The organism is Ascidiimonas meishanensis, assembly GCF_037782385.1.
Lineage (GTDB): Bacteria > Bacteroidota > Bacteroidia > Flavobacteriales > Flavobacteriaceae > Ascidiimonas > Ascidiimonas meishanensis.
Genome location: NZ_JBBEXD010000007.1, coordinates 57,672 through 173,014 on the forward strand (window position 1 = coordinate 57,672; position 115,343 = coordinate 173,014).

At 34.4% G+C, this 115,343-nt stretch carries 94 protein-coding genes, 1 other RNA gene and 1 pseudogene (1 of these 96 only partly in view); 40 read left to right on the plus strand and 56 right to left on the minus strand.

All coding sequences use genetic code 11. The features are described from left to right. Positions 1-178 precede the first annotated feature (178 nt). From WBG07_RS13745 to trkA, 4 genes are all read right to left on the minus strand, one after another. Entirely contained in the window at positions 179-361 is a 183-nt protein-coding gene (locus WBG07_RS13745; RefSeq protein ID WP_340202097.1) for a hypothetical protein, read from the minus strand. A gap of 177 nt (positions 362-538) precedes the next feature. Next, positions 539-670, minus strand: coding sequence for a hypothetical protein (locus WBG07_RS13750; protein ID WP_340202098.1), 132 nt, complete (start codon positions 668-670; stop codon positions 539-541). 227 nt (positions 671-897) lie between these two features. Further along, positions 898-2,391, minus strand: a complete 1,494-nt coding sequence (locus WBG07_RS13755) for a TrkH family potassium uptake protein (protein ID WP_340202099.1) — start codon at positions 2,389-2,391, stop codon at positions 898-900. Positions 2,392-2,393: 2 nt separating this feature from the next. Next, positions 2,394-3,743, minus strand: a complete 1,350-nt coding sequence (gene trkA / locus WBG07_RS13760; protein WP_340202100.1) for a Trk system potassium transporter TrkA — start codon at positions 3,741-3,743, stop codon at positions 2,394-2,396. Between the two features lie 134 nt (positions 3,744-3,877). Between trkA and ubiE the strand changes: the two genes are divergently transcribed. Beyond that, positions 3,878-4,606, plus strand: coding sequence for a bifunctional demethylmenaquinone methyltransferase/2-methoxy-6-polyprenyl-1,4-benzoquinol methylase UbiE (gene ubiE / locus WBG07_RS13765; RefSeq protein ID WP_340202101.1), 729 nt, complete (start codon positions 3,878-3,880; stop codon positions 4,604-4,606). Positions 4,607-4,623: 17 nt separating this feature from the next. Beyond that, positions 4,624-5,319: a type IX secretion/gliding motility protein PorT/SprT gene (gene porT / locus WBG07_RS13770; protein WP_340202102.1), complete on the plus strand. Its 696-nt coding sequence runs from the start codon at positions 4,624-4,626 to the stop codon at positions 5,317-5,319. Here the strand turns inward: porT and WBG07_RS13775 are convergent. Continuing rightward, on the minus strand, positions 5,306-6,043 hold the full coding sequence (locus WBG07_RS13775) for a TrmH family RNA methyltransferase (protein ID WP_340202103.1): 738 nt from the start codon (positions 6,041-6,043) through the stop codon (positions 5,306-5,308). The genes porT and WBG07_RS13775 overlap by 14 nt on opposite strands. A 48-nt stretch (positions 6,044-6,091) precedes the next feature. Here WBG07_RS13775 and tamL point away from each other — a divergent pair, with 48 nt between their 5' ends. The 3 genes from tamL to accD all read left to right on the plus strand — a co-directional run bounded on the left by tamL (position 6,092) and on the right by accD (position 10,706). Continuing rightward, positions 6,092-8,644, plus strand: coding sequence for a translocation and assembly module lipoprotein TamL (gene tamL / locus WBG07_RS13780; RefSeq protein ID WP_340202104.1), 2,553 nt, complete (start codon positions 6,092-6,094; stop codon positions 8,642-8,644). A 48-nt stretch (positions 8,645-8,692) separates the two neighbouring features. Beyond that, complete coding sequence (gene fbaA / locus WBG07_RS13785) at positions 8,693-9,760, plus strand: class II fructose-bisphosphate aldolase (RefSeq protein WP_340202105.1); 1,068 nt, start codon at positions 8,693-8,695, stop codon at positions 9,758-9,760. A gap of 88 nt (positions 9,761-9,848) precedes the next feature. Next, on the plus strand, positions 9,849-10,706 hold the full coding sequence (gene accD, locus WBG07_RS13790) for an acetyl-CoA carboxylase, carboxyltransferase subunit beta (protein WP_340202106.1): 858 nt from the start codon (positions 9,849-9,851) through the stop codon (positions 10,704-10,706). 35 nt (positions 10,707-10,741) lie between these two features. Here the strand turns inward: accD and WBG07_RS13795 are convergent, their stop codons facing one another. Further along, positions 10,742-11,590, minus strand: a complete 849-nt coding sequence (locus WBG07_RS13795) for a hypothetical protein (protein ID WP_340202107.1) — start codon at positions 11,588-11,590, stop codon at positions 10,742-10,744. A gap of 164 nt (positions 11,591-11,754) precedes the next feature. Between WBG07_RS13795 and rpsO the strand changes: the two genes are divergently transcribed. Then, on the plus strand, positions 11,755-12,024 hold the full coding sequence (rpsO, locus tag WBG07_RS13800) for a 30S ribosomal protein S15 (RefSeq protein ID WP_340202108.1): 270 nt from the start codon (positions 11,755-11,757) through the stop codon (positions 12,022-12,024). 188 nt (positions 12,025-12,212) lie between these two features. After that, positions 12,213-14,453: a polyribonucleotide nucleotidyltransferase gene (locus WBG07_RS13805; protein WP_340202109.1), complete on the plus strand. Its 2,241-nt coding sequence runs from the start codon at positions 12,213-12,215 to the stop codon at positions 14,451-14,453. A 153-nt stretch (positions 14,454-14,606) separates the two neighbouring features. On the opposite strand, the pseudogene WBG07_RS13810 reads toward WBG07_RS13805, so the two are convergent. Next, positions 14,607-16,146: pseudogene (locus WBG07_RS13810) on the minus strand (IS1182 family transposase). Between the two features lie 90 nt (positions 16,147-16,236). Continuing rightward, entirely contained in the window at positions 16,237-17,487 is a 1,251-nt protein-coding gene (locus tag WBG07_RS13815) for a M57 family metalloprotease (RefSeq protein ID WP_340202110.1), read from the minus strand. Between the two features lie 300 nt (positions 17,488-17,787). Between WBG07_RS13815 and WBG07_RS13820 the strand changes: the two genes are divergently transcribed. The 4 genes from WBG07_RS13820 (at position 17,788) to WBG07_RS13835 (ending at position 21,581) form a co-directional block, all read left to right on the plus strand. After that, on the plus strand, positions 17,788-18,702 hold the full coding sequence (locus WBG07_RS13820; RefSeq protein WP_340202111.1) for an alpha/beta hydrolase: 915 nt from the start codon (positions 17,788-17,790) through the stop codon (positions 18,700-18,702). A gap of 122 nt (positions 18,703-18,824) precedes the next feature. After that, positions 18,825-19,688, plus strand: coding sequence for a sigma-70 family RNA polymerase sigma factor (locus WBG07_RS13825; protein ID WP_340202112.1), 864 nt, complete (start codon positions 18,825-18,827; stop codon positions 19,686-19,688). A 250-nt stretch (positions 19,689-19,938) separates the two neighbouring features. Further along, entirely contained in the window at positions 19,939-20,598 is a 660-nt protein-coding gene (gene rpe, locus WBG07_RS13830; protein WP_340202113.1) for a ribulose-phosphate 3-epimerase, read from the plus strand. Continuing rightward, a complete protein-coding gene (locus tag WBG07_RS13835; RefSeq protein WP_340202189.1) occupies positions 20,598-21,581 on the plus strand; it encodes a YpdA family putative bacillithiol disulfide reductase in 984 nt (327 codons plus the stop codon). Before rpe ends, WBG07_RS13835 begins: the two co-directional genes overlap by 1 nt. Positions 21,582-21,698: 117 nt before the next feature. Here WBG07_RS13835 and WBG07_RS13840 read toward each other — a convergent pair whose 3' ends face one another. Continuing rightward, complete coding sequence (locus WBG07_RS13840) at positions 21,699-22,229, minus strand: lipid-binding SYLF domain-containing protein (protein ID WP_340202114.1); 531 nt, start codon at positions 22,227-22,229, stop codon at positions 21,699-21,701. 806 nt (positions 22,230-23,035) lie between these two features. Between WBG07_RS13840 and WBG07_RS13845 the strand changes: the two genes are divergently transcribed. After that, a complete protein-coding gene (locus tag WBG07_RS13845; protein ID WP_340202115.1) occupies positions 23,036-27,436 on the plus strand; it encodes a hypothetical protein in 4,401 nt (1,466 codons plus the stop codon). A gap of 273 nt (positions 27,437-27,709) precedes the next feature. On the opposite strand, the gene WBG07_RS13850 is transcribed toward WBG07_RS13845, so the two are convergent. From WBG07_RS13850 to WBG07_RS13925, 16 genes are all read right to left on the minus strand, one after another. Then, positions 27,710-28,507, minus strand: a complete 798-nt coding sequence (locus WBG07_RS13850) for an alpha/beta hydrolase (protein ID WP_340202116.1) — start codon at positions 28,505-28,507, stop codon at positions 27,710-27,712. Positions 28,508-28,833: 326 nt separating this feature from the next. Further along, the gene (locus tag WBG07_RS13855) at positions 28,834-29,283 is read right to left on the minus strand and encodes a hypothetical protein (RefSeq protein WP_340202117.1); all 450 of its coding nucleotides are present in this window, start codon (positions 29,281-29,283) and stop codon (positions 28,834-28,836) included. An 80-nt stretch (positions 29,284-29,363) separates the two neighbouring features. After that, positions 29,364-29,828: a Crp/Fnr family transcriptional regulator gene (locus WBG07_RS13860; protein ID WP_340202118.1), complete on the minus strand. Its 465-nt coding sequence runs from the start codon at positions 29,826-29,828 to the stop codon at positions 29,364-29,366. Between the two features lie 317 nt (positions 29,829-30,145). Continuing rightward, positions 30,146-30,625, minus strand: a complete 480-nt coding sequence (locus WBG07_RS13865) for a hypothetical protein (RefSeq protein WP_340202119.1) — start codon at positions 30,623-30,625, stop codon at positions 30,146-30,148. 149 nt (positions 30,626-30,774) lie between these two features. After that, complete coding sequence (locus WBG07_RS13870) at positions 30,775-31,110, minus strand: hypothetical protein (protein WP_340202120.1); 336 nt, start codon at positions 31,108-31,110, stop codon at positions 30,775-30,777. 133 nt (positions 31,111-31,243) lie between these two features. After that, positions 31,244-31,927, minus strand: a complete 684-nt coding sequence (locus tag WBG07_RS13875) for a hypothetical protein (RefSeq protein ID WP_340202121.1) — start codon at positions 31,925-31,927, stop codon at positions 31,244-31,246. Positions 31,928-32,042: 115 nt separating this feature from the next. Continuing rightward, the gene (locus WBG07_RS13880) at positions 32,043-32,837 is read right to left on the minus strand and encodes a lipase family protein (protein ID WP_340202122.1); all 795 of its coding nucleotides are present in this window, start codon (positions 32,835-32,837) and stop codon (positions 32,043-32,045) included. 102 nt (positions 32,838-32,939) lie between these two features. After that, entirely contained in the window at positions 32,940-33,374 is a 435-nt protein-coding gene (locus WBG07_RS13885; RefSeq protein WP_340202123.1) for a hypothetical protein, read from the minus strand. Between the two features lie 68 nt (positions 33,375-33,442). Next, positions 33,443-33,958 (minus strand): hypothetical protein, encoded by a 516-nt coding sequence (locus WBG07_RS13890; RefSeq protein WP_340202124.1) that lies wholly within the window; start codon positions 33,956-33,958, stop codon positions 33,443-33,445. Between the two features lie 254 nt (positions 33,959-34,212). After that, on the minus strand, positions 34,213-34,656 hold the full coding sequence (locus WBG07_RS13895) for a VOC family protein (protein ID WP_340202125.1): 444 nt from the start codon (positions 34,654-34,656) through the stop codon (positions 34,213-34,215). A 127-nt stretch (positions 34,657-34,783) separates the two neighbouring features. Beyond that, the gene (locus tag WBG07_RS13900) at positions 34,784-35,254 is read right to left on the minus strand and encodes an OsmC family protein (protein ID WP_340202126.1); all 471 of its coding nucleotides are present in this window, start codon (positions 35,252-35,254) and stop codon (positions 34,784-34,786) included. 104 nt (positions 35,255-35,358) lie between these two features. Then, on the minus strand, positions 35,359-37,077 hold the full coding sequence (locus WBG07_RS13905; protein ID WP_340202127.1) for a hypothetical protein: 1,719 nt from the start codon (positions 37,075-37,077) through the stop codon (positions 35,359-35,361). A 9-nt stretch (positions 37,078-37,086) separates the two neighbouring features. Then, on the minus strand, positions 37,087-40,227 hold the full coding sequence (locus WBG07_RS13910; RefSeq protein WP_340202128.1) for a hypothetical protein: 3,141 nt from the start codon (positions 40,225-40,227) through the stop codon (positions 37,087-37,089). 392 nt (positions 40,228-40,619) lie between these two features. Further along, complete coding sequence (locus WBG07_RS13915) at positions 40,620-41,387, minus strand: hypothetical protein (RefSeq protein WP_340202129.1); 768 nt, start codon at positions 41,385-41,387, stop codon at positions 40,620-40,622. A 113-nt stretch (positions 41,388-41,500) separates the two neighbouring features. Continuing rightward, positions 41,501-41,884, minus strand: coding sequence for a DUF7079 family protein (locus WBG07_RS13920; RefSeq protein WP_340202130.1), 384 nt, complete (start codon positions 41,882-41,884; stop codon positions 41,501-41,503). 18 nt (positions 41,885-41,902) lie between these two features. Beyond that, positions 41,903-43,384, minus strand: coding sequence for an SLC13 family permease (locus tag WBG07_RS13925; protein WP_340202131.1), 1,482 nt, complete (start codon positions 43,382-43,384; stop codon positions 41,903-41,905). An 800-nt stretch (positions 43,385-44,184) separates the two neighbouring features. Here WBG07_RS13925 and WBG07_RS13930 point away from each other — a divergent pair. Both WBG07_RS13930 and WBG07_RS13935 read left to right on the plus strand, forming a co-directional pair. Continuing rightward, a complete protein-coding gene (locus WBG07_RS13930; RefSeq protein WP_340202132.1) occupies positions 44,185-45,255 on the plus strand; it encodes a sensor histidine kinase in 1,071 nt (356 codons plus the stop codon). Further along, a complete protein-coding gene (locus tag WBG07_RS13935; RefSeq protein WP_340202133.1) occupies positions 45,252-45,944 on the plus strand; it encodes a LytR/AlgR family response regulator transcription factor in 693 nt (230 codons plus the stop codon). Before WBG07_RS13930 ends, WBG07_RS13935 begins: the two co-directional genes overlap by 4 nt. Before the next feature lie 332 nt (positions 45,945-46,276). Here the strand turns inward: WBG07_RS13935 and WBG07_RS13940 are convergent, their stop codons facing one another. Further along, entirely contained in the window at positions 46,277-47,575 is a 1,299-nt protein-coding gene (locus WBG07_RS13940) for a hypothetical protein (protein ID WP_340202134.1), read from the minus strand. A gap of 145 nt (positions 47,576-47,720) precedes the next feature. Between WBG07_RS13940 and WBG07_RS13945 the strand changes: the two genes are divergently transcribed. From WBG07_RS13945 to WBG07_RS13975, 7 genes are all read left to right on the plus strand, one after another. Continuing rightward, positions 47,721-50,123, plus strand: coding sequence for a TonB-dependent receptor (locus WBG07_RS13945; protein WP_340202135.1), 2,403 nt, complete (start codon positions 47,721-47,723; stop codon positions 50,121-50,123). 104 nt (positions 50,124-50,227) lie between these two features. Continuing rightward, on the plus strand, positions 50,228-51,229 hold the full coding sequence (locus tag WBG07_RS13950; RefSeq protein ID WP_340202136.1) for a zinc-dependent alcohol dehydrogenase family protein: 1,002 nt from the start codon (positions 50,228-50,230) through the stop codon (positions 51,227-51,229). 9 nt (positions 51,230-51,238) lie between these two features. Then, entirely contained in the window at positions 51,239-53,299 is a 2,061-nt protein-coding gene (locus WBG07_RS13955; RefSeq protein WP_340202137.1) for a hydantoinase/oxoprolinase family protein, read from the plus strand. A 2-nt stretch (positions 53,300-53,301) separates the two neighbouring features. Next, positions 53,302-54,981: a hydantoinase B/oxoprolinase family protein gene (locus WBG07_RS13960; protein ID WP_340202138.1), complete on the plus strand. Its 1,680-nt coding sequence runs from the start codon at positions 53,302-53,304 to the stop codon at positions 54,979-54,981. 15 nt (positions 54,982-54,996) lie between these two features. Then, positions 54,997-55,308 (plus strand): cupin domain-containing protein, encoded by a 312-nt coding sequence (locus WBG07_RS13965; protein ID WP_340202139.1) that lies wholly within the window; start codon positions 54,997-54,999, stop codon positions 55,306-55,308. A 36-nt stretch (positions 55,309-55,344) separates the two neighbouring features. Beyond that, positions 55,345-56,625, plus strand: a complete 1,281-nt coding sequence (locus WBG07_RS13970) for a cytosine permease (RefSeq protein ID WP_340202140.1) — start codon at positions 55,345-55,347, stop codon at positions 56,623-56,625. Then, positions 56,626-57,804 carry a proline dehydrogenase family protein gene (locus tag WBG07_RS13975; protein ID WP_340202141.1) on the plus strand — a complete coding sequence of 393 codons (1,179 nt, stop codon included), beginning with the start codon at positions 56,626-56,628 and terminating at the stop codon, positions 57,802-57,804. It begins immediately after the preceding gene. A gap of 488 nt (positions 57,805-58,292) precedes the next feature. Here WBG07_RS13975 and ppk2 (WBG07_RS13980) read toward each other — a convergent pair whose 3' ends face one another. The 3 genes from ppk2 (WBG07_RS13980) to ssrA form a co-directional block, all read right to left on the minus strand. Then, positions 58,293-59,123 carry a polyphosphate kinase 2 gene (gene ppk2, locus WBG07_RS13980; protein ID WP_340202142.1) on the minus strand — a complete coding sequence of 277 codons (831 nt, stop codon included), beginning with the start codon at positions 59,121-59,123 and terminating at the stop codon, positions 58,293-58,295. A 1-nt stretch (position 59,124) separates the two neighbouring features. After that, positions 59,125-59,976 carry a polyphosphate kinase 2 gene (gene ppk2 / locus WBG07_RS13985; protein ID WP_340202143.1) on the minus strand — a complete coding sequence of 284 codons (852 nt, stop codon included), beginning with the start codon at positions 59,974-59,976 and terminating at the stop codon, positions 59,125-59,127. A 463-nt stretch (positions 59,977-60,439) separates the two neighbouring features. Then, positions 60,440-60,836: a transfer-messenger RNA gene (ssrA, locus tag WBG07_RS13990) on the minus strand. A 127-nt stretch (positions 60,837-60,963) separates the two neighbouring features. Between ssrA and WBG07_RS13995 the strand changes: the two genes are divergently transcribed. Together WBG07_RS13995 and WBG07_RS14000 are read left to right on the plus strand one after the other, a co-directional pair. After that, the gene (locus tag WBG07_RS13995) at positions 60,964-62,169 is read left to right on the plus strand and encodes an NAD(P)-dependent oxidoreductase (RefSeq protein WP_340202144.1); all 1,206 of its coding nucleotides are present in this window, start codon (positions 60,964-60,966) and stop codon (positions 62,167-62,169) included. A 242-nt stretch (positions 62,170-62,411) separates the two neighbouring features. After that, complete coding sequence (locus WBG07_RS14000) at positions 62,412-62,918, plus strand: nicotinate-nucleotide adenylyltransferase (RefSeq protein ID WP_340202145.1); 507 nt, start codon at positions 62,412-62,414, stop codon at positions 62,916-62,918. Between the two features lie 434 nt (positions 62,919-63,352). Here the strand turns inward: WBG07_RS14000 and creD are convergent, their stop codons facing one another. The 4 genes from creD to kdsA all read right to left on the minus strand — a co-directional run bounded on the left by creD (position 63,353) and on the right by kdsA (position 67,202). Continuing rightward, on the minus strand, positions 63,353-64,729 hold the full coding sequence (creD, locus tag WBG07_RS14005) for a cell envelope integrity protein CreD (protein WP_340202146.1): 1,377 nt from the start codon (positions 64,727-64,729) through the stop codon (positions 63,353-63,355). 51 nt (positions 64,730-64,780) lie between these two features. Then, the gene (locus WBG07_RS14010) at positions 64,781-65,074 is read right to left on the minus strand and encodes a winged helix-turn-helix domain-containing protein (protein WP_340202147.1); all 294 of its coding nucleotides are present in this window, start codon (positions 65,072-65,074) and stop codon (positions 64,781-64,783) included. A 16-nt stretch (positions 65,075-65,090) separates the two neighbouring features. Then, entirely contained in the window at positions 65,091-65,720 is a 630-nt protein-coding gene (locus tag WBG07_RS14015; protein ID WP_340202148.1) for a hypothetical protein, read from the minus strand. A 663-nt stretch (positions 65,721-66,383) separates the two neighbouring features. Then, entirely contained in the window at positions 66,384-67,202 is an 819-nt protein-coding gene (gene kdsA, locus WBG07_RS14020) for a 3-deoxy-8-phosphooctulonate synthase (RefSeq protein ID WP_340202149.1), read from the minus strand. A 239-nt stretch (positions 67,203-67,441) separates the two neighbouring features. Here kdsA and typA point away from each other — a divergent pair, with 239 nt between their 5' ends. After that, the gene (typA, locus tag WBG07_RS14025; protein WP_340202150.1) at positions 67,442-69,247 is read left to right on the plus strand and encodes a translational GTPase TypA; all 1,806 of its coding nucleotides are present in this window, start codon (positions 67,442-67,444) and stop codon (positions 69,245-69,247) included. Positions 69,248-69,348: 101 nt separating this feature from the next. On the opposite strand, the gene WBG07_RS14030 is transcribed toward typA, so the two are convergent. Both WBG07_RS14030 and WBG07_RS14035 read right to left on the minus strand, forming a co-directional pair. Beyond that, the gene (locus WBG07_RS14030; RefSeq protein ID WP_340202151.1) at positions 69,349-70,575 is read right to left on the minus strand and encodes an outer membrane beta-barrel protein; all 1,227 of its coding nucleotides are present in this window, start codon (positions 70,573-70,575) and stop codon (positions 69,349-69,351) included. A 95-nt stretch (positions 70,576-70,670) separates the two neighbouring features. Next, the gene (locus tag WBG07_RS14035; RefSeq protein ID WP_340202152.1) at positions 70,671-71,786 is read right to left on the minus strand and encodes a hypothetical protein; all 1,116 of its coding nucleotides are present in this window, start codon (positions 71,784-71,786) and stop codon (positions 70,671-70,673) included. A 129-nt stretch (positions 71,787-71,915) separates the two neighbouring features. Here WBG07_RS14035 and WBG07_RS14040 point away from each other — a divergent pair, with 129 nt between their 5' ends. Then, positions 71,916-72,158, plus strand: a complete 243-nt coding sequence (locus WBG07_RS14040; RefSeq protein WP_340202153.1) for a YgjV family protein — start codon at positions 71,916-71,918, stop codon at positions 72,156-72,158. Here WBG07_RS14040 and WBG07_RS14045 read toward each other — a convergent pair whose 3' ends face one another. After that, positions 72,159-72,842, minus strand: a complete 684-nt coding sequence (locus WBG07_RS14045) for a cell division ATP-binding protein FtsE (protein WP_340202154.1) — start codon at positions 72,840-72,842, stop codon at positions 72,159-72,161. 161 nt (positions 72,843-73,003) lie between these two features. On the opposite strand from WBG07_RS14045, the gene WBG07_RS14050 reads away from it, so the two are divergent. The 3 genes from WBG07_RS14050 (at position 73,004) to WBG07_RS14060 (ending at position 79,558) form a co-directional block, all read left to right on the plus strand. Continuing rightward, positions 73,004-76,030, plus strand: a complete 3,027-nt coding sequence (locus WBG07_RS14050) for a tetratricopeptide repeat protein (RefSeq protein ID WP_340202155.1) — start codon at positions 73,004-73,006, stop codon at positions 76,028-76,030. A 54-nt stretch (positions 76,031-76,084) separates the two neighbouring features. Continuing rightward, positions 76,085-77,824, plus strand: a complete 1,740-nt coding sequence (locus WBG07_RS14055) for a TonB-dependent receptor (protein WP_340202156.1) — start codon at positions 76,085-76,087, stop codon at positions 77,822-77,824. 111 nt (positions 77,825-77,935) lie between these two features. Next, a complete protein-coding gene (locus tag WBG07_RS14060) occupies positions 77,936-79,558 on the plus strand; it encodes an amidohydrolase (RefSeq protein ID WP_340202157.1) in 1,623 nt (540 codons plus the stop codon). A gap of 47 nt (positions 79,559-79,605) precedes the next feature. Here WBG07_RS14060 and WBG07_RS14065 read toward each other — a convergent pair whose 3' ends face one another. After that, complete coding sequence (locus tag WBG07_RS14065) at positions 79,606-80,145, minus strand: DUF2911 domain-containing protein (RefSeq protein ID WP_340202158.1); 540 nt, start codon at positions 80,143-80,145, stop codon at positions 79,606-79,608. 259 nt (positions 80,146-80,404) lie between these two features. Between WBG07_RS14065 and asnB the strand changes: the two genes are divergently transcribed. The 5 genes from asnB to secDF all read left to right on the plus strand — a co-directional run bounded on the left by asnB (position 80,405) and on the right by secDF (position 89,463). After that, entirely contained in the window at positions 80,405-82,075 is a 1,671-nt protein-coding gene (gene asnB / locus WBG07_RS14070; RefSeq protein ID WP_340202159.1) for an asparagine synthase B, read from the plus strand. A gap of 182 nt (positions 82,076-82,257) precedes the next feature. Further along, the gene (gene gyrB / locus WBG07_RS14075; RefSeq protein WP_340202160.1) at positions 82,258-84,198 is read left to right on the plus strand and encodes a DNA topoisomerase (ATP-hydrolyzing) subunit B; all 1,941 of its coding nucleotides are present in this window, start codon (positions 82,258-82,260) and stop codon (positions 84,196-84,198) included. A gap of 97 nt (positions 84,199-84,295) precedes the next feature. Further along, positions 84,296-85,303 carry a DUF6588 family protein gene (locus WBG07_RS14080; RefSeq protein ID WP_340202161.1) on the plus strand — a complete coding sequence of 336 codons (1,008 nt, stop codon included), beginning with the start codon at positions 84,296-84,298 and terminating at the stop codon, positions 85,301-85,303. Between the two features lie 93 nt (positions 85,304-85,396). Then, positions 85,397-86,332, plus strand: coding sequence for a malate dehydrogenase (mdh, locus tag WBG07_RS14085; protein WP_340202162.1), 936 nt, complete (start codon positions 85,397-85,399; stop codon positions 86,330-86,332). Between the two features lie 143 nt (positions 86,333-86,475). Continuing rightward, positions 86,476-89,463 carry a protein translocase subunit SecDF gene (secDF, locus tag WBG07_RS14090; protein WP_340202163.1) on the plus strand — a complete coding sequence of 996 codons (2,988 nt, stop codon included), beginning with the start codon at positions 86,476-86,478 and terminating at the stop codon, positions 89,461-89,463. A gap of 58 nt (positions 89,464-89,521) precedes the next feature. Here the strand turns inward: secDF and WBG07_RS14095 are convergent, their stop codons facing one another. From WBG07_RS14095 to WBG07_RS14115, 5 genes are all read right to left on the minus strand, one after another. Further along, positions 89,522-90,370 carry an alpha/beta hydrolase family protein gene (locus WBG07_RS14095; protein ID WP_340202164.1) on the minus strand — a complete coding sequence of 283 codons (849 nt, stop codon included), beginning with the start codon at positions 90,368-90,370 and terminating at the stop codon, positions 89,522-89,524. A gap of 18 nt (positions 90,371-90,388) precedes the next feature. Then, positions 90,389-90,883 carry a DUF192 domain-containing protein gene (locus WBG07_RS14100; protein ID WP_340202190.1) on the minus strand — a complete coding sequence of 165 codons (495 nt, stop codon included), beginning with the start codon at positions 90,881-90,883 and terminating at the stop codon, positions 90,389-90,391. After that, positions 90,883-91,818 (minus strand): prolipoprotein diacylglyceryl transferase, encoded by a 936-nt coding sequence (lgt, locus tag WBG07_RS14105; protein WP_340202165.1) that lies wholly within the window; start codon positions 91,816-91,818, stop codon positions 90,883-90,885. Before lgt ends, WBG07_RS14100 begins: the two co-directional genes overlap by 1 nt. A gap of 107 nt (positions 91,819-91,925) precedes the next feature. After that, entirely contained in the window at positions 91,926-92,693 is a 768-nt protein-coding gene (locus tag WBG07_RS14110) for an ABC transporter ATP-binding protein (protein WP_340202166.1), read from the minus strand. Next, positions 92,693-93,430 carry an MlaE family ABC transporter permease gene (locus WBG07_RS14115; protein WP_340202167.1) on the minus strand — a complete coding sequence of 246 codons (738 nt, stop codon included), beginning with the start codon at positions 93,428-93,430 and terminating at the stop codon, positions 92,693-92,695. The genes WBG07_RS14110 and WBG07_RS14115 overlap by 1 nt, the downstream gene beginning before the upstream one ends. A gap of 172 nt (positions 93,431-93,602) precedes the next feature. Here WBG07_RS14115 and pafA point away from each other — a divergent pair, with 172 nt between their 5' ends. Beyond that, on the plus strand, positions 93,603-95,327 hold the full coding sequence (pafA, locus tag WBG07_RS14120) for an alkaline phosphatase PafA (protein ID WP_340202168.1): 1,725 nt from the start codon (positions 93,603-93,605) through the stop codon (positions 95,325-95,327). On the opposite strand, the gene WBG07_RS14125 is transcribed toward pafA, so the two are convergent. The 4 genes from WBG07_RS14125 to gcvP form a co-directional block, all read right to left on the minus strand. Further along, positions 95,324-96,181 carry a glycosyltransferase family 2 protein gene (locus WBG07_RS14125; protein ID WP_340202169.1) on the minus strand — a complete coding sequence of 286 codons (858 nt, stop codon included), beginning with the start codon at positions 96,179-96,181 and terminating at the stop codon, positions 95,324-95,326. The genes pafA and WBG07_RS14125 overlap by 4 nt on opposite strands. Continuing rightward, the gene (locus WBG07_RS14130) at positions 96,178-96,711 is read right to left on the minus strand and encodes a class I SAM-dependent methyltransferase (RefSeq protein ID WP_340202191.1); all 534 of its coding nucleotides are present in this window, start codon (positions 96,709-96,711) and stop codon (positions 96,178-96,180) included. The genes WBG07_RS14125 and WBG07_RS14130 overlap by 4 nt, the downstream gene beginning before the upstream one ends. 1 nt (position 96,712) lies before the next feature. After that, positions 96,713-97,771 carry a 3-oxoacyl-ACP synthase III family protein gene (locus WBG07_RS14135; RefSeq protein ID WP_340202170.1) on the minus strand — a complete coding sequence of 353 codons (1,059 nt, stop codon included), beginning with the start codon at positions 97,769-97,771 and terminating at the stop codon, positions 96,713-96,715. Positions 97,772-97,961: 190 nt separating this feature from the next. After that, the gene (gcvP, locus tag WBG07_RS14140) at positions 97,962-100,814 is read right to left on the minus strand and encodes an aminomethyl-transferring glycine dehydrogenase (RefSeq protein ID WP_340202171.1); all 2,853 of its coding nucleotides are present in this window, start codon (positions 100,812-100,814) and stop codon (positions 97,962-97,964) included. A gap of 139 nt (positions 100,815-100,953) precedes the next feature. Between gcvP and WBG07_RS14145 the strand changes: the two genes are divergently transcribed. Continuing rightward, the gene (locus WBG07_RS14145; RefSeq protein WP_340202172.1) at positions 100,954-101,769 is read left to right on the plus strand and encodes a UbiA prenyltransferase family protein; all 816 of its coding nucleotides are present in this window, start codon (positions 100,954-100,956) and stop codon (positions 101,767-101,769) included. Here WBG07_RS14145 and WBG07_RS14150 read toward each other — a convergent pair. Together WBG07_RS14150 and WBG07_RS14155 are read right to left on the minus strand one after the other, a co-directional pair. Further along, complete coding sequence (locus WBG07_RS14150; protein ID WP_340202173.1) at positions 101,762-102,055, minus strand: hypothetical protein; 294 nt, start codon at positions 102,053-102,055, stop codon at positions 101,762-101,764. The two genes, WBG07_RS14145 and WBG07_RS14150, sit on opposite strands and share 8 nt — an antisense overlap. Beyond that, complete coding sequence (locus tag WBG07_RS14155; protein ID WP_340202174.1) at positions 102,036-102,590, minus strand: sigma-70 family RNA polymerase sigma factor; 555 nt, start codon at positions 102,588-102,590, stop codon at positions 102,036-102,038. The genes WBG07_RS14150 and WBG07_RS14155 overlap by 20 nt, the downstream gene beginning before the upstream one ends. An 83-nt stretch (positions 102,591-102,673) precedes the next feature. Here WBG07_RS14155 and WBG07_RS14160 point away from each other — a divergent pair, with 83 nt between their 5' ends. Then, positions 102,674-103,051 (plus strand): rhodanese-like domain-containing protein, encoded by a 378-nt coding sequence (locus WBG07_RS14160; RefSeq protein WP_340202175.1) that lies wholly within the window; start codon positions 102,674-102,676, stop codon positions 103,049-103,051. Here WBG07_RS14160 and WBG07_RS14165 read toward each other — a convergent pair. From WBG07_RS14165 to WBG07_RS14190, 6 genes are all read right to left on the minus strand, one after another. Then, positions 103,048-103,965 (minus strand): TIGR01777 family oxidoreductase, encoded by a 918-nt coding sequence (locus WBG07_RS14165; protein ID WP_340202176.1) that lies wholly within the window; start codon positions 103,963-103,965, stop codon positions 103,048-103,050. The two genes, WBG07_RS14160 and WBG07_RS14165, sit on opposite strands and share 4 nt — an antisense overlap. Then, entirely contained in the window at positions 103,962-104,786 is an 825-nt protein-coding gene (locus tag WBG07_RS14170; RefSeq protein ID WP_340202177.1) for a DCC1-like thiol-disulfide oxidoreductase family protein, read from the minus strand. Before WBG07_RS14170 ends, WBG07_RS14165 begins: the two co-directional genes overlap by 4 nt. 52 nt (positions 104,787-104,838) lie before the next feature. Next, the gene (locus WBG07_RS14175; RefSeq protein WP_340202178.1) at positions 104,839-105,339 is read right to left on the minus strand and encodes a GbsR/MarR family transcriptional regulator; all 501 of its coding nucleotides are present in this window, start codon (positions 105,337-105,339) and stop codon (positions 104,839-104,841) included. Between the two features lie 95 nt (positions 105,340-105,434). Further along, entirely contained in the window at positions 105,435-107,471 is a 2,037-nt protein-coding gene (locus WBG07_RS14180) for a M3 family metallopeptidase (RefSeq protein ID WP_340202179.1), read from the minus strand. Between the two features lie 204 nt (positions 107,472-107,675). Then, positions 107,676-108,158, minus strand: a complete 483-nt coding sequence (purE, locus tag WBG07_RS14185; protein ID WP_340202180.1) for a 5-(carboxyamino)imidazole ribonucleotide mutase — start codon at positions 108,156-108,158, stop codon at positions 107,676-107,678. Positions 108,159-108,171: 13 nt separating this feature from the next. Then, positions 108,172-109,341, minus strand: coding sequence for a 5-(carboxyamino)imidazole ribonucleotide synthase (locus WBG07_RS14190; protein ID WP_340202181.1), 1,170 nt, complete (start codon positions 109,339-109,341; stop codon positions 108,172-108,174). A gap of 229 nt (positions 109,342-109,570) precedes the next feature. Here WBG07_RS14190 and WBG07_RS14195 point away from each other — a divergent pair, with 229 nt between their 5' ends. The 4 genes from WBG07_RS14195 (at position 109,571) to WBG07_RS14210 (ending at position 113,039) form a co-directional block, all read left to right on the plus strand. Further along, the gene (locus tag WBG07_RS14195) at positions 109,571-110,680 is read left to right on the plus strand and encodes an adenylate kinase (RefSeq protein WP_340202182.1); all 1,110 of its coding nucleotides are present in this window, start codon (positions 109,571-109,573) and stop codon (positions 110,678-110,680) included. A gap of 57 nt (positions 110,681-110,737) precedes the next feature. Next, the gene (gene obgE, locus WBG07_RS14200; protein ID WP_340202183.1) at positions 110,738-111,760 is read left to right on the plus strand and encodes a GTPase ObgE; all 1,023 of its coding nucleotides are present in this window, start codon (positions 110,738-110,740) and stop codon (positions 111,758-111,760) included. Beyond that, entirely contained in the window at positions 111,741-112,451 is a 711-nt protein-coding gene (locus WBG07_RS14205; RefSeq protein WP_340202184.1) for an ion transporter, read from the plus strand. The genes obgE and WBG07_RS14205 overlap by 20 nt, the downstream gene beginning before the upstream one ends. 66 nt (positions 112,452-112,517) lie before the next feature. Next, positions 112,518-113,039, plus strand: coding sequence for a DUF4136 domain-containing protein (locus tag WBG07_RS14210; RefSeq protein ID WP_340202185.1), 522 nt, complete (start codon positions 112,518-112,520; stop codon positions 113,037-113,039). Between the two features lie 81 nt (positions 113,040-113,120). On the opposite strand, the gene WBG07_RS14215 is transcribed toward WBG07_RS14210, so the two are convergent. Then, positions 113,121-115,049: an OmpA family protein gene (locus tag WBG07_RS14215; protein WP_340202186.1), complete on the minus strand. Its 1,929-nt coding sequence runs from the start codon at positions 115,047-115,049 to the stop codon at positions 113,121-113,123. A 10-nt stretch (positions 115,050-115,059) separates the two neighbouring features. Further along, positions 115,060-115,343: the end of a PorP/SprF family type IX secretion system membrane protein gene (locus WBG07_RS14220; RefSeq protein WP_340202187.1), read on the minus strand. The gene runs 661 nt beyond the window's last position; only the last 284 of its 945 coding nucleotides appear in the window; its start codon lies off the right edge, out of view — the gene reads right to left on this strand; it ends in the stop codon at positions 115,060-115,062.

The window sequence follows — 115,343 nt, forward strand, 5'->3', positions numbered from 1 at the left end:
ATGACGTCTTAATCTATAGTGTCAAATCATTCATTAGGTAAATAAGCTTCTAAAGAAGCTATCTACAAATGATGTTTACCAGATTACTTGTCTAATTTATTAAACATTTTTATTACAAAGAAAAGCCAGACTACAAAAAAGAGTCCCACAATCAAAGAATAGATAAAAATAAAATCCACTACTTCTTATATTTAAAATAATTCATAAAGCCGAGAATAGTGGGAGCCCATAAGCCCACAAAAATCCCGTGTAATTTATCACCTGAAAGAAATAGTGCTTCAGCTATCACAATGGTAACTAATACCAAGATGATCATCATGAAATTAAATACTCCAATGTTTCTGATAAACTCCTTAATCATACTTATTAATTATTGACTATAAAATTATAGTATAAAGGTAATTGGAATAGTATTCAAATGAAAAAAAAAAGAATGTTTTCTGTTAAAAAATGACAAAAGACCTTAAGGGATTATAAAATAATCCTTCAAAGTCTCTTTAATAAATAGAGATATATAAAATTTTCTGGAAAAGTAGTTTTATGCAATAACTCCTAATAATTTAAAGATTGCTGAAATAACTACCATTCCAAGGAATGAGATCAATAGAAAAACTACTACTTTCAAAACTCCTTGTAAAATACTTGTACCGTTAAAAATATTTGCCTCCATAATAAATGAGAATTAAAAAAATTACTAAATAATACTAATTATGGATTTGGGGTGCACCAAGCAGCCCGTAGGTAGGATAAAATTTAAAGCAATATAAAATTACTATTTTTTATTTAAAAATCAGCCTTTTTTCTATAATAAAGTTAAAAATTAAGGAAAGTTTTTGTAAATGTCTAAAAAGTAATGGGAGATTAAGCAGTAAAATCAGGTTTAATTTTATAGAAATATTAGATCTTCTTCCAGAAGAATGGCGTTAAAATGATAAGAACCGTAAATAATTCAAGCCTTCCCAATAACATTAAAAAAGAACACCACCATTTTCCGGCAACAGGTAGAGAGTCATAATTATTTAAAGGGCCTAGATCTCCAAAAGAGGGTCCTACATTTCCTAAAGAGGAAGCAGCTGTGCCAATGGCCGTTTCAAAGTCTAATCCCATCAACCCTAATATAAGAGCTCCAATAACAAAAAGTAACATATATAAAATAAAGAACCCCAATATATTAAAAACAATGTCACTGGAAACCGATTTGTTATTATACCTAACTGGAATTACCGCATTGGGATGCAACGTTCGCTTAAATTCTAAGAGTCCGTTTTTAATCATCAATAAATGGCGTACCACTTTCACACCTCCAGAAGTAGACCCAGCAGACCCACCCAAGAACATCAAGCCAAAAAAGAATACGGTTAAAAAGGGTGCCCATGAAGTGTAATCAGCAGATACAAAGCCCGTAGTAGTAATTACTGCGATTACCTGAAACAAAGCATGCCTGAATGCGCTTTCTAATTCTCCCCATATCTGCGGATGATATGCAGAAACAGCAACATCTGATTCAAAATAAATAATAGCTGCGGTGACAACGCTAAAAATGAAGATAAACAAACTGTAGAATTTAAACTCTTCATCTTTAATGATTTTTTGAAATCTCCCTTTGAATGCAAAATAACTCAAGATAAAGTTAGTACCCGCTATAAACATAAACAGAATTACAATATATTGTATCATTGGGTTGGTGTTCCAATGCGCAAGACTCGCATTTTTAGTAGAGAATCCTCCGGTAGAAAGCGTGGCCATAGAATGATTAACGGCATCAAAAATAGACATTCCGGCTACTTTTAAAAGGATGGTTTCCGCTACGGTAAATCCAAAATAAATAAGCCATAACCTTTTAGCGGTATCTGTAATTCTTGGATGCAGCTTATCAGAACCGGGGCCTGGAGCTTCGGCAGCAAATAACTGCATGCCTCCAATACCTAATAATGGCAATATAGCAATAGCCAAAACAATAATTCCCATTCCACCAATCCAGTGAGTAGTACTTCTCCAAAAAAGAATGCCTTCTGGTAAAGATTCAATATCATTAAGAATAGATGCTCCTGTAGTTGTATAACCAGACATAGTTTCAAAAAAGGCATTGGTGATGTCTGGTATTTCTTTGGAGAATAAATAAGGTAACATTCCAGAGATCGTCATGAAAATCCAGCCAAATGTTACAATAATATATCCTTCCCTTTTCTTAAGCTCTTTTTTATGATCTCTTGTAATAAACATCAAGAGTGTTCCCGAAAGTAAGGTGACAATGCCTGCTAATGAAATATCAAGTGTTGCACCATCCTCATAAATACCACTAACAATAGCAGCTAGTAGCATGAACCCACCGTTAAAGAGTAGGAGCAACCCCATAATATGCAGAATGATTCGGGTATTAAGCCTTAACATGATTAAAGAAATAATTTTTCAACCTTAGCAATAGCTCTAGGTAAGCTACATACTACCACCCGGTCTCCGGGCACTATAGTAAAATCACCCAAGGCAATAATGCCCACTCCATCTCTAATAACTCCCCCTATAATAGCCGATCTTGGAAAATCAATATCTCTAATTGCCTTCCCTGTCATCCCAGAATCTGGTTTCACAACAAATTCTAATATTTCCGCATTTAAATTATTAAGTCTGGTAAGTGCAACTACTTCTCCTCTTCTTATATGTCTAAAAATATTATTTGCTGCTAATAGCTTTTTATTGATAAGCGTATCTATGCCAATAGAATGTGAAAGTTGAAAATAATCCATGTTTTCTACTAGCGCAATTGTTTTCTTAATGCTTTTAGATTTAGCAACCAAGCAAGACATAATATTGGTTTCTGAGTTTCCAGTAACAGAAATAAAAGCATCTATATCATCAATATTTTCTTCTTCTAATAACTCTACATTGCGGCCATCACCATTTATAATAAGGGCATTGGGCAACATGTCTGCAAGATCAAACGCCTTATCCCGGTCTTTCTCAATAAGTTTTACCTTAAATTTATTTTCGCAAAGATCTCTGGCAGTCTTAAACCCTATTTTACTACCACCAAGAATCATTACATTTTTAATGTCTTCCTTGATCTTTCCGGTGAGTTTATAAAGCTCTTCAACTCCTTCTTTTGAGGTAATAAAATAAGCCTGATCTCCTTCTTTAAAAACGGTATCTCCTCTTGGGATTAAAGTATATTGTGTTCCAAAACGTTGAATTGCAATAGGAATAAAATGAAGTTCAGGGAATATTTTTGCAGCTTCTTTTACCGCTTTCCCTACAAAAGGTGCGGTACGTTGTAATGAGGTTCCCACCATTATGAGCGCACCATCTTCAAATTCATAACTATCATTAAAGGCAGATTGATCTAGCAATAATTGAATCTCTTCCGCGGCTAACTCTTCAGGAGAAATTAATTCGTCTATTCCAAGTTTGGCAAAACCTAACTCTTCCTTATGGTCTATAAATTCTGTATTTGAGATTCTGGCGATGGTTCTTTTACAACCTAATTGTTTTGCCAGCACACAAAGAGTAATATTTGTAGTTTCAGACGAAGTGACTCCTATGACCAGATCGGAGGTGTCTATTTTGGCTTCTTTAAGCATACTAATAGAAGTAGCATCTCCTTTAATAACTTTTATATCAAGATGAGAGTCTGCGTACGCAAGACTTTCCTTTTTATTATCGATGAGCGTAATATCTTGGGATTCATACGAAAGTAACTTAGCTAAATGAAACCCTACTTCACCAGCACCTGCAATTATAATCTTCATGTGTAAGTAATCGCTGTTTTTGCTTTGCAAATATACATTAAAAATAGATTCTAAAAGAGTGCTGTAAGCTTTACTTACATTACCTTCTTTAGACAAATAACTATATAGTATCTTTGCATAAACAAAATTTTGGCATGTCAAAGAAAGTGAAGCCCTATAAGGATTCTGATCTTGGTAAGAAAGAGCAGGTAACACAAATGTTTGATAAAATTTCTGGAGAATATGACGGTCTCAACCGGGTAATTTCTTTTGGAATTGATATAAAATGGCGTAAAAAAGTGGTTGCTATTGTAACCAATAGCAATCCATCATCTGTACTTGACATTGCTACTGGCACCGGAGATTTGATTATTAGTTTGGCCGAAAGTACAGCAAAAACGCTCACAGGATTAGATATTTCTCCAGGCATGTTAGAGATAGGAAAAGAAAAAATTAAGCAGAGAGATTTATCGAACCGAATTGAAATGCTAATTGGTGATAGTGAAAATATGCCCTTTGAAGACAATTCATATGATGCTGTGACCGTTGCATTTGGTGTTAGAAATTTTGAAAATCTTGAGAAAGGATTAAAAGAAATATACAGAGTACTCAAACCAGGAGGTAAATTTGTTGTTTTAGAGACCTCAGTCCCTACTAAAACTCCCTTTAAACAAGGATATGGACTGTACACTGGAAAAATAATGCCTGCTATCGGTAAATTGTTTTCCAAAGACCGTTCTGCGTATCAATATTTATCAGATTCTGCAGCAAATTTTCCTTATGGAGAAGCTTTCAACAATATTTTACGTAAAACAGGGTTTATTAATGTGGAAGATATTCCACAAACCTTTGGAGTGGCCACTATTTATGTTGCTTCAAAATAGTAAATGATTTCGCATTTATGAAAAGACATTTGTTTTCGGTTCTTTTTGGTGTATTAATTACGTCAATGTCATATAGCCAGTTTAACGAGAATCCTGTACTCAATCTTGAAAACTTTGATAAGCAGCGAGTACACTGGGGATATTTTCTTGGTTTTAATCAATACGATTTTAAATTTGATTATAACGAAAATACAGGGGATGTATTAGTAGCTAAAACAACAGGGTTTAATGTAGGTCTTATAGGAAACCTTAGGCTTAATGAATATTTCGATCTAAGATTTGAACCAGGTTTATATTACACGCAGAGAGATCTTGGTTTTCCTAATTTTACGGATGAGAGTGACTTTTTAAGAGAAGTGAGATCTACGTATATTCATTTCCCATTGTTGATTAAGGCGAGTACCAAAAGACTAGGCAATTTTAAACCTTACATTGTAGGAGGGGTTTCTACTTCTATTAATTTGGGAAGTAATGAAGATAGTAGAGACGATAATAGTAATGGTACCTTTAGAATGAAACGCTCTACGTATTATTACGAAATAGGTTTTGGTATTGACCTTTACCTATTTTATTTCAAATTTTCACCTTCTATAAGAGGTGTATTTGCTTTTAATAATGAGTTGGTGCCAGATGCGGACCCTAATAGCCCTTGGACTTCCAATATTAATGGGATGTATAGTAGAGCATTATTTATCAATTTTACCTTTGAATAGTACTCCTTCTAAACTCACTTAAAATAACTGCGGCAGCAGTACTAACATTAAGGCTTTCTGTAGCCTGTATTTTGCCAAATCTTGGAATCGTTATTTTATGATCTAAAAGCGCATCTACAACAGAGGATATACCATTTGCTTCATTTCCTAAAACAAGCACCCCTTCTTTGGGTAAAGAAGTATTGTATATAGGAGTTCCTTCCATCACTGCACCAAACACAGGTAATTTTGTTTGTTTTAAAAAAACGTCTATTGATTCATATACGACATGAACCCTAATAAGCGAACCCATAGTTGCTTGTACTACCTTTGGGTTGTAGCAATCAACAGTATCTTTACTACAAACTAATTGTTCTACCCCAAACCAGTCGCATAATCTTATAATGGTGCCTAAGTTCCCTGGGTCTCTAATACCATCTAATGCAACTATAAGACCGGTATTTACAATAGGGCTAGGTTTACGTATTTTAAAAACACCTAAAACTTTATTAGGGGTGGTTAATGCACTAATTTTTTTTAAAGTTAACTCACTAACCAGCGTTTCATTCACTTGAAATTCATCTAAAATGCCTGCTTCGGATACGTATAACGATTCCAGTTCAAAAGAAGAATTTAGAAATTCTTTTACCACTTTTAATCCTTCGGCAATAAAAAGACCGTATTTATAACGATACTTTTTTTGTTGAAGACTGGTCAATAATGTTCTCCGGTTTTTGCTAACCATACAAATAGTGTATTTTTGATTCGGATTTTTAAATCTATAACATTCATCTTGAAACACCTCTTGGCAAAAATAGCTGTAATCTTTTTAATTATAAGCCTAACCGCCTGTAATGCTGTAAAACGAGTAAATGATGATGAATTATTGTTAACTCAGAATACGATTATTGTTAATGATGAAAAAATTAAAGATGATGATTTAAATAGTCTACTCTATCAAAAGCCTAACAGTAAAATTTTAGGAATACCTTTACGATTACATATTTATAATTTCGCAAAAAAAAATCCCGATTCTTCTTTTCTAAATTGGCTTGCTAAAAATCCGAAACGTTTAAAAAGATTGGAAAATCGTTTTTCTGGCAAACAAGTGGTTCAGATGAAGCATTCTTTTTCAGGAATTAATAACTGGATTAAAGAAACCGGGGAAGCTCCAGTAGTAATAGACCCTAAAAAAGCAGAAAAATCAGCTAAAAGACTTAGGCTTTATTATGAAAGTCGCGGATACCTTCAAAATGAAGCTGATTTTAAAATTGATAGTAGCAATCAGCATAAAAAAAAGAAGCGTGGCACCATTAATTATACCGTTAAAACAGGTGACCCTTATTTTTTAGATAGCATTTCACATAATATTATCTCTAAAGACCTAGATTCTCTTTATAAATTGTATGAAAAAGAATCACTCATCAAAAAAGGAGATCAGTTTAATGTGCTCACGTTTGAAGCAGAACGCAATAGGCTGACCAATATTTTTGCTAATTCTGGTATTTATCGTTTTCAGCCAACTTCTATTAATTTTGACGTAAAGATAGATAGTACACCTGGCAGTAAAGATTATAAATTACCTATTACCCTACAAATAAGTAATTTTTTTGATAGGGTTGATGGGCAGTTAATTGAAAATGAATATAAGATACACACGGTAAAAAATGTAAATATTTATGCTGATTATAACTTCAATGAAAATAGAGATTCTTTAAAGTATCTAGACTTTGATAACTATAGAATTTTCTATAAAGATAAACTGAGATACAGACCGGAAACACTTACCAATGTAATGGCTATAGTTCCAGGAGATGTTTATAAGGAGAAGAACAGGATGGTTACAAATCAGCAAATTGGAAACCTGCGCACCTTTAAGTATCCAAACATAGAATATATTTATGCAGATACTACAGACAATCAATTAAATACCAATATATACCTTACAGCAAGACCCCGTTTCTCTTTAGGATTTAATACAGATGTATCTCATTCAAACATTCAGGATTTTGGAGTTTCATTTAGTACGTCTCTTATTAGTAGAAATGTTTTTAGAGGCGCAGAAACATTAGAAGTAGCAGCAAGAGGAACTTTGGGTTCGTCTAGAGAAGCAAATAATTCTGAAGATAGATTTTTCAATATTTCCGAAATAGGAGGTGATATTAGACTCAACTTCCCCCGCTTCTTTTTTCCTTTAAAAACAGAAAAGCTAATACCAAATTATATGCTTCCGGAGACGCGTATTTCAGTGGGTACCAGTATTCAAACTAATATTGGGTTAGACAAGCAAAGCTTCAACAATGTTTTACGGTATAGCTGGACGCCAGATCAGACAAAAAAGAATGTAATTGAATTGGTGAATATTCAATACATACGTAATGTAAATATTGATAACTTTTTTAATGTTTATGAAGATACTTACAACCGTTTAAATGAAATTGCAACAGAGGTAGGATACCCAGCAGGCGATAACTTAACGATCCCGGAAGAAACAAATCAGTTTATTACTGATGTCTTAAACAATAATGTTTCAGGAATTCCCGATGGTTCTGAAGACTTCAGAGATGTTTTAAATATTAGTGAACGCCAAGAAAGACTCACAGATAACAACCTTATTTTTGCCTCCAGTTTTACACACACCAGAAATAACAGAGTAAATTTTGAAGATAACAGTTTTTCTCAGTTTCGTTTAAAACTTGAATCCGCAGGAAACGTTCTTTCTGCTGCCTCAAAAATAATAGATTTTGATCAAGATGAAAGTGGAAACAACCTTGTTTTTGGAGTACAGTATTCACAATATATAAAAACAGAATTTGACTATGTTAAATATTGGGAACTAGGTAGTAAGAAAGAGGTACTCGCCTTTAGGAGTTTCTTTGGTTTTGCCATTCCCTTTGGAAACGCAAATAGTATCCCATTTTCACAAAGTTATTTTGGAGGAGGTTCTAATGATAATCGTGCATGGGCTGCCTATGCCCTTGGTCCTGGCACTACTAGGAATTTTAATGATTTTAATGAAGCGAATCTTAAGCTGGCTTTCAATCTGGAGTATAGATTTAACATTTTCGGAAGCTTTAACGGTGCTTTTTTTGCTGATGCCGGAAACATCTGGAATGCCTTGGATAATGTTACAGATGAAAAAGCAGTTTTTGAAGGGTTTTCATCTCTGGAAGAACTGGCATTAGGTACTGGTTTTGGACTGAGATACGATTTAAGCTTCTTTGTTATAAGATTTGACACAGGCTTTAAAACATATAACCCAGCTAATGAGCTAGGCAAAAGATGGTTCAGAGAATATAATTTTGGAAGAGCTGTGTTTAATATTGGGATTAATTATCCTTTTTAAGCATTATTATTTTATTACTTTTGTAAACTGTCAACTAACTAACATAATATGAGTCATAACATCAAGCCCGGTGTTGCCACCGGCAAAGAAGTACAAGAAATTTTTGCCTATGCAAAAGAGAAAGGTTTTGCCCTTCCCGCAGTAAATGTCATAGGATCTAACAGTATTAATGGAGTTTTAGAAACCGCCGCTGAACTTAATGCTCCAGTAATTATTCAATTTTCTAATGGAGGAGCCCAATTTAACGCCGGTAAAGGTCTTAGTAATGAAGGTCAAAAAGCAGCCATTCAAGGAGCAGTAGCAGGAGCTAAACATGTACATGAATTAGCAGAAGCTTATGGAGCTACCGTAATTTTGCATACAGATCACTGCGCAAAAAAATTACTTCCTTGGATTGACGGTTTGCTAGATGCAAGTGAAAAACATTTTAAAGAAACCGGAAAGCCCCTTTTTAGTTCACATATGATTGATCTTTCTGAAGAACCTTTAGAAGAGAATATTGAAATATGTAAAACCTATCTTGAGCGAATGAGCAAAATGGGTATGACCCTAGAAATAGAATTAGGAATCACGGGAGGTGAAGAAGATGGCGTTGATAACTCTGATGTGGATAGCTCTAAATTGTATACGCAACCAGAAGAAGTTGGGTACTCATATGAGGAACTTAAAAAGGTGAGCGATCAATTTACGGTAGCAGCTGCATTTGGAAATGTTCATGGTGTTTATAAACCAGGAAATGTAAAACTTACACCAAAAATTCTTAAAAATTCTCAGGACTATATCCAGAAAAAATACAATACCGGTTCTAATCCTGTTGATTTTGTTTTTCACGGAGGATCTGGTTCTACAGAGGCTGAAATTCAGGAAGCTATTGGATATGGTGTTATAAAAATGAATATTGATACTGACTTACAATTTGCTTTTACAGAAGGAATTAGAGACTATATGATCAATAAAAAAGACTATGTTTCAACTCAAATTGGAAACCCAGACGGTTCAGACGAACCCAATAAAAAGTATTACGATCCTAGAAAATGGCTTCGGGAAGGAGAGGTAACATTCAAAGCACGTTTGAAAAAAGCATTTGAAGACCTTAATAACGTGAATACACTTTAAATCATAAATTTAAATAAGTATTTCCAACGTTTTACATATCCTGCATAAGGAACCTATAGAATTATTGCGAAAATCAAATTTAAAATAAATGGCCTGGTTTAAACGAACAGAAAAAGGAATCCAAACCTCAACAGAAGAGAAGAAAGACACCCCTAAAGGTTTATGGTATAAATCGCCTACTGGTAAAGTGGTAGAAGCAGAGGAACTTGCAAAAAATTTTTATGTAAGTCCTGAAGACGACTATCATGTAAGAATAGGAAGTAAGGAATATTTTGAAATTATTTTTGACGATAATAAATTCAAAGAACTTGATGCCGGATTAACTTCAAAAGATCCATTGCGATTTGAAGACACTAAAAAGTATGCAGATCGCCTTAAGCAAGCAAAAGAAAAAACAGGACTAAAAGATGCGGTTCGCGCAGCGGTAGGGAAATCTATGGGTAAAGAGCTGGTTATTGCTTGTATGGATTTTACATTTATAGGAGGTTCTATGGGAAGTGTAGTGGGAGAAAAAATAGCAAGGGCTATAGACTACGCAATTCAAAAAAAGATCCCTTTTATGATGATCTCTAAATCTGGTGGCGCTAGAATGATGGAGGCAGCACTTTCCCTAATGCAGCTTGCCAAGACTTCTGCAAAACTTGCTCAATTATGTGATGCAGGTATTCCGTATATTTCTCTATGTACAGACCCTACTACGGGAGGTACAACTGCATCTTATGCGATGCTTGGAGATATTAATATTGCAGAACCAGGAGCACTTATTGGATTTGCAGGACCAAGAGTTGTTAAAGAAGCTACGGGTAAAGAGTTGCCAGATGGGTTTCAAACTTCTGAATTTCTGTTAGAACATGGTTTTCTTGATTTCATTGTGCATCGTAAAGAATTAAAAAAGAAAGTAAATTTATATATTGACTTGATTCTTAACAAAGAAGTAAGAACATAAAAAAAGCCCCGTCCATTAAACGGGGCTTTTTCTTTTTAGTCTCTAAACCTTCGTAGGTTTATCTCTTTTGTTGTTCCATCTGGATAGGTAATTACCGCTTTATTATCACAGCTTCCATCTCCAAAATCTATGGTAGCCGCATTGCCGTTACGACTAATTTCTAATACTCCACTTACCAGGAAACGACATGCCAGCTCTCTTCTTAAAGCAGTTAGTACGGTTCTTTTCCAAGTGTTGCCTAACCTATTTGTGTAGGTAGCATTTCCTGTAATCAGAAATACATTATCTCCCCAAGTACCGGAACCGTATCCTTCAATCCATTCTCTAGTACGAGTGCCAATAAAAGATGCCGTGTCTCCGTTAGGCCAGGTAGCTCCAAATCTCGCTTCTGCTGTAGATTGAGGATTTCCATTTTCGTTAGAACGCATACGGGTGATAGAAGAACTTCCTTCTACACTTACTCCATTAAAGACAAAGTTTTCCAAAGAAAATGTCAAGACTTTAGTCATCGCTTCCATGTCTTTAGAATAAGAGAGATAAATGGTGCCACTTACTACATTCCCATTTCTAAGTTCACAATTATCTGCAAACTCAATAGTTAATTCTTTGGTAGTGCTTGTGATTACCCTTGTAATCGTTACACAGTCTGGCAAATAATCGGAAACATAATTGCTTCGGGAAAGCGTGGCAATTTCATCTGCTGCATAAACGTCTTCCACAACACCGTTTACCTCTTCAGAAATGAGGTCTACCTCGTCCATTGCATTTAATTGTTCTTCAGAGATAACTTCATTATCATCTAATGTAACATCTTCATTGTTACAACTTGTAAATACAAATACTGCTAACAACAGTAATTGTAGCTTTTTGAGTACTACTTTCATAATGTAAATGGTTTTAATGTTTGCTATTAAGACTCTTTACTTTTAAAAAGGTTTAAAACGATATTAAAAAAATCTAATTCATAAAATTCATAAAATTATTTTTATATTTGCACGCTGATAGAAAAACTATCAACATACATAAAAATCATTTAAATAATATTGGCATGTATCTTACAAAAGAAGTAAAGAAGGACATTTTCACAAAACATGGTGGTTCTGAGAGCAATACAGGTTCGGCAGAAGCACAAATTGCTTTATTCACGCATCGAATAAATCACCTTACAGAACACCTTAAAAAAAATCGTAAAGATTTTAATACAGAACGTTCTCTGGTAAAACTAGTAGGTAAGAGAAGAAGCTTACTAGACTATCTTATAAAGAAAGATATTGTACGTTACCGTGAAATTATAAAAGAACTTGGACTTAGAAAGTAAATTAAAAAGAGGCTTCTTGCCTCTTTTTTTATACAAATCAACGTATACTAAAGTTCAACAAAATTGAGTAAAGCTCAACATGAAAGCAGAAAGGCTTTCAGACTAAAAGCTGAATATATTGGTTTTTCATTGGGTCACAACAACTACAACAACACAACGCCCATTGTTTAATTAATTTAAAAAAATTTATGATTCCTGAAGTAAAACAAGAAATTATCGAATTAGGAGACGGTAGGACGATCTCCATCGAAACGGGAAAATTAGCGAAACAGGCAGACGGCTCTGTGGTAGTGAGAATGGGTGATGCCATGTTACTTGCTACGGTAGTATCTGCACGTAAAGCTTCACCTGTTGACTTTTTACCTTTAACGTTAGATTATCGCGAGAAATTCGCGGCTGCCGGAAGATTCCCAGGGGGCTTTTTTAAACGAGAAGCCAGACCAAGTGATTCTGAAGTGCTAACGATGAGGTTGGTAGACCGTGTGTTACGCCCACTATTCCCAAAAGATTATCATGCTGAAACACAGGTGATGATTCAATTAATGTCTCATGATGATGAAGTAATGCCAGATGCACTTGCGGGACTTGCAGCATCTGCCTGTATTCAACTTTCCGATATTCCTTTTGAATACCCTATTTCAGAAGTTCGTGTGGCAAGAATCAATGGCGAATTTGTCATCAACCCAAGCAAAACACAACTAGCGGAAGCAGACCTTGATATGATGGTAGGTGCTTCTATAGATTCTGTTGCTATGGTAGAGGGAGAAATGCTAGAGGTTTCTGAAAAAGAAATGGCCGATGCAATTAAATTTGCACATGAAGCTATTAAGGTACAATGCCAGGCGCAGTTGAGCCTCGTAGAGAAAATGGGAGGTAAGAAAGAAACCCGTGAATACGAAGGAGAGAAAGAGAATGAAGAAATGGCAAGCAAAATACATGAGTTTGCGTACGATAAATGTTATGAGATTGCCAAAGAAGATACTTCTAAGCAGGAAAGAGGAGAGAAGTTCTCTGAGTTAAAAACTGCTTGTGAAGAATTATTTACCGAAGAAGAACTGGAAGAAGACGGTGATTTGATTGGTAAGTATTTTGGAAAAGTGCAAAAAGAAGCGGTAAGAAATCTTATTCTTGATGAAAAAATAAGACTTGACGGAAGAAAACCAGAAGATATAAGACCTATTTGGTGTGAAGTACCATTTTTGCCTTCTACTCATGGTTCTTCTGTATTTACTAGAGGAGAAACGCAAGCACTGGCAACGGTTACACTAGGAACTTCTAGAGAAGCCAATATAATTGACCGCCCAACAGATCAAGGGGAAGAACGTTTTTATTTGCATTATAATTTTCCTCCTTTCTGTACAGGTGAGGCAAGACCTCTAAGAGGTACTTCCCGAAGAGAAATAGGTCATGGTAATCTGGCACAACGTGCTTTGAAAAATATGATTCCTGAAGATTGTCCATATACGGTGAGAATAGTTTCTGAAGTATTAGAATCTAACGGTTCTTCTTCAATGGCAACTGTTTGTGCTGGTACAATGGCGCTGATGGATGCCGGTGTGCAATTAAAACAACCTGTTTCTGGTATTGCCATGGGGCTTATCTCAGATGGTGAGCGCTACGCAGTTTTGTCTGATATTTTAGGTGATGAAGATCATTTAGGTGATATGGACTTTAAAGTTACTGGTACCGCAAATGGTATCACTGCCTGCCAGATGGATATCAAGATTAAAGGATTGTCTTATGAAATTCTTGAAAATGCTTTAAATCAAGCAAAAGAAGGAAGACTTCATATTCTCAATAAACTTACAGAGGCTATTCCTTCTGCAGCTGAAAATGTAAAAGCACATGCTCCTAAAATAGTTAAAATGGAAATTCCAAAAGACTATATTGGTGCAGTGATTGGACCTGGTGGAAAGAATATTCAAGCGCTACAAGCTGAAACGGAAACAACAGTTGTTATTGAAGAAGATGGAGACGTAGGTATTGTTGAGATTCTTGGGGTAAACCAAGATGGTATAGATAAGGCTATTGAGCGCGTTAAAGGATATACTTTTGAACCTAAAGAAGGAGAAACGTATTCCGTTACGGTAACCAAAGTTCTTGATTTTGGTGCAGTAATTGAGTTTGTTCCTGGTAAAGACTCCCTGTTACATGTTTCAGAAATTGCCTGGGAACGAACTGAAAATGCAGCAGATGTTCTAAAAGTAGGGGATGTTCTAGACGTTAAATACATTGGTCTTGATCCAAGAACCAAAAAACCTAAAGTTTCTCGTAAAGCTTTATTGCCTAGACCTCCAAGAAAAGAGCGTCCAGAAGGTGAAGAAAGAAGAGATGATAGAAGGCGTAATGATAACAGAAATCGTGGCAACGACAGAAATAGAGATCGCGATAGAAAACCAAGACCTGATACTAATAGAGACGATTCTTAAAGATTCTATTATTTAGTGATAGTAAAGAGGCCGTCTAAAAAGATTTAGGCGGTCTTTTTCTTTTTTAGCTACTTTGGAATTTTAGAGATTTGCTTTGTGAAAGTTGGTGGTTATTCGTTAATTGAACAAAGAACAAGGATTTTATAGTATTTTTTACACCCTTAGGCTTAGCTTTTTAAGATTATGTGCCAAGGCAATCAGCCCAAATTCAGTTTCTACCTTTTCCCTTCCTCTTAACATAAATCTTCTAAAGCCCATATTTTGTTTGATATTACCAAAAATAGCTTCAATATCCCAACATCTTTTCCCTCTATGGGCGATTCCTTGTTCGGATAAGAGTTTTTCGTTAGCTGTTTGTTTCAGGCGTGTCAAATTATGGTTTCGTTCTACAATTCTATTTCCTTTAGCCTTATGGCATAAGGAGCGAATCGGACAGCCCTCACAATTTTGTGCCTGATAGCGATGGATGGTTTGAATAAATCCGTTAGCTGTTTTGTTTTGATAGCTTCCAATACATGGCTTGTCCCATAGGACAGTAATAAGAATCGGTGTCCTGATGGTAATAGAGCTTATCAACGGCAAAGGGCTTTTTGACTTTCCCGGATGTAGCTTCCTGCTGTTCTTTATGAAAGTAGTTGTATTTTACGAAGGCCTCAATATCCTTGTTTTCTAAGTATTGATAATTTTCCTCACTGCCATACCCTGCGTCAGCGGTAAGGGTATCGGGAGTTTGCCCAAAGCTGTCTTTAAATGCTTGCACATGGTTCTTTAAAGTAGTGGTGTCATTTGGTTTTTGTTCCAGGGTGTAATGAACCAGAAACTGATTGTTAGAAGCCCCTTGAATATTATAAGATGCTTTTAACTGACCGTTTTTCATGTGGTCATCTTTCATCCTCATAAAGGTAGCATCGGGATCGGTCTTACTATAGCTGCCCCTATCCTGTAAAAGTGCTTCTTGTTTATTGTACTTCGCCACATTAAAAGGCCAGTGTTTTTTTGCATAGTTAAGTTTTTGCTTAACGGCTTTGTCCACTGTTTTACCTTCCAATGCCTTATTGATACTATCAATGGCTCTGGTAACTTGCTCTGGGTCTATGGCTTCAAAACTATCCGGACCTTTAGGGGTTTGTTCTTCTTCGGCATAGACCATCTCTACGTAAGCCCACAATTCCTTTAACTGCTTTTTAATGCGTGCGCGAGAAGTTTTAGGGCTCTTAGCCCAAACAAAGGTATAGCGGTTGGCATTGGCCTCAATCTTGGTCCCATCCACATAAATATCTTTCAAACTTAAATACCCCTGCTCACACAATAACAAAACTACCTGATTGAAAATTTTTTTGAATTTTCCTTTGAGCTTACCCGAACGAAAGTTGCTAATCGTATTATGATCTGGAGTTGCCTGACCAGAGAGCCACATAAAATGAATGTTCTCTGACAAAGCCTGCTCTATTTTACGAGAAGAATATAAGTTACGTAAATAGGCATACACTAAAATTTTCAATAATACTTTGGGATGATAACTTGAGGTTCCACCACCTTTATAAGTAGCTTCAATACTACTCAAATCAACCCTATCTAAAATAGTGTTTACAATACGAACCTGGTGGTTGGCAGGAGCCAGGTCATCATAACTAGGGGGAAGTAAACTTAATTGACCTTGATGATTGGTCTTCCAGACTTGTGTGCGTTTCATATCTAAAAATACAAAGCACAAACACCTTATTCAAAAAAAAAAAGAAGCTGCCTTTTTAGACAGCCTCTTTTAGCTTTTGTTAAAACAACATTACTTATTAGGATACGTATACCCTAAGATACTTTCCAGATGATAACCATCAGCACCACTGCCCATTTCACTGTAATCTGTTGTATAGAAATGAAAATCCTTACTGGGACTGTAATAACGGTATAAAGCAACCCTGTCACGGCTATTTGAGGAAAAAACGTAGCCTGCAACCCCTTCATATCTGAATCTTGAATTACCATTTCCTAACTCATTAAAATTAATTGTATAAAAATGATTTCCATTCTTGGTATTGTAATATCTATAAACCGGTTTTCTTCCGGTTCCACCATTTGGGTACATTCTGCACATAATACCCTGTGAAGTAAAAAAGCTATTGCCTTCACGCACTTCATTATAATTTCTTGTATAAAAGTGTCCGCCACTCCCTTTTCTATATCTCAGAAAAACATCTCCCCTGTCTCTAAACCGTCCGTAAAGGTTATAAAGGGCTATCTTGTCTGTAAGGATAAAAGGGCGATTAGCACTACCCGATGTACAGGCCAGCATCCATGAATTTGGAGTATTCCCATTACCAGTTCCGGCTACAGGGTTGACACCACCTAGGGTGTCATCAGCTCTTGGAGATCCTCCGCAACTATAACTAATATCTTTATAATCCATATGCCTGAAACCAATACAATGTCCAATCTCATGAGTTACTACCGACACCGTATTTCCGGGAGGTTTACTTGTATTGTAGTATTTGTTATTCATTTTAATTTCATAATAAGGAGCACCATAACTTGGTAATCCGGCAGTCGCGTAAGAGCCAGACTCAACATATGGAGAAAGAAATATTTTGATATCAGCTCCTGATAAACTTGTTGTGGTCGTAAAGGTCAATCTTAGCTTTAGTGCATTGTACCTGCCAAGTGCTTCTAAAATACGATTTCTCATCGCACTACTGAATTTGGTATCGATCCAAACCTTAATGACCCGTGAGCTACCAGTACTAACTAGATCATCTGTAACATAATGCCTGTTTGTAACCTCTCCCTGTTTCTCCAGCATTTTGTCAATTTGATTTTCGGTAATTTTAATATCACCTTCTACAATATAACCATCTTCATATGGATAGCTATATTCATCTACAACAAACCCAAGTTTTTGAAGCTTGTTTACAATGTGATTCGGTATTTTGACCGAATTGACTTCTCTATTGTCATCAGAAGTCAGATCTTCATGCTGGCAGGAATGCAATACAAATAAAAGTGCCAGTAAAGGCAATTTGAAAAATTTTGTGATTTTCATAACATTGGTAGTAATTAAGTTAATAATACCAAGTTATGCAGCTTTAAATTTCATAGCAATCAGATTGTAATAAATGCGAAAATCCGAGTGATTTTCAAAAATTTCTATTCTCAATATTTCTTTAAATAGACGATAGTGATAACATCTGTTATTATTTCTCAATGTAACTATTTAAAAATTAACTGTTTCTATGGTAAACTGCAATCCTAATAGCATTAAGAGGCTGCCTTTTTAGACAGCCTCTTTTGTTTTCTTTACCTACTAAAATATTCTGTATTTTTAGCCAAAATAGATCAACATATGAATTTCAAATGGTTTTTGTATAGTATTTTTCTCTTTTCCGGATTTATGTATGGTCAAGAGCGATTCAAAGATTCTATCTTCTCTGAGATATCCGTAAAGACGTATCCTTATGCAACTAAAGATTCAACCATTCTTGAATTTGATTTTTACCATGCAAACAAAGATACTTTAACCAAAAGACCTCTTTTTGTTTTTGTTCATGGAGGTGGGTTTTCTTCGGGTAAAAAAGACCATCCAGAAATTATTAAATTAGCAAAGCAAATTGCCTCCAGAGGGTATGTAGTAGCATCTGTCTCTTATAGACTCACAAGAAGGGGAAAAAGCTTTGGATGTAATTGTCCTAGCGAGGAAAAAATCGCCACATTTCAAGATGCAGGTGAAGATATAATGGATGCCGTTTTGTTTATGTTAGCTAGGACCAAATTATTCCAGATAGATAACGAAAAAATTATTTTAAGCGGAAGTAGTGCCGGTGCAGAGGGCATTTTAAACCTCACCTATAATAAAGACCTGCTCTTTAGAGATCAAAAACAATATGACTCTTTTAAACCTGCTGCAGTAGTTTCTCTAGCGGGTGCAATTCTAGATCAACGCTATATTACGAAAGAAAATGTAGTTCCGGGTATCTTTTTTCACGGTACTGCAGACCCTTTAGTTCCCTATGCTTCTGGTGCGCATCATTACTGCAAAAAAGACCAAATAGGCTATCTAATGCTGGATGGATCTGCTAGTATTGTTTCTAAATTAGAGAAACTTGAGGAAAGTTTTTTGTTTTATAGCTTTGTGGATGCAAATCACGATGTTTTTAAAATTCCATTCAAAAGGCTTCAGGAGATACTCTCATTTATGCATAAGGTAGTAATTAACAGGAAATTTCATCAAGCTAAAATCACAGTAAATAAAGGAGAATAATACTACTTTTTAAGGCTGTTCTAAAATAAATAATATTTTTTTTGTAACATTTTCTTGTTACCGTACGTATAACCATATAAGAATTGTATTTATTTATCATTAACAGAAGGAGAGGAAATTAAATGAGACAACTTAAAATCACTAAGCAGGTTACCAATAGAGAAACTGCTTCCCTAGACAAGTATCTTCAGGAAATTGGTAAAGTTGACCTTATTACTGCAGACGAAGAAGTAGAATTGGCACAACGTATTAAGGCAGGAGACCAGATAGCTCTTGAAAAGCTTACGAAAGCAAATCTTCGTTTTGTGGTATCGGTAGCCAAGCAATACCAAAATCAAGGACTTACACTTCCAGACCTTATTAATGAAGGGAATCTTGGATTGATTAAAGCTGCACAACGTTTTGACGAAACCCGGGGATTTAAATTTATTTCCTATGCCGTATGGTGGATTAGACAATCTATTCTTCAGGCATTGGCAGAACAATCTAGAATTGTGCGTCTGCCACTTAATAAAATTGGATCTATCAATAAGATCAATAAAACCTATGCTTTTTTAGAGCAAGCTCACGAGCGTATTCCATCTGCAGAAGAAATTGCAAAAGAGTTGGATATGACCGTAAATGACGTAAAGGAATCAATGAAGAATTCTGGTCGTCACGTATCTATGGATGCTCCCTTGGTTGAAGGGGAAGATTCAAATCTATACGATGTATTGAGAAGTGGTGAATCACCAAATCCAGATAGAGAACTTTTGCATGAATCTTTACGTACAGAGATTGAGCGTGCGCTTGAAACTCTTACACCTCGTGAAGCAGACGTTATTAGATTATACTTTGGTTTGGGAGACCAACACCCAATGACCTTAGAAGAGATAGGAGAGACATTTGACCTCACAAGAGAACGTGTACGTCAAATAAAGGAAAAAGCAATTAGACGCTTAAAGCACACTTCCAGAAGTAAAATCTTAAAGACCTATTTAGGTTAAAACATTAATTTTTTAGATTGCAAAGTATTTTTTGTATTTTGCTGCTAGAAGAAAATAGTTTTAAACGCATAGATGATTACAACAGTTTATCATAACTGTTCGTTTTTTGATTGATGAATGACCCCGGCTGATTACCGGGGTTTTTTCATGGGTATATTTTAATATTCAACCGCTACTGTTGCAAACAATTAATTTCTGCTTCTATTATTGCTTTGCTATCTTTGCAGTATAATTGTTTAAGCACTAATTTATGAGTTCTACCCTTATTGCACCTTCTATTCTTGCAGCGGATTTTGCGAACCTACAAGACGATATTGAAATGGTTAACAAAAGTGAAGCAGACTGGTTTCATATTGATATTATGGATGGTGTTTTTGTACCTAATATTTCTTTTGGAATGCCCGTATTAAAATCCATTACAAAGTATGCTCAAAAAACAATAGATGTACATTTAATGATTGTAGATCCAGATCGTTATATAGATACTTTTGCATCATTAGGAGCTAATATACTTACAGTTCATTATGAAGCATGTACACATTTACATAGAACATTACAGGCCATTAAAGCGGCAGGAATGAAAGCTGGGGTGGCTTTAAATCCACATACTCCGGTTCATTTATTAACAGAGATTATTCAAGATATAGATTTAGTATGTCTTATGAGTGTAAATCCTGGGTTTGGTGGACAATCTTTTATTGAACAAACGTATTCAAAAGTGGCTGCTCTTAAATCCTTAATTGAGGAGAAGAGATGTGAAACGCTTATCGAAATAGATGGAGGGGTTACCTCAGTAAATGCAAAAAAATTAGCAGATACTGGCGCAGACGTCTTGGTTGCCGGAAGTTTTGTTTTTGGAAGTAAAAACCCTACGGATACGATTACTGCTCTTAAAAAACTTGTTTCGTGATGCAGCTTTTGGATGTTATTATTATTGGCGGCGGCCCCATTGGTATTGCAGCATCTATAGAGGCTAAGCGTAAAGGACTTTCTTCTATAATTATTGAAAAAGGATGCATAGTGAATTCCCTTTTTAATTATCCTGTGAATATGCAGTTCTTTTCTACTTCGGAAAAGCTTGAAATAAATGATATTCCATTCATAAGTAAAGAAAATAAACCAAAAAGAGCAGAAGCATTAGAATATTATCGAAGAATTGTTACCTCAAATGACTTGCCTATTAGATTATTTGAGATGGTTACTTCGGTTGAAAAAAAAGACAATAATACCTTCAAAGTAGGCACCAATAAAGACACGTATACATCACGTTTTGTTATTGTGGCTACGGGGTTTTATGATATTCCAAATAGACTAGAAATACCTGGGGAAAATCTTCCTAAAGTGACTCACTATTACAAAGATCCTCATTATTATGCCGGACAAAAGGTAGCGGTAATTGGGGCTAGTAATTCTGCAGTAGACGCTGCTTTAGAATGCTATAGAAAGGGAGCAGAGGTAACTATGATAGTTAGAGGGGAAGCCATAGGGAGACGCGTGAAATATTGGGTAAAACCTGATATTGAAAACCGTATTTCAGAAGGGAGTGTGAAAGCCTTGTTTAATAGTGAGGTTATAGAAATTCGTGAAAAAGAATTGGTGGTCAAAACGAATGATGAAACACAAACAATCTCAAACGATTTTGTATTAGCACTTACTGGTTATGAACCCAATTTTGAATTTTTAAGAAAAATAGGAGTTGCCTTATCAAACGATGAAAAAAAATATCCAAAATACAATCCAGAAACAATGGAGACCAATGTAGAAGGGATTTACCTAGCTGGAGTTATTTGCGGAGGCATGGACACTCATAAATGGTTTATTGAAAACTCAAGAATACACGCAAAGCAAATTGTTGAAGATATTGTTGATAAGATTAGAGTTTTACAGTCTTAAAAATCTTGGAGATAAATTAATTCAAACAAGAACACACGCTCAATAATACATCAAAAAACCCCTGAACAAAGGCCAGAGGTTTTATGTGAATGATCTTAGGTATGTGATTAGTTATATTTAGAAAGGTTTATAACCAAACTTCTGGCCTCCTACTGAGGCATCTGCCATAAGCCCCGCTTTAGGTAAAGCGAAAACTGCTACCCCGTCTTTATATTTTGCATTAATAGAAACGCCAGACTTTAGAGCAACCGCAGAAGCACCCGCTTCAAATTCAAAATCACCATCTTTAAAATCTTTTAGATCTTTCTCTGTTTCAAAAAAAATAACTTCAATTATTGCCTGTCCGCCTGCTTGTAAACCAATATTCAACTTTTTGAGATTTGCAGCGCCTACCGCAACCTTATTCTCATAAAGTATTCCGTTACCAGAGGCTCCACCAATAATAAAACCACCTTTACCCACATTTGGAAAAATAACATACCCAGCAGAATCTTCAAAAAATTCTTCTAGATCTGGCACTTGTTCTAAAATTGTTTTCTTAGCCTTCACGGCATCTTTCATTATCTTTTTATCTTTAGTACTTTGTGCATAAATCAGCCCACTATTAAAGATTAAAGTAACAATTACTAGTATTTTAAAGATTTTCATAATTTATATTTTAGTTAGGTATTTAACAAAGGTAAAGATTCCGTAAATACATACGATCTCACAGTAAGCTTTGGTTGTTATTTACTCAGGTTTTCGCATTAATATCTCTAAAACTTCACTTTAATGAAGACAATAACTTTTCATGATTTAATTGTAAATTAAAAAACATCTGAAATCAGCTAAAATTCGGTTTCAATTAGAATAAAAATCAGCCGCTTATTCAATTCATAGCGTCTTTAAATTTTAGCGAATATTTTAATCTGAGCTTATGTATTTCTAGTTGCATTTAATCCAGAAATTTCTGTTTTTTAAGCACTAAACTTGTTTAACTTATTAGATATCAGTTTTCCGAATTAGTAAACTCCAATTAGAACTATCTTTTTACAATGTACTGAACCTAGCGTAAATGTATCTTACTGAAATTTTTACCCTTAAACATTTTAAAAATTTAGATACTTCTTATTTTCTTCTTGCCAAGTTATTCTTTATAAAATAACCTTGGAGTGTTTTTTTCGTCTTTTTAAATTTTCCTGCAAATTCCCTATGATAGGAATTTCCTGTGTGAATCTAATCAAAATAGTATTATCGAAGTATTTTTCATATTCATTTCAAAACATATCTAAGGATGGTCTTTTTTGTGAATGTGTGTTTGAATAGAACAGAAATAGATACCTACAATAAGGTTCTTCTGCATAAATAATGTCTTTTTAAAAAATCTTTTGGGGGTTAAATACTTTTCAGATACCGTAATAGATGGAATCTTACACTTAACAGTATTGAATCTTACAAATAAATAATTTTTAAATATGCCTTATACTTTTGATTACCAACTCCAAGAAATTGCTGAACCTAAAAAGACGAAACTAAAATTAAATCAAAAAGAATATGAAAAACTCTCTGAACAAATTTTTAATGATCTAGAGGAAGAGATTCAAAGTGCAAAAGATAGAGAAACTGGTTTTCAGTTTAAACTTAAAAAACCTATTGATAGAAAAAGTCAGTTAGATTTAACATTAAGCCTTTTCAGGTACCAGGCCGAATTTAAAAAACAAAAACTAAAAAAGAAGTACAAAAAAAGTATAAAAGAATGGGTGAATTCAGGTAATTCTGCTTCTCGATTAGTGATAGTAGATGCCAATGGATTATCAATGAATAAACTTGCAGAAACTATTATAAATGGGAGTCCTTTAGAGCGTTTATTAATCGTTGGGTTGGATGATACTAAAAGAGCTGTTTTAGAACAATGTTTAAAATCAGAATGGAAAAAGGAATTGTCCAATGCGAAAAAAAATATAGAGCATTTAAGGGAATTAACATCTAGTTCTGAAGAGGTCTCTTTCCATGAGATGATTGATAGACTTGAAATCAAAGATTTATTAGGGCCTAATTTAAGTCAGGAAGATTATGCTATTAATAAAGATACCTTAGCAACTAGACATCCACAGTTTGATGCCAACCTTGAAGATATCTTATTTTATGGGCGAAATGAAGCAGCAGCAAAAGATATAACTTTTTTGGGCAAATCTATTAATGGCGCTATTCCAACTTTATCAATTAAATCAACGCCCTTTACAGAAAATAGTTCAACTGCTTTTACATATGCAGTAAGAGAAAATGTAGATCTTTTAAAATTTATCGCAGACGGACGTTCTCAACCAGATATTTTAGCTTCAAGAAATGGTGAAGAAAATGATAGTGTGCCAAACGTATCTTTAGCGAAACAATATTCGGATTTATTATCTATAGAAGTTTTAACAGAGGAAATGAAAAGGCAAGGTCTTTCTTCTGAAAAGCACCTAGATCAAGACGATATAGATTATTTAAGAAAAACGTTATTTGAAGAGGTTTTATACGAGCCATATATTAGTCCAAAATCTTTGGATACAACAATCTCTGCTGCCGCTTCTATTATGATGGCAACTAAAGCCAGAGAAGTATCTAGTGAACTCATCAAAAATTTATATAGTAAGTATACTTCATCGGTGGTTGAGTTGGCTCACGGTATTGCCAATGTAGCTCGTGATGGTGGAAGTGATCAAATACAAGAAAGCTTAAAAAAAGCCAATGTGTATAAACTATTTTTTCAAAACATATTGAAAAACCTTAGGGAAAGTGGCGTTAATGAAACAGAAGTAACAAAAATAGCCCTTGCCCAAACTACAGATGCGTATCTCTCTGTTGAAAAACTTAACAAGAATATCTATGAGTTAGAGAACAGTGAGGTAGGCGCTGAGGCGTATCGCAATTACGGACTTAGATATACAAATAAAGTACATGATACCAATGAAAAAGCAGTTAAAATTCTAAACTATGCACCCTATTTATTTGGAATAGGAGTCACAGCAGCTTTTGTAGGTACTGCACTATTTTTCCCCCCACTTGCAGTGATACCAGTGTTTTTAATTTCTTCACCCGCCATAAATTTAGCTTTAGATCTTAGCCTAAGATTTCTATCTGCGGCTTCCATGAGACATCAGATGAAAGGTCAAAACCAATATTATACAAAAACGAATGTATCTTTAGCTGAGGCCAATATGAGAAAAAATCAAGCGCACTCAGAAAGGAATAATCTATTATCTAAAAGAACCGATGAATTGAATGAGGTTATTCTTTCTTTAAATCCTTCAGACATAAATCATCAATCACTTGGGAGTATGAAAAAAACAAGTGATCAAAAATTAGAATATCCCTTAAAGCACCCGTCAGGAAGATGGGTTACCAAATATTGGCCTACATCTTTTCCACTAATTTGGAGAAGGACAAAGCTCGATGAAAATCAAATTACTGATTATGCGAAGAAAAAAATTGAAGAAAAAGTAGATTTATTGGTAAAAGAAGACATAGGAGGAACTGGGAAATTAGAAAAGATGGGAAATGTGGATTCTCCATTTGTTGAAAAATATACTAATGAGGTATTTTCAAGTATAGCTCATAGAATTAATTTGAGTAATAAAGATGAATATGATAAGGACTTAGATAAGTTAATCAATTCTGGGGCGTCCAGATCTCGACTGGTCATAGTTGAAGCCCCTAAAGATCTCAAATCTTATCAGCAACTGGCACAGACCATTTATGATGCAAGCCCCCAAGATAGATTGTTATTAGTTGGTCTGGACAGTGATGATAAAAAAAATGCTTTAAAGAAAGAAATGAAAATTCTGATGAGCAAACGTTTAGAATTATCTACTTTAGACCGTGAGGTCGCTGCACGGGAGGTCGCCATTAGGCTAATGTCTTCTTTTGAACTCAGAAAAAATAGAGAGGATTTCAACCTTGAAAATTTCTTAACTCAAGAGTGGAACATTGGCTTTGATAAGAAAGGGCTAAGAAATTTCATCGTGTCATACGTTGCTGGCAATGCTAGCCATCAAGCTTTAACTGATGAACAAAAAGAAAAATTTGTTCAAGATTTCACGAGGCACTTTGCTAAGAGTGAAAAGCAGTTTATTCTCAACTCCCTTACAACCAGTAATTTGATAAAACCTCATCTTTTTCAGAGTGATTTGGATATAAGCATCGATACACTTAGAAGCAACCATCCGCAAATTGATGTGAATGTTGAAGAGGTCTTGTTATTGGGAGAAACTGAAAGCCTTGCTACTAATATTACCAAGTTAGGATTAGGTATTAATAATGGAGTCCCCACTTTTTCAATCAAAACTTCTCCTTTTCCAGATAGGTACATTGGACATTATAAATGTAGCTGTAAAGACAGCAAAACAATCATGAAGCATATTGCTTCTGCCAAATCGGCATCAGAGCTATTGGGCAAACAAGATATTTCAGAATCAGAACATGAGCTTAACCGCTTAGCCCGGATTGAAAATAGTGAATCAATTGCTAGCGATTCCTATGAAAATGTTACGATGTCACCAATATATAGCGAACTTTTTAATTTGAAAGAAATGAAGAATGTGATGCCAATGTTCGGTAATGTTGTGGACAAAGAAGATTTGGAATATATGAAGACTATTTTATTTGACAGCGCTTTGTACGAAGCCAATATGAGTCCAGAGAAATCAACGCAAACCATATCAAAAGCAGAATCTAAAATTAGTGCGTTGTCAGGGAAGTATGTAGCGCGTGTCTTGCCACTAAATATAGTTGGCCAGCCTTATAACATTATTGAAGAACTTAAATATAATAACGCACAAATGGCTCTAGATACGGGTGTGGATTTTGTAAATGAAAAGGTTCAAAATGCTAACCTTTATAGATCTATGTTTGATCAATTGTTACAGAAAAATGTAGATGACCAACTAAATTTTCCAGAAGCTGTTAATAAAGCCTTTAAAGATACTTTTAGCTTTTACCTGAATACTAAAAACGATGAGGATTTGAGTGAGGAAAGAGCGTATGCAACACTATCCAGAGAATTTGCCTATGATATGGTTAACGATGTGCGAACCTCGGCAAAACAATCCAATAAACCTCTTAAAAGGCAATGGGCTTATTCAACTGCAAGCTTTGTTTTGGGTGCAACAAGTTTAGGTTTGGCTATATCGGGGGTAGGTCTTCCTTTAGGTGTGGGTATAGGTCTCACAGTATTTGGGTTTTCATTGTTTGGAAGAAGATTGTTACTTTTAAATAGATCGTTGCGAAATCTAAAAATAACAAATAAACACATTGTTTCAAGATCAAATAGATTGTCTAAGAATGCAACTCTAGGATTTACCGTTTTATTCAATAAAGTAAACACTAAGATGCAAAATGAAGTTGCTCGTATTAAGGGTAACTCTTCTAATTGCGAAAATAGTATTTTACAACAGGAGAAGGAATTAGACGTGAGCGCTAAAGAGATCAATACACAAAAAAACGGATTAGAAATTGCAAGAGGGAGCATAGAAAAATCTGAGGAAGAGATAGAACCGATTCACACCTTTGGTTTTGATACTGAAACCTCTTTCGATACTGTAAAGATGTACGGAGATAGTGACACAAATTTTTTAGATCTAGAAGCGGGCTTAAATTCAGAGCAATTAAATTTACAAGATATCCCTGAAGAACTTAAATCCAATCCTTCTTTTAGTCCAGAGATAGGTACATACATTCTAGAAAATTTACCCGCAGATGCAAAAACACACATGCCCTATGATGAGCTAAATGATGAAATAAAAAAACTATTTAAACAAGCAAGCAACCTTCTAAAATTTAAACCTAAAAAAGAAAACAAACAAAAATCAATGAGAAGAACTAAAAGTTTTTAAATTTTTTACGCAGCTCTTTTAGTGTAAGTAAATAACCTTTATAAGGCATTCAAATCTAGTTCAAGATGCTGCCCGACCTAGGGAATTAGAGGTCCATATTCTTTCTTGACCGTCTAATGTCGAAGCACGGAAAGCAGTTTTTTGGGTAGCTTTTGGGTATGAATAGAATTTGATGGAAGGGAGTTTTTGTATTGAAGCATTTAATAATCAGAACATTTAAAAAAAGAGCCGAGTGATTTTAAATACAGGATTTACGTGTCTTTAGAAGGGGATTTAATTTAAAATAGACTTTAATTCTTCCTGATATTGTTTATTGGCTGTTATTCCGTTATGCGACTGACCTTCTAAAGTGATTAATTGAATTTGAGTATCAAATTGTTTTTTTAGTTTTAAGGAAGAACCGTAATAGATTACTTCGTCTATATCTCCATGGAATACAAAGATGGGCAGTCTGCATTTTTTTAAATATTGGGAGGTCTCAAATTTGTACTTTAGGATGGCTGTTGGAACAAATGGGAGCATGTGCTGCACTAGATCTGTAAGACTGTAATATGGGGCTTGTAGAATGAGTTGTTTAGGTTGATTGTCTGATGCTAACTTTGACGCCAATCCTGTTCCAATAGAATATCCCAGAATAGTGATTTGCTGCTCCTTATACTTGTTCTTTAACACATCGTATACTAGCTGATTATCTTTAAATAATTGTTCTTCTCCATCTATTGTACCTTCACTTTTTCCAAAACCTCGGTAATCTAAGATAAATACATCATAGTTGAGGTCTGTATAAGTCTTGGCTACACTGCCCCACGATTTTAGTGATCTGGCATTGCCGTGTAAATAGAAAATGAGTCCCTTGCTATTAGCTGCCTTAAAGAGTATGCCATGCAATAGGTTTCCATCATCCGTTTTAAAATAATATTCTTTAAAATCCGGATGAAATTGAAACTGATATCCTTTTTCTAATTTTTGAGGATGAAAAATAAGATTCTCTTGAAAGAAGTAGAGCAGTCCGCACATAAACATATAAATTGCAAGGACTATTTTCACAAAATTAAGTAGTGTTCTTTTCATAAAATAGATGGGTCTCTCTCAAACAAATTAGATACCTGCTAGACCTCCTCTAAAATACGTATAGTTTTTTAGTTTGGTTTTTTGATCTTTATCTTTTGTAAAAGAGTTTTATGAAAAATACAATAAGTATTGATGATCACCTTAATTACTGTTTTTTACGTACTCCTATGGCTCAAAATTTGGAGACTTTGGAGAGTAGTTTGTTTAATTAGGTATAGATAAAATTCTCATTATATGTAAATTATTAATAGCAGGGCTAAATAAGGCAAATAACAAACAATAAACGGAATGTTTGATATGTGTACTTCTAATTGTTTTTAAGGCGTTTATTTTGACTTTCTATTTTGAAAATAAGTATAGAAGCTTAATATGATGGCCAAAGATGAAACTATGGTCATTAAAGTACCTGGAATGAAGTTTACATATGCACCTAAATCCAGGAATAGGAAATAACCTAAATCTGCCAGACCACCAGTAATGGTAGCTAAAAAAATAGCGTTTTTATTTCCTTTCCAGATAAAAAATGCACATAAAAGGGTTACAATTCCTATCCATAACAAGTTAAAACCGTGTTGTCCTATTATTGCCCCGGCAGCTTTTGGATATTCCATTTGAACTGTTGCAGGATCAACTACATCTGCAATTCCCGTTATTGATCCAGCAATATCATTAGACATAATAAAATTTATGGTAAAAACGCCGGCCAGTATATGTACAAGTCCCCAAATAATCCATAACACAGCAGAAATTTTTAGTAATAGTGATAGGTTTTTCATTTGAACTAAATTTGTTTATTCAAATATCCAATACAATTATAAGGCGTGCATTAATCTAGATTAAGAAATCAAGTGGTATCCTACCTGAGTCTGTCTCCTTTTATTTTACTTAAAGCTTCGGGTGTTATACCCAAATAACACGCAATCATTTTTTGGGGAACCCGTTGCAGAATTTCAGGATAGGTCTCTTCAAAATGTTCAAAGCGTTCTATGGCAGAATAACTCATAAGCATCACTACTCTTTTTTGTAATACGGCAAGACGTTTAATTATAGGAGCTGCATTTTGACTTTCTCTTTTAAGGTCTTTTGTTAGCACTACAACTACAGAGTCTTCAAGAGCATCTATGTATAAATCACAGGGTATTTCTTTAGGTTGACTATCTGCGATAGTCCAATTTTCTGGTGCAAACATAAAAATATGTTCTTTTCCTTTCTTGTCAATAGTATAACTCCTTAAAAGACCATAGATTACTTGATATACTTTACTATTTAGATCTCCATTTTTTTGTAAAATCTCGCCTTTTTTTACGTTAATACGTTTCAATGTTGGTGGTTTTTCAAATGATGCAACGGTAGTTTCTTCTAAGAATACTAAAGATCTGGATTAAAAATAAGGATTTCTTTTTTTGGATAGGTAAAACTTAATTTTCAATGAAGTTTCGTTGTAGCGAAGTAATTAAGGCTAATAAGTATTGAGCTCTTTTGGGAAATCTTAGAAATTTGTGATATTTTATCATTGAATTATTCTATTTGGCAACTTATAAGACAAGGGCTATACGAATTTAAAAATGAAAAGAACCAGAGCTTAATTTACTTTTGTTCTGTTGCAGATACTTCTAAGGAGATGCTTTTTTAGATTTTTTAATCTAAAGCAACGGGCATGGTAGCATATACTCCAAGAATAATATGTTCTTTTCTGTATAATATTTTTATTTCGGTAAGTGATTCAGAAACGTAGAATTCAGGGGTCTCTTTTAATGACCATTTGGAGCTGTCTAACTTTAAATCTTTCCAATGACTTAAGGATATTTCCTGAAAAGTAGGCTTTAGATTTTTTATCCAGGAATCCAAAGAATCAGCTTCAATTTTTAGTGCTACTTTTATCTTATAATCAGAGGGTGCAGGCAGCATCCCAGTACCGTTATCTTGATACCAAATATGATAGTTTGCATCTACTAAGCCGGCATCCTTTTTAAGGTATTCTTTAAGGAATTGAAGCTTTTCAGTTTTGCTATCAAATTCATAACTATAGGTGTCTGTAGTTCTGTTTTCAGATTGGCAGCTATTTGTAATTATGACGGTTAAAAACCCTATAATTACAACTTTCCAGTTGTTTTTCATAATTTGAATTTATTTAGCACCAAGTTTTATTCATATTTAAGACGAATTTTATCTAAAAGCTTAATAAAGTGTTCTAGACTCTTATAATGCTTAGTGTCTTCATTTCCTTTACAAATGCATATCAGGCGCCTTTATAAAAGAAGATCGTGTTACCGATTCATAAATAAATATAGGGCAAAAAAAGCTATTAAAATAAATAGAATCACAAAGGTTGTGCTATTTGATTTAGATTCCATGAAATGGGAACCTTTATTTGGTCTTAAAGCCATCTTTTTTTTGGAGGAAGCTGAAGTAAAGCTTTGGTTTTTACCTTCATCATAAAAATCAGGATTTCTATCTAAATTATCAGCAATGTCTTTACTTATTTTTAGCCCTAAATTTGTTTGGTCTCTAATGTATTTGATGGCTTGAATTTTTTTACCTTTTCTTAATAGCATCAAAAGTTTTGATTTGTCTAATTGATTTTCGTTTATTTTAATATACATATCTTTTTTTTTGTCAATTGCTATCGGTAAAGAAGTAACTGAAGTTAATTTAACTTATTTGACGATTGTTAGAAAGGTAAAAAAGACTTCTAGTTTTTAAAGCTAAATGCCTTGTTGTTTTATTCGGTATAAATTACACTTTTTTAAGTGCTAATCTTAATTTGATAATATCTGAGATATGCGTATACATAACCATTGGTACAATTGCAGCAGGTAATAAAATGAATGGAAAATAACTAATTGCTCTGTTAGGTTGTTTGACACCAAATTGTTGAAAGGGTAAATCACTAGATAGCAATGCAATGGTTAATATGGTAGTTACCATTATGAGTCCTACAACATTAAATAGCAATAATAATTGGTTACTTAATTTTCCTTTCCAGTAAAGCAAACCAATGATAGGTGCTATGAGGCCCACTAAAATATCAAAATTAAGTCCTTCAAAGGTCATAATTTGCGGAATCATATGATAGGAAAAGAGATAGAACAATACAATTTCAACCGGAAACCTCACACTGTGCAGGAGAGTGCTGTAAAGAAGATTTCTATTTTTCATTATCCAACTAAAATTTCTGGGTAAACAACCAAAAATAATGAAGAGGGTAGTAGGTAAAAAGATCAAAATAAATCTTGGTGGAATAGTGCTTGTATTTCTATAAAAGCCCTTATAAGCTGCTATAGATTGCAGGACACTCCAAATTAGAATAATTAAAGTAATTAAGGTGGGCTTATTATTTGAAAAATGAAAAAAAGCGAGTGTGCTTAAGAAGGTGAGTACAAAAAGTAATTCAATCCAAACAGGAAGATTTTCTATCATAGTTTTAAATTAAAAATTTAAAATACTAAAAGCAATAGGGATTTCCTAGAGCTTCCTTACCTAAAAATATAATACCACTCATCTACTAAGGTTTGAAATTTGGTTTGTTTTTATATTAAGCATCCTTATAAAAAATTAATTTTTCAATATATTGATCCATAGAATGGTCTTGCATGAACTTCTTTAAAGGTAGTTTTAATGCATATGCAAATCTTACAAACCACCCACTATTTTTTTTAATTACCTGTTCATTTAACCAAATTTCATTTCCAACATGATGGTAGAATAGTGGGGGTGTGAATGGAACAATATCAGAACCATTTACTACTCTAATGGTTTTACTGCTGAGGTCGTGATAATATTTTTTAAAACCTTTTAAACCTACGGCAGGTGCCCCAAAAGTTACAATTTCTACTAAATTCAAATCGGAATATTTACGATATTTCATTCTTAACCTTACCGCGAATAAAATAGCTAATGCTCCACCTAATGAATGTCCTGTGATTACTATTTTTCTGCCATTAAATAGATTATTATCTTGAATGTGTTTCCAAACCGCCTGAAGACTCTTGAGTCCGGTGGTTTTATCATCATAGTTAAGAAGGGTTCTTTGAAAACCTCTATGCACCCATATTGTTTTAAAGTTGTGCGGGTTATTTTTGAGAACAACTGGCCTAAATTTAATATTTGAAATAAACCAATCAATAATTTCTCTGGTTCCTCTAAAGGAAATAATTACAGTATCTGCATTCCAGAATATTCGGCAAAAGCCTCTCTTATAAGATCCATGAACAATTTTCTGATGATTGAGCACCTTTTCATTATAAGTTAGTTGATGCTGATTTATAGGACCTTGATAGGTTGCTTTACAAATTTTGGCTAATTCTATGTACCTAGAGATGTTTGACATTTAAAACTGTCTATAATAATTGAATGTTTAAAGATAGGCAAAGGTTTATCATCCCATTTTTTTAAGTGCTTAATTGCATTTTGAAATAGTGCTTGACCAAGTTTATTTAGACACTTTTTTTCTTGTGAGTCCGTAAATTATTTGAACGGGAACAATAATTTGACTTAAAACAATAACAAGCAGCAACACTGTAATAGCTATGGTAAGCCTATTATTAAATTCATATTTCATAAGATCTTCTGAGTAGAATTGAGATAACACCAAGACCATTAAACTGCCGCCAAAAGTCAATACAAAATGTAACCAACTAAGCCATTTAGACAATTTTCGATTTGTTTTCTGCAGGATCCAATATCCAAATCCTATAGCTCCAAAAAGCAGAGAAATCATCAGGGTGAAATGTGAATATGTAAATAGATAATATGTGTCGTAAAAATTAATATCTAATACCTTATTACGACTTAAAAAACCAACGGGCAATACAATTGGAATTGCAAGTAAAAAAAATAGCTGTGGTGTTACAATACGTTTATTCATTTAGTTTATATATGAGACTTTTGTATAACTTCGTTAGAGCCTTTAGGACTATCAATTTATTGAGATGTTTAATTCTTTTTGTTAAATCCATAAATAGTGGTGTGCATACCTGCGATTTTCCATTGACCATTTTCCTTCTCCATAAGCCTTGTTTCTCGTTTTAGACCTCTTAATGAATCCTGTTGCTCAAAACTTACCCATGCACCATTTTCATAAAGGCGGACATCAATATCATGAACTAATGTTGGGATAGGTTCTGGCTCTGGATGCTTCTCAATAAATGTTTTAACAAAATTACTAATCTCTTGCCAACCAATAGACTCTGTAGAACTATTGTCTACAAAGTTTATATATGTTTTTGTGATGGTTGAATCATGAACCCATTTTTCTTTCCAGCTTTCGTAGTCTCTTTGAAATGCAGCTTTGGTTTCGTTATTTAATGTTTCAATAATAGCATTTTTTTCTTTTTCAAAATTCGCAGAACTATTTGCCAGATCGTTTGTTTTATTTTCAATGGTTTTGTTACAACTTACGCCGAATAGCAAAGTTGAGAATACAAAAAACAATAGTTTTTTATGGGTCATGTTTAGTTTTTTTAGATTGTTCATGCCAGTGTTTCTCAAAATAACCAAAGATTTAGATTAAAAATAAAGGATTCTTTAGTATCTAATTGGGTACCATAAATTAAAAGGCCTTGATTTTGAGTATTTAGTTGCTAAATTAATTCTCATTTTTGAATGCCGTTGGTTTCAATTGTATAGAACCTTTCTTTCAGGCAGCACTTGATTTCTTAGATTATAGGGGTAACATCTACCATACAAATTGTAATAAAACACTTTTATGTCCAACTTTGTAACTCAATTAAATTTCCTTCTGGATCTCTGGCATAGACAAAAGTAATTTCGCCAACTCCTTCAATTTCTCTTTTTGTGATTTCTCCACAAGCTTTCCCGCCATTTGCTTTTAGGTTTTGGAGAACTAGCTCCACGTTTTCAACTTCAAAAGCGATATGTCCAAATCCTCTTTTATTGGGAGCTACAAAATTTTGATTTTCAATATGTTTATATTGGTATATCTCTAAAGTTGGGCCATTTTTTCCGTAACCAGGAAGTAGGAGGTGAGTACCTTCTAATTGTGCATTTTTTAAAACAGTTCCTTTTTCAAGCCATTTTCCAGATTGCTTTCTTATTGGTGGCACGATTTTACAATTAAAACTTTTCACGTAGAAAGCTGCAAGCTCTTTCCAATTAGCACTCACTATGTTGGTATGGGCAAATCTCATGATCGTTAATTAAATTTACGTTGGTTAAGATACTATTTAGATAGCTCCTTCATTTTCAAATAAGCAATCTCTACAAGTTCTCTAAATTGTATTTGTCTTGTATGGTTCCATTTTTTACTTGATAGTTTTATGCTACTATTGTTGTTGGATGGTGACCAATTTTAAAATTAACAGAATTTGCAATAAAACACATCTTATTAGCTTCAGTATGCAATTGGTTTGCCTTGGCAATCATATTGGCATCTGTAATTTTTACATGCGGATGTAGCATTACTTCTGTAAACTGTCCGCTTCCATTTTCTTTTTCAGTCATAACTGCGGTGGCATTGTCTACATAGGCGGTCACTATTATTTTATTTGCAGAACATAAATGTAAATACCAAAGCATATGGCAAGTGGCTATAGAAGATAGAAAAAGATCTTCAGGATTGTATTTTGATTTATCACCTAGAAATGAAGGGTCTGAAGAGGCTAAAATTTCTTGATATTTGCCTACTCCATAAATGGTATGATTTCGGCTATAAGATTTATAATTCAAGGTTCCTTCTCCTTGATTTCCTATCCATTCAACTTTTATTTTATACGGATGAGTTTTCATTTTTTTTCAACTAAAGTTTTTCTTTTAAATTTTAGCGGATACCCTGTTTTCATGACAGAAACATTAAAGGTGCCAACTTAAATCTAGGCAAATCTATTAGTTTTTTAATTTTTATTGAATAAAGAAACAGTTAGCTGTCTTATTCTTAGATCATTTCGTAGTAAATTCCAATCAATACCTGCTTCGCCAGTCCACCAACCTTGATTTCTGTTTCCAGTAACATCAGTTCCAAAAGAATCATAAAAATTCATTAAACGCCATGCAGCGGTGCCAACATATCCTATGTCATCAGGTGCTTCTTCGGGCATTGAATAAATAGTAACAGTTAGCCTCATATCGAAAGGTAAGCGTATAATAGCAGTATTTTTCCATAGCTCAAGAATCATTCTCAATATTTGATCTTCTTTTGCAACATTTTCTAAAGATGGTTTATCGTTTGAGGTGATGGTTTCTACAATCCTACCATTTACTCTGGCTTCTCGCAGGTTAATACTCCACACGATTTTACCTCGTTCTCCACTAGCACTATTTACCCACCACGCCACCATACTTCTTTTTATTTCGGTAGCACTAGGTAGCCCTTCTAAGCCAGTAGTTCCTTTTACAATGAGTAGCAGATAATCTTGAATTTCCTTTTGTGATTTACCTGAAAACCGTTGTACAAATCTATCATTGGCTTTTTTAAACTTACTGCTATCAGCCATAAAGGCATCTATTTTACTCTCCCATAGGGTTACAATGGTTTGTATCTTCATGCTATTTCCTTTGTTTTTAGCATGTGCTTTAAAATGATGAAACAGTTCCATAAAAAAAGAAGCGGACAATGGATAATTTGCTGCCAGAGACTCTAATGATTCTCCGATAACCCATCCAGATATGGTTTCGTCTAGTGAATCCAAGTCTTCGCATCTGCTTAGACCGTCTGCAAAATAACGAATCGCCCGTCTTGCTTCAATACACCATATATGGAAAGCCAATAGAAATCCAAACGCTACACAATCTCCATTAGGTGCCATTTGTGCAAAATAATTGGGTATTAAATTGATGTTAGCATCTCCATCGTCTGGGGGAAATACAACTTTTTTTTGAGGCACCGGGAATTGTACATTTGCGGCATTCGTAACATGAATAGGATCGTCTTCAAGTAATACACTTGAAGTTGTTGCAGGTAAAGCCCCAAGGTTAGTGATATAAAAAGGCAGCACCTCATGATCTCTATTTCGTGCATAGAAAACACCTACCTTCTGATTGCCGTTTGGATTTAATGATTCTAATAGCTCCTCTTGATTTTCTTTTATAATGGGTAAATGAGTATATTTTAATTGCTCAATAATACCAGCACTAAAGGTTACCTGAAATCCTTCATTGGCTACAGAGCTAGTCTTTAATTTTAAGGAACTGTTTTCTACCGCTGGTAACTGAACAATATAATTAGCTACCCAATTTACAATCCTATTTTTTTGAGTATGATGGTAGCTTGGAGAGATAGAATGTAACTTAAAATAATCGGCATTAAACATTCTTTTTACCCCTTCTGGTAGGCGACCCATTTCTGCTAATTGTGCAATATTTTGCGAAATAGTATTCATTAAGTTGAGAAGTTGCTGTTTAGCATCTTCTTCAGATTGAGGTACGCTCCCAAGAGCACTGGTTTTGGATAAGCTATACTGAAAATGCCCAGTAATAGGGTTTATTATAAAACTAGACTCTTTCTTTTTTACTTTTAAACCATTCAATAAAATTAAATGAAGGGTTTGGGAAAAGTTTTGAATTAGTTCTGGAGCAATACTCTGGTATGTGTATACTTTATAATTGTTTGTCATACCAGTATCTTATTCGCAAGGTTCGTCACAGCTACATTCACCTTGAGCACAGTCGCAATTAAGTTTAAAACAAGGAAGTCCGGTTGCATTTAAACCACCATCTTGTTGCTGTAAAATAACCAGTTTTGTAGGTAATTTTATATTCCAGCAAGCTTCAGTTTCGGGGGTTGCATTTGGATCTGTATTGATATTCTCCAGAAAATTATGAAGATTCTCGGTGAGAGGTACTTCTTCTCCGTACCACATTTTACCTGTATTTAAATAGTAGGCAAATAATTTTTCAAAACCGGGACGCACAGGCACTACAATATTACTGCTACCTGCTTTTAAGAAATGTTCAAAAAGCGGATCGTTATCTTCTAGGTTAATTAAAGTTTTCCATTTAGAATGGTTTGCCCAGAAATAGGGATGAAATTTATAAGTCATATTTTCCCACTCAAAGCACTCTTCCATAAAAGAAATATATTTTCCTACACTTGCTTGAGCAAGAGGTCTATACACCATGGGGCCATTTTTACTATCGTAGTAGGGATCATCTGGATTACTAACTATAGGCCAGGGATTTGCATAGCTAATAATACCATTGTGAAGTTTGAATTTTTGCTGACTTAAATAGTGTTGAAGCCAAGGCATGGCATAGACACGGAGAGATTCAATACACCCCTTCTTTAATTCTGTTTCTATATTCTTCCGGTTAGTTGATGGATTTTTCCCTTTAATTTGAATCCCTGCTGTGGCCTCAAGTTGACTTTTTGCATAGGTAGCCTCGTTGAGTTTATTTTGATAAGCGGCCATAATTGCATTATAGGTCTCTTTCTTCCAATTGTTATAGGCTTCTTCGGTACGTTTAAAATGAATAATAATGTTCGCACCAAATGAAAGCTCTGTATTTAGAATTAATCGGTTATCATTAGGTAATTTTATATTAGCACTAAAATAAATAGGAACAGTTTCTAGAGAGTTACTAAGCAAATAGTATTTATTGATTAAGACTAAATCATCTATATTTTTATAGACAAATTTTGTTGCTCCTACAATAATAGCAAACTCTACTTCAATATTAGGATTGTTAAACAAGGTGTTGTTATGGTCTGCTAATACATTTATGAAGCTTGGGTTATAGCCTTCAGGGATTCTGAAATCATTTTTTTCTACAAATAGCGTAGTCATTTCAGGCTTTACATTTTCGCTATAACTTTTACCTTGAGAAATATACTTCTTTGGTGGAATTTTTACATCAGCCCCATACTGTGCTGCCCATAGGTCATAATTATTTTCATTAATATCAAGAAAAGAGTTCAGCTTGTACAAAGTATCATCATCATATTGTGCAGCTACTTCACTTGGGGATAGCGGAAACTTTATTTCTTCTCCAGGATTGTTTATTTGAGTCCATTGGTAATAAGCAGAAGGTTCTATTAAATTAAATTTCACCATCATTCTCCTACCGTAGTTTACCAAACTAGCTTTGTAGATTTTATCTACCCATCTATACACGCCAACCACATTACCACTTGGGTTATCATCATTATTAATTTCATGCGTATTTTTATCCTCAAACTCTCTTATTAGGGTAGCAGTACGCGTTTCTTTAACTTTCTTTACCATTTTGTTACGCGCACGTTCGGTTACACTTTTGGCATATTCAGTTGCTTGCCTATTAGAGTTCTCAGAAGAAGTATTATAGGAAAATCCAGCATTAGCACCTATCTGCACCACTCCGTAGTTTGCACTAACATTCATGCCCGCTTCAAAACCAAGATCTGAGGTGATAATGTTTTCGGTTTCTTTTTCCATTTCAAAACGATCTGTAGTTTGTACGTCACGTTCATTCTCCTCTGTAGTTTCTGATTGGTAATAACTGGAGGTTTCAGATCTGGTAAACCTTCTGGTCTCTCTGGTTTTTTTTTCGCCTTGTAAGACATTTTCTATATGAGCCACTTCTCCAGGAACATAACATTTTGTTTCTTGCTCTACCCGCTTAAAATCTCCTATCTGAATTTCTAAAAGTTGTGAAGCATCTTGATTTTTCCACCAAGAATTATACATAGACAGAATACTTTCTTGCGCTGTAGGCTCCTTTCCTTTTTTCAGTTCAATAGTCGGTTTTTCAGGTGTATTTTCTAATTTAGGTTTGTTCTCAATTTCTACGATAGCAGATCCTACCAGTTTAATGGTTTTATAGGCTTTAACCTTTGAAAAACTCTTTTCGTATGTTTTTCTTATTTCTTCATCAAGATAGGCTATAGCTTCTGTTACACTATTTTTTTCTTTGATAAATCCTTTTTCTTTAAGAAGTGTTTTAGTGATTTCGTTTACACGTTGCCAATCCTGTTTGTTTTCCGATATCTTGTTTTTGGTCGTATCAGAAGTATATTCTTCATTTTTTGAAATAATAGCAGCTTCTAATGGTAAACTTTGTTCTAGTTCCTCTTTAGCCTGTTCAAGGTGCATCAAGCTATGTGTATTTTTCGTATTGAAGTTTTGTATGGGAGTACCATTTTGTTCTTCTCCAAGAGTGTCTAAGGTTTCTAAATTATCAATAGATAAGAGGATTACGATCGATTTAGGTAGAATAATACTGGCTCTTTCTAATCCATTAATACTTTCCTTATCTGTTTTTAACAATTCTTTGGCGATGGAAAATACGCGTATTACTTCAGTAAGTCTTTGTACCATTTCAGCATTTACTCCTTGCAGAATGTGGTAGAAGTAATTATCCCAGACTTGAGAATGCAGATTGGTATTTGCAGCTATATCTGCAATCGCTTGCCCTGTTAAATTTTCAAGTTTATTAGTTATATAAGTGCTTTTTTCAGTTTTAACATTTATAGACCAACTATAAAATTGAGAAAAACCAGTACATAGTTTTTCAAGAATATGAGGAGAATCTATCACCGTTTTAGAAGTGCCAAATTCTTTTAAAATATGGGTTAAGCTAGCTTTGGCTTCCTTTGCATTAAGACGTTCTAAGTCTTGTAGTTTTGAATATAAATTAGAACTAACCTCTTTAGTTACGTATTGGTCATAGAAAATATGATGTTGGCCAATTGTGTTTGTAGGCGTACTCGCTTGACGTACATTAACAAATCTAAATAATTCAGATTTGATGTGATCTGATTTTGTGTGAAAATTCAGTTTATCTTTCATTTCTTAAGTAAAATTTGGAATAATTAATAAGGTTGTTAGGTAGTTTACACCTTAATTATAAGGTACTATTGCAGTCAAAAATAGGAAATAGTCGCCAATTTTTAACAAGTAATTTTGCTATTAAAATTCAGTGGTTGCGCAAATAAGTAAGTGTTCTTTATGAATATTTAATGAGGTAGGTAGTAGTGCGATTTAGTAAGTATCTCTTAATTAGGTATCTTATAACTTGATTCCTTTACTAGAAATCACTTTTTTAAAACGCTAAGCGTATGATAAATTATTTTTAATTTTAATAGCATAATTCTTTAGTTTTTAAAAAACTTTAAAGTAAATAAATGCTTTTATTGTGGTAAGAAAATTTTCTTAAGGGATTATTGGATAACCTTAGCTATCTAATTTACCAGATAAACAAATAAAATTAAGATTAATAGAGTAATCCCAAAACCTATCTTCAAAGTAAACCTGGCAAGACCAAATATAAAATTCATTATTTTCTCAAATTTTGATGAAACCGATGCAATTGAATTTTGATACGCTTGCAGCTTATTAAGTCCTTGTTCATTTTTTGCTAGGTCTAGGTTTATTTTGTTTTCATCAAATTTTATCTTATCTGCTGCAAAAATTAAAAATTCCTTAGCCATACTGCCTATAAGCCCTCCAATAATGGGTATTTTATTGGCTGTTGCTTTTACAATCATAGGAATAGTAACAATATAAATAATACCTTTAAAAAGTAGATCAAGAACCTCTTTTTCGTTTTCATGAGTCATTTTATGATTAAGTTCAGTCGAGTCCTCAACGGCAGATTTCATAATATCTAATGAATAATTCATGATCTTTAACATATCTGATTTCATTCTGCCCGTAAGAAAAAGCAACCCAGCTATAAGCCCTACAGTGAGAAATATGATTAGACCAATAATTCCATATACAAAATAGTCAACATCAACTAAGTCTAGGAAAAAAAATCCGCTTGCATAAATTAATAATGAAATTAAGATGGGTTTAATAACCCACTGAATTATATATTTTGGGAAAATTATTAGGTCAACTAAATTCTCTGCAACTTCTTCGTTTCTATACTTTTTAACATCAAGACCTAGTTCACCTTTTATTTTAAGGTCTAACTTTTCAATATCTTCAGAAGTTCTTATTTTCATTGATAGATTTGTTGATTTTTTCTGAACTAAAATTGTACCTTTTATAGTTGTTACTTTTTTAAATGGAGCGATATGGTTTAAAGTTAGTATTAAAATCTATCATCATAATTTTATTAGGATTTATTTTTTAATTCACAGTAGACTTTTTCAAGTTTTTCCCAATAGTCTTTTTGCATCCATTTAAATAGTTGAAATGATACTTCAATACCCATTTTCTTTACAACATTTCTTTTTTCTAAGGAATCTACTATCGTATTGACCAGCCATTCTTCATTAAAACCTGTCCATTCCCCTGCCACACTTAATAAATTGGGTTGTAGTATGGGGAATACCTCATACTTGTTAATCTCCTTAACTTCATTAAATGAATACGGGCTTTCCAGTATAGTAGAAGCTATATATATGAAATCTGATTCTTGAAGTTCTGTATCCAAATACAATTCTGATAGTACCATCCAAATAGGTTTTCTTTCCTCAATATTTATAGTTTCTTTCATATACAAACCATATTTTAATTACTTTTTCAGTGCTTCAGGGAAAACAAAAGGATCAAAATTCCATAAAGCCGGAAGTAGAAAATACGTAAATAAGGTAACGAGTATAATAGAGATGAGGTTAAGCCAAACCCCTGTTTTCACCATATCTGGGATGCGTAAATAACCTGAACCAAATACGATCGCATTAGGCGGCGTAGCTACCGGAAGCATAAAAGCACAAGATGCGGCGGCTGTAACTCCTACCATTAATAAAAACGGGTGTGCATCAAAAATTAATGCTACAGGCACTATAACGGGTAAGAGCATAGAAGTAGTAGCAAGGTTAGAAGTAACTTCCGTGAGAAAATTAACTGCGGCAATCAATATGAATAGTAGTAATAATAAAGAGATTCCTTGTATGGAGGCTAGCTGACTCCCTATCCAGGTGGCCAGTCCGGTTTGAGAAAACCCTGAGGCAAGTGAGAGTCCGCCACCATATAATAATAAAATTCCCCAGGGAAGCTTTACGGCTTCTTCCCATTGCAAGATCTTCGCTCGTTTTTTCTGTTTTGCAGGTAGCAAAAACAATACAATTGCAAAAAAGATAGCAATTATAGAATCGTCAATGGTAGGTAAAATAGGTTTGATGAGGTAATCGCGAGACATCCAACAAATGGCGGTTAGTATAAATACGATAAGTACAGAGCGTTCTTCATACGATGTTTTACCTAGCTCCTTTAGCAAGCGCTTTATTTCAGATTTTCCACCAGGAAAGCCTTTTTGTTTGAACTTAAATGCATAGCGAGTGAGGTATAGCCAACAGATAATTAAAAGAATAATGGAAAGAGGCAATCCAAACTTCATCCATTGTAAAAAGGTGATTTCAATACCATACGAATCAGATAAAATTCCGCTTAGCACCAAGTTAGGAGGTGTGCCAATTAAAGTAGCAATACCTCCAATAGAAGCCGCATACCCAATAGCGAGCATCAATGCTTTTCCAAAAATTTGTGTTTCATTTTCTGGGGTTAGCGGATTGTCTTTTAGCTGTGCAACAATCGCCATTCCTATAGGGAGCATCATCACTGCCGTAGCTGTATTAGAAATCCACATAGATAGAAATGCGGTGGCCACCATAAACCCTAGAATGATACTTTTAACGCTGGTGCCTATTAGGTTAATGATATTTAAAGCGATACGCCTATGGAGATTCCATTTTTCAATGGCAATCGCCAAGATAAAACCACCAATAAACAGAAAAATATATTTGTGTCCGTAACCAGCGGTGGTGGTTGCTAAATCTAAAGCACCCGTTAGTGGAAAAAGTACAATAGGTAATAGAGCGGTAACCGCAATAGGCACTACTTCTAGCGTCCACCAAAGCGCAATCCACACCGTAGAAGCAAGTACCGCATTGGCACTGTTATTTAAACCTTCTGGATAAAAATAAAGACGGATATACGCAAATAACAAAGGCCCTGCGACCAGGCCAAAAGAACGTAGATTTTTTTGTGTGAGCATGGGGTGTCAATGCATTGATGGTTGCCAAGGTTAAATATAGCGATATAAAATGAACCTTGCTCAATGAAGGAGACGAGGGAATATTAAATTAGAATCTAGGGGGGATTCTCTAAATAACCTCAACTTTAAAAACTTGGGCAAATATACTTTTGAATCATATACACCCTAATTTTTTTGAGGGTTTTTCCAGTTTCTGGATGTAGCCCTATCCTGAAAACGAATTCCCTATTCAAGAAAATAGACCCGTCAATTTTTTTTAATTCCTTACCCAGTTCTTCAGAGATGGTTTTTATTTGTACCGGAAGGTATAGCAAGAGATACCATCTTAAAGAAAGCTGCAAAGGCATTTCTGGTTGTCAGGGGTCAGTGGTTGAATTATCATTAGAAGAAGCTTATAAAAAAGGTAGAAACCTTTGTGGGTGGGAGGATTAATAGATAAGTAGTGAAATGGATTTAGCGCTTTAGAATCCAAATTTCTATTTTAGTTGCAAGTTCAAGAAACAAGGCTAAAATTATGTAAAGCCTTCATTTAAATCCTTTACAAAATAATTAGACTATTATCCTTGCAGGACAATATGATGCTTTTGCAGAAGTTTTTTTCAGAAAACAGACTTTTTTAGAATATTTGGGTAAATAAATAACGAGTTAGTTATGAAAAAGTAAGATAGCGATTTCTGTTTTTAAAGCCATTAAAGAGTAATTATTTATTAATAGAAGTAACGGCATAATAACTTACGAAAAAATAATAAGAAACACTAACTTTAACCATATTAATTTTCTCACTTTTAATTGAATTAATTGTGCCCTATCGTAACAAAACTTCTAAGATAAAAGTAAATAGGAATATAGCTATTCATTTCTTTTTATGGTTTATGGTGCCGCTAGTAATTGCATTTTTTGCATGGATAAGGCGACCGGCATTTTATCTCGCAAGAACAAATTTACCTATTGAAAGCTTCTATGATGTTTTTGTAGAGAACTTTATTTTAGTGCTACTTTTAATGATTGTAGGTGCAATCTCATTTTATGGAACTTTCTATATACTTGCTCCTAAGTATTTGAAAAATAATCATAACACGGTGTTTAGGTTTGGTATATTATCATGGTTATTGTTTCCATTGGCTATAGTATCCATATATAAGATTTTTTATTTTACATTTGATTGGTTTTATTCTTTATTCATCTTTATAGCCTATACCACCTCTACCATTTTTTTAATTTTAGCCGGATTTCTGCGAAGTTATATCTATGGGCAACATATGAAGTTAGAAAAAGAACTAGTGGAAAAAGATCGATTGAAGATGCAATTAGCATTATTAAAGTCCAAGATTGATCCACATTTTTTATTTAATGTTATCAATAATATAGATGTATTAATTGAAACAAATCCTGTAAAGGGATCTGAATATCTTAAAAATTTGAGTGAATTGTTGCGTTTTACTCTTTATAGAACCGATGAAGACCTAATACTACTCACAGAAGAAATCACCTATATTGATCATTATATTGCCTTAGAAAGAATACGATCTACAAATGAGAAATTTGTGAATTTTCAAATTTCCGGGAATCCAGAGGGGCGATTTATAGCTTCTATGGTATATATTGTTTTCATTGAGAACGCAATGAAGTTTGTTGCCAGTCGTAAAACGGATAAAGCAGTTGAAATATTTCTTACTATTTATGAAGATTCAATTGTTTTTAAAGTTACCAATAGCATGGGCAATAAACTGCTTGTAGAGAATAAAGATAGTGGTAAAGGTCTTGATATGGTCAAACAGCGATTAGATTTATTGTATGGAAACCGATATGATTTGATAGTAGAAACAAATTCTGATACGTATACGGTAGTCCTTCAAATTATAGATCAATGAAAATACAATGTATTATAATAGAAGATGAGCCTCTGGCTATGGAACGTACCAGTAATTATGTAAAGAAGGTTCCTTATCTTGAATTAAAGGCCACATTCTACAATGCATTGGAGGCAATGGAATATCTTAAAACAGAAACTATTGAGTTATTGTTTTTAGATATTGAAATGGATGAAGTTTCAGGAATTGAATTGTTAGAATCTATAAAAAAACCGCCATTAGTAATTGTTACTACAGCTTATGAAAAATATGCAATTAGGGGATTTGAGTTACAGGTGGTAGATTATCTTCTTAAGCCTTTTACATTTAGCCGTTTTCTTCAAGCAGTTGAAAATGCTTCGGAAAAGATTCCACAAATAACGGAGAAGGTTTCAGATGATTTTGTTTTTTTGAAAAGCGCCTACAGAATTGAAAAAATTGCCTTAGATGAAATTCTGTTTATTGAAGGAATGCGGGATTATAGAAATGTTCAGACACTCAATAAAAAGATTTTGGTGAGTTATACTTTTGGACAGCTTGAAAATCGCCTACCTACTAATAATTTTTTGAGGGTTCATAAATCTTATATGATCAATATACAGCATATTGATTTTGTAGAACGAAATAGTGTACAGGTTAAAAATAAACGCATTCCTATTTCGGAAAGCTATAAAAAAGCCTTTTTTGAAAAAATAGATTTTATGGAGTAAATGGGTCTGTAAATCAAATTCTATAACTAAATTCTATAGCCCCAAACGAATTAGCGTTTAATGCCAATGGAGTTCTATTCGAGAATTTAACATAAAGTTTTTAACCGTAAGGCTCTATTATGTTGTAGGCTCATCCATTTCCTTTTCGCGTTCTTTGAGGCAAGAGATATCAATTTTGGTAGAGCAATATCATAGGTGAAGCCCTTTAGTCTTAGCCACTTTGGGTACTTGGTGATGAATCCCTTTACAGACTTGATACCATTAAGGCATCCCCTTTTTGCGTAGGGTTCATATAGCTTTTATTCATGATCATTTGTATTTATCAAACTAGTTTACAGGTATTTATTGATTTTTGTATTAAAGTGATCCTCCAAATCAGTCTTAGTTAAATAGAACTCTTTATTACGTTCCATAAACTTCTTTAGCTTTTTATTCTTTTTCCAAAGTAAGACGCTGCCATTTAATATGTTAGCTCCAGAGTAGACAAGCATTTGCCCTAGAAATAAGTCTCTTTCTAGAGGTTGAACTTGTATGGAAAATTGTGAAAAAGACGTGTTCTTTTCACTAAATTCCGATATCAGGTAATTCTCTGTTCTACTAATTCTACCAATTCCTTTGAAATTAGTATTGTTTACTTTAAATTTTAATTCTCCTAGTTCATTTAAAACCTCAAAAGATACAGGAATTAGGTAGTTGTTTTTATCTAAATAAAACCCGAGATAATCACCAATTAGAAAATTTACAATTTCAAGTCTATTAATTGAAATGGAGAGGTCTGAGTCTTTGTGTGGCAAAATACTTTCCACCTCCATACGTTGGGAATATAAGTAATGATGAAAAATTGGATTTATATCTTTCGATTTTACTTTTAAATCTTGTGCATCTTTATCCAGTACTTGCTCAAAAATTATTTTACCAATTACAGGACTATTATTTCTGTTAAAACCACAGTAAGCTCCTAATAGTACTGGTTTTGATTGCATATTATTACCGTAAAATAAATTCACAAAACATTCTTTATTCAAGCTTGAATTTTCTTTACTAAAATAAAAAGATAAGGCGCTCTCACCTGTTGGAACACACTTCCCAAAATAAGTATAAAAGGTTGGTTCTAAATTTCTTTCCCAATATAATATTTCCCAGGAAGCTGTTTTCATTTTATAAATGGTGAATTTAGATTTGATGTAATATTGTCTGTCTTCTACATAGTAGCCAACATAATAAAGCGCATCTATATCATTAGATGAGTCATTAAAATTACTCCCTTCTTCTTCTCGGATAGCTGCATTTATAAAAGGAGAATTAGTTATATATTGCGTATAGTTACTATAGCCAGCAGTAAGAATTAAAAGCGATAAATAATCTCTCCTTAACTTAATGTATTTGCTATTACCTCTATCAACCTCCCTTATTTTGTTATATAAATATTTCCCATTTATCCATTGACCTGTTATTTCAGTTATAAACCCTTTTAAGCTTGGACGTTTTTCATCATAATCTCCAAATCCGTAGAGTTGAAATACGGTTAATGTTTTTATTTCTATGCTATAATGTTTAGAAAAAATCGCTAAAAGCTCATTGTGAAGCCCTATTATAAGCCCATTTGACACTTGAATTCCTCTAGTATTCATATCTTAAATCAATTTAACTGTTTTTAAAAATACGCATATTCCATTTAAATTCCTGTTATAAATTAATAATATCAAAGGATTAGGAATAATGGAATTAATATTATTTAGTTTGTATACTTGCTCAACTAACGTAAAATTAAGTAAAATGAAAAAGCTATTTCTATGCATTTTTTGCATCGCAACTCTTTCGTTATCTGGGCAAACATTAAAAGATATAGGTGGTACAGTCTATGACGATGCTGGTGCCCCATTGCCTGGTGCAACTATTGTTGAAAAAGACAATCCTACCAACGGAGTTACTACAGATTTTAATGGCGAATTTATCATCACTGTAAGTGAAGGAGCCAAAGAAATAGTTGTGTCTTATTTGGGTTTTGAAACAAAGACTGTCCAAATTACGAGTGACAATCTTACTATTAGTTTAAAAGTTGAGGCCAGTCAATTAGATGGTGTTACCATTAAAGGGTTTTCCTCTGTTGCCAGTAGAGCAAGAAATAGAGCTCAAGCTATTCAGAGTCTTCCTGAGACTACTGTTGCTTTAAATGGAGCTGCCATTGAGACCAGTGGTATTGATAATATTCAATCTTTTACATCACAAATATCTAATGTAACATTTACAGAAGCACAACAACCTGGGGTGAATTTTTTGACTGTTCGTGGAATTTCTCAAATTAGAAATGCAGAATCTCCAGTTGCTGTTGTAATTGATGGTATGACATTGCCAGATGCTAGTGCAATGAATATGTCTTTATATGATATTGAATTACTGGAATTTGTTAAAGGACCACAAGGAACATTGTATGGTAAAAATGCCATCGCGGGTGCTATAAATATTGTTACAAAAGATCCAACAAATGTCAATAAAACCAAAGTAATGTTAACCGCAGGTAATGGAGGATTGTTAGGGGCTGGTTTATCGTCTTCGGGAGCATTAGTTAAGAGTAAACTATTCTATAGTATTAATGGAAGATATAGCACTTTTGATGGGTTAATTAACAATACCTTTTTAAATCAAAAAGTAGATTTCTCAAATGAATACAATGTTAGAGCAAAATTAAAATACAGATTTAATCCAAGATGGTCTGCTACTTTTGTACAAGATAATTTTAAAGTTGAAGCAGGTGGTAATTACTACGTTACCAAAACCGATATTTTTGACCCTACAATTCCTGTGCTTGCAGATGATGATTATTCTAGTGAGCCTTTTGGCGATATACTTGGAGATTCAGAATTGTCTAACTCGCTGAGTAGTTTTAAGGTAGAAGGTTCACTGGAAAAAGCAAAATTCCAGTCTGTAACCTCTTTCAATGCCACCAGACGCTATTATATTGGAGAAAACGATTATTCTCAATATGCTTTTAGTAAGGTATCTCAACAATCAGATTCAGATACATTTAGCCAAGAATTTAGATTGACATCCAATGTTAATGAAAATTCTAAATTCAATTATACAGTTGGTACGTTGTTTCAAAATAGTAAACGCTATCTAAATACATCTACCTTTCTAAATAGAACTTATTATGAAGGTGGTTTTATAGATGCCTCTGCAGAAAATGCAAACTATAGCACAGACCCATTAGTAGGAAACGATGATGATAATACCATACAGACATTAGCTGGTTTTGGTTTTGTAGACTATAAATTAACATCAAAATTTACGATATCTGCAGGAGTGCGTGTAGATTATGATAAACTAACAAATGAATCGCGTATATCCAATACCAGTATTGAAAATGATATCACCGTATGGCAACCAAAATTTTCATTGGCTTATGAATTCTCTGAAACAGTATTGGTGTATGCTAACTATGGGCGTGGCTATAGAAGTGGGGGATTTAATTCTGATGAGACTGTAAAATTTGGTAAAACTTACGAGCCTGAATTTACCAATAACTATGAGATTGGTTTAAAAACGAGTTTCCTAAATAATAGAATTATTTTCAATAATGCATTTTACCAAATTGATTTCGAGAATCAACAACAATATACCTTTATTCCATTAACTCCAGCAGTACTGGGGATCTATAATTTTGAAGAATCTGAAATTGTAGGTTTTGAATCTGAAATAAAATTTAGAGCTACCAATAATCTTGATTTCTTCGCGAGTTTAGGATTAAATGATGGTGAAATCAAAAAAGGAACTTATAACAGATTAACAAATGCTGCAGCCTTTGATTATGAAACAAATGAAGAGGTTGATGTTAGTGGAAATACCTCTCCATTTACCATAAAAAGTACGTTTCAAGTGGGAGCCAATGCTAATTTTGAATTAGCAGAAAAATCAACTTTAGGATTTCATGTCAACGTAGACAGTAGAGGAGAGCAATACTGGGATCCTTTAGAAGAATACCAACAAGAACCATATACACTGGTGAACGCCAGAGTGAATTTAAAGTTGAATAAATTCGGCCTAACCATTTGGGCGAATAACATTTTTGATACTCAATTCAATACAGAATTTTTTCCAACAGCAGAATTTGGCTTTAGCAATTTAAGATTTCCAAACACGCCAACTACGGTGGGTATAGATCTTTCTTACAACTTCTAAATACTACCAAACAATTTTCCTGGTAACATCCTTTTTTAATAAAATTGAATTAGGGAGGTTGTTTGTATAAAAAATTTAAAACCTAAAGAGAAAAATTAGAAAACATGAAAATCAATTGTAATATTATAAGATTCCACGAATGTGGAGAGCTGGACGTATTAAACATGGAAAATGTAACCATGGAAGACCCAATTAATGATGAAGTCTTATTTAAGGTAGATGCTTTTGCGCTTAACAGAGCCGATGTGTTACATTACCAAGGTTTTCATACCACCTTACCCACTTTTCCTGCACGAATTGGATCTGAAGCAACAGGTGAAGTTGTTAAGATTGGTAACAAAGTAACAGATTTCAAAGTTGGTGATAGGGTAACTTCAATACCCTTCAATACGGCAAAATATGGTGTACAAGGGGAGTATGCTCTGGTACCACAAGACTACTTGACCAAGGCTCCAGAGAATTTAACGGTGGAAGAAGCTTGTTCTATTTGGATGCAATATTCTACCGCTTATTTTGCTCTATTTCATATAGGTAACGTAAAAAAAGGCGATTATGTCTTTATTCCAGCTATCTCAAGTTCTGCCGGATATGGTTGTTTTGAATTGGTTAGAGATGCTGGAGCCGTTACCATAGGTTCTACCAGAACATCGGTTAAGAAAGAAGAACTGAAACAACTGGGTATAAATCATTTAATCATTACGAAAGAAGAAAATGTCGAAAAAAGATTGATGGAAATCACTAAAGGGGAAGGTGTAAGTTTTGTTTATGACCCTGTAGCGGGTGCTTTTTGTGACGAATACTTAGAAGCATTATCAACGGGAGCGGTTGTAATTATTTACGGATTGCTAGACCCAAACCCAACGCTTTTTCCGCTAGTACCACTAATTAGGAAAAAAGCCATAATGGATGCCTATTCCCAATTTAATCATGTAGAGGACATTGATAAGTTGAATGAATGTAAATCCTATGTTTTAGATAGAATTGAAAAAGGTGCGTTAAAACCAATCGTGAGTAAAGTTTTTGATTTTAAAGATTACAAAAAAGCATATGAATATATGCTGTCCAACCAACAAGTAGGAAAAATTGTAGTTAGAATAAATAAATAATTAAGAGTTATGAGAGTCGCAACAGATATTGGTGGAACGTTTACAGACCTTGTTTTTTTCGATTACGATCGCGAAACCAAAGCCGTTAGAAAGGTTGAAGTATCCAAATCGAGTACAACACCGGGCGAATTCGAAAAAGGCATTTTAAATACTATTCAAAAAATAGATTTAGATTTAAATACCATCGATTTTTTTGCACACGGTACAACAGTTGTCATTAACGCTATTACAGAAAGGAAAGGCTCTAAAACGGCTTTAATCACTACCGAAGGCTTTAGAGATGTACTAGAAATCGCCAGAGGTACACGTCCTGATTTGTATAACTTCAACTTTAAAAAAGAAGAACCGTTTGTGGAGCGCTATCTAAGACAAGAGGTAAAAGAACGTATCAATTATCTAGGCGAAATCATTACCCCTCTTGAAGAGTCATCGGTTGATAAACATATTACAGAGTTTATAAAAGAAGGCGTAGAAGCCATTGCCATTTGCTTTTTACACGGGTATAAAAATCCTGTTCATGAGAAACAATTGGCAAGGTATATACGTGAAAAATATCCAGAATTTGAAGTGATTACCTCACATGAGGTTACTAGAGAGTGGCGTGAATATGAGCGTACAAGTTCTACCGTATTATCTGCATATGTAAAACCTATTGCGACAAAATATTTGAATAATTTAACCCATAACTTGCAAAAATTAGGGTATAAAAATAACCTGTACATAATGCAATCTAATGGAGGCATTACCACGGTTGAAGATGTGAAGGCAAACCCAATTACCTTAATTGAATCGGGTCCTGCAAGTGGCATGCTAGGAGGTGTGGTATTGGGTAGAACTATTGGTAAAGAAAATTTATTGGTATTGGATATTGGAGGAACTACCGCAAAATGCTCGTTAATTGAAAACGGCATCCCAAAAATAGTAACTACTTATAATATCGAAAAAACAAAAACGCAAGCTGGTTTCCCAATACTTACACCTGTAATAGATATAGTAGAAATTGGAAACGGTGGCGGAAGTATTGCTTGGTTGGACGATGGTAGTAAAATGCGAGTAGGCCCAAAAAGTGCCGCAGCAAATCCCGGGCCTTCGTCTTATGGAAAAGGCGGTATGCATTTTACAACGACTGATGCCAATGTGGTATGCAATAGAATTCATAAGGATTACTTTTTAGGCGGTGAATTAAAACCGGATTTTGATAGTATAAAGAATGCAGCAAAACCATTGTGCGACGAATTAGGCATGTCGATGGAAGAAGTAGCACGCGGTGTTATTAGAGTGGCTAATTCCAATATGGTCAATGCTTTGAAGAGTGTGTCTGTAAATAAAGGCTATGACCCAAGAGATTTTTCTTTAGTGGTTATTGGCGGCGGCGGACCAATGCACGGTGCATATTTGGGCGAAGAACTTCAAATGCCAGAAATTATTGTCCCCTTAAATGCGGGTGTGTTTTCTGCCTTCGGAATGTTGATGTCCGATTTACGAAGAGATTACATTCGTACCGATGTCATGGACTTGAATGAAGAACGATTTTCAATTTTAAAAGACGTCTTTCAAGAAATGAAAAACGAAGCTATAAAGGCTTACGAACGTGATGCTTACCAAAAAGAAGATATCAAATTTGAGTACTATTTAGACCTACGTTATCACGGTCAAGAACATTCTGTAAAATTGAAGTTATCAGATTTAGACCATCTAAAAATGGATGAAATAGAACGTAATTTTCATCAGCTGCACAAAAAGCGCTATGCCTTTAGTTTGGCAGATACCAATATTGAAATTGTAAACTATCATTTGGTGGCGGAAGTTATTGTAAATAAGCCCGTTATTGGTAAAGTGGAAGCGAAAGGCTATACGGTTGAAGATGCTTTAATAGCGACTGAAAACGTCGATTTTGATGTCGCAGGCATTTATAAAAGTCGTTTTTTCGATAGAGATAAATTAGACCCAGGCATGAAAATGGCAGGTCCTGCCATTATTGTAGAACAATCTACCTCTACCGTTGTGCCACCAAAACATCAATTTAAAATTGATGACTATGCAAACATCATCATTAGTAAAATAAATTAATTATGAGTTTAAATAAATTTACATCAGATATTATTCAGGATTCATTAATTTCTATTGGTGAAGCCATGTTTGAAACGATTCAGCGCACTAGTATGAGTCCTATTATCTATGAAGCATTGGATTATGCGGTTGGAATCACAGACGGAGAAGGGCGATTGCTAGCGCAAGGGAACGGAGTAATAACGTTTTTAGCCGCTATGAGCCTTGTAGTTGAAGATACCTTAAAACTATTTGGAGAGGGCAACCCATTGAAAGAAGGTGATGTTGTTATTGCCAACACGCCGTATGCTGGAGGAGGAACGCACCTCTCAGATATTGCCATAATTACGCCCATATTTTATAAAGGAGAACGTGTAGCTTTTACCGTAAATAAAGCGCACTGGACGGATATTGGTGGAACAAATCCGGGTTCGGTATCCACAGTTTCAACTGAAATTTATCAAGAAGGCATGCATTTTCCGTTCATCAAAATAAAAGAAGAAGGAAAGCTTAATGGTGCAGTTATTAAAATGATAGAAGCCAATGTTAGATTGCCTAAAAGTACCTTGGGCGATTTATATTCTGGTATTGCCGCCAATGATGTGGGTGCGGAGCGCATCTTAAGACTCATCGATAAATACGGTTTGGAAGCTTACAAACAAGCGGCTGAAGAATTTATGGACTATGGCGAACGCATCAGTTTAAAAGAATTGCAAAAAATTCCGAATGGGATTTATGAAAATATCGGATATATCGAAAATGATGGTTTTGGTAACGGCCCTTTTCCTATAAAATTAAAAATCACCATCTCTGATGAGAACATGACCTGTGATTTTACAGGCTCTCACGAACAATTAAAAGGCCCGTTAAATTTATCGAGAACAGGTTTGGAAACGGCTGTAAGAGCAGCATTTAAAGCTATCACAACACCAACACTTCCTGCAAATAATGGTTCTTTTAAACATGTAAAATTAGTTTGCCCGGAAAACACTGTAGTGAGTGCTAACTCCCCTGCGCCAATATCTGTTTATTATGAAGTATTCTTGGCAGCAATAGATTTATTATTAAAAACACTAGGTCCTGTAGTACCTGATAAGTTGCCTGCGGGTCACTTTAGGTCGGTATGTGTAACTTATATTTCAGGAGTTCACCCTATAACCAATGAGTTTTATGTACAAGCCGAACCGCTTTCCGGAGGCTGGGGAGCCTGTGCGTTCCATGACGGCAACCGCGGACAATTTTCCTACGCACACGGAGAATCTTACAATATACCAGCAGAAACAAGAGAACGAAAATACGGTGTTGTCGTAGAAGAGTACGCGTTTCATAACGAAGGTGGCGGCTATGGGGAATTTCAAGGCGGAAATGGTCAATATCTAACTTTTAAAATATTATCTGAAGAGGCTTTCTTAACTGGAGCTTTTCTAGGATATTCTATACCCACTTGGGGTCTTAATGAAGGAAAAGAAGGAAGCTACAATTACTTTACAGTAATTAGAACAGACGGCACCCAAGAAACCTATAATGTGGTAACAAACGTGAAGCTGAATAAAGGCGATAGGGTGAAATTGGTAACTGCCACAGGAGGCGGTTATGGTAATCCTAAAAACAGACCTTTAGTGAAAATTAAAAATGATATTAAAAATGGGTTCATTACCAAAGAGCAGGCCGTTGCACATTATCCTAAAATGGCTGAGGCATAATTAAAACTTATTGGTATGGAAGTTATAAAATTCAGCTACCCAGAAAATGAGGAGTATCTAAAATATATCATTCAAAAACAAGAAAAGGGTGTGGCCGTAGATTGCGGTTCGGTGGTTTTGAAAAAAGGGCAACTACTCCCATTTAAAACCTTAGAAACTCATGAAATAAGTTTTTTGGTTTCTGGAAAATTAAGGGTGTTGACTAAAGATGGTAATGAGAAAATAATGAATCCTGGGGATTTAATTTATCTTAATAAGGATGAGATACGAGAAACGATAACCTTAGAAGATAGCAAGATTCTTTTCTTTTTATTCAAAGCAATCTAAAACATATTTTTCAAACCGAGTTTCAAATTATATAAGATGAAAGACACACCTATCAGTTTTCAAAAAAATACTGATTATGCATCAGTAGTGATACCAGAAAATGCAAGACAGCCATGGTATGTGCCAGCATTCATTTTTGGCGGATTAGAGTTTTGTATTCCTGTTTTATTAATTGGGGGAATTCTAATTGGGAACTTCAGTCTTTTAGAAATAATTGGAATACTACTGGTAGGGCTTGTTTTTTTTCAATGGATTGGAAATGCAATACAGGGATATATCGGCGCAAAAACAGGCCTAACATCGTCGGCATTGGCGGCATTGAGCTTTGGAAAAGGGCAATCGCGTATTATAGTAGGGATTGTTATCTTGGCTCTAACGCTGGGTTGGTGGGCCATACAGACTTCTGTTGCTGCAGATGCTTTTAGCGCTTTAGTGGGTATTAATAAAGATGAAAATTTCTTTTTATATGTGTTGAGTACCGCAGGTATTGGTATTCTTTTTGCCATTCCCTCTATATTAGGTTATGCCTCAATTAAATGGGTAGATTATGTAGCCATTCCAGCAGGACTGTTACTGGTTACCGTTGCCCTCTATTTATCCATAAATAACATGGGTTGGGAGAAAATGGCCCAATGGAATCCCGAAGGCAGTATGTCTTTTATAGAAGCTATTAATTTAGTGATTAGCATTAACGTGGCGCAATGGTTAATTGCGCCAGATTATACAAGATTTGCTAAGCCCACATGGAGAGCTAATATTTTAATTCCATTGGGGATTATCATCGTAGGTTTCCCACTATTTTTAGTTGGTGGCATTATGTCTATGGGTACGGGTAATTCAGATATCGTACAGGTAATGCAAGAGCTAGGCTTTCCTGCCTGGGGATTCGTGGTACTTTGGGTTGCCACATGGACGAGTCAATTGGTAAGTAACTATACCGGAGGTTTAGTACTATGCAATATGTTTAATCTACAAAATGCCAAAAGCAGGAAAAAAATGACCTTGTTATTTGCCATTATAGGAATTATACTGGCCTTGTTGGGAATCATGGAGCAGTTTGTTAATTTCTTATATACCCTAGCAGTAGTAGTTCCGGTAATAGCAGGTGTTATCATGGCACATTTCTTTTTTATTAGTAAAACGCAGGTCTCTACAGTAAAATCTTGGAATTGGTTGGCAACAATAAGTATTCTTGTGGGTATAATAGTAGGATACCTAACACAGTATCAATATCCAGTAGGATTCCCGGCGGTACAATCTTTAATCGTATCGGGGACATTATATATAGTATTAAATAATTCATTCAATAAAGGATAAGTGGAAAAAATATTTGATAACACTAAAGTGGCTTTAGCTCTAAAATCAGACGCAGAATTGAATAGAGCTCATTTTCTATTTGAAATAATAAAAAAAGCGCCACTTGTAAAAATTGGAGCAGCAGTGACCAATTTTGCGTTAAAAGTGAAACTACCCGTTGAAAAATTAATCCGCGCTACGGTTTTTGACCATTTCTGTGGCGGTATTAATGAAGAGGATTGTGAGGAAGTTATCAAAAAAATGCATAGCAAGAATGTACATACTGTTTTAGATTATTCAGTTGAAGGCAAAGAAGAAAATGTACAATTTGATTACGCGGTACAAAAAGTAATAAAAACTCTAAATTTTGCTAAAGAAGATGTAGCCATTCCTTTTGTTGTTTTCAAGCCAACTGGTTTCGGGAGATTTAAAATTTATCAAAAACTTACCGAAGGAAAAACTTTAAATGACGATGAGCTTAATGAATGGCAAATTATTAAAAGTCGTTTTAATAAGGTTTGCAGTAAAGCCTTAGAATATAAAATTCCTATTCTCATTGATGCCGAAGAAAGTTGGATGCAAGATGCCGCAGATTCACTCATTGAAGAAATGATGGAAAAGTATAATAAAGATTGCGTTATCATTTTTAACACGCTACAAGCCTATCGCTGGGACAGATTAGAGTATTTAAAAAGTTTACATCAAAGAGCAAAATCCAAAGGATATAAAATTGGAATGAAATTGGTGAGAGGAGCCTACATGGAAAAAGAGCGAGAAAGAGCATTAAATCACAAGTATAAAGATCCCATCTGTAAAGACAAAAATACTACCGATGCCTTGTATAACGAGGTTTTAAATTATATGTTAGATAATTTAGAAAGCATGGAAGTTTTCGCAGGAACACATAATGAAGAAAGTTGCTATTTACTTATGGATATAATGAAGAGAAAAGAACTTTCTGAAAATGATAAAAGAATTTGGTTCGGTCAGTTGTATGGCATGAGTGATAATATCAGCTATAATTTAGCGGTACAAGGATATAACGTTGCAAAATATCTTCCCTTTGGTCCTGTTAAAGATGTGATGCCTTATTTAATAAGACGAGCAGAAGAAAATACCTCCGTTGTTGGCCAGACTTCAAGAGAGCTTTTTTTGATAAAAAAGGAAATGAAAAGGAGAAAACTAGTAAAGCTAGTTTAAATGATTTATAACAGTAAGACTTTAGTATTTGGGAGTACTATTTATTTGTGTGAAGCAGTAAAGCGATGCACAATAAAATTTTTGATATAAACCCAGTTTTAAACTTGCTGGTAATATATTATTAGCTCAAATCTGGCATTCTCTTAGAAATATAGATTTTGAATTTTGCTTGATATTTTTTAATACAAAGGAGTATACTTTAGTACCTTTTCGTCGATTTCAGAATATTTTAAAAAAATATCACTTTAATTAGATGCTTAAACTTCAATATTAAATAAAGGATTCTAAGTTCCAGAATAGATCAATTAATGAAACTACGAAAACAAGACCACCAACAGAACTTAAAAAAAATGTTTTTCTATCTTTTGAATTTACTCTATTAAACAGCCATTTTTTGGTATTTAAATTGTGGTGTTACCAATAAAAAAGGAATAAATAAAGCCTACATAAGTACCCAACTTTAATTAATGCATTAGCGAAAACCCTGGTCAATAGCTAGTGCCAATTGCCGTATCCTCGATTTCGATATGTTTTATTATCGCTTCATCTTTTGGACCGTAAGGAATTACATTAAGAATATGTTCAATTGCCTCAATTCTAGCCGCTGTTTTTTTATTTGCCTTGATAATAGTCCAAGGTGCAATTTCGGTATTGGTATGTTCAAACATTTTACATTTATAAGCTGTATAAACGTCCCATAATTTTAAAGCATTTTGATCTACCTTACTGAACTTCCATTTTTTTATCGGGTTTGATTTAATCGCTTCAAATCGCATAGCTTGTTCTTCTTTGGTAATAGAAAAATAAAGTTTTATAAGTCGTATACCCGATTGAATGATCATTCGTTCAAAGTCATTGACCTGCTCCATGAATATGTTGTACTTTTCTTGCGTACAAAAATTGTTTACAGGTTCTACCACCGCTCTGTTGTACCAACTTCTGTCGAAGAAAACAATATTTCCTTCCCTTGGTAATTGATTAATGTAACGTTGAAAATACCACTGTCCCTCTTCTTCTGCGGAGGGCTTGGGCAAGGCAACTACCTTGAATTCCCTTGGGTTCAAATGTTGCGTAATCCTTCTAATAGCGCCTCCTTTACCGGCGGCATCTCGTCCCTCAAAAAGCACTACAACTTTCTCATTGTTTTCCGTTACCCAATTCTGAAGCTTTATAAGCTCTTCTTGAAGATTCTTAATTCGAGCTTCATAAGCAAGATTGCGAAGCACTTTGGTTTTGCTAATACCATCGTTCAATAAAAATTGTTTCAATGCTTTTTTAGAGTTCAATAGTTTTAGGTCTTTTTTGCTTAATGAATGCATCTTAAATGTCAATTTGTTTTACCAAGCGATGGTATCGTTGTATAATATTTGGGTCTGGTAATAGAATATCACTAGAATTCCCTTTTCCTTCGTAATCGTATTTGGAGAGAACATGTCGCATACTCTCCAATCGTGCTTCTTTTTTATTATTCGTCTTGACGATAATCCAAGGACTAAAGTTGGTGTGGGTCTTACTGAACATTTGTTCTTTGTAAAAGGTATACCGATCCCATAATTTTTGTCCTTCTTGATCTACAGGACTGAATTTCCATCTCTTTAAAGGGTTTTCAAGTCGTGAATTAAATCGTTTTACCTGCTCGTCTTTTGAAATGGAGAACCAGAATTTGACTATTTCAATACCATCCTCATAGAGCATATGCTCAAATTCAGGCACTTGTACCATGAATTTCTTGTATTCTACATCGTTACAGAACCCCATTACAGGCTCTACAACAGCACGATTGTACCAACTTCTATCAAAAAAAACAATCTCCCCAGGGTTGGGCAATTCCTTGATATATCGTCTAAAATACCATTGTCCTTTTTCAACTTCAGTAGGTTTCGTAAGTGCAACTACACGCATTGAACGTGGATTCAGGTGCTCGGTAAAACGCCTAATAGAACTTCCTTTTCCTGCTGCATCACGACCCTCGAAAATGATACAAACCCTTTTTTTCGTCTCTGCTACCCAACGCTGAAAGTCTACAAACTCTGCTTGAAGAGCTAACAATTCTTTTTCATATTGAACGGCCTCCAACAAATCTATTACTTCTTCTTTACTTTTCTTTGCTTTGATAAGTGTAATAAATTCTTTTTTATTATTTGTTTTTTTAAAATCTTTGGCTGTTAGCATATACTTGGGTTTATCTTATCAAAGATCTTTTTTTTTATCATTTTAAAAGATGACATTGGTCATTTTTAGATCTTAAACTTCTGTACAGTAACCTTAACCTGAGATTCCTAACTATTTTAATGCTATCCTCATGTATAGCTGCGTTATATATAGCTGTTATGGCTCTCATAATTGGACTTATGCTATTCGGTTTTTTGACTTTTTCTATTTGAAATGATTAAAAAGGAACCATTTAATGATGGAGAAAGTTGGAAGTGAGATGCAGTAGATTCGCACCTTGAAGAAATGAAGGTAAAATATAATAAAGACAGTTTTATTATACCTATGAATTTTTAGCAAGAGAAAATGGAAAAACTAGTAAAGCTAATTATATAAGAAGTAAATGATCTATTGATTTCGTAATTCTAAAAAAAACCCTGTAAATCAATTTTTTACAGGGTTTTGATAAAATTTATGTACTATTTAGTGGAGTCGGAGGGACTCGAACCCTCGTCCAAACAAGCAATTAAACTGCTTTCTACGCGCTTAGTTTTCGTTTAATTTTCGACAGGCAACTGACCGAAAACCGCCTATTACCTGCTTAGCTTCTTTGTTGTTAAGATATTGCCAAAGCTACCATATCTCTATGTTGACTTTTATGGTGCCTCAAAATAGATCGCCGTCAACAAGGGCTATCTGGAGACATCTCGCTTCTCTGCCTTGCAGAGACGAGGCTAAATCCTACTATAATTCAGATTATGCAGCAAGAGCGTAGTTATCTTCGCCTATTAAAATTGTGAAATAGATATTAACGAGCATTAATTTCATAGCTCGGCGTGCTTACAATTCAATTCGACTCGCTGTCAAAACCAGTCGACCCCATATATAAAAGAACGTAGTCTTAGAAGTGGTGTAAAAGTACTGTAAAAAATATTCGTTTAAAAGCTTTGCATCACATCCTTTCAACTGTTACATTTGGAACAAATTCTATACCAAAAAGTATCATTGATGAAGTTTGGAATCATAAAAGAACGCAAAAGCCCGCCAGATAGGCGAGTTGTCTTGTCTCCCGAAGCCTGCCAAAAAGTCCTAGAAAGATTTCCGGAGGCCAAGATTAAAGTAGAACCTTCAGATATAAGAGTTTTTCCAGATAGTGCTTATCAAGAAATGGGTATCACTGTTTCAGAAGATCTTACCGATTGTGATGTGCTATTAGGTGTAAAAGAAGTACCTGTTGAAGCATTAATCCCGAATAAAAAATATTTTTTCTTTTCTCATACAATTAAAAAGCAACCTTACAATCGAGATTTATTGAGAGCAATCCTCGCAAAAAATATTGAAATTTATGATCACGAAGTGATTACTGCGGCAAATGGACAAAGATTGGTGGCGTTTGGGAGATATGCGGGAATAGTGGGTGCGTATAATGGTTTTAGAGCATTTGGACTTAAAAATGGTGCATTTAGTTTGCCAAAAGCAGAAACATTAGCAAATCAAAAAGAGTTGATAGCTCAATTGAATAAAATTGATCTTCCGGCTATCAAAATCATACTAACAGGAAAAGGAAGAGTAGGTAATGGAGCTCGTGAGATGCTAGATGGAATGCAGATTAAAATAGTAGGGGTAGAAGAATTCCTCTCAAAGGAATTTAAGGAGGCTGTTTATTGTCAAATAGATGTGTTAGATTATAATAAGCGGAAAGATGGACGAAGGTTAACCAAAAAAGATTTTTACGAAAATCCAGAAGACTATGAGTCTAATTTTATGCGTTTTGCTAACGTAAGTGATTTTTTTATCGCGGGTCATTTTTACGGGGATGGTGCTCCGTTTCTGTATACAAGACAGGATGCAAAAACAGCAAATTTTAAGATAAAAGTAGTTGCAGATATTAGTTGCGATATTGATGGTCCGGTGGCATCAACTATCCGTGCTTCAACTATTTCCAATCCTATTTATGGATATGACCCTATTACAGAGAAAGAAGTAGATTATAAAATAGAAAGTGCTATTGCTGTAATGGCTGTTGATAATCTTCCATGTGAACTGCCTGCGGATGCAAGTGATGGTTTTGGGGATAATTTTAGGAAGTATGTAATTCCTTCATTTTTTAATGCAGATAAAGATGGTATTCTTGAAAGAGCGAGAATGACTTATAAAGGTTCCTTGACGCCGAGATATCAATATCTACAGGATTTTGTTGATGGTAAGGAATAATTAGTGACATCAATTTCCTTCTGGTTTATTCTTCAATAAGAAATTATTTATATCCATACCAATAAGGTTTTTCAATGGTTCTGTTTGGTACTCAGGAATGTTCACGTACCATTTGATTATTCTTTATAGACACATATTTTAAATATGGTCTAAGGTATTCGTACCCATTTCTGATAAATATCATTGTTTCAGACATTTACAAAGGCTATTTTTATGATATAACCCATTAAAAGCCGTATATCATGAAAAAAATATTTTTAGCTTTATTTGTTTTTGGATTTTTCAACTTTTCCTTTTCTCAAGTAATTCAAGAAGAAAAATTAGAGGAGGTAGTAGTTACTGCTGTTAATTATAAATATGTAAGCAGTGTAACCAGTGAGGATATCGCATTTCCTGTTAAATTATTAGAACGAAAAGCGGCGAGTTGGAATCCAAAAGAATCAGATTTGTATGATGACGAATATGATTTTTATACCATTTCGTTTTTCATACCCGAAGGAAAAATTGTAGCTGCCTATGACAAGGAAGGAAAGATATTGCGAACTATTGAGAAGTTTAAAAATGTAAAACTACCTAAAGTTGTAAGTAATGCAATTGTAGATCGATTCCCAGGTTGGGATGTCATTGAAGATGTTTATCTTGTAAAGTATAACGATAAAAAAGGAACTTCAAAAAAGTATAAAGTGAGATTACAAAATGGAGATCAAGTAATAAAAGTGAAAATGGATGCCGAGGGTAATTTCCTGTAAAAGTTAAGGATATTAATCAATATCAAAGGGGAGTTAGGTTGCTAATACAAACTAACTCCCCTTTGATGCTAATATAACACAAGTCAAAAAAAGAAAACTATAAAAAGGAGTATGACCCCTAGAACATTCACCTATTGATTTGACTTTACTTAAAATAAAATACAGTTTCCTTAGTCTTTTATGAAATGACTTAGGCAAAACTATCTGTATGATAAAGGAAAAACGTTATTTAAAAGAGCTATTAGCGTTAAATCTGGCATATAAATCAAAATAAGTTTCAGGTGTAAGCATCATACTAATAGTTATAGATTTTACGATTCTTGTTAGGATGAAAAGGTCGTTTGCTACTTTTACATTTGCATAACTGGTAACGAAACCACCAGTTAATTTTAAAAATAATTGTTTGAAAATTCATGTCTATTCAGATTATAAATCTATTGCCAATCTATTTTTCGGGAAAAGAACATTACAAGGGCCAGAATTACAAATAATCCAATACTTCCTACCAATAAAGCATAGTTCTCTAAGGAAATAATAACAAATATAAAGGCATATAGAGCTGTGAGTGAAAAAAATATGAAAACCGGGAATTTATAGTTTTTAAGTACCGAAATAGAATATAAGGTAATTAATACCACAACAGCACTTCCTGCAATGAGATAGGCTTTAATAAATGTTTGATGTTCAGAAATAGAAATGAGTAAAGTGTAAAACATGACTAAGGACAATCCTATCATCAAATATTGAAAAGGATGGATAGAAATTTTACTTATTGTTTGTATTAGGAAAAAAATGAGAAAAGTAAGGGCAATAACTAAATATCCATATTTTGCAGAACGGTCACTTTTTTGATATTGGTCAACAGGAAGGAATAAGTGAACACCAAAAGCAAATTCAGAAAGATTTGGCAGATAACCCAAGAACGATTGTTGAAATTGACGGTTAATTTGAATGATATTCCATTTTGCTTCAAAGCCTTTAGCGTCTTTATTTTTAGCGGTGTCATTTTCTTTCTCTGGCAAGAATGAACCTTGAAAGCTAGGATGCTGCCAATTAGACTTCATGGAAACACTGGTTTCTTTTCCAATAGGGATAAATTCAATTTGTTCACTGCCATTAATGGTAAGTGTAAATGAGAAATCAATAGGTGTGTTTACAGGGAGCGCTTCAATAGGAATACGAGTACTTTCCAGTTCATTGAGAATGGGTTTTTCACTATAATTATTTTCGGTTCCTAGATTTTTATAACGTGGTACAAATGATAAGGTGTTTTTTCCGATAGCGATTTGTACATTCTCCCTGATGCCTTTAAGATTGGAAGTTTGAATGATGAAAGTAGATTTCTCCCAAATAACATCTTTAAGATTAACATCTAATCCTATGAAATCTGGGGTAATGAAACTTCCAGTAAAATCCATGGTAGAAGTGAAGACCGCAGTCTCATAAATTCCATACTCTTTTTTGAATGCATTAACATCGGTAGAAACCGATAATTTATCTGGAAAGAAGTATGCATACTTAACTCGGGAAGTTTTTTCTTTAATTGTTTTTTTGGTTTGATTGTCTAGTTTCACCACTTCCGTGTAATGATTATAAGGTACTTTTAGTATGGGACCCGATAGTAAGAGTTCGTTTCCCCATTTTTCATTTATTTCCTTGATTACTTCCTTTTGTCTTTGAGCACGTTCATTGATGAGACTTCGAATAAATAACAACGGAATCATTAAAATAAGAATTAAGAAACCCACCATCAGCATACGTGCTGTTATGGAAGTTTTAAACCAAGAATTGTTTTTTGAAGAATTTGTCATAATTATATATTTAAAGTACTTTGAATTTCAAAGTTAAAGATTAAAAAAATACTACTTTTTATGGATGAGCTTTTCAATAGCATCAATATGTTTATTAAATTCAAAACGTCCAAGTTGCGTGGCTGTATAGCTTGTATTAGGCTTTCTGCCAACAAATTTTTTCTCAACGGAAATATAATCTGCCTTTTCCAATGCTTTTAAATGGCTGGCAAGATTACCATCAGTAGCTCCGAGTAATTCTTTTAGATTTTTGAAATCTTCTGAAGCATTCACCATTAGAATAGACATGATTCCCAATCGGATTCTATGGTCAAATACTTTATTAAGGTTATGAATGATACTCATGAGTGTTTTGTAAGTTTTACTTTTGTCTATCGTATTTAACATACATCATAGCTCCATAAAAAATATGGAAGATACCAAATCCAATAGCCCAAAAGTACAGCCCATAACCTACAAACTGAGTTGCAAATAGTCCTGTAACGATATTGGCAATACCTAAATATCGTATGTCACCCAGAGTGTATTTACTTGCGTTAACACAAGCAAGACCATAGAAGATTAACGTAGAGGGAGCAACGATGCTTATGTTTCTATTAATAAGCATTAAAATAATAAAAATACCTCCTGTGATTAATGGGATTAAGAAATTTATTAGTAGCCGCTTAGAAGAAGCGTTCCATATGCTTTCTCCATTTGCATTTGCTTTACGTGAGGTTAGCCAAATACCGGTGGCAATAGCTAATATGGCTACAGTAACTCCAATAAGACCAAGTTCTAAAACAAGTGCTAAGTATTTCTGTGTATACGCATTTCTTATACCTGGCATATATTGATAATGATCTAATCTTAAGTAGGCAATAGTTGCACCTATTAATGCATAGATACCTGCTAAAATACCAGACAAGCCACTTAATGATATAAAGCGTGATGAACGATTCATTAATGATCTTATCTCACTAAGATCTTCAAGATAATTATCTTTTTCCATTATAAAGAACTTTGAAATACAAAGTAAATGAAAAATAATGAAACAAATTCACTTATCCATATAAAAAAAATAGGACTGCCGAAGCAGTCCTAATTCCAAAGGTGAGTAATTGTTGTGCAATACCTTTTAAAAATGTATGCTTTTTGGTGATTATCTTTGGTTTAATCACCACTCTCGTAAACTAAACTCTAAACCTGTTTTGAGAGTTACTCTTTCCGAAATAATAAATCCCCCTTAAACCTTTCGGACTGTTTAACACAGTAAAATAAGCATAGCAGCAGTTAAAAAGCAAGAAATGGTACTCCGAATTCATGAATTTCGATTAGATTTTTCACGAAATCCCTTATTTTACGGAGTCAGGGCAAAAGTATAAAGCAATGAATTTGAGTGATTTATCTTGTTAATTGCTATAAGAATTAGCTATAAATAATATGTATGAAAAAACATTTAATTAACACTGATCAAATTTTAGTTAAAAGGCTAGATTTTAATTTTTTTAAAGAATACAACTAATTGCCAGATTAAGATAAGATAGTACGTATAACTTGATTATCATAATTTTAATTGAAATCCAAACAGCATGATAACAGCTGTTAAGATCCTAAAGAAAAATCCAAATTAGGATGAAGTATGGGCGTTCATGTATTTGGAAACCAATAAATATTACAATGCATTAATGGTGCTTCTGATGGCAGTTAAGTTTGTCAATAACCGCTTCAGCTGATCCAAATGGAGCATATTTGCACCATCACTTTTTGCATTAGCGGGATCAAAATGAGTCTCAATAAATAATCCGTCAACCCCAGAAGCAATTCCAGCCCTAGCTATAGTTTCAATCATATCTGGTCTTCCACCTGTGACCCCAGAGGATTGATTAGGCTGTTGCAGAGAGTGTGTTACATCCAAAACTACTGGAGCAAACTTTTTCATGGTAGGAACTCCCCTAAAATCTACAATCAAATCTTGGTATCCAAACATGGTGCCTCTATCTGTTACCATTACTTTTTCATTATGGCAATCTAAAACTTTTTGAACTGCATGCTTCATGCTTTCAGGACTCATAAACTGCCCTTTTTTCAAATTCACCGTTTTTCCCGTTTTGGCAGCCGCCGTTACCAAATCAGTTTGCCGTACCAAAAAAGCGGGTATTTGAAGTACATCCACATATTCTGCAGCCATAACTGCATCTGCTTCCGTATGGATATCGGTAACCGTAGGTATTTGAAACGTTTCAGAAACTTTACGTAATATTTTTAAGGCTTTTTCGTCGCCAATCCCAGTAAAAGAATCAATTCTACTTCTATTTGCTTTCTTAAAACTTCCTTTAAAAACATATGGGATTTTTAATGCATCGGTAACAGTAACAATATGTTCTGCAATTTGTAATGCCATCTTTTCACCTTCAATAGCACAAGGACCAGACAACAAGAAAAAGTTAGTACTATCAGCATTTTTTAACTGCGGAATTTTATCGAGATTCATACCCATCTAATTTTGTGCAAAGTTACACTTTCTATTCATTTTAATACAATACAAATCAGAACACAAGACAGGTAATTAAGTGCATTTGGAAGCGGTAGTCTACATTCATACTTTAAGAGAAAATCTAGATATTTTATTAGATTCTATTTATTTGGTTTACAGGTGATTAAAAAACAAAGAAAGAACGGATAAGTTGACTAAAAAGCTGTACCTTTGCACGCTTAATTGATTACCATACTATGACAAGTTTAAGAAATATAGCGATAATTGCCCACGTAGACCACGGTAAAACAACCTTGGTAGATAAAATACTTCACCATTGTCAGTTATTTAGAGACAATCAGGAAACTGGAGAACTAATTTTGGATAATAACGATCTTGAAAGAGAACGAGGTATTACTATTTTATCTAAAAACGTTTCAGTTAAATATAAAGACACGAAAATCAACATTATTGATACTCCTGGTCACGCAGATTTTGGCGGAGAAGTGGAGCGGGTTCTCAATATGGCTGATGGTGTTTTGCTATTGGTAGATGCTTTTGAAGGGCCTATGCCTCAAACACGTTTCGTTTTGGGAAAAGCGCTTTCTATGAAACTCAAGCCAATTGTAGTAATCAATAAAGTAGATAAAGAAAATTGTACTCCAGAGGAAGTGCATGAGGCAGTTTTTGACCTTATGTTTGAATTAGGAGCCGAAGAATGGCAATTGGATTTTCCAGTAATATATGGTAGTGCCAAAAATAATTGGATGGCAGAAGACTGGAAGGGACCTCAAGAGTCAATAGAGCCTTTATTAGATGTAGTAGTAAAATCCATTCCAGAGCCTAAGACAGAAGAAGGATCTTTACAAATGCTTATAACTTCTCTTGATTATTCTTCTTTCACGGGAAGAATTGCTATTGGAAGATTGCAAAGAGGTACGCTTAAAGCGGGTATGCAGGTTTCTTTGGTGAACAGAAATGGATCTGTAACCAAATCCCGAGTTAAAGAACTCAATATTTTTGATGGTCTAGGACGTAAAAAAGTAGAAGAGGTACATGCAGGTGATATCTGTGCTATTGCAGGTTTGGAAGGTTTTGAAATTGGAGATACGGTTGCAGATGCAGAGAACCCAGAAGCATTGCCTACCATCGCTATAGACGAACCAACCATGAGTATGTTATTTACCATTAATGATTCTCCTTTCTTTGGGAAGGATGGTAAATTTGTAACCTCTAGACATGTAAAGGAAAGATTGGAACGTGAATTGGAACGAAATCTTGCTTTAAGAGTTAATGAAACAGATAGCGCAGATAAGTTCATGGTTTTTGGTAGAGGAGTTTTACATCTTTCTGTACTTATTGAAACTATGCGAAGAGAAGGCTATGAATTACAAATTGGTCAGCCCCAAGTTATCATTAAAGAAATTGATGGTGTAAAATGTGAACCCATAGAAGAATTGACTATTGATTTGCCTGAAAGCGTAAGTGGTCGTGCTGTTGAGTTTGTAACGCAACGTAAAGGAGAAATGCTTAGTATGGAGCCAAAAGGAGAACGTATGTTGATGCAATTTAATATTCCATCTCGAGGAATTATTGGTTTGAGAAATCAATTGTTAACCGCTACTGCTGGAGAAGCAATCATGAATCATAGATTTTTAGAGTATCAGCCTTTAAAAGGGGAGATTCCTGGAAGGATTAATGGTTCTTTAATAAGTATGGAGAAAGGTACAGCCATTCCTTATTCCTTAGATAAGCTTCAAGAGCGCGGACGTTTCTTTATTTTTCCTGGAGAAGAAATTTATACTGGGCAGGTAATCGGAGAAAATTCAAGAGGCGATGATATGGTGGTGAATGTTACTAAAACTAAAAAGCTAACCAATATTAGATCTGCTGGAGCAGATGATAAAGTGAAACTGGCACCGCCTATTAAGTTTTCATTGGAAGAAGCTTTAGAATATATTCAAAAGGATGAGTATGTTGAAGTGACTCCAAAATCATTGAGACTTCGTAAAGTATACCTTGATGAGAATGACCGTAAAAGATTGGGAAAAACCATATCTTAAAAATTATATAACTAAATTTTAAAGAAACCGCCTCATTTTTAGATGAGGCGGTTTTTTATTTTCTTTGTCTTATTCTGCTATCACTTTACAGTGAATAAGTGCTAGAAGATCTTATAACGAAGAATGAATGAAGTTTTATCAAAGTTGCCTTGACGACTTCCACTCTCAAACATACTGTTGGTGGTGTTATATCTAGTCTCTAGTACAAATTGTTTTCCTATGGACAGTCCTAAACCTAAGCCCAATGAAATTCCTGATTCAACTTCAGCTTCTGGGGTTCTAGAATACGAGATTTTAGAATCTCCAAAAACAAAATCAAAATTAAGAGAAGTATTTACAAATAGTTTCAAGTAGTCATTTAAGTACATATAATGTCTAAATCCCACTGGTATCTCAATAGAGGTATACGATATACTTGCTGTTTGATTAGTAGATTCACCTTCTTCCTCATAATAATTGTAATTGGGTTCACCAAAAACCGCCCATTTGTTTTTATTAAATGCAAAAACGTATTCTACCTCAAACCCTCCACGAATTGATATGGCATTATCAAAATCTACATCTTTATCAAAGGTGCCTACAAGATCATCTGACGTAACGGATAATGATGAACTGCTAATACCTGCAGACACTCTTAAATTAAAGACTCCTTTGCCTTTTTGCTCCTGATAGTTTATCACCTCAGAATTACCACAAGAATTGTAAGCTTTGAAAACATTCATCATATCTTTTAGGGCATACTGCATGTCTTTGATTTTTGAGATAGATGTATTATTGCATTTTAAAGTATTCCATAATTGTTCGCGATACTTCCGGTTTTTTATGATTACCCCTTGAACATTGCTGGAACCCGTAGCATAAATCTTATAGCTTTTATAAATTAATTGCTCTGGAGTAGTAATTTGATTTTTTAAGGTATAGAAATAGCGTTTTAAATTTCCATCCTCATAAAAATAAAGTGTTGCATCACCCTCAAGCAAGACCTCAAGAAACAGGTTTTCTTCTTTAAATTCAGGAGCTTCTTTTTGGCTCATTCTCTTTAAGTTTTCACTAGAACGGTCAATGTCAACTAAATATCTGGTATATTTAAATACTCCAAGAACACCAAATTCTTTAGTGTCTGCAATTATACCCGTTTTGGGAGAATCACTTGGTTCAAGTTTATATTGAAATGATGTTGGGTTGCTTCCCCAAGCTTCATTTTTAATTAAGCAATCTATCTTTTGGCCAGTATTGTTGATTATATAGCCTTTTTCAAAATTAATTTGCGCATTAAGAGCAATGTTTGCGCCTATAAAAATGGCGATAACAAGTATAAGTTTTTTCATCAAGTAAAACGGATTTTATTTAACAAGTATTCTTAAAAAGAATGATGCGAAAATAGGACAAAAAAGATAAACCTAAAAATAGAATAAGAACTACTTTAAAGTGCGTTAGGATTTTTCAAAAGCCTTAATTCCACTGCATCTTTTCCAAATTCTTTTAAAGACCCTTTTAATAAAAAATTAGGTGCAGTAATAAGTTCCAAAGTTCCTATGCCATCCCTAAAAGTTTCAAATTTCTCACTGTAGCTCTTTAGAGTAACGTCAAAAATAATCATTTCAGGGTCGGTGAAGACCCCAACACCTTTTATTTGACCTACAAGTTTATCATTTTCAAGATAATTGATTCGTATAGTAATTTCATCTTGAATTACAGCAATATTTGCGGTGCCCATTCCCAAATTATTTACATAAAATTTGTAATCACCAGAAATGGTTTTTGAGGTAATAATATCGTTATGATAATTATAAATAGAGGTAAGTCTACGCAACAAACTGTCTTTGTAAGAAAGATAATCAGGTAGTTTGCCTACACAGTAGAAAGCACTGTCTAGAACTTTATTTCCATAAGGTGTATCCCTAAGTTGTATGTATTCTGTTTTAGCCCATTCTTCATATAAATTGGCTAAGCGCTCATATCTATCTTTTGATTGCTGTTTCTTTTCCTTTGCAAGGATATTTTTTTGAAGTACTCTTACTTTAGTGGGATTAAAAAGCAAAGATGTTCTATCTGCATATAGTACAGACAACTGACTTAAAGCTTGTTCTTTTAAAATAAGATTATTACTTCTGGTAAGAAGATATTCAAAAGTCTTTACTGCGAGTTCTTTATCTCCATATTCATTTTCAAATTTTGCAAATTGAATCAGTAATTCATCATTTAACAGCGCTAACTCTTCTTCAGAAGCTAAGGTTGTTATTTTTGAAAGTAAACTTACCACTTGTGTTCTGAAATTCAATGAAGCATTTGCAGATTCTCCCTTGGTAGCCATTGGATGAAAAGCAACCATTTGATAGGTACTTTCTTTTTCTACTAACTGGTTAATTAGAAACGCAACACTATCAAGTCTTTCTTGTTTTAGAACATCAGGTGATTTTTCAATAACTTCTTGTGTGGGCTTTTTATCCTTTTGTAAGCTCAAGAAAATAGCAGTCCCACTCATAATAAGCGAGGCAAAGATTAAAATCCAATGAGTGAGCTTTTTTTTGTTAGGCATGAGTAGTTTTTTACGGGCATTTACAGGTGCTAATATAGTAAAATACTATGACCGAAAAAGAGGAGTGAAGTTAATAAATGAATAGCTTGAAATAATAATTTTCATAGTATTATTGCAAAAATAAACAGTATGAATTTTTTAGGAGTCTCTATAGTTGAATGGGTGGGTTATTTAGCAGCAGCTATTGTTTTGTTTTCTTTTTTTATGAAGGATATGAAAAAGCTAAGGCTAATAAATATGTCTGGATGTACTATCTGGGTATTATATGGATTTTTGCTACAAATTTCATGGCCTATTATTATAACCAATGCCGCTATTTTTTGCGTCAACGGGTACTATTTATATAAAACAAGAAAACCCTCAAATAAATAGCTACACATTTTTTTGTACCACTTCAAACACCTTACTTCCGTCACATTTAAGCGTCTTGGAGGGAAATTTCAGTAATAAAGCATAATCATGCGTAGCCATTAAAATGGTGCGTCCACTTTTATTTATCTCCTGTAAAACCTTCATTACTTCTACACTGGTCTGTGGATCTAAATTTCCCGTAGGTTCATCTGCCAGAATAAGCTCAGGATCATTTAGTAAAGCTCTTGCAATGGCAATCCTTTGTTGTTCGCCACCAGATAATTGATGTGGGAATTTAAAGCCTTTGGTTTTCATACCAACTTTAGAAAGTACAAAAGAAACTTTTTCATTCATTTTTTCTTTGTCCTTCCATCCCGTTGCTTTTAGAACAAACAAGAGGTTATCATTTACAGTTCTATCAGGAAGTAGCTTGAAATCCTGAAAAACAATTCCCAACTTCCTTCTTAAAAAAGGAATATCTTTTTCTTTAAGCGTTTTAAGATCAAAATCTGTTATAGTACCAGAGCCTTGAGTAAGTGGTAAATCGCCATAAAGCGTTTTCATAAAACTACTTTTACCACTCCCGGTTTTGCCAATTAAATAAACAAATTCTCCCTTATTTATGGTAAGATTGATTTCACTCAGTACTAAATTCTCCTTTTGAAAAATAGCGACATCTCGGAGTTCTAAAATTGTTTGATCCATGGAGTAAAAATATATGTAAAAGTAAGAACAAAAAATAGCACGTAAAATTATATCTCAACCCAAGTTATCAATCATTTTTAACATTTGTATAATTATCCATAAAAACCATCGTTATATGATTGTTGATTCATCTATATTTGAAGACTAAACCCACTTTGACAATGCATTGGAAGTCTATGCCATTTATTATAATGGTCCTTTTGTGGTCCATTACTCTTAAAGCCCAACAATCTAATATTTATCTTCATTCAAAAAAAGATTTTCAAGCCGCTTTAGGCTTGTATAATTCTAAGCAATATCAGGCAGCTCAGAATATTTTTGAAAAGGTAAAAGCAACTACTAATGATTATGAAACCGCGGCAGATTGCACTTACTATATAGCTAATGCAGCCATTAGATTAAATCAGTTAGGAGCAGACAGGCTTATGGAAGATTTTGTAACTGATTATCCTACTAGTACCAAACGGAACACTGCTTTTATGGATGTTGCAGACTATTATTTTGAAAATGGGAAATATGCTTATGCATTAAAATGGTACGACAAGGTAGAAGATCAAAACATGAGCAGAAAGGATCGTGAACATTTTAATTTTAAAAAAGGATATGCGCTTTTTACTGCTAGAAAATATAAGGATGCAGAAACCTATCTAAAGAAAGTGGAAGATTCAAAAGAGTACGGCTCTCAGGCAAAATATTATATAGGTTACATAGCCTATCAAAAAGATAATTACGAAACAGCAAGTACTTATTTTGATCAAATTACCAATGAGCAGGAATATAATGAAAAGCTTATTTATTACCAGGCAGATTTGAATTTCAAGCTAGGTAATTTTGAAAAAGCCATTGCACTTGCCAAACAAGAGCTGCCAAAAGCAGATCGGCAAGAAGTTTCAGAACTCAATAAAATAATTGGCGAAAGTTATTTCAACCTAAAAGAATACGAGGCAGCAATTCCCTATTTGTTAGAATATCGTGGGAAAAGAGGTAAATGGAATAATACAGATTTTTATCTTTTAGGTTACGCATACTATCAGCAAAAAGAATATGAAAATGCGATTGATCAATTTAATAAAATTGTTGGAGGAGATAACAGTGTAGCTCAAAACGCTTATTATCATTTGGCAAAATGCTATTTAGAAACAGAAAAGAAACAGCAGGCTTTAAATGCATTTAGAAATGCATCACAGATGGATTTTGATGCTCAAATACAAAAAGATGCTTGGTTAAATTATGGCAGATTAAGTTATGATATTGGCAACCCATATCAAAGTGTGCCAGAAGTATTAACTTCTTATTTGGATGCGTATCCTGAAACTGAAAACCGTGAAGAAATAGAAGGGCTTTTAGTGGATTCTTATATTACTTCTAAAAACTATGAAGGGGCACTGGAGGTTTTAGAAAATAACAAAAGCTATGCTAGCAAAGAAGCCTATCAAAAAGTGGCTTTTTATCGCGGACTAGAGTTATATCTGGATGGTGATTATAAAGAAGCTGTGAATTTCTTAGATAAATCTCTTAAAGAACCTCAAGATCCTTTATATACAGCAAGAGCGATTTACTGGAAGGCAGAAGGGAGCTATTTATTGAACGATTTTGAAGAAGCTTTGATTGGATATAAACAATTTGCGCAAAGCACAATAGCACCAGAAACGGAGGAGTATAAAAACCTTAATTATAATTTGGCCTATAGCTATTTCAAACAGAAAAATTATGCTGAAGCAATTTCATATTTCAATAAATATTTAGAATTAGAGGGTGCAGAAGTAACACGCATCAACGATGCTTATTTGAGATTGGGTGATAGTCATTTTGTCTCTGGAAAATACTGGTCTTCTATTGAATCTTACGATAAAGCAATTGAAATTGGCGGCGTAGATAAAGATTATGCAAGTTTCCAAAAAGCGATATGCTATGGATTTGTTGATAGAAATACCAAAAAATTAGAAGCGCTAAATGCTTTTATTTCTGATTTTCCTAAATCAACCTTGCGTGATGATGCCCTTTATGAATTGGGTAATTCTTATGTAAATGAAGGAAAAGAACAGCAAGGGCTGGCTGCTTATGAGAAGTTAGTAGCAGAATACAGAATGAGCTCTTATGTACCTAAAGCTATCCTAAAACAAGGCTTGGTAAATTATAACGCAGGCAATAATCAGCAAGCATTGGTGAAGTTTAAAACCGTGGTAAGAGACTTTCCAAATACTACCGAAGCAATTCAGGCAGTATCAACCGCAAAACTTATTTATGTAGAAGAGGGAAGAGTAGATGAATATGCAGCTTGGGTGAAAGATTTAGATTTTGTAGAAGTATCTGATGCAGAATTAGACAATGCTTCCTATGAATCTGCTCAAAAACAATTTGCGCAAAACAAGACAGATGCTGCTATAAAAGCTTTTGAAAGTTATCTGCGTCAATTTCCAAGTGGTATTCATGCCCTAGAAGCTAATTTTTACTTGGCACAAAGCTATTTTGCAAAAGAATTGAAAAGCAAATCGGTTAAAAATTATAACTATGTAATCAACCAAGTGCGAAGTGAATATACAGAACAGGCACTAGCCAGACTTAGCGAAATTCATCTTGGGACAAAAAATTATAATGAAGCATTAACCGTGTTAAAAAGATTGGAAACAGAAGCCGATTTCCCTCAGAATATCACTTTTGCACAATCTAATCTGATGAAGGTGAATTATGAATTAAGAAATTATACTGAGACCGTTAGCTATGCAGAAAAAGTATTGGCTAATAGTAAAATAGACAATCGTATCCGTAGTGATGCTCAAATTATGATTGCTAGGTCTGCCATAAAAACAGGAGATGAGAATCGTGCAAAAGAGGCGTATGCAGAGGTGCAAAAAATTGCTACAGGAGTACTGGCTGCGGAGGCTCTTTATTATGATGCCTATTTTAAGCATAAGGAGTCAGACTATGAGGCATCTAATACATCTGTTCAAAAATTAGCGAAAGATTATTCTGGTTATAAAGAATATGGTGCTAAAGGATTGGTCATTATGGCAAAGAATTTTTATGAGTTAGACGATGCCTTTCAAGCAACTTATATTCTTGAGAGTGTTATTGAAAATTTTACAGATTACCCAGATGTCATTGCAGAGGCTCAGGAAGAATTAAACAAAATAAAAACAGCAGAGTCTAAAAGAAATTCTTCTGTTTCACCAGATGAAGGCAATTAAACTTTTACCATCAATCAAATCATGTCAGTTAGCAATCCACATAATAGTAGGTTTATGTCAAAAGCAATAAAGTTTTTATTCATTTTTATACTAACAAGTGCCTCTATTCATGCACAAGATGAGAAGGATAAAAAAAGAGATATTGGTACAGAGGTTGTAAATGTGGTAAAGCCATATACTCCTTCGGTTTCTGATGCATTTAAAGTAAAGCAGGTGCCCACTTTGAATGATTCGGTCACCACTACCAAAAAAGAAATTAAGTATACTATTTTTTCGGTTCCTGTTGCTTCTACTTTTGTTCCTGCGAAAGCGAAAGCGTCTGTGGTTAAAAAAGCAAAAAAAGAAGTACTATTCAATACATATGCTTCTTTAGGTCTCGGAAATTTTAGTACTGCATTAGTAGACTTTTATACCAGTAGGGCATTGGCAAGAGATGAAACCTTGGACCTTTCTTTAAATCATCATTCTTCGCAAGGAGGAATTGATGGTGTAGTTTTAGATGACAACTTTTTCAACACCAGACTGGAAGGAAATTACAGGAAGAAAACCCGCTATCTGGAATGGGGCGCTGACGCAGGTTTTAAGCACCAGATCTTTAATTGGTACGGAATACCGGAACAGCCTGGTTTTACGAATAGTCAACTTACTTCATTAGATGCAAAACAAACGTATTATACAACGTTTCTAGGGGCCAATCTTAGTTTAAAAGATTCATATTATAAAGAGGGAAGCCTGCTCTTACAACGTTTTTGGGATGGAAGCGAGAGCGGTGAAACACGCGCAAAACTCACACCAGTTTTTGAAATACCCATTTCAGGAGAATTAATTACTACCAAGGTAACCATAGATTATCTTGGAGGAAATTTTGAACGTAACTATGCAAATGATGCAGCCATAAGCTATTCAAATTTGTTGTTGGGTATTACACCTAATCTAGTGGTTTTAAGAGATGATCTTACCGTAAACTTGGGAGCTTCCATTTTTTATGCTAAGGAAGAGGATGATGGTACGCTATTTATCTATCCTAATGTAACGGCTTCCTATAGACTAGTAGATGAGTATGTGATTGCTTTTGGCGGAATAGAAGGTAAACCAATTCAAAACTCGTATCAATCTTTCGTGGCCAATAATCCTTTTGTGTCACCAACACTTTTAGTGAAACCTACAGATCAACAATATGATGCCTATTTAGGGGTTAAGGGAAAGTTAATGTCTAATGTGGGCTATAATGTAAAAGCATCTTATGTGGCTGCTAACAATCAACCATTGTTTAAAGCGAATTACGTAAATGCCTTTGACGATGGGGAAACTGCTTTTGCATACGGAAATTCATTTGATGTTGTATATGATAATGTAAAAACCATTTCTGTTTTTGGAGAATTAAAAGTGGATATTAATAGAGACTTTACTTTTAGACTTCAAGGAGAAATATTTGAATACACAACCGATGTGGAAGCTGAAGCATGGAATTTACCTACGGTAAGAGGATCTCTTTCTGCAGACTATCAGATAAGTGAAAAATGGGCTGCCGGACTTAATATATTTTATACAGGTGAACGGAATGATGTTTTTACAGCAGACCCTGAAGATACGGGAGCACCTTTAGCACCCCAATTAGTTACTTTAGAAAGTTTTTTTGATGTGAATGCGCGTTTGTCTTATCAGTTTGATAGTCAGTTATCAGCTTTTCTACGTCTAAATAATTTAAGCGGAAACGAGTACGCTCGTTGGGCAACATATCCAGTGCAAGGTTTTCAAGTACTGGCAGGAGCAACATATAAATTTGATCTGTAGATTTTTAAGAGCTTTATTTGAGGGCAATATTTTAAAATTCACTCTTTTGTTATAAGTGCATGGCTTCTTAGATTTCATGAATAATTGTATTTTTAGCAAAACTTATATTCCATGCAAAAAATCACAATTCTTCTAAGTATTTTATGCTGTCTTGCTTGTAATTTGCCTAAAGAGAAGGTAGATCTTATAGTCCATAATGCAAATATTTATACGGTAGACAAAGACTTTTCAAAAAGTACCGCATTTGCAATTAAAGAAGGACGTTTTGTGGAAACTGGCAGTACCAACTATATTTTGTCAAAGTACGAATCCAAAAAACAACTAGATCTTGAAGGCAAAACCGTTCTGCCCGGACTTATAGATGCCCATTGTCATTTTTACCAATTAGGTTTGAACCGTCAGAAAGTGGATTTAGTGGGAACCCAAAGTTTTCAAGAAGTACTTGACAGAATAGCAGTTTTTCAAAAAGAAAAACAAATGTCTTTTATTCTAGGTCGTGGTTGGGATCAAAATGACTGGGATATAAAAGAATTTCCAACCCGAGAAAAATTAGATTCATTGTATCCAGATACTCCTGTTGCCATAGAAAGAGTAGATGGACATGCTTATCTAGTGAATCAAAAGGCATTGGATATGGCAAATATTAATCTGAGTACTACAGTTAACGGTGGCGAGATTGAAAGGAAAAATGGGCAACTTACAGGGATATTAATTGACAATCCAATGGCTATGATAGATGCAGTAATTCCCCCAGTGACTAAATCAATACAAATATCAGCGCTTAAGGATGCACAAGAAGAATGCTTTTCTTTTGGGTTAACTACTGTTAATGATGCGGGCTTAAGTAAGGAGGTGATTCAATTAATAGACAGTTTACAACAGGAAAATAGTCTTACCATTAGAATGTATGCAATGATAAGTAACTATCCAGAAAATTTAGATTATTTTTTATCAAAAGGTACGCTTAAGACAGATAAGCTGAATGTTCGCTCTGTTAAAGTATACGGAGATGGAGCCCTTGGGTCTAGAGGTGCTGCGCTTAAGGAACCATATACAGATAAACCTGAACATTTTGGAGCAATGGTAACTCCAGTTTCTGAAATTGGTGCTCTTGCAGAAAGAATAGCAGCAACAGATTACCAGATGAATACACATGCTATAGGGGATTCTGCGAATAGAGTGGTATTGAAAATATATGATAAAGTATTAAAAGGGAAAGATGACAGACGTTGGAAAGTGGAGCATGCTCAAATTGTAGATCCAGATGATTTCCATTATTTCAATACGAATATACTTCCTTCCGTGCAGCCCACCCATGCTACGAGTGATATGTATTGGGCAGAAGACAGATTAGGTGCCAAACGTATGGAAGGCGCCTATGCGTTTAAAACTTTGCTTGATAAAGCAGGTGTGGTGGCCTTAGGTACTGATTTTCCAGTAGAAAGGGTAAACCCGTTTCTTACGTTTTATGCAGCGGTAGCTCGAAAGGATGTAGAAGAATATCCGGAAGAAGGTTTTAGACCTGAAGAACGTCTTACCAGAGAACAAACTTTAAGAGGGATGACTATTTGGGCAGCATATTCAAATTTTGAAGAACAAGAAAAAGGAAGTATTGAAAAAGGAAAGTTTGCAGATTTTATTGTATTAGATAAAGATATAATGAGCATTCCAGAAAATGAAATCCCATACTTAAAAGTAAAAAGCACCTATATTTCCGGTAAACAAGTAAAATAAAAAAAACCGGAAATTCCCCGGCTTTCTTATTTTACTCGTTTGTTGTTTTATAATTTAATGGGAACAGCTATTCGTTCCGTATCCCAACCTATATTAAGATGAACGCCATCATCTACTTTAGTAAAAGTAATGGAAAAAGCTTCAATAGATTTTGAATCATTTTTAACAGGAACAGAAACGCTGGCCACATCTTTAGCCTTGTTATAAGCATAAGCACCCCAAACATCCAGATCAGTATTCAGAATTACTGTCCATTCTTTTGCACTGGGAATCGTAAATAAAGTATATGTTCCTGCTTGTATGGATTTACCGCCAAAAGTTACGTCTTTATAAAATGTAATTTCGGTAGCCTCATTAGCACCCGTTCTCCAAACATCACCATAAGAAACAATACCACCAAAAATTTTACGTCCTTTTTTCTGCGGTCTTCCATATACTACTTTTATAAGTGGAGGTGCATTTCGTTGAACCTTGTAATAAGAAATATCATGCGGACTTTTATCGAGACCGCTAAACTTTTGAGCAGAAACATCTTGAGATGCCATCATTGTGCCAATTGCCATTAAAAGCAAGATCATTTTTTTCATAATACTTAATTGAATTTTTATTTGTTAAAGCTAAAAAATATTTTCCTAGTCATTTGTTAATCTTTAGTCACAAATTGTTAAATATACTTACACTTACAGTTTGCAAAAAAAGAGAATATACATAAGTATATAAAGTAGTATATTAATGATTATTTTTAATATTTAGTTATAAATTATAATCATATAACAGTTTATTGTTTTTAAATTGAAACTATTATCAGATATTTGACTTCAGAATTTAAATAAAAAATAAAATATTATGTGCGGAATTGTATGTGCATTCGATTTAAAAGAGAGTAGTGAGCAATTAAGACCTAAGTTACTACAAATGTCAAAAGTGATTCGGCATCGTGGACCGGACTGGAACGGGATTTATGCTAATGATCGTGCTATTTTAGCGCATGAAAGGCTTGCAATTGTGGATCCTGCTTCTGGAAAGCAACCTTTATTAAGTAAAGATGAAAGCCTTGTGCTTGCAGCAAATGGAGAAATATATAATCATAAGGAACTTAAAAAATCGCTTACCATAGATTATGAGTTTCAAACGGAGTCTGATTGTGAGGTTATTTTAGCACTTTATAAAGAAAAAGGAGCTGATTTTATTGATGATTTGAATGGCATTTATGCATTTGCTTTGTACGACAAAGAAAAAGAGGAATATCTCATCGCAAGAGATCATATGGGAATTATTCCTTTATATATGGGATGGGATGAACATGGTACTTTTTATGTAGCCTCAGAATTAAAAGCATTAGAAGGGGTTTGTACTAAAATTGAGTTGTTTCCTCCTGGTCACTATTTAATGGGGTCTCAAGGGGAGCTTAAAAGATGGTATAAGCGTGATTGGATGGAATATGAGGCGGTAAAAGAAAATGAGACGAGTATTCAGGAGTTGAAAGATGCCTTAGAGGCAGCAGTACACAGACAATTAATGTCTGACGTGCCTTATGGGGTATTGCTTTCTGGAGGATTGGACTCTTCTATTACCTCTGCAGTTGCAAAAAAATATGCAGAAAAGCGAATTGAGTCTGGAGATACCGCAGAAGCCTGGTGGCCAAGACTGCATTCATTTTCTATTGGTTTGGAAGGTTCTCCAGATTTGGCAGCAGCACAAAAGGTAGCCGATTTTATAGGAACGGTACACCATGAAATAAAGTTTACGATTCAGGAAGGTCTAGATGCATTGAGGGATGTAATCTATCATTTAGAGACCTATGATGTTACTACCATTAGGGCATCTACGCCAATGTATCTTATGGCAAGAGTTATTAAATCTATGGGAGTAAAAATGGTGCTTTCCGGAGAAGGAGCCGATGAGATTTTTGGAGGTTATCTATATTTCCATAAAGCGCCTAATGCCAAAGAATTTCATGAAGAAAACGTAAGAAAACTAGATAAACTTCATATGTATGATTGTTTAAGAGCAAATAAATCATTAGCTGCATGGGGAATTGAAGGACGAGTACCTTTTCTAGATAAAGAATTTATGGATGTCGCCATGAGGATTAATCCGCAAGATAAAATGATCAACGGAGAGCGTATGGAGAAATGGGTAATTCGTAAGGCATTTGAAGCATATCTTCCTGAAAGTGTTGCATGGAGACAAAAAGAACAGTTTTCTGATGGTGTTGGTTATAGCTGGATTGATACTTTAAAGGAAATGGTGGAAACAGAAGTGAGTGATGAACAATTGGCCAATGCAAAATATAAATTTCCAATTCAGACACCCACTTCAAAGGAAGAATATTATTACCGCAGTATTTTTACTGAACATTTTCCAAGTGATGCAGCAGCTTTAAGTGTTCCGCAGGAAGCATCTGTAGCCTGTAGTACTAAAATTGCTTTAGAATGGGATGAAGCATTCAAAAACATGAATGATCCGTCAGGTAGAGCCGTTGCTCAAGTGCATGAAGACGCATATGTAAAATAAGATAAATCACACCTATTTTTACCGACAAAACCACTACATATAAAAGTGGTTTGTCGGTATTTTTTTTTCACAGTAAATTGTTGATAACTTCACAGGGTTAAGAGCCTTCAAACCCGCAAAATCACTCATGATTTCTTATATTTGTCTGTTTGACAAACTATCAAAAAATAACCTGACATTTTATGAGCGAAGAAGCAAAGAAGAATAGTTATTCAGCGGACAGTATTCAGGCGCTGGAAGGAATGGAACATGTTCGTATGCGGCCCTCTATGTATATTGGAGATGTAGGAACTAGAGGTCTACATCATTTGGTATATGAAGTGGTTGATAATTCAATTGATGAAGCGCTGGCAGGACACTGTGACCTGATTACCGTAATTATTAATGAAGACAATTCGGTTACTGTAGAAGATAACGGTAGAGGGATTCCGGTAGACATGCATAAGAAGGAAGGAATTTCTGCGCTGGAAGTGGTAATGACAAAAATTGGAGCAGGAGGGAAGTTTGATAAGGATTCTTATAAAGTTTCTGGTGGTTTGCATGGCGTGGGTGTTTCTTGTGTAAATGCGTTATCAGAACACCTAAGAGCTACGGTTCACTTAAATGGTAAGATATATGAGCAGGAATATGAAAAAGGAAAGTCACTTTATCCTGTTAAACCTATTGGAGAAACGGATAAAACGGGTACTATAGTTACTTTCAAACCAGATACATCTATATTTCAGCAAACGGTAGAATATAATTATGATACACTCGCGAGTAGAATGCGTGAACTTTCCTATTTAAATAAAGGGATTACCGTTATACTTATAGATAGACGATTTAAAAAAGAAGATGGTAGTTTTGAAGGTGAAACATTTCACTCTGAAGAAGGTCTGCCAGAATTCATACGTTTTTTAGATGGTAACCGAGAGGCAATTATTGGTGATGTGATCTCCATGGAGGGAGAGAAAAATGGAATTCCAGTAGAAGTAGCCATGGTCTACAATACCTCGTTTAATGAAAACCTACATTCTTACGTAAACAATATTAATACGCATGAAGGTGGAACCCATCTTTCAGGTTTTAGAAGAGGACTAACTACAACTCTAAAGAAGTATGCAGATGCTTCTGGTATGTTGGACAAGCTTAAATTTGAAATTGCTGGAGACGATTTTAGAGAAGGACTAACAGCCATTGTCTCTGTAAAAGTGGCGGAACCCCAATTTGAAGGACAAACTAAAACCAAATTAGGAAACAGAGAGGTGACTTCTGCCGTTTCCCAGTCGGTTTCAGAAATGTTAGAAAATTACCTTGAAGAGCATCCAAATGATGCTAAGATAATTGTGCAAAAAGTAATTCTTGCTGCTCAAGCTAGGCATGCGGCGCGCAAAGCCCGTGAGATGGTACAGCGAAAAACGGTGATGAGTGGTGGCGGTTTGCCCGGTAAATTATCAGATTGTTCTGAGCAAGATCCTGAAAAATGTGAAGTTTTTCTTGTTGAGGGAGATTCTGCAGGGGGTACTGCTAAACAAGGTCGTGACCGAAACTTTCAGGCAATATTGCCATTAAGAGGTAAGATACTAAATGTTGAAAAAGCAATGCAGCATAAGGTATTTGAGAATGAGGAAATACGAAATATTTTTACAGCACTCGGAGTAACAATAGGTACCGAAGAGGATAGTAAAGCCTTGAATTTAGAAAAATTAAGATATCATAAAGTAGTTATTATGTGTGATGCCGATGTAGACGGATCTCATATCTCTACCCTAATACTTACGTTCTTTTTTAGATACATGCGGGAACTTGTTGAAAATGGACATGTGTACATCGCAACACCTCCCTTATACCTAGTTAAAAAAGGAAATAAAAAGGAGTATGCTTGGAATGATAAAGAACGTGATGAACTTAATGAGAAGTTTGGAGGGAGTGCTGCAATTCAGCGTTACAAAGGACTCGGTGAAATGAACGCAGAGCAGCTTTGGGATACAACGATGAATCCTGATTTTAGAACACTTAGACAAGTTACCATTGATAGTGGTAGCGAAGCAGATAGAGTTTTCTCCATGTTAATGGGAGATGAAGTACCTCCTCGTAGGGAGTTTATTGAAAAAAATGCAGTGTATGCAAATATAGACGCATAATAAATTGTAATATATTACTTGCTAAATAAGAAAAACCATGATAATTCATGGTTTTTCTTATTTTTATATCTTTACAATCCACAAATCTGAAAATATCATGAAAAAATTAATTTACCTATGTGCCTTCTTGATGATAGGTTTCATAAATGCTCAGGAAAATATAGAAGATCTTCTATCAGCTGGTTTAAATGATGCCAAACGTTTTACCAATACTTATTTAGAGCCTTCTGGCGAAGGGATTGTTCATAATTTGAACAACGGCTGGTTCAACAGCGGAAAGTCTAAAAAACTCTTCGGATTTGAAGTTACTATAGTAGGTAATGCCTCTTTTGTTAAGGATGAAGATAAATCCTTTGTTTTAAACACGGCCGATTATGAAAACTTACGTTTTCAGGATGGAAGTCCTTCCAAAAGTGTTTCTACTGCTTTTGGAGACATTGAAGGTGTAACCGTAGTAGCAGAAGGACCATTACCAGGAAGTTCAGATGATGCCGTATTTGATCTACCCACAGGATTGGGTTCTGGAGATATTAATTTTGTTCCTAGTGCATTTCTTCAGGTAAGTATGGGGTTAATTAAAGGAATTGAACTGAAAGCAAGATATTTTCCTAAAGTAAAAACAAATGATGTTGAAGCTGGTTTATACGGAGTTGGTTTACAATACGAATTCACTTCTTTATTACCGGCAAATAAAATCTTACCGGTGGCTATCTCAGGGTTAATAGGTTATACCAGACTTGATGGAACCTATGATTTCACAGACACTTCAATAGTAGACGGAGATAATCAACGAATAGAAAATACAACAAATTCATGGGCTTTTCAAGCTATTGTATCAACCAAGCTACCCATTTTTAATGTATATGGCGGTCTTGGATATATTACTGGAAATTCAACTAATGATTTGAAAGGTACTTATAGAGTGCAATCAGGTGTTTTAGCAACTCAAACCATTGAAGATCCTTTTTCAGTAAGTAGTGATGTTTCTGGGGTGAGGGGTACATTGGGTGCCCGTTTAAAACTTGGGTTTTTTAGACTTAATTCAGATGTGACTTTTGCACAGTTTACAACGGTAAGTTTAGGTATAGGCATTGGTTTTAGGTAAATGCTATTTTTAGCTTGAGAATCCTTTCGTGTTGTAAGTATTTCGAGTAATTTTGTATTAATTAAATTACTAATTCATTAAAAACTTAGATACATGAAAGTTACTATAGTAGGTGCCGGGAATGTGGGTGCCACTTGTGCGGATGCGATTGCTTACCGACGAATTGCTAGTGAGATAGTTCTGTTAGATATTAAAGAAGGTTTTGCTGAAGGGAAGGCCCTTGATATTATGCAAACACAAACCACACTTGGTTTTAACACTAAAGTAGTAGGCGTTACCAATGATTACGCTAAAACAGAAGGTAGTGATGTGGTAGTTATTACCTCAGGAATACCAAGAAAACCGGGGATGACCCGTGAGGAACTTATTGGGATTAATGCAGGTATCGTGCAAAGTGTTGCAGAAAGTATTTTGAAGTTTTCACCAGATGCAATTATTGTAGTAGTATCAAATCCAATGGACACGATGACCTATTTAGCTTTAAAAGCTACAGGTCTTCCAAAAAATAGAATTATTGGTATGGGCGGAGCATTAGATAGTTCTCGATTTAAGACTTACCTATCTCTTGCGCTTAATAAACCCGCAAATGATGTGCACGGAATGGTAATAGGTGGTCACGGAGATACCACTATGATTCCTTTAACTCGTCTGGCTTCTTATAACGGTCAGCCTGTTTCTAATTATCTTTCCGCAGAAGAATTAGAAAAAGTAGCCGCTAGTACCATGGTAGGAGGAGCTACCCTTACTAAATTACTTGGAACGTCTGCATGGTATGCTCCGGGAGCTTCTGTATCTTATCTGGTAGATAGTATACTTAACGATCAAAAAAGAATGATTCCTTGCTCTGTTTATCTTGAAGGGGAATACGGTGAGAATGATATTTGTATTGGAGTTCCTTGTATTATTGGTAAAAACGGAGTAGAAGAAATCGTAGATGTGCATTTGAATGCTCAAGAAAAAGAATTGTTTGCCAAAAGCGCAGTGGCTGTTCGCAATATGAATGGCGCTTTGAAAGATATTTTGAAATAATGTACTGCCAAAAATAAAACAGTAAAAAGCCGCTTTATTGCGGCTTTTTTTGTTAAACAAAACCCTTAAATAAATTGGTTAATCCTATGGTATATTATATATTTGCTCGTTTTTTAAAATTGACAATTTAAATAAATTGAAGAATGCAAAATAAAGGACTTGTAAGGCTTTTTGCTATTTTATTTGGGATCGTTAGTATCTACCAGTTGTCGTTTACTTTCGTAACGAATAAAATAGAAGATGAAGCAGCAGTATTTGCTACCAATGAAATAGCAGATACTGAAGAGGATTATGTGTCAAAGAGAAAGGCAGCAGAAGTAAGATATCTAGACTCTATTGGAAATGAAGAGGTATTAAATCTTGGTGTTGCAAGTTTTACGTATAATGAATCTAAGGAAAAGGAGCTCAATAAAGGTCTTGACCTTAAAGGAGGGATTAATGTGATACTTCAAATATCTGTAAAAGATATTCTTAAAGGTCTTGCTGCTAACTCTAAAAATCCTGCATTTAACAACGCACTTGCTAATGCAGATCTCGCATCAAAAAATAGTGATGAAACGTATCTTGATTTATTCTTTCAAGAATTTGACAAGATAAAAGGGGATACCAAGTTGGCTTCACCAGATATTTTTGCGAATCGCTCTCTCAGCGACGAAATTAATTTTCAAATGGAAGATGAGGAAGTGAAGCCTATCATCCGTAGAAAAATTGACGAGTCTGTAATTTCTGCCTTTGAAGTTCTTCGTAAGCGTATTGATAAATTTGGGGTAACCCAACCTAATATTCAACGATTAGGAAATTCAGGAAGAATTTTAGTAGAACTTCCTGGAGCTAAAGACGTAGATAGGGTAAGGAAACTTTTACAAAGTACTGCCCAACTTGAGTTTTGGGAAACGTTTAAAGCAGAAGAAATAGGGCCGTATTTAGGTGCTTTAGACCAGAAATTGGCAGAAGTATTAGATCAACAAAAAGAAGATATTGCTCAGGAAGAACTCGAAGAAACTACCTCAGATATTGATTCCTTATTATCTGATATTGGAAAAGATTCACTAGATGTACAGAAGTCCAATCCTCTTTTTGGATTAAGAGTGAGCGGAGGTGTACAAGGATCTCCTATTCTTTCTTCTTTTGCTACTAAAGATACCGCTACTATTAATGGATACCTTAAAAGTAAAGAAGCTAAAGATTTATTACCAGCAGATTTACAATATGCTAGATTTGTTTGGGGTAAGGTAAGTGAAAATGAAGAAACGGTAGAATTGTATGCACTTAAAACCAATCGTGAAAATGAAGCTCCACTAAGTGGAAGTGTGGTTGTTGATGCACAACAAACCTATGATGGAAGAAGCAATCCTGCTGTTTCAATGCAAATGAATGGTAAGGGAGCCAAAGCATGGGAAGAATTAACGGGTAAAGCATATACAGAGCGAGGTAATATTGCCATAGTGCTTGATGATATTGTTTATTCTGCTCCTGGAGTCTCTAAAGGAGCGATCTCTGGCGGTAACTCTGAGATAACTGGGGAATTCTCTTTAAATGAAGCGATTGACCTTGCAAATGTCTTGCGAGCAGGTAAATTACCTGCATCTGCAGATATTATTCAATCTGCTATAGTAGGGCCATCTCTTGGGCAAGAAGCTATTAACAGTGGTTTGATGTCTTTTCTTATCGCGATGAGTATTGTATTGATTTGGATGGTGTTTTACTATGGTAAAGCGGGGATTTTTGCAGATGTGGCATTGGTTTTCAATATTTTGTTAATCTTTGGAGTGCTTGCAGGATTAGGAGCAGTACTTACGCTTCCCGGTATTGCTGGTATTGTATTAACTATTGGTATGTCTGTAGATGCAAACGTACTTATCTTTGAGCGTGCTAAAGAAGAGCTCACCAAAGGTAAAGGTGTAAAGCAAGCTACCGCTGATGGATTCAACAATGCATTATCATCTATTTTAGATGCAAACATCACAACAGGTCTTACTGCATTAATACTCTTGATTTTTGGAACGGGGCCAATTCAAGGTTTTGCAACTACTTTATTAATAGGTATTGCAACCTCTTTGTTTAGTGCTATTTTCATCACGAGATTAATGTTAGAAAGCTACATTAAAGAAGGAAAGCGAAAGCTGGACTTTTCTACTGCAATCACCAAAAATTTATTCAAGAATATAAATATCAATTTCCTTGCAAAGCGTAAGATTGCTTATGTTATATCAGGAATTTTAATAGCCATAGGTTTATTCTCTCTAGCAACGAACGGACTAAATCCTGGAGTAGATTTTGCGGGAGGTAGGTCTTATCAAATCCGTTTTGAAAAAGCGGTAAGCCCTTCTGAAATAGCTGAAGAACTGGTGGCTGTATTTGGAAGTGCCGAAGTGAAAACTTTTGGAGGAGATAATCAAATTAAAGTAACTACCAAGTATAAAGTGGATGTAGAAGGAACAGAAGTGGATGAAGAGATTCAGGAAAAATTATTTACGTCACTTCAGAAATATTTACCAGATGCAACTACTTATAATAGCTTTGTGACTGGAGGAGAAGATAGTAAGGTAGGTATTTTACAATCTATAAAGGTAGGTCCTACCATTGCAGATGATATTCAAAAAGGTGCACTTTGGGCAGTTTTAGGTTCGCTGGCAGTAGTATTTATCTATATATTGTTGCGTTTCCGTAAATGGCAATTCTCGTTAGGAGCAGTTGCGGCAGTATTTCATGATATTTTAATTGTACTAGGAATCTTTTCGCTTACGTATAAGTTCATGCCCTTTAATATGGAAATTGATCAAGCATTTATAGCGGCAATCCTTACGGTAATTGGATATTCATTGAATGACACCGTGGTCGTATTTGACCGTATTCGTGAGATTATAAATGAAAAAGGCTGGAAAGGCGGTGTAAACACCAATCTGGCGCTAAATAATACTTTAGGAAGAACATTAAACACCTCATTAACTACCTTGGTAGTACTTTTAACCATCTTTATTTTTGGTGGTGAATCATTACAAGGATTTATGTTTGCAATGATTGTGGGTATTATTGTAGGTACGTATTCTTCTTTATTTATTGCGACTCCGGTAATGTTTGATACCTTAAAAGAAAAAGGTGCAATAGAGATTGCTAAGAAAGAAAAATAGTAATATTTAATAGTGTTCAAATTAGAGAGACCATCTGTGCGAAAGTGCAGATGGTTTTTTAATTGGATTCAAACCAATCTATAGTTCCCTTCCAAAGACTGTCTTTGAACTTTGTTCTGAAAAAACCAAAATGGCCTATTTCTGGAAGGTTTTCTATTTCAGGAATAATATGCTGATGTGTAACCTGTGCATTTTGGAATTGTAGCCCAAGCCACTTGGCTGCAGCAACAGGAGCATATATATCTCTAGGAAACGTAAGTATTTTTATGGGAATTTTAATTTTATCGAAAAAATGAGCATCATTTGAAAGGTGTCCTAGCATATAGCAGGGGTGTTTCCCCCAACGCATCCACTCATAGGCTACATTTTTTGGAATGTTCTCAAATAAACCTAGTTTTTTTGAAGGGAAATATCCAAATAAAGGGGTTAAACTAGGAATAAGAGCGTGCCAAAACAACCACATTTTAGGATAATGAATGCCTTTGTAATAGCGCCAATAACCACTTTGTGAAGCAACCATAAGAACTTTGTCTACCATGTGGTGATTTGGATTGAGTCCAAAAAGTTGCCCTCCAATACTATGTGTTACAAGATATATTTTTCTATCTGGAGTTTGTTTTTTTGCAAATTCAATCACAGAAGCTTGATCTATTTTAGACCAATCACTAAGAGTAACAGTGTTTTCTTTTAGGTCTTTTTCGTTTCCACCAGAATCACCTATCCCATAATAATCAAAAGTATAAACCGTATATCCTTCTTGTTGCAGGTGAAGTGCAAAATTGTGGTAATACTTTTGTAATACTCCAGTAGCTGAAGAAATTACAAAGGAAGCTTTTTTAGATTGCCCCTTATATTTTACTACATGTAGTACATGTCCTAAGGAAGTTTTTAAAGGAACAAGCTCCATAATAACCAGTAGATTCCTTTAATCTTTGGTGAATTTAACGAGATCACCTTTAGAAATTTTCTTTTTATCGGTAAACCCAGCATTTACTTCTAAAACGTATTTTGCTGGCGCACTTGCAGGAAGTGTGTTTTCATCAAAAGGTTGGGTGTTCTTCATAATGCTTACTATTTTATAATTCGCATCTATGTATAAAAGATCCAAAGCTATTTCGGTATTTTTCATATAAAAATACCTAGGCTCTTCGTTTGGGAAAATAAAAAGCATACCCCTGTTTTCTTGCATTTTTTTACGATACATTAATCCAGTTTGTATTTCATAGTCGTTGTCTGCAATTTCTATTTCTAATTGCACAACTAGCGTACTATCTGGTTTCATGATTTGAAGATCCCCCTCTTTTGTAAAAGTTACTTCTTGAACAATTACCTTTGTATTAGCAGATTCTTTTTTGCAAGAGAGGTTTAAAATTAGTAAACAGCCTATAATGAGTTTTAAAAAGAAAATAACTATTCTCATCACACGATAGCTTTTTTGCTAGATTTAAACATAAAATAGATGCCAGCAATTACAAAGGGGATACTTAGCAGTTGACCGGTAGATAGTGCTTGATTGAATGCAGATTCAAATCCTCCTTGTGTTTCCTTAACGAATTCTACGAAAAAACGAACGGTCCAAAGCAGTGTTAAATAGAGCCCAAAAAGAAACCAAGGTTGCTTTCTTTTTTCGGTTTTCCAATACACAAACCATAATATAATAAATACAAAAATATAAAAGAAAGCCTCGTAAAGTTGTGCTGGATGTCTATATGCTAATCCGTTAAGAATGTCTGCATATGTAGGGTCTGAAGCAATCAGATCATAAGCTACCGAAACTGATTTTTCACCAGTAATTTGTATGGCTTCCCTTGGACTTATTTCGTCTTGCAGAAAACGAACACCTAAAGGATAAGAGTCTTCCACTACTTTACCATTAATTTCAGAATTCATAAAATTGCCCAATCTAACAAAAACACCTCCCAAGGCTACAGGAATAACTACCCTGTCTAAAATCCATGATAATTTTATGTCTGGAAATTTTTTCTGATATAAATACATGGCAACAATTACACCAATTGCTGCGCCATGACTCGCTAATCCGGTAAATCCTGTAAACGTAAATTTTGGCTCAAAGCGAAAAGGTAAAATAATTTCAAGTAGATGGTCTTGAAAGTAATCCCAATCGTAAAAAAATACATGGCCTAACCTGGCTCCTATTAAAATAGAAACTACCATATAAACAAAAAGAGTATCCAGCCTTTCAATAGGCTGTTTTTCTCGGTCAAAAATTCCTTTCATGAGATACCATCCTAATCCAAATGCAACTACAAACATCAAGCTGTAGTAGCGTAGTTGAAAAGACCCTATTTCGAATAATGCTTTATCTGGATTCCAAGTGATTCCTAAAAAGTACATAGAAGGTTTAATTTTAAGTTATAAATATAGCAATTTGAATGCTAAGAAAAGTGTAAAAACGAATGCAGATTTTGTAAGATATAAATGTGTAATGGGAGATGTAATAATCAAATATCTTCTTCCTGATACATTTTACGAACTTTTTTAAATAAATCAGAGGAGTATACAAAATTGGTGACAGCCTCATTATCGGTTTTAAAGATTTCCTTTTTAGAGCCTTCCCACTCCTTAATTCCATCTTTTAGGAATACAATTTTTTCACCTATTTGCATAACAGAGTTCATATCATGCGTATTAATCACAGTTGTAATATTATACTCTTCCGTAATTTCTTTAATAAGATCGTCAATGAGAATAGCAGTTTTTGGATCCAATCCAGAGTTGGGCTCATCACAAAAAAGATACTTAGGCTTGTTTACGATAGCTCTGGCAATGGCAACTCTTTTTTGCATTCCCCCTGAGGTTTCTGATGGAAATTTTTTGTGAGCATTTACTAGGTTGACACGTTCTAAAACGAAGTTTGCTCGTTCCTGCATCTCTTCTAGGCTTTGTTTGGTGAACATCTTTAGGGGAAACATAACATTCTGTTCCACAGTCATTGAATCAAATAAAGCACTTCCCTGAAAAACCATTCCCATTTCCTGCCTTAATTCTGTACGCTCATCATCGTTTAGATTGGCGTATTCACGCCCATCATAAATAATACTTCCTTTTTCTGGAGTAAAGAGACCTAAAAGTGATTTGAGGAAGACTGTTTTACCAGAACCACTTTGCCCAATTATGAGATTGGTTTTACCCTTTTCAAAGGTGGTAGAAATTCCTTTAAGAATATGATTTTCACCAAAGTACTTATGTAAATTATCTACTTTGATCATTATCCTAAAAGCATTTGGGTTAATATATAGTTTAGAATAATGATAACCACACTAGTCCATACAAAGGCCGTTGTACTCGCTTTTCCTACCTCTAAGGCACCACCTTTCATATAAAATCCATGAAAAGAAGGTACAGTAGCTAATATGAATGCAAAGACAAAGGTTTTGAGAAAGGCATAGAATACGTGAAAGGGCTTAAAATCAACCTGTAATCCCTGCACAAACTCAGCACTGGTACTAAAACCTCCAAAAACACCTGCTACCCATCCTCCAAAAATGCCTAAGAACATTCCTATGGAAATTAGGAAAGGGTATAGCAATAAGGCTGTTATTTTGGGGAGCACAAGGTAATTCAATGAATTTACCCCCATCACCTCCAAGGCATCTATTTGCTCAGTCACCCTCATCGTTCCAATACTAGAAGTGATATAGGAACCTACTTTACCTGCCATTATTATAGAGGTGAAGGTAGGTGCAAATTCTAGAATTACGGATTGGCGCGTTGCAAAACCTACTAAATATCTAGGAATTAAAGGATTGTCTATGTTTAAAGCTGTCTGAATGGCAACCACACCTCCTACAAAAAAAGAGATGAAAATAACGATGCCTAATGAACCATAAATGAGATCATCAATCTCCTTCAAGATCAAATCTTTCATAATAACCCACTTAGTTGGTTTATTAAAAACCTTTTGGATCATTAAAAAATAACTGCCAATATTTTCAATATAGGTCATGGATAAATTTAGAGCACTAAAGTATAAAAAAAATCCTAGGTTCTTTTAACTACAATTTAAAGTTTATGAGGATAGATTCTATTATTTTTGCAGCTCATAACCTCTACATTAAAACAAGTGGTAGTGTGCTGGTTTAATTGAAATATCTTGTTGAAAGTCAAAATAAATGTTCATGTTAAAAAAAATTAAATATTCCTTTTTGCAAATTGTTATTTCTCTAGTGATTATTCTTGCTGGTTTTCAATCGATTACCGGGCAAAAACTAGAACCTGTTAATGCAGGGAAAGGAGTTATAAGTCTTATTAGTAAGGTTCAAAAGGAGGCCTCTCAAATAGATTCAAAACCAAAATTGGTGGTAGGAATTGTCGTAGATCAAATGCGATATGATTATCTGACTAGGTTTTGGAATCACTATGGAAACGGAGGCTTCAAAAGGTTGGTTGCTGAGGGCTTTAATTGTAGAAATAATCATTTTAATTATATCCCTACCTATACAGGGCCTGGTCATGCTTCAGTTTATACTGGAACTACTCCTGCCTATCATGGTATTATAGGTAATGATTGGTTTGATAAGACAACTAATGAGATGGTCTATTGCGCAGGAGATAATAACTACAACTCTGTGGGTTGTAATTCTGGTGCTGGAAAAATGGCACCTTCTAGATTGATGACATCCACCATAACAGATCAATTAAGATTGGCAACACAACAAAGGGGTAAAGTAATTGGAATAGCTCTTAAGGATAGAGGAGCTATTTTACCTGCGGGGCATGCAGCTAATGCAGCTTATTGGTTTGAAGGTTATGATGAAGGCAAATGGATTACCAGCGATTATTATTTAAAGGAGTTACCAGAATGGGTGAAAACTTTTAATAAATCTGGAAAAGCGAAGAGCTATCTTAAAACTTGGAATACGCTTTTACCTATAGAGAGTTATGTAGAAAGCGGTTCTGATAATTCAGATTTTGAAGGTGCATTTATGGGAGAAAAAGCGCCCGTATTTCCGCATAACCTTAAAAAATTAAGTAAAGAAAATGATGGATTTAGCATTCTAAAATCATCTCCCTTTGGGAATTCATTAACTTTGGATTTTGCTTTGACAGCGCTAGAGGCAGAAGAAATGGGAAAAGATAGTATTACAGATTTTCTCGCGATTAGTTTTTCAAGTACTGATTATGTGGGGCATCAATTTGGGGTGAATAGTAAAGAAGTTCAGGATACATATATTCGTTTGGATTTAGAATTAGAAAGACTTCTAAAAACACTTGATGAAAAAGTAGGAGTTGGAGAATATAGTGTTTTTTTAACCGCAGACCATGGAGGTGTAAATGTACCTGCATATTTAGAATCTCTTAAAATACCAGCAGGATATGTAGATACTCGAGAATATGCAAAGGTAATATCAAATAACTTAGAGAAAACTTACAACGTAAAAGATTTAGTACTTAAGGTGTATAATGATCAGATATTTATTGATCACGCTAAGATTGAAGTAGAAAAGTTAAATCTTGATCAGGTAATCAAAAGTATTGTTGCGACAGTAGAAAAATTTAAAGGAGTAATTGGAGTTTATACAAAAGAACAAATGATCACCGAAAGTTATACGCAACCTTTATTGTCCAAATTACAGAGGGGGTATAATTACCAACGTTCTGGTGATGTTATTTATGTATTACACCCAGCCACGATATCCTATTCAAGAACCGGCTCCACTCATGGTTCTGGATTTTCTTATGATACCCATGTTCCATTATTATTTTATGGAAAAGGGATTAACACGGGAAGTACTGTAAAACGTACTGAAATTACGGATATTGCTCCTACGATAGCAGCTTTACTGGGGATTTCTTTTCCAAATGCTTCCATAGGCAATCCTATAGAAGAGATTTTAGATTAAATGAGTTTTAGTTTTTGTAAGATCCCTTTAGTTCTATAGGTGCGTATAAATTTGCCTTCTTCTGAGGTTACCATAAAAGGTTTCTTACTAATCCAAGCTTTTAAATAGCCTATAATATTATCTGGTAAGCTGCGAAATTTTTTCTGTACAAGTGCCATTTTTATAGATGCGATTAAGCAAATAGTAAAACCATAGCGCATTTTATACATTGCTTCCCCTTGCAGATAGCGTGCTTTTTTATTGTAAGATGTGCCTGTTGGGCGCAAGTGTTTTACTTTTAATTTTTGATCTGTGAAAATTTCAAATTCATAAAACCTAGCTAATAACTCATCTACAGTATCCCAACCTATAGAAGCCTTTAAGCCCCCAATTTTTTGAAAACATTCTTTTCTATAGGCCTTAAAGGCGCCTCTCACATGATCCGTACTCATAGTGTGATTTAACATCCATTTACCATCATCTTCACATTCATAGGCAAATCCTCCAGCAATTCCAACTTTCGGATGTTCTTGAAAGATTTTGGTTAATTCTGAAAAATAATTTGGTGGTAGTATAAGATCTGCATCTAACTTCACTATAAAATCATAATCGGCATCAATTAATGTGAGGCCTTTGTTAAATGCATTTACTACTTTGCTTCCCGGCATGTGCGTCTCAGAAGAGAGAATGTTGTGTTTAAAGATAAAGTTATGTTTTGTGGTATAACTATCTATAATTGCTTCCGTGCCGTCTGTTGAGTGATCGTTTACAATGATGACCTTCCCAGGTAATAATACTTGTTTCAACAAACTCTCTAGGGTTTTCTTGAGAAAGGCTTCTTCATTATGAGCCGGAATAATTACATAATAATTCAAGACAAGGTGCTTTTCCGTTCGGCATAAACTGCATAATATCTTGGGGTAAATGTTCTCAATAAAGGTCTAAAGCCAAATTTTTTCACTGGATTTGTCCATTTTTTTCGAGCCTTAATTTCCCAGCCTGCTTTTTCTAACAACCAATCAAATTGCCAATCTTCAAATTCATGATAATGCCGGTCCCACATATCTATTTTACTTCTATATGCAGGCGCAAACCACAATCGTAATGGTATAGTGGCGACTAATTTAGGAGCTTTTATTTCCTTGAGAATGGTGAAAGGCGAAAGCATATGTTCAAAAATTTCAAAGGCAGTTACTAAATCAAAACCATCTTCTTTTACTGCTGTGATGTCAAGGTCAAGATCTTCTCCGGAAGTATTTTTTATATTGTAGCCAGCCTCAGTCATAAGTAGGGAAAAAGGATTTTCAATTCCAAGATCCAGAATATTAGCGGGCACAGCAATATGCTCTTTTAAAAATGAAATGGTATGTTGGTATCTTTTATTAGGAAAACTGTTTTCGTACATCTCAATATTGATAAACCATGGCATTGATATTCATACCAGCACCAACGCTTGCAAATATAATAAGATCTCCTTTATTAATTTCCTGATGTTCTAATTTACCCTTTTTAACCATGTCAAACAAGGTGGGTACTGTAGCAACAGAACTATTACCAAGTTTATGAATATTCATTGGAGTTACGTTTTCAGGGACTTCTTTACCGTAAAGTTTGTAGAATCTCTTTACAATAGCTTCATCCATTTTTTCATTGGCCTGATGTATAAAAATCTTTTTCAGGTCGTTAATGGAAGCTCCGCTTTTATCAAGGCAGTTTTTCATAGCTTGAGGAACATTTGTAACCGCAAATTCGTAAATTTTTCTGCCATACATTTTTATATAGCGTGTGTTCTCACTTTCATTTTTATCATAAGACCTTCCAAAAAAGAGATAATGGGCCTCTTCATAAGTGAAAGTAGCAGTTTCATGTGCAAGAACTCCTCCTGGTTCATTACTTTTTTCAATCACGGTTGCTCCTGCGCCATCTGAATAAATCATAGAGTCTCGGTCGTGTTTATCAATTACTCTAGACAAAGTTTCACTGCCAATTATTAAGCATTTATTAGCCATGCCAGCTTTTATAAACGCCTGTGCATGTATAACACCTTCAATCCATCCAGGGCATCCAAAAATAAGATCATATGCTACGCAAGATGGATTTTTAATACGCAAGTGATGTTTTACCCGGCTTGCAAGGCTAGGAACCATTTCAGATTGGATAGTACCGTATTTTACGTCACCAAAGTTGTGTGCTGTTATTATATAGTCAAGATCTTCTGGATCAATGCCTGCATCATTAATTGCTTTCTCGGCAGCAAAGAAGGCTAGGTCTGAAGAATTGAGCGTTTTTTTGGCATATCTACGTTCTCCAATACCGGTAATAGCTTTAAATTTTTCAATAATAACTTGGTTTTCTTGTGAAAAGTTAGAACCATCTTCATTCAAAAACCTGTTGTCAATGAATTTTTCATTTTCTTCAATAATAGATGGAATATAACTTCCGGTTCCTGTGATTTTAATTTGCATAGAAAGTCATGAATAATTGATGTATATCAAAGATAATGTTTGTGTCGTAAATTACTATGCACGCATAGTATAAATTACGATGTTCAATTTGATAGATAAGTAATTTTTTAATATAATTTACGGAAACCTCAAAAAAAAAACTTCCGGAAAAAAGCTCCGGAAGTCTTATTATTATTGATTTTTCTTATGACTATTCTGTTTCAGCATAAGCCTCAATAGGGGCACAAGTACATATAAGATTACGATCTCCATAAGCATCATCTGCTCTTCTTACCGAAGGCCAGAATTTATTTACATGAACATAAGGTAATGGATAAGCAGCTTCTTCTCTGGAATAATTAAAAGGCCATTCTGAAGCTGTAAGCATTGCTAAGGTATGTGGCGCATTTTTAAGAATATTATCTGGCTCATCTAAGCTAGTAGCGTTTATTTCTTTCCGAATTGAAATTAAAGCATCACAAAAACGATCTAATTCTTCTTTATTTTCACTTTCTGTAGGCTCAATCATAATGGTGCCGGCCACTGGAAAGGAAACGGTAGGAGCATGAAAACCATAATCAATAAGCCTTTTAGCTATATCTACAACCTCAATTCCTTTTTTCTTAAACGGTCTGCAATCTAGAATCATCTCATGTGCTGCACGTCCTTTTTCACCCGTGTATAGCACTTCATAATGTCCCTCAAGCCTTTCTTTAATATAGTTCGCATTGAGAATGGCATATTTGGTAGCATCAGTGAGTCCTTTTGAACCTAGCATAGTAATATATCCATAAGAAATAAGGCACGCCAATGAGCTTCCCCAAGGAGCGCCAGAGATGGCTGTTATAGCCTGATTACCTCCTGTATGAACAATAGGATTTGAAGGCAAAAATGGCACAAGATGTGCCGCAACGCAAATAGGCCCCACTCCTGGGCCGCCTCCACCATGCGGTATGGCAAAAGTTTTGTGGAGATTAAGATGGCAAACATCGGCTCCAATAGTGGCTGGGTTGGTAAGGCCTACCTGTGCATTCATATTAGCACCATCCATATAAACCTGACCTCCGTGTGTATGAATAAGATGCGTTATTTCACGTATAGAAGATTCAAATACTCCATGAGTAGAAGGATAGGTTACCATTAAAGCTGCCAGATGTTCTTTATGCAGTTCAACTTTACTTCTTAAATCTTCAACATCTATATTTCCTTGTACATCCGTTTTAGTTACTATAACTTTCATGCCAGCCATTACTGCTGAGGCAGGATTGGTACCATGAGCTGAGTCTGGAATAAGACAGATGTTTCTATGTTTATCTCCATTAGAGGCATGATAAGCCCTAATAACCATTAGGCCAGCGAATTCGCCTTGGGCACCAGAATTAGGTTGTAATGAAGTTCCGGCAAATCCAGTGATTACATTTAATTGTTCTTCCAGAGATGTTAATACTTCTTGGTATCCTTGTGCCTGATCTAATGGAACAAAGGGATGAATATTAGCCCATTGTGCCCAGCTTAAAGGCAGCATCTCTGAAGCTGCGTTTAATTTCATTGTGCATGAGCCTAATGAAATCATAGAATGATTTAGAGAGAGATCCTTTCTTTCTAAAGATTTTATGTATCGCATTAAAGCGGTTTCAGAATGATACGTGTTAAATACTTTATTTTGAAGAAATGCAGAGGTACGTGTTTTACCAAGAAAATTGTTATGAGTCTCTATTAATTCTTGGATAGGATTAAATGACTGCTCAGACGCCAATGCGAAGATTTTTACAATATTATTAAGATCCTTAATAGAAGTAGCTTCATTTAAGGAAATGGCGAGAGTTTCTTTATCTATATAATAGAAGTTAATTTCTGCAGCCTCAGCAAGAGGTTTAATTTTATTAACATCGGCTTTTATACGCAAGGTGTCAAAAAATGCTGTATTAGATTGAAGGTATCCTAATTTGTGTAGGGCATTTGCCAAGGTAACCGCGCTATTATGCACTTTATCTGCTATATATTGAAGTCCATTTGGGCCGTGATACACTGCATACATTCCAGCCATAACAGCCAATAAAACCTGTGCTGTACATATATTTGAAGTAGCTTTATCTCGCTTGATATGTTGCTCTCTGGTTTGTAATGCCATGCGCAATGCTACATCTCCATTAGTATCTTTTGTAACTCCAATAATTCTTCCTGGAATATTTCGCTTGAAACTCTCGCGAGTTGCAAAGTAAGCGGCATGTGGCCCTCCATAACCAAGAGGGATTCCAAATCGCTGTGTTGTTCCCACAACTACATCGGCGCCAAATTCTCCAGGAGCAGTTAGTTTTACTAGACTTAAAATATCTGCTGCAACCGCTACACGAATTTCTAACTCATTTGCTTTATGAACAAAATCACTATAATCAAATATTTCTCCATATTTACCAGGATATTGTAATAAAACTCCATAGAAACTATCGTCAACTTTAAAGGTTGCATGATCTCCAATAACAAGTTCTATTCCAAGAGGGATTGCTCTTGTTTTTAATAATGAAAGAGTTTGTGGGAGTACCAGATCACTAACAAAAAATTTTGCTACATTTCCCTTCTTTTGAGTTCTGCTTCTCACTTCATAAAGCATAGTCATTGCTTCTGCTGCTGCAGTACTTTCATCAAGTAATGAGGCGTTTGCAATCTCCATTCCAGTAAGATCACAAATCATGGTTTGATAATTAAGTAAAGCCTCAAGTCTCCCCTGAGCTATTTCTGCCTGATAGGGAGTATAGGCTGTATACCAGCCTGGGTTTTCAAGAATATTTCTTTTGATAACCGATGGGGTAAAACTTTCGTGATATCCAAGGCCAATATAAGATTTAAAGACCTTGTTTTTACTTGCCAGCGTTTGAATATGGGTAAGAAATTCATGTTCGCTCATGGCATCGGGTAAATCCAGATTTTGCTTTAACCTGATATCATTGGGAATAGTTTCGTGAACAAGTTGCTCAAAATCTTTTACACCTACGGTGTGAAGCATGGCATTTAAGTCTTCTGCGGAAGGTCCAATATGCCGTAATGCAAACAAATCTGTCTTCATTTGAAAAGCTGCGTATAGTTGATACTTTGCGGGCAAAATTACAACATAAATTTTGGTATTCTAACGTTTTCGTAAGCTGACTAAGTTAAAGTTTTTAACCAAAATTAGCGTTTGTTAACAGTTTCTTTATTTTTGTTTAATGCAAAATTTAAAACTGATTTTCAATTTTTATCTTCATGCCAGTATTCATGTAGCTTTTGCTGTAATTGCCTTTTACAAAGTTACTTGTATTAGTTTGAACATTCCTGAAACAAGAAATCTTGTTCTTGTTCTTTTTTTTGGTACTATAGTCATGTATAATTTTATGAAATATGGAAGTCGTGCGAAAGGTTACTTTATTGTAAAAAGTAAGTATGAAAAGCTTATTCAAATTATAAGCTTTATTGCCGGGAGTTTTTTAATCTTTTTTTTGGTCAAACTGTCCATTGATAACCTTATTTTCTTAGGTATGCTAGTAATTATATCACTGCTATATATTTTACCTTTTACCCGTAAAGGAGAGAATCTCAGAAGTTTTGCTAATCTAAAAGTCTACGCAGTATCTTTAGTGTGGTCTGGGAGTACAGTTTTGTTGCCCTTTAGCGAGAATTTGTCTCTAATTAATTTTGACGTTTGGATTGTCTTTTTGCAAAGATTTATTTTGGTAATAGTTCTCATACTGCCCTTTGAAATAAGAGATATGAAAAGTGATGCCGCAGATTTAATTACAATACCTAGGAATTTAGGAATAAAAAAAACAAAAAAACTGGGATACCTATTATTGGTAGTACTGATTTTATTAGAACTTTTTAAAACAAACTTTCAAATTGAGCAGTTGATAGTGCTATTTATAAGCATGGCTGTGTTGAGTGTTTTGTTGAAATTATCAAATACCTCGAGATCTTTTTATTTTACTGCTTTTTGGGTAGAAAGTATTCCTATTCTTTTATGGTTACTGACTTTGGTTTTTATTTAGATTTATTCAATTCTAACTCCATTAACTTTCTGATTTTTTCTTTAGCATCATTATCCAATCTTTTTAGATGAGCTTTGGAACATAATGAAGTTAATCTTGAATTGTTTACCGTATGCTTACTGCATCTTTTGCAGAATGCATTATGAAATTGAAGCTTAAAAAGTTCCCAGATGTTTGCTTCATCATATTGCGCTTTATCACAAATAGCTCTGGCATCTTTACAGTCAACAAACAATATTTTTATGTTTTTTTCTTCTTCCATAACTTTAGAACCAATTTTTTTCAAGACATTCAATTAAAGAAGTCCTAGCTCTATGAATAATTACCCATAGGTTAGACGCTGTGATGTTTAAATCATTACAAATGGTTTCTGTATCATAACCATCAATGGTTTTCATTTTGAAAACATCTGCTTGTTTAACAGGTAATTTGCTTAAACAAGAATGAATAGCGAGACCCAATTCTTCATTCTCAATTAAGTTTTCCGCATTTAAGTCATAAGGGTCTTTCACTTTTTTCTCAAGCCAATCTCCTTCGGATTCCTCTTCATTAACATAGCCCATTTTAACTTCTGCTTTTCCTTTTATGGAATTTATTTTCCGGTAATGATCTATAATTTTCCTTTTTAAAATAGAAATCAACCATGTACGTTCAGAAGCCTCACCCTTATAATTTTTTGCAGACTTTAATGCGGCTAAAAAAGTATCCTGAACAAGATCTTGCGCTATCTCATAATCACTTACACGCGTAATTGTGTAATTAAAGAGATAATCTGCGTAAAGGTCTATCCATTGGTTAGGTTTTAATAGCTTGGGATTCATGCAATGAAATTTGTATCAAAAATAAGGTAATTCGTATAAATAAGATGAAAACATTTTATTTAAAACTTTTGTAATTTTCCAAAATGAAAAGATATTTATTTTTTGTGCTATTTACGCTTGCTTGTAACCATAATCAGTCAGGCAAGGTAATATCATTAAATCCAGATTCGTATGAGAAGCAATTGTCACAAACGGATTTGGTGATAGATGTAAGGACTCCTGAAGAATTTCAAGAGGGACATCTTTACAATGCAATAAATGTAGACTTTCTTGATTCAAGCTTTGATTTACAGATATCAGAATACAAGGAGAACAAAAAGGTATTTATTTATTGTAGATCAGGAAAAAGAAGTGCCCAAGCTGCTGCTAAAATGCTAGGGTTGGGATTTGAAAAAGTGGTGAATCTAAAGGGTGGGCTAGTAGCTTGGAAAAATGAGGGTAAAGTAATAACATCAGACTAATCTTTTTCTAGTAAATTTTGGAATGCTTTTGCAGGACTCTTAAAATTGAACTGAAAGCCTGCTTCTTGTAATTTGAGAGGAATTACATAACGACTTTTTAAAATAAGTTCTGTCTCGGTTCTAATAAAGAAGGCACCAATTTTTAGTAGTAGGGCAGGAGCCCATAGTCCAAATGGTTTATTCATTGTTTTCCTAAGTGATTTCATGAAATTTTTATTTTTCACCGGCGTAGGAACGGTAACATTTATTACACCTTCTAAATTAGGAGTATTTAAGATAAATTCAATGGCTCTTGCAAAATCAATTTCGTGAATCCAACTTACCATTTGGGTTCCCTTACCTTGTTTTCCACCTAGACCAAAACGGGTTAGGTTTTTTAAAGGGATAAAAGCACCACCATTTTTGCCTAGTACGATGGAGGTTCGCAAAGCTATTTTACGAGTTTTTTGAAGGGATTTTTTAAAAAAAGACTGTTCCCATTTTTTGGCAACTCCCATGGAAAAATCATCGCCTATTTCTCCTGATTTTTCTGTCATAGGAGTATCTTCTGAATGCTTATAAATAGTAGCTGTAGATGCATTAAGCCAAATTGCTGGAGGTGTTTTACATTTTTCAATTGCTTTTTGAAGAACGTTGGTAGCATTTACACGGCTATTGAGTATTTCAAGTTTATTTTTTTTATGATAACGACAATCAACAGATTTTCCAGTTAGGTTAATTAAAACATCGGCATTTTCTAGATGTGATTCCCAACCTGTTAAATGAGTACCATCCCAGTTTATATATTTGACGTTTTCTTTCTGTACCGTTTTTCCTCTGGTAAGTATGACAAAATGCACTGTTTTTGCTTTGAAATATTCAATTAATACATTTCCTAAAAAACCAGTTCCGCCAGCGATAATAATTTTTTTCATAATGCAAGTATTAAAAATAATAATAGTATTCTGTAAAGTATCCATGTTGCCGTAAGTCTCATAGGTAGCGCTAAATTTTCGACTCTTTTTTTATGGTGAAATAACATAAATGTAGCTACCATTAGAAAGTAAATTATAAGCGTATGCACGGGTAGTGAGATAAATAGATTTATTATTAGCATAGGGAGAAGTAGTAAGCTTCCAAATAGGCTAACCGTCATTAAATGTCCAATATAGTTAATAATAACCTTAGATTTCTTAGAATTAAGGAACACCAGTTGAAAAGGTATTTGCCCTAAAACAATCAAAAGTTCTAGATAAAAATTAGACGTATGGCTAACTTCAAAAAGTAATTCGTTGTATGAAAAAAGAATGCCAGCAGTAATCAGTATAGTGAACAGTATATATACAAGCCGGTAAACATAGTTAAATGAGGGTTCGCAACTCCTTTGAATTTTATATTGAGGTGGATTTGAAATAACTACTTTTCTATTATAAGATACAAATGAATATAGTTTTTTAAGAAGTGTGTAGATTACAGGTAGCCTAGCAATCTTGCCAATCCATGGAAAAGAATGACTAATAACGATAATGAGACTGCTTACGCCATAGTATATTTTACTGTTTTTTGAATCTATCAGAGCAATTTCATTAACGGCTCGCTCTTCATCCAGTGCTGTTAGATTTAAGCTTTCCATTTTTTGATAAGGACATCTCCCATTTTTATCTAACATTCCTGTTGTAATAAATCCATGTGTATATCCAGCACATAAAGGGCATTGATCATCGTAAATTAGCGTATGGTGCTCAAGTGTTTTCATATTATTTATTTTTAAACTTTCAGAAATAAATGAAACATAGAATTAAAAAAAATCATCTCATTAATTTGAGAATGCTTTTAGTAATCCAGTTTTCTTTTTGATTCGTGATTTTATCAATCATTGCATCTGTTCTAGACATAAATTCATAAAGCGCTTTGGTTTGTTTCTTAAAACTTTCTGCTTCCGGTTGGTTACTTTCAACTGCAATCACTTCTTTTAAAACCTTAATTGCCGGTTTAATTTCTCGCTTACTTCTTTCTTGAGCTATCTTTTTTGCTAGCTCATCAATATTCTTTTCAGCTACAAAAAATTCTCGTCGTTCTCCGGGCTTAAATTCTTTATAAACAATCCCCCAATCAATTAATGCGCGTATATTCATACTTGCATTACCTCTTGAAATCTGTAGTTTTTCCATGATGTCTTCCATGGAAAGCGGATTATCTGAAACCATTAAAAGCGCATGAATTTGTGCCATGGTTTTATTTATTCCCCATTGCGACCCGAGGGCTCCCCAGGTTTGTATAAATTTGTTTTTCGCTTCTTGTAAATTCATATTTCAAAGATATAATTTATTTTTGAACTTTCAAAAATTTATGAAAGTTAAATGAAAATCCATATAAAAATGAATTCTTTCCATTGGTTTTAAAATTATTTTGTGAGAAGCCCTGCTCTTCTTAAGAGTGCGTCAGATTGCGGCTCCTGCCCTCTAAATTTTTTATACAGCTTCATAGGAGCTTCTATTCCACCTTTGGAAAGTACGTGATCTTTAAAACTTTTTGCAGTATTATTATCAAATATTCCTTTCTCTTTAAATAACTCAAATGCATCTGCATCAAGAACTTCTGCCCATTTATAACTATAATATCCTGAAGAATATCCACCTTGGAAAATATGAGAAAATGCAGTACTCATACAGGTTTCAGAGGTTGCCGGATAGAAAGTAATATTCTTAAAAACCGCATCTTCTAATTTTTTAACATCTTTTATATTTTTAGGGTCTTCTGAATGCCATTTCATATCTAACAAGCCAAAACTTATCTGTCTTAGGGTTTGCATCCCTTCCATAAAGGTTGCTGATTCTTTTATTTTTGTGATAAAATGCATTGGCAATACCTCATCTGTTTCATAATGCCTTGCGAAAATTTCCAACGCTTCTTTTTCATAACACCAGTTCTCCATTATCTGGCTGGGGAGTTCAACAAAATCCCAATAGACATTAGTGCCACTCAAACTGGGATATACAGTGTTTGCAAGTATACCATGTAAAGCATGTCCAAACTCGTGAAACAAAGTTGTAACCTCATTAAAAGTAAGTAATGAAGGTTTATTATCAGTAGGTTTTGTGAAGTTACATACAATTGATATGTGGGGACGTTCATTTACGCCATCTTTGATACTTTGCGTTTTATAGGAAGTCATCCATGCACCGTTGCGTTTTCCTGGTCTAGGATGAAAATCCGCATAAAATATGGCAACTAATTCATTGTTTTCACCAGTTACCTTATAAGTTTTTACATCTTCATGATATTTGTCTATTGTATCTATTTCTTCAAAAGATAAATTATATAACCGTTTGGCTATGGTAAAAACACCAGAAATAACATTTTCTAGTTTAAAATACGGTTTTAGTTTTTCATCATCAAGGTTAAAAAGTTGTTGCTTTAACTTCTCTTTATAATAAGCGGCATCCCATTTCTGTAATTTTTGGATTCCGTCTAGCTTTTTTGCAAAATCACCTAGCTGCTTAAATTCTTTTTCAGCTGCGGGTTTTGCCTTTTTTAACAAATCTTCCAGAAAACTCATAACAGTTTTAGGATTTTCTGCCATTCGCTCCTCTAATACATAATGTGCATGGCTTTCATATCCTAACAGTTGAGCTCTTTCATATCTTAAGGCAACTATTTGTTGTATGTTAGATTGATTATCTAACTCATCTTTATGAAAACCTTTACTATTGAATGCTTTAAACATTTTTTCCCGAAGCGCTCTGTTCTTTGCATAAGTCATAAATGGCAGATAACTAGGATAAGCCAGGGTAAAGATGTACCCACTTTTGTCTTTTTGTTTGGCAGCTAAGGCAGCACTGTTGATTACATCATCTGGAAGTCCTTTTAACTGATCTTTATCTGTAACGTGTAATTCAAATTTATTTGTTTCTGCCAATACGTTCTCACCAAATTTTAATTTAAGCTGAGATAATTGCTTGTCAATAGCCCTAAGGCGTTCTTTTTCCTCAGAATTAAGGTTGGCTCCGTTTCTCACAAAGCTTTTATACTTTTTGTCTAGCAGTGTTTGTTGTTCAATACTCAGTTTTAAGTTGTCTTTTTGGAGATAGACACTTTTTATTCTTTTAAAAAGATCTTGATTGAGGTTAATGTCATTTTCATAATCAGACATTATGGGAGATACTTGCTGTGCGATTTTCTGAATTTCAGGATTGGTTTCCGCATTGTTTAAGTTAAAGAATATACTATGGATACGACTCAGCTGTTCTCCAACAAATTCTAGTGCTTCTATAGTATTCTCATAGCTTGGTGTTGCAGAATTATGCGTTATTTCTTCTATTTCTTTGTGTGCTTTATCTATTTCCTTTATAAATGCGGGTAAAAAATCCTCGTTTTTTATTTCAGAAAAAGGGGCGGTATTAAATGGTTTTGAGAATTTGCTATTTAAAATTGTATCCATTTCTTGTTTTTTATCGATTAAAATAGTCTTTCATCGAGAAGTGAAATCTAAAAATCTGTTATTTACGTAGTTACCTAAAAATACTTATAGTAGAAAAATTACTTGCCAAATTGAATTTTAACCTAGTTAATAACCTATTAAGTTTTAGGTCATTCATATTTTTTGATTAGCAGCAAAACCCTGAAATTTATTTCGGGGTTTTGTTTATAATACTTCTTTAGCTCCTTTAACAACTTTTTGTTTTAATCCCTCTTTATAGACCAGTATTTTGTCTAGTACACAATTATCACTACTGCCTATAATTTGTGCCGCCAAAATACCTGCATTTTTAGCACCATTAAGGGCAACCGTAGCAACAGGTACACCTCCGGGCATTTGCAGAATGGAAAGTATAGAATCCCAACCATCTATGGAATTACTGCTTTTTACAGGCACTCCAATTACCGGAAGAGGAGACAAAGAGGCAACCATACCGGGTAAATGCGCAGCACCACCGGCACCAGCAATGATTACAGAAATCCCTCTTTTATGAGCATTCTTTCCAAAATCAAATAATTTTTCAGGTGTACGGTGCGCAGACACAATATCCACTTCTACCATAATATCAAAACCTTTTAAAATATCTATAGCTTCTTGCATTACTGGAAGGTCACTGGTACTACCCATAATTACGGCTACTTTTGTCATTGCTGAATTTTGTTTAAGGGTTACTGTTATTTTTTGAGATTACATGAATTGTTTTCTTTACAGTTGCAGCAGTTTCTCTTGCTTTTTGCATATCTTCATTTATGATAGTGACATGTCCCATCTTTCTAAAAGGACGGGTCTCTCTTTTACCATAAATATGAGGCGTAACACCACTTATTTTTAAGATGTCTTCTATGTTTTCATAATGTACTAAGCCGGTATGTCCCTCGGCACCTACCAAATTAACCATCACGGCATTTACTTTACTTTCTGTACTTCCCAAAGGCATGTCTAGTATGGCACGAAGGTGCTGCTCAAATTGATTAGTATAGGCTCCTTCAATGCTATAATGACCGCTGTTATGAGGTCTTGGGGCAACTTCATTTACCAAAATTTGGTTTTCTTCTGTAAGAAACATTTCTACAGCTAAAAGACCTACGTGTTTAAACGCATCTGCTACACGCAATGCAATTAATTGCGCTTTTTCAGCTACTTTAGGATCAATTCTCGCCGGACAAATTACATATTCTACCTGATTAGCTTGAGGATGAAACTCCATTTCTACTACAGGATAAGTAGCAAGTTGACCACTAGCGCTTCTGGCAACGATAACTGCCAATTCATTTTTAAAAGGGATAAGAGCTTCCGTAATACATTCAGAATCCGGTAAACCTTCCAAATCAGAATATGTTTTAATGATTTTAACACCCTGCCCATCATATCCAAATTGTGCACTCTTCCAAACAAAGGGAAATTGTAGTGATTCATTTTCAAGAGCGGTTTCAATTTGATCTCCATAGGCAAACCTCGAAAAAGGTGCGGTGGGGATATTATGATCTATATAAAATAGTTTTTGCCTTCCCTTGTTTTGAATAATTTTTAAGGTGTCAGAGGATGGATATACTTTAACACCTTCCTCTTCCAATTTTTCTAATGCAGCAACATTTACATGTTCTATTTCAATAGTGAGCACATCTGCCTTTTTTCCAAAGTTATATACACTATCAAAATCCATTAGGTCACCCGTTACAAATTCATTACAAGCAATTCTACAAGGAGCTTGATCAGAGGAGTCCATTACTAAGGTGAAAATATCATATTTTCTGGTTTCGTAAAGCAACATTTTACCAAGTTGGCCACCACCTAAAATACCGAGTTTGAAATTTGAAGAAAAGTAATCCATGAAATTAAGTATTCGCAATTTATTACGATTTGTAAAATTAACGCATATTCATGTATTTTACGATTCAGATGGCATTTTTATCAAAATTTTTAGTTTTACGCCACATAGATGAATGAAGCTTTTTTCATGCAGTACTAAAATAGTAATACAATATGTGGTAAACTCTATATTGCAACTGCGGGTTATCGACTGTAATTGTTATCTTTGCCTTCTTAAATTGTAAAGTGCTTTGATAAAACTTCATGATAAATATTTCAAGCCTTATATTTCTGCCGAGCAAATAAATGCGGTGGTTAAAGAAATGGCGCGTGAAATTGCCGAAGATTTTAAAGATGAGGTTCCTATATTTGTTTGTGTTTTGAATGGGGCGTTTATGTTTGCTTCAGATCTTTTAAAACATTATCCATATCCATGTGAAATTAGTTTTGTAAAGTTGAGCTCTTACAAAGGGCTTTCCTCTACTGGAATTGTGAAAACACTACTGGATGTTTCATCAGATGTTTCTGGGAGAAGTGTGGTGATTATTGAAGATATTATAGATACTGGACGTACGCTAAAGGAGCTCATTCATTTATTTTCAGATAGCAATGTTAAGCAATTTAAGGTAGCATCTATGTTTTATAAAGAGGATGTTTACAACGGTGAATATAATATTGATTATGTTGGAGTTAAGATCCCAAATCATTTTATAGTAGGGTACGGACTGGATTACGATGAACTGGGCAGGAACCTGCCGGAAGTATATAAAATAAATACGAACACAGATATGATTAATCTTGTTATTTTTGGAAAACCAGGTGCGGGTAAAGGCACTCAGGCTAATTTCTTAAAAGAAGAATATAACCTTGTACATATTTCTACAGGAGATGTTTTTAGATATAATATAAAGAATGAAACAGATTTAGGAAAACTGGCTAAATCATTTATTGATAAAGGTGATTTAGTTCCTGATGAAGTAACCATTAATATGTTGAAAGCGGAGGTAGAAAAAAATCCTGATGCAGCTGGTTTTATTTTTGATGGATTTCCAAGAACAGATGCACAGGCCAATGCACTAGATGTGCTGCTAGATGCAAAAAACATGACTGTAAGTGCCACTATTGCTTTAGAAGCAGATGATGATATTCTGGTGGAAAGATTATTGGAAAGAGGAAAAGAAAGTGGACGAACAGACGATCAGGATGAAGACAAAATAAGAAATCGTTTTGCAGAGTACAATGAGAAGACAGCGCCTTTAATGGATTATTACAGATCTCAAGGAAAATTTCATAGTGTGAATGGCGTAGGTTCTATTGAAGAAATTACTAAAAAATTAAAGACCATAATTGATACACTTTAACCACATGGTTAAAAGTTGAGAAAGAGAGGGTTTAATCAATAAGACAATAAAGAAAAAATGACGGAAGGAAATTTTGTTGATTATGCAAAAATCTTTGTTTCTTCAGGAAAAGGGGGACAAGGTTCATCACACCTTCATCGTGAAAAGTACATCACGAAAGGAGGGCCAGATGGTGGAGATGGAGGTAGAGGTGGCCATATCATTGTGAAAGGAAATAAAAACCTGTGGACCCTTTATCAATTTAAATTCAAAAAACACTTTAAATCTGAACCGGGAGGTGCCGGTAGTAAAAGTAGAAGTAGTGGTGCTAATGGCAAGGATGTGTATATGGATGTTCCCCTTGGCACAGTCATTAAAGATGCTGAAACAAAGCAAATAATCTTTGAAATCACAGAAGATGGTCAAGAGTTTATTCTTTCTAGAGGCGGAAAAGGCGGCTTGGGTAATTGGCATTTTAGAAGTTCAACGAACCAAACTCCTAGATATGCACAACCAGGACTTCCAGGAGAAGAGAAGAATATAATTCTTGAATTAAAAGTATTAGCAGATGTTGGTCTTGTAGGATTTCCAAATGCTGGAAAATCAACACTTTTATCCGTAATTACTTCTGCCAAACCCAAAATAGCGAATTATGAATTTACGACTCTTAAGCCTAATCTTGGGATTGTGGCTTATAGAGATTTTAAAACGTTTGTAATGGCAGATATCCCCGGTATCATAGAAGGTGCTGCCGAAGGAAAAGGACTAGGACATTATTTCTTAAGACATATTGAACGTAACTCTACGTTACTTTTTTTAATACCTGCCGATAGTAAGGATATTTCAAAAGAATATGAAATTTTACTTCACGAATTACGAAAGTATAATCCTGAATTATTGGATAAGGAACGATATATAGCTATTTCTAAAAGCGATATGTTGGATGAGGAGTTAAAAGCAGAAATGAAAGTTGAGCTGGATAAGCAACTTCCAATTCCTTATATGTTTATTTCATCTGTAGCACAAGAAGGAATTACTGAATTGAAAGACAAACTTTGGGCAATGCTGAATCCAGTTAATAATGAGGTCGAGAATAGTTGATTTTGTTGATGATCCTAATTCTAAAGGGGGTAAGTTATTTTCTATAGTAGTGCAGGCACTTATTTTAGTGTCTATTATTACTTTTTCTATTGAAACAATTCCGGATATTTCTCCCTCAACCCGATTCTATCTTAATAGGATTGAGGCATTTTGTGTGATTGTATTTACAGTAGAATATTTTCTTCGAATCTATGCGAGTACTAATAAACTCAAATTTATATTTAGTTTTTTCGGGTTAATTGATTTGTTAGCAATACTACCATTTTACCTAACCTTGGGTATAGACCTTAGATCTGTAAGAGCGTTAAGACTATTAAGAATTTTTAGATTGCTAAAATTGGTTAGATACAACCAAGTTATCATGAAGTTCAACAAAGCACTTTCCTTTGCTAAAGAAGAACTCAATTTGTTTTTTTTTATTACCGTAATCCTCATCTATCTTGCCGCTGTTGGGATCTATTATTTTGAGAATGAGATACAGCCAGAAAATTTTGGGTCTGTCTTTGATAGTCTTTGGTGGGCGGTAGCCACATTAACTACAGTAGGTTATGGTGACGTATACCCAATTACAACTGGAGGTAAAATATTTACTTTCTTTGTGCTACTTATTGGGTTGGGAATAGTTGCTGTTCCTGCTGGTATCATATCATCTGCTTTGACAAAAGCAGTTGAAGAAAAGAAAAAAGAATAATTGTCTTTTCAAAAATGCTTACTTACTAAAAATCCTTTCTTAACTTTAAGAATAAAATTAGCCAAGATGAAAAAGATATGTTGTATTGTAATAATGGTATTGGTAAGCTGTAGTGCTCCTAGAATAACGTTTGACTATGATAAATCACTAAGTTTTGATCAATTTACTACTTATAATTATTATCCTGAATTAATTACAGGAATGAATGAATTGGATGATAAAAGATTATTTTTTAAGGTAGATTCAATACTGCAGACTAAAGGTTTTAGTAAAGTTGAAAACCCAGAATTATTTTTGAATGTTACAGCAACTCGCTTTGAGGCAGGGAATCCTTTTTCTGTTAATTTGGGGGTAGGTAGTGTAGGGCGCAGAGGTGGAGTAGGAGTTTCCGGAGGAGTTCCTGTAGGAGGAACCACTTTAAATGAAGAACTTTTATTTGATATAATTGATACCGAAAAAAACGAATTGATCTGGCAGGGAAGATCGGAGAAACGAGTTCCAAATAAAACGACTCCATTGGCTCGTGAACAATATTTTGGTCTCGTAGTGGCAAAGGTTTTTGAGAAGTTTCCACCGAAAAAAAAGTAGTTTTTTTTAAAAATTTAAAAGGCTGCCTAAAAAATTTAGACAGCCTTTTGGTTTACACGTTGGGGGGTTAACGGTAAGGTGTTAATCAATATTTAGTATTACAAATTCACTTCTTCTATTGAGTTGATGTTGTTTTGGTGAACATTGAATATTTCCTTCTTCACAATTTACAATCGTTTTGGCTTTTCCATACCCTTTATAAGTAATTCTGGATGCGTCTATGCCCTTACTAACCATATAATTCATGGTACTTTTAGCTCTTTTCTCGGATAAATATACATTATATTCTTCAGAACCTCGTTGATCTGTATGTGATCCTACTTCAATATTCATTTTTGGATATTGATTCATCTTGGCAACTACCCCATCTAAGATAGGTTTAGCATCTTGACGAATGTCCCATTTATCAAAATCAAAATAAATATTTTCTACTTTAATTAAAAGTTGATCCTCTATCTTCACAAGATCATCGTCTACCTGATCAAAGGATTGCATTATGAAATCTTTAGTAACCTTTTTATTTCTTTTATCATCTAAGGTAAGCGTTGCTTCCGTGTTGAGGTAGTTGGGCTTTTCTAGTTTGATTTTATAGGTATTATTTCCTTCTAGTTTAAATCTATAATCTCCTTCCGGACTAGCAGTTAGTTGGTTTATTACATTGTTATCTAAATCGCTAACGGTCATAGATACATTGCCAATAGGTTTTCCTGTATCACTCTCCTTTATTTCGCCTTCAACAAATTGAATAGGCGCTATAATACTCAATTCTTTTACCTCTCTTATCCTGTAAATATCATCGTCACCTTTGCCACCTGGACGATTAGATGCTACATAACCAATTTGAGTTGCTTCATCTAGATAGAAGGAAAAATCATCATAACCGCTATTAACTGGTAAACCTACATTCACAGGGTTTTGATAAATCCCATCTTTAAGTGCGCTTACAAAAACATCTAGAAGTCCCATTCCGGTATGTCCATCAGAAGAAAAATAAAGCATATTACTAGATGAGATAAATGGAAATTGTTCTCTTTTATCTGTATTTACTTTTGGCCCCACATTTTTAGGTTCTCCGTAGCTTCCATCTTTTTTTATTTCAACACCATAAATGTCAAAGGATCCAAAAGAACCCGGCATGTCTGATGAGAAAAACAAATATTTCTCATCTGGCGATAATGCGGGATGTTCTATAGAATATTCGTCACTGTTAAAGGGCAAAGGGGCAGCATTAGTCCAAACTCCATCAATAAAATTTGCTTTCCATATTTGTAAGTGCGAAATGTTATCTTCATCTTCTGTTTCGCTATTTCGGGTGAAATATACCGTGAATCCATCTTGTGTAAAAATGGCATTAGATTCGTGAAGTTTGGAGTTAATTGCTTCAGAGAAACCACTTGAAATACTATCTGCAACAATATTCTCTGAGGCTTCAATCACATATAAGTCTAAATATGCTTGTCCATTCCATTTGTAATTTTTACTAAAAAGACCTGGCTTTTTTCTAGGTGTTGCATACACGATAGAATTTCCAAAAGGAAAAGCACCAAAATCAGAATCGGGCGTATTAATTGCCAGATTCTCCATTTCAAAACGGTTTCCAAGTTTTTTTACTTCATTAAGAACTGCTAGTTCTTCTTGATAGATTGAAACCTTATCTCTTTTTTGTGCATATTTTAACATCCAGTTTTTAGCTTCCTCTTCTTTTCCCTGCGCCATAAGGCTTTGAGAATATTTAAAAAAGTAGTCTTCTCCAACTTCATCTTGATGAATATCTAAAAGCATTTTATAATAGCGTGCCGCTTCTGGCATCTTTGAATTGTAATAGTAGGCATCTGCTAATCTCTTCAGTAAATGCGGACTCTTATTCTTTGGGAGGACTTCCAGGTACAAAGGAATCGCTTTGGAGTAGAATGTTTTATCGAAATATTTATCGGCTCTAGCAATTGTAGCATTTTGTGCATTTGCGAATGAATACGAAATAAGGAATATTAAAACGACTATTTTTTTCATAGTAATAGGTTTAAAAGAAACGTGGTGATTTATTATACCCTCTACTCATCCCTAGAACATCTAAGTCAAACAAGACAAATATTTCATGTGTTCCAGAATTAAAATCACCAAGGTTGGTAGTTGTGTAATCATAAGCATAACCTATTCTTAAGTTAGGAGCAACTCTTACATTAAACATGGCACTGATAGCATCGTCTAAACGATAGGATAAACCACCTTCAAACTTTTCATTAAACAACATGTTTGCTGAGATATCTAATGAGAAAGGAGCACCATTAACTGCTCTTCCCATAA

Bases quoted from the DNA above. Each gene is read 5' to 3' on its own strand.
- WBG07_RS14190 (WP_340202181.1), bottom strand. From the start codon at position 109,341: ATGGATTACTTTTCTTCAAATTTCAAACTCGGTATTTTAGGTGGTGGC.
- pafA (WP_340202168.1), top strand. From the start codon at position 93,603: ATGTTAAAAAAAATTAAATATTCCTTTTTGCAAATTGTTATTTCTCTA.
- WBG07_RS13850 (WP_340202116.1), bottom strand. From the start codon at position 28,507: ATGAAAAGAACACTACTTAATTTTGTGAAAATAGTCCTTGCAATTTAT.
- WBG07_RS14060 (WP_340202157.1), top strand. From the start codon at position 77,936: ATGCAAAAAATCACAATTCTTCTAAGTATTTTATGCTGTCTTGCTTGT.
- WBG07_RS14100 (WP_340202190.1), bottom strand. From the start codon at position 90,883: ATGAGAATAGTTATTTTCTTTTTAAAACTCATTATAGGCTGTTTACTA.
- WBG07_RS13855 (WP_340202117.1), bottom strand. From the start codon at position 29,283: ATGAAAAACCTATCACTATTACTAAAAATTTCTGCTGTGTTATGGATT.
- WBG07_RS13900 (WP_340202126.1), bottom strand. From the start codon at position 35,254: ATGAAAACTCATCCGTATAAAATAAAAGTTGAATGGATAGGAAATCAA.
- asnB (WP_340202159.1), top strand. From the start codon at position 80,405: ATGTGCGGAATTGTATGTGCATTCGATTTAAAAGAGAGTAGTGAGCAA.
- fbaA (WP_340202105.1), top strand. From the start codon at position 8,693: ATGAGTCATAACATCAAGCCCGGTGTTGCCACCGGCAAAGAAGTACAA.
- WBG07_RS13890 (WP_340202124.1), bottom strand. From the start codon at position 33,958: ATGACCCATAAAAAACTATTGTTTTTTGTATTCTCAACTTTGCTATTC.
- WBG07_RS14165 (WP_340202176.1), bottom strand. From the start codon at position 103,965: ATGAAAAAAATTATTATCGCTGGCGGAACTGGTTTTTTAGGAAATGTA.
- WBG07_RS13795 (WP_340202107.1), bottom strand. From the start codon at position 11,590: ATGAAAGTAGTACTCAAAAAGCTACAATTACTGTTGTTAGCAGTATTT.
- WBG07_RS13940 (WP_340202134.1), bottom strand. From the start codon at position 47,575: ATGAATACTAGAGGAATTCAAGTGTCAAATGGGCTTATAATAGGGCTT.
- WBG07_RS14045 (WP_340202154.1), bottom strand. From the start codon at position 72,842: ATGGATCAAACAATTTTAGAACTCCGAGATGTCGCTATTTTTCAAAAG.
- ppk2 (WP_340202142.1), bottom strand. From the start codon at position 59,123: ATGCATTCATTAAGCAAAAAAGACCTAAAACTATTGAACTCTAAAAAA.
- WBG07_RS14050 (WP_340202155.1), top strand. From the start codon at position 73,004: ATGCATTGGAAGTCTATGCCATTTATTATAATGGTCCTTTTGTGGTCC.
- WBG07_RS13865 (WP_340202119.1), bottom strand. From the start codon at position 30,625: ATGAAAAACAACTGGAAAGTTGTAATTATAGGGTTTTTAACCGTCATA.
- WBG07_RS13925 (WP_340202131.1), bottom strand. From the start codon at position 43,384: ATGCTCACACAAAAAAATCTACGTTCTTTTGGCCTGGTCGCAGGGCCT.
- WBG07_RS13880 (WP_340202122.1), bottom strand. From the start codon at position 32,837: ATGTCAAACATCTCTAGGTACATAGAATTAGCCAAAATTTGTAAAGCA.
- WBG07_RS13950 (WP_340202136.1), top strand. From the start codon at position 50,228: ATGAAAATCAATTGTAATATTATAAGATTCCACGAATGTGGAGAGCTG.
- WBG07_RS14175 (WP_340202178.1), bottom strand. From the start codon at position 105,339: ATGAATTTACAAGAAGCGAAAAACAAATTTATACAAACCTGGGGAGCC.
- WBG07_RS13995 (WP_340202144.1), top strand. From the start codon at position 60,964: ATGAAGTTTGGAATCATAAAAGAACGCAAAAGCCCGCCAGATAGGCGA.
- gyrB (WP_340202160.1), top strand. From the start codon at position 82,258: ATGAGCGAAGAAGCAAAGAAGAATAGTTATTCAGCGGACAGTATTCAG.
- WBG07_RS14215 (WP_340202186.1), bottom strand. From the start codon at position 115,049: ATGAAAAAAATAGTCGTTTTAATATTCCTTATTTCGTATTCATTCGCA.
- WBG07_RS14055 (WP_340202156.1), top strand. From the start codon at position 76,085: ATGTCAAAAGCAATAAAGTTTTTATTCATTTTTATACTAACAAGTGCC.
- WBG07_RS13835 (WP_340202189.1), top strand. From the start codon at position 20,598: ATGCAGCTTTTGGATGTTATTATTATTGGCGGCGGCCCCATTGGTATT.
- WBG07_RS14040 (WP_340202153.1), top strand. From the start codon at position 71,916: ATGAATTTTTTAGGAGTCTCTATAGTTGAATGGGTGGGTTATTTAGCA.
- creD (WP_340202146.1), bottom strand. From the start codon at position 64,729: ATGACAAATTCTTCAAAAAACAATTCTTGGTTTAAAACTTCCATAACA.
- WBG07_RS13815 (WP_340202110.1), bottom strand. From the start codon at position 17,487: ATGAAAATCACAAAATTTTTCAAATTGCCTTTACTGGCACTTTTATTT.
- accD (WP_340202106.1), top strand. From the start codon at position 9,849: ATGGCCTGGTTTAAACGAACAGAAAAAGGAATCCAAACCTCAACAGAA.
- WBG07_RS14095 (WP_340202164.1), bottom strand. From the start codon at position 90,370: ATGGAGCTTGTTCCTTTAAAAACTTCCTTAGGACATGTACTACATGTA.
- WBG07_RS13935 (WP_340202133.1), top strand. From the start codon at position 45,252: ATGAAAATACAATGTATTATAATAGAAGATGAGCCTCTGGCTATGGAA.
- WBG07_RS14065 (WP_340202158.1), bottom strand. From the start codon at position 80,145: ATGAAAAAAATGATCTTGCTTTTAATGGCAATTGGCACAATGATGGCA.
- WBG07_RS13825 (WP_340202112.1), top strand. From the start codon at position 18,825: ATGAGACAACTTAAAATCACTAAGCAGGTTACCAATAGAGAAACTGCT.
- ubiE (WP_340202101.1), top strand. From the start codon at position 3,878: ATGTCAAAGAAAGTGAAGCCCTATAAGGATTCTGATCTTGGTAAGAAA.
- WBG07_RS13960 (WP_340202138.1), top strand. From the start codon at position 53,302: ATGAGTTTAAATAAATTTACATCAGATATTATTCAGGATTCATTAATT.
- WBG07_RS14110 (WP_340202166.1), bottom strand. From the start codon at position 92,693: ATGATCAAAGTAGATAATTTACATAAGTACTTTGGTGAAAATCATATT.
- WBG07_RS13755 (WP_340202099.1), bottom strand. From the start codon at position 2,391: ATGTTAAGGCTTAATACCCGAATCATTCTGCATATTATGGGGTTGCTC.
- rpsO (WP_340202108.1), top strand. From the start codon at position 11,755: ATGTATCTTACAAAAGAAGTAAAGAAGGACATTTTCACAAAACATGGT.
- WBG07_RS13905 (WP_340202127.1), bottom strand. From the start codon at position 37,077: ATGACAAACAATTATAAAGTATACACATACCAGAGTATTGCTCCAGAA.
- WBG07_RS14015 (WP_340202148.1), bottom strand. From the start codon at position 65,720: ATGGAAAAAGATAATTATCTTGAAGATCTTAGTGAGATAAGATCATTA.
- WBG07_RS13910 (WP_340202128.1), bottom strand. From the start codon at position 40,227: ATGAAAGATAAACTGAATTTTCACACAAAATCAGATCACATCAAATCT.
- WBG07_RS14205 (WP_340202184.1), top strand. From the start codon at position 111,741: ATGAGGTCGAGAATAGTTGATTTTGTTGATGATCCTAATTCTAAAGGG.
- WBG07_RS13805 (WP_340202109.1), top strand. From the start codon at position 12,213: ATGATTCCTGAAGTAAAACAAGAAATTATCGAATTAGGAGACGGTAGG.
- mdh (WP_340202162.1), top strand. From the start codon at position 85,397: ATGAAAGTTACTATAGTAGGTGCCGGGAATGTGGGTGCCACTTGTGCG.
- trkA (WP_340202100.1), bottom strand. From the start codon at position 3,743: ATGAAGATTATAATTGCAGGTGCTGGTGAAGTAGGGTTTCATTTAGCT.
- WBG07_RS13845 (WP_340202115.1), top strand. From the start codon at position 23,036: ATGCCTTATACTTTTGATTACCAACTCCAAGAAATTGCTGAACCTAAA.
- obgE (WP_340202183.1), top strand. From the start codon at position 110,738: ATGACGGAAGGAAATTTTGTTGATTATGCAAAAATCTTTGTTTCTTCA.
- gcvP (WP_340202171.1), bottom strand. From the start codon at position 100,814: ATGAAGACAGATTTGTTTGCATTACGGCATATTGGACCTTCCGCAGAA.
- typA (WP_340202150.1), top strand. From the start codon at position 67,442: ATGACAAGTTTAAGAAATATAGCGATAATTGCCCACGTAGACCACGGT.
- WBG07_RS13915 (WP_340202129.1), bottom strand. From the start codon at position 41,387: ATGAAAATAAGAACTTCTGAAGATATTGAAAAGTTAGACCTTAAAATA.
- lgt (WP_340202165.1), bottom strand. From the start codon at position 91,818: ATGTACTTTTTAGGAATCACTTGGAATCCAGATAAAGCATTATTCGAA.
- WBG07_RS13870 (WP_340202120.1), bottom strand. From the start codon at position 31,110: ATGTATATTAAAATAAACGAAAATCAATTAGACAAATCAAAACTTTTG.
- ppk2 (WP_340202143.1), bottom strand. From the start codon at position 59,976: ATGCTAACAGCCAAAGATTTTAAAAAAACAAATAATAAAAAAGAATTT.
- kdsA (WP_340202149.1), bottom strand. From the start codon at position 67,202: ATGAATCTCGATAAAATTCCGCAGTTAAAAAATGCTGATAGTACTAAC.
- WBG07_RS14160 (WP_340202175.1), top strand. From the start codon at position 102,674: ATGAAAAGATATTTATTTTTTGTGCTATTTACGCTTGCTTGTAACCAT.
- WBG07_RS13750 (WP_340202098.1), bottom strand. From the start codon at position 670: ATGGAGGCAAATATTTTTAACGGTACAAGTATTTTACAAGGAGTTTTG.
- secDF (WP_340202163.1), top strand. From the start codon at position 86,476: ATGCAAAATAAAGGACTTGTAAGGCTTTTTGCTATTTTATTTGGGATC.
- porT (WP_340202102.1), top strand. From the start codon at position 4,624: ATGAAAAGACATTTGTTTTCGGTTCTTTTTGGTGTATTAATTACGTCA.
- WBG07_RS14080 (WP_340202161.1), top strand. From the start codon at position 84,296: ATGAAAAAATTAATTTACCTATGTGCCTTCTTGATGATAGGTTTCATA.
- WBG07_RS14155 (WP_340202174.1), bottom strand. From the start codon at position 102,590: ATGAATCCCAAGCTATTAAAACCTAACCAATGGATAGACCTTTACGCA.
- WBG07_RS13955 (WP_340202137.1), top strand. From the start codon at position 51,239: ATGAGAGTCGCAACAGATATTGGTGGAACGTTTACAGACCTTGTTTTT.
- WBG07_RS13820 (WP_340202111.1), top strand. From the start codon at position 17,788: ATGAATTTCAAATGGTTTTTGTATAGTATTTTTCTCTTTTCCGGATTT.
- WBG07_RS13970 (WP_340202140.1), top strand. From the start codon at position 55,345: ATGAAAGACACACCTATCAGTTTTCAAAAAAATACTGATTATGCATCA.
- purE (WP_340202180.1), bottom strand. From the start codon at position 108,158: ATGACAAAAGTAGCCGTAATTATGGGTAGTACCAGTGACCTTCCAGTA.
- WBG07_RS14170 (WP_340202177.1), bottom strand. From the start codon at position 104,786: ATGAAAACACTTGAGCACCATACGCTAATTTACGATGATCAATGCCCT.
- WBG07_RS14115 (WP_340202167.1), bottom strand. From the start codon at position 93,430: ATGACCTATATTGAAAATATTGGCAGTTATTTTTTAATGATCCAAAAG.
- rpe (WP_340202113.1), top strand. From the start codon at position 19,939: ATGAGTTCTACCCTTATTGCACCTTCTATTCTTGCAGCGGATTTTGCG.
- WBG07_RS14035 (WP_340202152.1), bottom strand. From the start codon at position 71,786: ATGCCTAACAAAAAAAAGCTCACTCATTGGATTTTAATCTTTGCCTCG.
- WBG07_RS14145 (WP_340202172.1), top strand. From the start codon at position 100,954: ATGCAAAATTTAAAACTGATTTTCAATTTTTATCTTCATGCCAGTATT.
- WBG07_RS13840 (WP_340202114.1), bottom strand. From the start codon at position 22,229: ATGAAAATCTTTAAAATACTAGTAATTGTTACTTTAATCTTTAATAGT.
- WBG07_RS14130 (WP_340202191.1), bottom strand. From the start codon at position 96,711: ATGTACGAAAACAGTTTTCCTAATAAAAGATACCAACATACCATTTCA.
- WBG07_RS14210 (WP_340202185.1), top strand. From the start codon at position 112,518: ATGAAAAAGATATGTTGTATTGTAATAATGGTATTGGTAAGCTGTAGT.
- WBG07_RS13875 (WP_340202121.1), bottom strand. From the start codon at position 31,927: ATGATAGAAAATCTTCCTGTTTGGATTGAATTACTTTTTGTACTCACC.
- WBG07_RS14010 (WP_340202147.1), bottom strand. From the start codon at position 65,074: ATGAGTATCATTCATAACCTTAATAAAGTATTTGACCATAGAATCCGA.
- WBG07_RS14000 (WP_340202145.1), top strand. From the start codon at position 62,412: ATGAAAAAAATATTTTTAGCTTTATTTGTTTTTGGATTTTTCAACTTT.
- WBG07_RS13775 (WP_340202103.1), bottom strand. From the start codon at position 6,043: ATGGTTAGCAAAAACCGGAGAACATTATTGACCAGTCTTCAACAAAAA.
- WBG07_RS13920 (WP_340202130.1), bottom strand. From the start codon at position 41,884: ATGAAAGAAACTATAAATATTGAGGAAAGAAAACCTATTTGGATGGTA.
- WBG07_RS13965 (WP_340202139.1), top strand. From the start codon at position 54,997: ATGGAAGTTATAAAATTCAGCTACCCAGAAAATGAGGAGTATCTAAAA.
- WBG07_RS14180 (WP_340202179.1), bottom strand. From the start codon at position 107,471: ATGGATACAATTTTAAATAGCAAATTCTCAAAACCATTTAATACCGCC.
- WBG07_RS14135 (WP_340202170.1), bottom strand. From the start codon at position 97,771: ATGCAAATTAAAATCACAGGAACCGGAAGTTATATTCCATCTATTATT.
- WBG07_RS13745 (WP_340202097.1), bottom strand. From the start codon at position 361: ATGATTAAGGAGTTTATCAGAAACATTGGAGTATTTAATTTCATGATG.
- WBG07_RS14030 (WP_340202151.1), bottom strand. From the start codon at position 70,575: ATGAAAAAACTTATACTTGTTATCGCCATTTTTATAGGCGCAAACATT.
- WBG07_RS13945 (WP_340202135.1), top strand. From the start codon at position 47,721: ATGAAAAAGCTATTTCTATGCATTTTTTGCATCGCAACTCTTTCGTTA.
- WBG07_RS13895 (WP_340202125.1), bottom strand. From the start codon at position 34,656: ATGAGATTTGCCCATACCAACATAGTGAGTGCTAATTGGAAAGAGCTT.
- WBG07_RS13885 (WP_340202123.1), bottom strand. From the start codon at position 33,374: ATGAATAAACGTATTGTAACACCACAGCTATTTTTTTTACTTGCAATT.